At 61.5% G+C, this 115343-nt stretch carries 90 protein-coding genes, 3 tRNA genes, 3 rRNA genes and 1 pseudogene (2 of these 97 only partly in view); 63 read left to right on the forward strand and 34 right to left on the reverse strand.

The window, feature by feature from the left end; all coding sequences use genetic code 11:
• Positions 1–414: the 3' portion of a substrate-binding periplasmic protein gene (locus tag P9875_RS05995; protein WP_278317830.1), read on the forward strand. Its footprint begins 420 nt before the window's first position; only the last 414 of its 834 coding nucleotides appear in the window; the start codon falls outside the window, past its left edge; it ends in the stop codon at positions 412–414.
• A 54-nt stretch (positions 415–468) separates the two neighbouring features.
• Here P9875_RS05995 and P9875_RS06000 read toward each other — a convergent pair whose 3' ends face one another.
• On the reverse strand, positions 469–2622 hold the full coding sequence (locus P9875_RS06000; protein ID WP_099404116.1) for a TonB-dependent receptor family protein: 2154 nt from the start codon (positions 2620–2622) through the stop codon (positions 469–471).
• A gap of 205 nt (positions 2623–2827) precedes the next feature.
• Here P9875_RS06000 and P9875_RS06005 point away from each other — a divergent pair, with 205 nt between their 5' ends.
• From P9875_RS06005 to P9875_RS06035, 7 genes are all read left to right on the forward strand, one after another.
• Positions 2828–3784, forward strand: coding sequence for a beta-propeller fold lactonase family protein (locus tag P9875_RS06005; protein ID WP_099404117.1), 957 nt, complete (start codon positions 2828–2830; stop codon positions 3782–3784).
• Positions 3785–4035: 251 nt separating this feature from the next.
• Positions 4036–5556: an aldehyde dehydrogenase gene (gene adh / locus P9875_RS06010; protein WP_034756819.1), complete on the forward strand. Its 1521-nt coding sequence runs from the start codon at positions 4036–4038 to the stop codon at positions 5554–5556.
• Positions 5557–5610: 54 nt separating this feature from the next.
• Positions 5611–6000 (forward strand): DUF779 domain-containing protein, encoded by a 390-nt coding sequence (locus P9875_RS06015; protein WP_278317831.1) that lies wholly within the window; start codon positions 5611–5613, stop codon positions 5998–6000.
• Between the two features lie 49 nt (positions 6001–6049).
• Positions 6050–7795, forward strand: coding sequence for a PQQ-dependent methanol/ethanol family dehydrogenase (locus P9875_RS06020; protein ID WP_034756838.1), 1746 nt, complete (start codon positions 6050–6052; stop codon positions 7793–7795).
• A gap of 287 nt (positions 7796–8082) precedes the next feature.
• Positions 8083–9243 (forward strand): porin, encoded by a 1161-nt coding sequence (locus tag P9875_RS06025; protein WP_278317832.1) that lies wholly within the window; start codon positions 8083–8085, stop codon positions 9241–9243.
• Positions 9244–9360: 117 nt separating this feature from the next.
• Complete coding sequence (locus P9875_RS06030; RefSeq protein WP_278317833.1) at positions 9361–11403, forward strand: 4Fe-4S binding protein; 2043 nt, start codon at positions 9361–9363, stop codon at positions 11401–11403.
• On the forward strand, positions 11393–12403 hold the full coding sequence (locus P9875_RS06035) for an FAD:protein FMN transferase (RefSeq protein ID WP_278317834.1): 1011 nt from the start codon (positions 11393–11395) through the stop codon (positions 12401–12403). The genes P9875_RS06030 and P9875_RS06035 overlap by 11 nt, the downstream gene beginning before the upstream one ends.
• Before the next feature lies 1 nt (position 12404).
• Here the strand turns inward: P9875_RS06035 and P9875_RS06040 are convergent, their stop codons facing one another.
• Positions 12405–14393, reverse strand: coding sequence for a sigma-54-dependent Fis family transcriptional regulator (locus P9875_RS06040; RefSeq protein ID WP_278317835.1), 1989 nt, complete (start codon positions 14391–14393; stop codon positions 12405–12407).
• A 600-nt stretch (positions 14394–14993) separates the two neighbouring features.
• Here P9875_RS06040 and P9875_RS06045 point away from each other — a divergent pair.
• The 5 genes from P9875_RS06045 (at position 14994) to rrf (ending at position 20153) form a co-directional block, all read left to right on the forward strand.
• Positions 14994–16524 (forward strand): 16S ribosomal RNA (locus P9875_RS06045).
• A gap of 81 nt (positions 16525–16605) precedes the next feature.
• Positions 16606–16682 (forward strand) — tRNA-Ile (locus P9875_RS06050).
• A gap of 26 nt (positions 16683–16708) precedes the next feature.
• Positions 16709–16784 (forward strand) — tRNA-Ala (locus tag P9875_RS06055).
• A 242-nt stretch (positions 16785–17026) separates the two neighbouring features.
• Positions 17027–19902, forward strand: a 23S ribosomal RNA gene (locus P9875_RS06060).
• Between the two features lie 138 nt (positions 19903–20040).
• Positions 20041–20153: ribosomal RNA gene (gene rrf, locus P9875_RS06065) — 5S ribosomal RNA — on the forward strand.
• The 16S, 23S and 5S rRNA genes sit together here with 2 tRNA genes alongside, the layout of an rRNA operon.
• A gap of 182 nt (positions 20154–20335) precedes the next feature.
• Here rrf and uraH read toward each other — a convergent pair.
• Positions 20336–20689: a hydroxyisourate hydrolase gene (uraH, locus tag P9875_RS06070; RefSeq protein ID WP_070303439.1), complete on the reverse strand. Its 354-nt coding sequence runs from the start codon at positions 20687–20689 to the stop codon at positions 20336–20338.
• A 121-nt stretch (positions 20690–20810) separates the two neighbouring features.
• On the opposite strand from uraH, the gene puuE reads away from it, so the two are divergent.
• The 10 genes from puuE (at position 20811) to P9875_RS06120 (ending at position 36684) form a co-directional block, all read left to right on the forward strand.
• Positions 20811–21764, forward strand: coding sequence for an allantoinase PuuE (gene puuE, locus P9875_RS06075; RefSeq protein ID WP_176390535.1), 954 nt, complete (start codon positions 20811–20813; stop codon positions 21762–21764).
• Between the two features lie 99 nt (positions 21765–21863).
• A complete protein-coding gene (xdhA, locus tag P9875_RS06080; protein WP_278317836.1) occupies positions 21864–23330 on the forward strand; it encodes a xanthine dehydrogenase small subunit in 1467 nt (488 codons plus the stop codon).
• A gap of 10 nt (positions 23331–23340) precedes the next feature.
• Positions 23341–25686, forward strand: coding sequence for a xanthine dehydrogenase molybdopterin binding subunit (gene xdhB / locus P9875_RS06085; protein ID WP_278317837.1), 2346 nt, complete (start codon positions 23341–23343; stop codon positions 25684–25686).
• A gap of 9 nt (positions 25687–25695) precedes the next feature.
• Positions 25696–26763: a xanthine dehydrogenase accessory protein XdhC gene (gene xdhC / locus P9875_RS06090; RefSeq protein WP_099400706.1), complete on the forward strand. Its 1068-nt coding sequence runs from the start codon at positions 25696–25698 to the stop codon at positions 26761–26763.
• A 9-nt stretch (positions 26764–26772) separates the two neighbouring features.
• Entirely contained in the window at positions 26773–28089 is a 1317-nt protein-coding gene (gene guaD / locus P9875_RS06095; RefSeq protein ID WP_278317838.1) for a guanine deaminase, read from the forward strand.
• Between the two features lie 43 nt (positions 28090–28132).
• On the forward strand, positions 28133–29620 hold the full coding sequence (locus P9875_RS06100) for an adenosine deaminase family protein (protein WP_278317839.1): 1488 nt from the start codon (positions 28133–28135) through the stop codon (positions 29618–29620).
• 567 nt (positions 29621–30187) lie between these two features.
• Positions 30188–32515 carry a TonB-dependent receptor gene (locus P9875_RS06105; protein ID WP_278317840.1) on the forward strand — a complete coding sequence of 776 codons (2328 nt, stop codon included), beginning with the start codon at positions 30188–30190 and terminating at the stop codon, positions 32513–32515.
• Between the two features lie 158 nt (positions 32516–32673).
• Positions 32674–34359: a bifunctional metallophosphatase/5'-nucleotidase gene (locus P9875_RS06110; RefSeq protein ID WP_278317841.1), complete on the forward strand. Its 1686-nt coding sequence runs from the start codon at positions 32674–32676 to the stop codon at positions 34357–34359.
• Positions 34360–34375: 16 nt separating this feature from the next.
• A complete protein-coding gene (locus tag P9875_RS06115) occupies positions 34376–35605 on the forward strand; it encodes a phospholipase D-like domain-containing protein (protein WP_278317842.1) in 1230 nt (409 codons plus the stop codon).
• Positions 35606–35613: 8 nt separating this feature from the next.
• Entirely contained in the window at positions 35614–36684 is a 1071-nt protein-coding gene (locus P9875_RS06120; protein WP_278317843.1) for a S1/P1 nuclease, read from the forward strand.
• A gap of 36 nt (positions 36685–36720) precedes the next feature.
• Here P9875_RS06120 and P9875_RS06125 read toward each other — a convergent pair whose 3' ends face one another.
• The gene (locus tag P9875_RS06125) at positions 36721–37485 is read right to left on the reverse strand and encodes a DeoR/GlpR family DNA-binding transcription regulator (protein WP_278317844.1); all 765 of its coding nucleotides are present in this window, start codon (positions 37483–37485) and stop codon (positions 36721–36723) included.
• A gap of 85 nt (positions 37486–37570) precedes the next feature.
• Between P9875_RS06125 and P9875_RS06130 the strand changes: the two are divergent.
• A pseudogene (locus tag P9875_RS06130) lies at positions 37571–38155 on the forward strand (NUDIX domain-containing protein); the annotation flags it as partial.
• A gap of 419 nt (positions 38156–38574) precedes the next feature.
• Here the strand turns inward: P9875_RS06130 and P9875_RS06135 are convergent.
• The 7 genes from P9875_RS06135 to P9875_RS06165 all read right to left on the reverse strand — a co-directional run bounded on the left by P9875_RS06135 (position 38575) and on the right by P9875_RS06165 (position 46700).
• A complete protein-coding gene (locus tag P9875_RS06135; protein ID WP_034754516.1) occupies positions 38575–39546 on the reverse strand; it encodes an ABC transporter permease in 972 nt (323 codons plus the stop codon).
• Positions 39547–39550: 4 nt separating this feature from the next.
• Positions 39551–40630, reverse strand: a complete 1080-nt coding sequence (locus tag P9875_RS06140) for an ABC transporter permease (RefSeq protein WP_035824975.1) — start codon at positions 40628–40630, stop codon at positions 39551–39553.
• Positions 40627–42156: an ABC transporter ATP-binding protein gene (locus P9875_RS06145; RefSeq protein WP_035824977.1), complete on the reverse strand. Its 1530-nt coding sequence runs from the start codon at positions 42154–42156 to the stop codon at positions 40627–40629. The genes P9875_RS06140 and P9875_RS06145 overlap by 4 nt, the downstream gene beginning before the upstream one ends.
• An 81-nt stretch (positions 42157–42237) precedes the next feature.
• Positions 42238–43233, reverse strand: coding sequence for a BMP family lipoprotein (locus tag P9875_RS06150; RefSeq protein WP_035824980.1), 996 nt, complete (start codon positions 43231–43233; stop codon positions 42238–42240).
• A gap of 388 nt (positions 43234–43621) precedes the next feature.
• Positions 43622–44524: a LysR family transcriptional regulator gene (locus P9875_RS06155; RefSeq protein ID WP_219311175.1), complete on the reverse strand. Its 903-nt coding sequence runs from the start codon at positions 44522–44524 to the stop codon at positions 43622–43624.
• 85 nt (positions 44525–44609) lie between these two features.
• Positions 44610–45539, reverse strand: a complete 930-nt coding sequence (locus P9875_RS06160) for a pseudouridine-5'-phosphate glycosidase (RefSeq protein ID WP_099665374.1) — start codon at positions 45537–45539, stop codon at positions 44610–44612.
• Positions 45540–45542: 3 nt separating this feature from the next.
• Entirely contained in the window at positions 45543–46700 is a 1158-nt protein-coding gene (locus tag P9875_RS06165; RefSeq protein ID WP_278317845.1) for a carbohydrate kinase, read from the reverse strand.
• A gap of 364 nt (positions 46701–47064) precedes the next feature.
• On the opposite strand from P9875_RS06165, the gene xapA reads away from it, so the two are divergent.
• The 7 genes from xapA to P9875_RS06200 all read left to right on the forward strand — a co-directional run bounded on the left by xapA (position 47065) and on the right by P9875_RS06200 (position 55679).
• Complete coding sequence (gene xapA / locus P9875_RS06170; RefSeq protein WP_128140502.1) at positions 47065–47904, forward strand: xanthosine phosphorylase; 840 nt, start codon at positions 47065–47067, stop codon at positions 47902–47904.
• Positions 47905–48024: 120 nt separating this feature from the next.
• On the forward strand, positions 48025–49218 hold the full coding sequence (locus P9875_RS06175; protein ID WP_278317846.1) for a phosphopentomutase: 1194 nt from the start codon (positions 48025–48027) through the stop codon (positions 49216–49218).
• Entirely contained in the window at positions 49215–50174 is a 960-nt protein-coding gene (deoC, locus tag P9875_RS06180) for a deoxyribose-phosphate aldolase (protein WP_278317847.1), read from the forward strand. Before P9875_RS06175 ends, deoC begins: the two co-directional genes overlap by 4 nt.
• A gap of 12 nt (positions 50175–50186) precedes the next feature.
• Positions 50187–52568 (forward strand): aldehyde dehydrogenase family protein, encoded by a 2382-nt coding sequence (locus tag P9875_RS06185; protein ID WP_423221817.1) that lies wholly within the window; start codon positions 50187–50189, stop codon positions 52566–52568.
• 76 nt (positions 52569–52644) lie between these two features.
• Complete coding sequence (deoA, locus tag P9875_RS06190; RefSeq protein WP_278317848.1) at positions 52645–53967, forward strand: thymidine phosphorylase; 1323 nt, start codon at positions 52645–52647, stop codon at positions 53965–53967.
• A gap of 82 nt (positions 53968–54049) precedes the next feature.
• A complete protein-coding gene (locus tag P9875_RS06195; RefSeq protein WP_099379413.1) occupies positions 54050–54457 on the forward strand; it encodes a cytidine deaminase in 408 nt (135 codons plus the stop codon).
• A gap of 10 nt (positions 54458–54467) precedes the next feature.
• Positions 54468–55679 (forward strand): nucleoside deaminase, encoded by a 1212-nt coding sequence (locus P9875_RS06200; RefSeq protein ID WP_423221818.1) that lies wholly within the window; start codon positions 54468–54470, stop codon positions 55677–55679.
• Here the strand turns inward: P9875_RS06200 and P9875_RS06205 are convergent.
• From P9875_RS06205 to P9875_RS06230, 6 genes are all read right to left on the reverse strand, one after another.
• Positions 55676–56839, reverse strand: a complete 1164-nt coding sequence (locus P9875_RS06205; protein WP_278317849.1) for a dipeptidase — start codon at positions 56837–56839, stop codon at positions 55676–55678. The two genes, P9875_RS06200 and P9875_RS06205, sit on opposite strands and share 4 nt — an antisense overlap.
• An 11-nt stretch (positions 56840–56850) precedes the next feature.
• Entirely contained in the window at positions 56851–57273 is a 423-nt protein-coding gene (locus P9875_RS06210; protein ID WP_099400720.1) for a VOC family protein, read from the reverse strand.
• 160 nt (positions 57274–57433) lie between these two features.
• Positions 57434–57703 (reverse strand): hypothetical protein, encoded by a 270-nt coding sequence (locus P9875_RS06215; RefSeq protein WP_278317851.1) that lies wholly within the window; start codon positions 57701–57703, stop codon positions 57434–57436.
• Positions 57704–57845: 142 nt separating this feature from the next.
• Complete coding sequence (locus P9875_RS06220; RefSeq protein WP_081922693.1) at positions 57846–58361, reverse strand: hypothetical protein; 516 nt, start codon at positions 58359–58361, stop codon at positions 57846–57848.
• Positions 58362–58452: 91 nt separating this feature from the next.
• Positions 58453–59130: a TetR/AcrR family transcriptional regulator gene (locus tag P9875_RS06225; RefSeq protein ID WP_278317852.1), complete on the reverse strand. Its 678-nt coding sequence runs from the start codon at positions 59128–59130 to the stop codon at positions 58453–58455.
• A gap of 10 nt (positions 59131–59140) precedes the next feature.
• Positions 59141–60598 carry a PLP-dependent aminotransferase family protein gene (locus P9875_RS06230; RefSeq protein ID WP_278317853.1) on the reverse strand — a complete coding sequence of 486 codons (1458 nt, stop codon included), beginning with the start codon at positions 60596–60598 and terminating at the stop codon, positions 59141–59143.
• Between the two features lie 201 nt (positions 60599–60799).
• Between P9875_RS06230 and P9875_RS06235 the strand changes: the two genes are divergently transcribed.
• The 7 genes from P9875_RS06235 to P9875_RS06265 all read left to right on the forward strand — a co-directional run bounded on the left by P9875_RS06235 (position 60800) and on the right by P9875_RS06265 (position 70648).
• Positions 60800–62116 carry an aspartate aminotransferase family protein gene (locus tag P9875_RS06235; protein ID WP_278317854.1) on the forward strand — a complete coding sequence of 439 codons (1317 nt, stop codon included), beginning with the start codon at positions 60800–60802 and terminating at the stop codon, positions 62114–62116.
• A 73-nt stretch (positions 62117–62189) separates the two neighbouring features.
• Positions 62190–63692: a CoA-acylating methylmalonate-semialdehyde dehydrogenase gene (locus P9875_RS06240; protein WP_278317855.1), complete on the forward strand. Its 1503-nt coding sequence runs from the start codon at positions 62190–62192 to the stop codon at positions 63690–63692.
• A 46-nt stretch (positions 63693–63738) separates the two neighbouring features.
• On the forward strand, positions 63739–65106 hold the full coding sequence (locus P9875_RS06245; protein ID WP_278317856.1) for an NAD(P)-dependent oxidoreductase: 1368 nt from the start codon (positions 63739–63741) through the stop codon (positions 65104–65106).
• Positions 65106–66386: an NAD-dependent dihydropyrimidine dehydrogenase subunit PreA gene (gene preA, locus P9875_RS06250; RefSeq protein WP_035825022.1), complete on the forward strand. Its 1281-nt coding sequence runs from the start codon at positions 65106–65108 to the stop codon at positions 66384–66386. The genes P9875_RS06245 and preA overlap by 1 nt, the downstream gene beginning before the upstream one ends.
• Positions 66387–66508: 122 nt before the next feature.
• On the forward strand, positions 66509–67993 hold the full coding sequence (locus P9875_RS06255; RefSeq protein WP_072454245.1) for an NCS1 family nucleobase:cation symporter-1: 1485 nt from the start codon (positions 66509–66511) through the stop codon (positions 67991–67993).
• A gap of 17 nt (positions 67994–68010) precedes the next feature.
• Positions 68011–69402 carry a dihydropyrimidinase gene (gene hydA, locus P9875_RS06260; protein ID WP_278317857.1) on the forward strand — a complete coding sequence of 464 codons (1392 nt, stop codon included), beginning with the start codon at positions 68011–68013 and terminating at the stop codon, positions 69400–69402.
• A 10-nt stretch (positions 69403–69412) separates the two neighbouring features.
• Positions 69413–70648, forward strand: coding sequence for a Zn-dependent hydrolase (locus P9875_RS06265; protein WP_278318797.1), 1236 nt, complete (start codon positions 69413–69415; stop codon positions 70646–70648).
• 12 nt (positions 70649–70660) lie between these two features.
• On the opposite strand, the gene P9875_RS06270 is transcribed toward P9875_RS06265, so the two are convergent.
• Positions 70661–72415, reverse strand: a complete 1755-nt coding sequence (locus P9875_RS06270; RefSeq protein WP_278317858.1) for an allantoate amidohydrolase — start codon at positions 72413–72415, stop codon at positions 70661–70663.
• 73 nt (positions 72416–72488) lie between these two features.
• Positions 72489–73427 (reverse strand): LysR family transcriptional regulator, encoded by a 939-nt coding sequence (locus P9875_RS06275; protein WP_034754583.1) that lies wholly within the window; start codon positions 73425–73427, stop codon positions 72489–72491.
• A gap of 131 nt (positions 73428–73558) precedes the next feature.
• Here P9875_RS06275 and P9875_RS06280 point away from each other — a divergent pair, with 131 nt between their 5' ends.
• From P9875_RS06280 to P9875_RS06325, 10 genes are all read left to right on the forward strand, one after another.
• Entirely contained in the window at positions 73559–74791 is a 1233-nt protein-coding gene (locus P9875_RS06280; RefSeq protein WP_278317859.1) for a urate hydroxylase PuuD, read from the forward strand.
• Positions 74788–76020, forward strand: coding sequence for a M20/M25/M40 family metallo-hydrolase (locus P9875_RS06285; RefSeq protein WP_278317860.1), 1233 nt, complete (start codon positions 74788–74790; stop codon positions 76018–76020). Before P9875_RS06280 ends, P9875_RS06285 begins: the two co-directional genes overlap by 4 nt.
• 63 nt (positions 76021–76083) lie before the next feature.
• Entirely contained in the window at positions 76084–77445 is a 1362-nt protein-coding gene (locus P9875_RS06290) for an amidase (protein WP_278317861.1), read from the forward strand.
• Positions 77446–77573: 128 nt separating this feature from the next.
• Complete coding sequence (locus P9875_RS06295; protein WP_423221819.1) at positions 77574–78866, forward strand: paraquat-inducible protein A; 1293 nt, start codon at positions 77574–77576, stop codon at positions 78864–78866.
• A complete protein-coding gene (locus P9875_RS06300) occupies positions 78859–80490 on the forward strand; it encodes an intermembrane transport protein PqiB (RefSeq protein ID WP_278317863.1) in 1632 nt (543 codons plus the stop codon). Before P9875_RS06295 ends, P9875_RS06300 begins: the two co-directional genes overlap by 8 nt.
• Positions 80487–81083 (forward strand): PqiC family protein, encoded by a 597-nt coding sequence (locus P9875_RS06305; protein WP_035825051.1) that lies wholly within the window; start codon positions 80487–80489, stop codon positions 81081–81083. The genes P9875_RS06300 and P9875_RS06305 overlap by 4 nt, the downstream gene beginning before the upstream one ends.
• Before the next feature lie 47 nt (positions 81084–81130).
• Positions 81131–81541 (forward strand): DUF2946 domain-containing protein, encoded by a 411-nt coding sequence (locus tag P9875_RS06310; RefSeq protein ID WP_233516250.1) that lies wholly within the window; start codon positions 81131–81133, stop codon positions 81539–81541.
• Between the two features lie 77 nt (positions 81542–81618).
• Positions 81619–83742 carry a TonB-dependent receptor family protein gene (locus P9875_RS06315; RefSeq protein WP_278317864.1) on the forward strand — a complete coding sequence of 708 codons (2124 nt, stop codon included), beginning with the start codon at positions 81619–81621 and terminating at the stop codon, positions 83740–83742.
• Positions 83743–83750: 8 nt separating this feature from the next.
• Positions 83751–85091, forward strand: coding sequence for a PepSY-associated TM helix domain-containing protein (locus P9875_RS06320; RefSeq protein ID WP_278317865.1), 1341 nt, complete (start codon positions 83751–83753; stop codon positions 85089–85091).
• Positions 85092–85147: 56 nt separating this feature from the next.
• Positions 85148–85531, forward strand: coding sequence for a hypothetical protein (locus tag P9875_RS06325; protein ID WP_278317866.1), 384 nt, complete (start codon positions 85148–85150; stop codon positions 85529–85531).
• Between the two features lie 6 nt (positions 85532–85537).
• Here P9875_RS06325 and P9875_RS06330 read toward each other — a convergent pair whose 3' ends face one another.
• The gene (locus P9875_RS06330; protein ID WP_035828665.1) at positions 85538–86452 is read right to left on the reverse strand and encodes a LysR family transcriptional regulator; all 915 of its coding nucleotides are present in this window, start codon (positions 86450–86452) and stop codon (positions 85538–85540) included.
• Between the two features lie 102 nt (positions 86453–86554).
• Between P9875_RS06330 and P9875_RS06335 the strand changes: the two genes are divergently transcribed.
• The 4 genes from P9875_RS06335 (at position 86555) to P9875_RS06350 (ending at position 90459) form a co-directional block, all read left to right on the forward strand.
• Complete coding sequence (locus P9875_RS06335) at positions 86555–87664, forward strand: muconate/chloromuconate family cycloisomerase (protein ID WP_278317867.1); 1110 nt, start codon at positions 86555–86557, stop codon at positions 87662–87664.
• 153 nt (positions 87665–87817) lie between these two features.
• Entirely contained in the window at positions 87818–88108 is a 291-nt protein-coding gene (gene catC, locus P9875_RS06340) for a muconolactone Delta-isomerase (protein ID WP_278317868.1), read from the forward strand.
• An 11-nt stretch (positions 88109–88119) separates the two neighbouring features.
• Positions 88120–88923: a 3-oxoadipate enol-lactonase gene (gene pcaD, locus P9875_RS06345; RefSeq protein WP_278317869.1), complete on the forward strand. Its 804-nt coding sequence runs from the start codon at positions 88120–88122 to the stop codon at positions 88921–88923.
• 138 nt (positions 88924–89061) lie between these two features.
• On the forward strand, positions 89062–90459 hold the full coding sequence (locus tag P9875_RS06350) for a sodium:solute symporter family protein (protein ID WP_278317870.1): 1398 nt from the start codon (positions 89062–89064) through the stop codon (positions 90457–90459).
• A 2-nt stretch (positions 90460–90461) separates the two neighbouring features.
• On the opposite strand, the gene P9875_RS06355 is transcribed toward P9875_RS06350, so the two are convergent.
• From P9875_RS06355 to P9875_RS06400, 10 genes are all read right to left on the reverse strand, one after another.
• Positions 90462–91385 (reverse strand): Na/Pi cotransporter family protein, encoded by a 924-nt coding sequence (locus tag P9875_RS06355; RefSeq protein ID WP_051959398.1) that lies wholly within the window; start codon positions 91383–91385, stop codon positions 90462–90464.
• A 34-nt stretch (positions 91386–91419) separates the two neighbouring features.
• Complete coding sequence (locus P9875_RS06360; protein ID WP_278317871.1) at positions 91420–92814, reverse strand: GntP family permease; 1395 nt, start codon at positions 92812–92814, stop codon at positions 91420–91422.
• A gap of 208 nt (positions 92815–93022) precedes the next feature.
• Positions 93023–93382 carry a hypothetical protein gene (locus P9875_RS06365; protein WP_278317872.1) on the reverse strand — a complete coding sequence of 120 codons (360 nt, stop codon included), beginning with the start codon at positions 93380–93382 and terminating at the stop codon, positions 93023–93025.
• Between the two features lie 271 nt (positions 93383–93653).
• On the reverse strand, positions 93654–94574 hold the full coding sequence (locus P9875_RS06370; protein WP_278317873.1) for a fatty acid desaturase family protein: 921 nt from the start codon (positions 94572–94574) through the stop codon (positions 93654–93656).
• A 10-nt stretch (positions 94575–94584) separates the two neighbouring features.
• Positions 94585–95703 carry a hypothetical protein gene (locus tag P9875_RS06375; protein WP_099400745.1) on the reverse strand — a complete coding sequence of 373 codons (1119 nt, stop codon included), beginning with the start codon at positions 95701–95703 and terminating at the stop codon, positions 94585–94587.
• The gene (locus P9875_RS06380; RefSeq protein WP_341353818.1) at positions 95700–96359 is read right to left on the reverse strand and encodes a hypothetical protein; all 660 of its coding nucleotides are present in this window, start codon (positions 96357–96359) and stop codon (positions 95700–95702) included. The genes P9875_RS06375 and P9875_RS06380 overlap by 4 nt, the downstream gene beginning before the upstream one ends.
• A 55-nt stretch (positions 96360–96414) precedes the next feature.
• Positions 96415–97407 carry a hypothetical protein gene (locus P9875_RS06385; RefSeq protein WP_176390451.1) on the reverse strand — a complete coding sequence of 331 codons (993 nt, stop codon included), beginning with the start codon at positions 97405–97407 and terminating at the stop codon, positions 96415–96417.
• A 17-nt stretch (positions 97408–97424) separates the two neighbouring features.
• Positions 97425–98447: a glycosyltransferase gene (locus P9875_RS06390; RefSeq protein ID WP_278317874.1), complete on the reverse strand. Its 1023-nt coding sequence runs from the start codon at positions 98445–98447 to the stop codon at positions 97425–97427.
• 831 nt (positions 98448–99278) lie between these two features.
• A tRNA-Pro gene (locus P9875_RS06395) sits at positions 99279–99355 on the reverse strand.
• A gap of 54 nt (positions 99356–99409) precedes the next feature.
• The gene (locus P9875_RS06400) at positions 99410–101503 is read right to left on the reverse strand and encodes an AsmA family protein (protein WP_278317875.1); all 2094 of its coding nucleotides are present in this window, start codon (positions 101501–101503) and stop codon (positions 99410–99412) included.
• Between the two features lie 121 nt (positions 101504–101624).
• Between P9875_RS06400 and P9875_RS06405 the strand changes: the two genes are divergently transcribed.
• Positions 101625–101978, forward strand: a complete 354-nt coding sequence (locus P9875_RS06405) for an ArsR/SmtB family transcription factor (protein ID WP_200880310.1) — start codon at positions 101625–101627, stop codon at positions 101976–101978.
• Positions 101979–101991: 13 nt separating this feature from the next.
• Positions 101992–102414 carry an arsenate reductase (glutaredoxin) gene (arsC, locus tag P9875_RS06410; protein WP_278317876.1) on the forward strand — a complete coding sequence of 141 codons (423 nt, stop codon included), beginning with the start codon at positions 101992–101994 and terminating at the stop codon, positions 102412–102414.
• Between the two features lie 49 nt (positions 102415–102463).
• Here the strand turns inward: arsC and ispB are convergent, their stop codons facing one another.
• Entirely contained in the window at positions 102464–103393 is a 930-nt protein-coding gene (gene ispB / locus P9875_RS06415; protein ID WP_235211858.1) for an octaprenyl diphosphate synthase, read from the reverse strand.
• A 364-nt stretch (positions 103394–103757) separates the two neighbouring features.
• Here ispB and rplU point away from each other — a divergent pair, with 364 nt between their 5' ends.
• The 5 genes from rplU (at position 103758) to proB (ending at position 107187) form a co-directional block, all read left to right on the forward strand.
• Positions 103758–104069: a 50S ribosomal protein L21 gene (rplU, locus tag P9875_RS06420; RefSeq protein WP_034754730.1), complete on the forward strand. Its 312-nt coding sequence runs from the start codon at positions 103758–103760 to the stop codon at positions 104067–104069.
• Positions 104070–104122: 53 nt separating this feature from the next.
• Complete coding sequence (gene rpmA / locus P9875_RS06425; RefSeq protein ID WP_010395157.1) at positions 104123–104395, forward strand: 50S ribosomal protein L27; 273 nt, start codon at positions 104123–104125, stop codon at positions 104393–104395.
• A 113-nt stretch (positions 104396–104508) separates the two neighbouring features.
• A complete protein-coding gene (gene obgE, locus P9875_RS06430; protein ID WP_034754647.1) occupies positions 104509–105618 on the forward strand; it encodes a GTPase ObgE in 1110 nt (369 codons plus the stop codon).
• 12 nt (positions 105619–105630) lie between these two features.
• Positions 105631–106041, forward strand: a complete 411-nt coding sequence (locus P9875_RS06435; RefSeq protein WP_035825091.1) for a hypothetical protein — start codon at positions 105631–105633, stop codon at positions 106039–106041.
• A 27-nt stretch (positions 106042–106068) separates the two neighbouring features.
• Positions 106069–107187: a glutamate 5-kinase gene (gene proB, locus P9875_RS06440; protein ID WP_035825093.1), complete on the forward strand. Its 1119-nt coding sequence runs from the start codon at positions 106069–106071 to the stop codon at positions 107185–107187.
• 125 nt (positions 107188–107312) lie between these two features.
• On the opposite strand, the gene nth is transcribed toward proB, so the two are convergent.
• Both nth and rsxB read right to left on the reverse strand, forming a co-directional pair.
• Positions 107313–107960 carry an endonuclease III gene (nth, locus tag P9875_RS06445; RefSeq protein WP_035825095.1) on the reverse strand — a complete coding sequence of 216 codons (648 nt, stop codon included), beginning with the start codon at positions 107958–107960 and terminating at the stop codon, positions 107313–107315.
• The gene (gene rsxB, locus P9875_RS06450; protein WP_278317877.1) at positions 107957–108685 is read right to left on the reverse strand and encodes an electron transport complex subunit RsxB; all 729 of its coding nucleotides are present in this window, start codon (positions 108683–108685) and stop codon (positions 107957–107959) included. The genes nth and rsxB overlap by 4 nt, the downstream gene beginning before the upstream one ends.
• A 364-nt stretch (positions 108686–109049) precedes the next feature.
• Here rsxB and P9875_RS06455 point away from each other — a divergent pair, with 364 nt between their 5' ends.
• The 4 genes from P9875_RS06455 (at position 109050) to P9875_RS06470 (ending at position 114249) form a co-directional block, all read left to right on the forward strand.
• Positions 109050–109790 carry a substrate-binding periplasmic protein gene (locus P9875_RS06455; protein ID WP_176388892.1) on the forward strand — a complete coding sequence of 247 codons (741 nt, stop codon included), beginning with the start codon at positions 109050–109052 and terminating at the stop codon, positions 109788–109790.
• 126 nt (positions 109791–109916) lie between these two features.
• Entirely contained in the window at positions 109917–112448 is a 2532-nt protein-coding gene (locus P9875_RS06460) for a TonB-dependent receptor plug domain-containing protein (RefSeq protein WP_278317878.1), read from the forward strand.
• A gap of 42 nt (positions 112449–112490) precedes the next feature.
• On the forward strand, positions 112491–113174 hold the full coding sequence (locus P9875_RS06465) for a DOPA 4,5-dioxygenase family protein (protein WP_278317879.1): 684 nt from the start codon (positions 112491–112493) through the stop codon (positions 113172–113174).
• A gap of 106 nt (positions 113175–113280) precedes the next feature.
• Positions 113281–114249 (forward strand): IS1595 family transposase, encoded by a 969-nt coding sequence (locus P9875_RS06470; RefSeq protein WP_278317880.1) that lies wholly within the window; start codon positions 113281–113283, stop codon positions 114247–114249.
• Positions 114250–114308: 59 nt separating this feature from the next.
• Here the strand turns inward: P9875_RS06470 and P9875_RS06475 are convergent, their stop codons facing one another.
• Positions 114309–115343: the 3' portion of a polyhydroxyalkanoate depolymerase gene (locus P9875_RS06475; protein ID WP_035825103.1), read on the reverse strand. The gene runs 186 nt beyond the window's last position; 1035 of the gene's 1221 nt are visible here — the last part of the coding sequence; the start codon falls outside the window, past its right edge — the gene reads right to left on this strand; the stop codon is at positions 114309–114311.

The raw sequence follows: 115343 nt of genomic DNA on the forward strand, positions 1-115343 counted from the left end.
GCCGTGCCGCAATTCGATGGCGTCGCTTCGCTGGCTGGCAAGCGCATCGGCGTGGAAAAGGTATCGATCGCCGCCATGCTGATGCTGGGCGAAGATAATGGCAAGTACCGCGACGATGTGCGCATCTTCGATACGGCGGCCGAAGCCTTGCAGCAATTGCAGGCGGGCAAGCTCGACGCCGTGCTGGCCAATCGTTCGGAAATCGAATCGGTGCTGAAAAGCGATCCCGCTTTCCCCTTGAGCGAAGTGGCGTTCGCCCGCTTGCCGCGCGCGGGCTGGGCCGTGGGCCTGGCCGTCAGCAAGCAACAACTCGACGTGGCCAGGTTGCTGCAAGAAGCCATGAACGAGATGGCGGCCACCGGCGAATTGAAAACCATCTTTGAAAAGTATGGCGTGAAGGAAGCGCGGCCGTAACAGTCCATGCTGTATGTGAAGCCCGCACATCGGAAGATGTACGGGCTTTTTGTTTTAGAAACTATATTGGGCGCTGACACCCAGCAGCCAGTTGCGGCCAGGCGCCGCTTCATAGTAGCGCTTGTTGCTGTCGCCGACGATGACGGAGCCCACGTAGGTCTTGTCGAAAAGATTGTTCAGGCGGGCAAATTCCTTGAAGCGCCAATTCCCCACGTTTTGTTTGGCGTTGAAGCGCGCATTGAACACCGTATAGCCGGGCGCCGGTTTTTCGATGTTGCTGTCTTCCGCGTAGACCTGGTTGCTGGCCACGCTTTCCAGCGCCGCGCCAAAACGGTCGAGCGTGTCTTTCCAGGCCAGTTCCGCGAACAGATTGGCGCTGGGCACGCCCGGCAAGCGGCTGCCTTCGCGCACGCTGCCAAACGCCTGGTCATACACGGCGTGCAGGCTGGTGAGGGCTACTTTTGTCGTGAAGCCATATGGCAAGTTCGAGTCCAGCGACACTTCCATACCCTGACGCAAGGTTTTACCTGCATTGCGATAGCTGGTGCGCCCGCCGCTGGACTTGTCGACCACCAGCTCGTCGTTGGTCTTGATCTGGAACACGGCCGCGTTTACGTGGGTGTTGTTGGCGATTCTGGCCTTGATGCCCGCTTCCAGGTTGGTGCTGGTGGCTGGTTTCAGCTGGTAATTGAAGCCGCCGCCCGTGCCCGAGTAAAACAGTTCATTCAAGGTAGGTGCCTCAAAACCGCGCGCGGCGCTGGCGTAGACGTTGACGTTCGGCGTCAGTTTATACAGCAGACCCAGCACCGGTGTCGTGTGGCTGAACTCCAGGCTGCCGCTGTCGTTGCCATTGCTGAGATAGTGGTCGTCGACCGCCACTTTCATCTTGCTGTAGCGCAAACCTGCGCTGAGCAGCCATGGGCCGCTTTGCCATTCCGCCTGGATATAGGGATCGAGGCTGGAGACGACATTTTGCTCGTCGCGGCGCAGCTTGCCTTTTACGCCAAACGTGTTGCCGATGTAATTTTCATAACCCGTGCGGTCGTCGCTGGAGCGGCCGTAATCGATGCCGATGGTGGTGCTCAGCTTGCCGCCTGCCAGCTGGTTCACGTGCAGCCAGTTGGTGTCGATGCCGTAGAACTCACGCTGGAAGTCGACCACGCCGCCTGAATGTGTGAGTATTCCATTAATAGTTTGATTTTGTAGGAACTTGGAGAAGGCCTGATATTGGATCACCTCGCGGTTGCCGCCATACACCATTACATGCAGGCGGTCGTCGCCGAACGACTGTTCATAGGTGGCGCCGATTTGCTGGTGGTCGATACTCTTGCGCGTGTTGTAGCGCTCGGCCAGGGTGCGCTTCGGGTTCTGCGTGTCGCTCGCATCGGTTTCTCCGGCGCGCGGGTCGCGGGCAAACGTGGCCCAGGTGGCGCCCAGCGGATCTTGTGTGTTGCCCTGATGCAGGCTGTTGGCGACGATGGTCAGCTTGCTGTCCGCCGTCGGCTTGACGGTGATCTTGCCGAACGCCTGTTCGCGCGTGGCGGCGCTGTGGTCGCGGAAACCATCGGTGCGGAAGCGCGAGCCGTCGAGCACGTAGCCGATGCCGCCGGCCTGGCCTTGCGCCGTCAAGTCCACCTTGTTGGTGCCATAGCTGCCGCCCGTCACATTCAATTCGACGGACGGGGGATTTTGTCCATCCTTGGAAAACAGCTGGATCACGCCGCCCGAATGGTTGCCGTAGATGGCAGAAAACGGTCCACGCAGTACTTCGATGCGCTCGGCCGTGTCGAGGTTGAAGGTGGCGGCCTGGCCCTGGCCGTCCGGCATGCTGGCGGGAATGCCATCGCTGATCAGTTTGACGCCCCGCACGCCGAAAGCCGAGCGGGCGCCGAAGCCGCGCGACGAGATCTGCAAGTCTTGCGCATAGTTCTGACGATTTTGCACGACCAGGCCCGGCACGGCGGCCAGCGCTTCCGACGCGTTGACGCGGATTTGGCCATCCTGGATACGGGCGCTGTCGACGACGTCGATCGAGGCCGGCACTTCCTGGCTGGGGTGGGCGATGCGGCTGCCGCTGACGACCACCGTATCCATCAGTTGCCCGTTGGCCAGGTCAGCTGCCTCGGCGGCAAAGACGTGGGGGGCGAGGGTGGCGCTACCAGCGACAAACAGGCTGGCGATGGTGTTCAGGCGGAAACGATGCTGCATGCGGATTCTCCAATGTGAATAAAAGCCTGCTTTGGTCGCGTGCGCGGCGCAGGTCTGCATAGTTGTATCAAGCAATATGCCTGCCATGTCTCCATTGGTGGGCTGAAATTATACGCGTGTCAGTGGCACGGCGTTTGCATGCAGCAATGTTCAGATGCGCCGATGCCGCGCGCTTTTCCTGTGTTTTGCCATTGAAAAGGTGATTATGCCCAACTTCTTCCTGCGCTTGCGCCAAGTTTTCTGGCTGTTGCCGGCGCTCGCCAGCACCGCCGTCCAGGCCGTCCCCTTTGCCTATGTTCCCAATGAAAAATCGGGCACCCTGAGCGTGATCGATACGGCCACCGATCAGGTCGTGCGCCAGATCGCCGCGGGCAAGCGTCCGCGCGGCATTGCCGCCAACCCCAGCGGGCGGCAATTGTTTGTCACGGACGCGGCCAGCAGCGCCTTGCTGCTGATCGATAACGCTGGCGGCGCGCCCGTGCGCACGGTGGCGCTGGGCAAGTCGCCGGAAGGTGTCAGCGCTTCGCAAGATGGTAGCCACGTGGCCGTGGCCGTCGAGGAAAACAATAGCGTGGCCTTGCTCGACGGGCATACAGGCAGCTTGCTTGCCGATATCAAGGTGCACGGACGTAACCCGGAACATGCCGTGTTCAGCCCCGATGGGCGCTGGCTGCTGGTCAGCGCGGAAGAGGCCGAGCAAGTCGACGTCATTGATGTGGCACAACGCCGCCAGGTCGCGTCCATTGCCGTGGGACTGCGTCCGCGCGGCATCGGCTTCAGTCCGGACTCGGGCCGTGCCTACGTGGCGTGCGAACTGGTCAATGCCGTCTACGTCATCGACATGGCCGCGCGCAAGGCTATTGCCACCATTCCCGCTGGCAAGAATGCGAATGGCATCGTGGTCCATCCCGGCGGCAAGCAGGTGTATGTCTCGAACGGTATCGACGGCACGGTGATGGTGATCGACACGGCCAGCAACAAGGTGACGGCCACCATTCCCGTCGGCAAGCGCCCGTGGAATATGGCCATCACGCCCGATGGCGCCAAGCTGTACGTGGCCAATGGCCGCTCGAACAGCGTTTCCGTCATCGACACGGCCAGCGCGCGCAAGGTGGCCGATATTGCCGTGGGCGAATTGCCATGGGGCGTGGTGATTCGCTAGTGGCACAGGCGCAGGTGTTCCAGTCTGGTACACCTGTTCCATTGTGCAGCGGCTCAAGCCCGGGCATGCGCTGAAAAGCGCGCCGGTATTGATGCCGCGCCCTTGCAACAAGAGTAAAACCGGCTAAGTTTGTAGTGGGATGGCGAGCTGGCACGGCATTTGCGGAAGACTCCGTGTACTCACCCCATCTGTACCAGGACGTTTGATTTTAATTAAGTAATTCCATTCTAATTAACCCGATAGAGGACGACATGAATCTCGCAGACATCAGCAAACTGGGCGTAGCCAATCCCTTCAAACAACGCTATGACAATTACATCGGCGGCAAATTCGTTGCCCCAGTAAAAGGTGAATACTTTCCTAACATCACGCCGATCACCGGCTTGCCGTTTTGCGAAATCGCCCGCTCCACGGCCGAGGACGTCGATCTGGCCTTGGACGCCGCGCATGCCGCCAAGGATGCCTGGGGCAAGACCTCGCCTGCCGAGCGCGCCAATATCCTGAACCGCATCGCCGACCGCATCGAGCAGAACTTGAGCCTGATCGCCACGGCGGAAACCATTGACAACGGCAAGCCGATCCGCGAAACGATGAATGCCGACATTCCGCTGGCCATCGACCATTTCCGTTATTTTGCCGGCTGCATCCGCGCGCAGGAAGGTTCCGTCGCGCAAATCGATGCGGAAACCTATGCCTACCACTACCACGAGCCGCTCGGTGTCGTGGGTCAGATCATTCCATGGAATTTCCCGATTCTGATGGCCGTGTGGAAACTGGCGCCAGCCCTGGCCGCCGGCAATTGCGTGGTACTCAAGCCGGCCGAGCAGACCCCAGCGTCCATCATGGTGTTGATCGAGCTGATCGGCGACTTGCTGCCACCGGGCGTGCTGAACATCATCAACGGTTTCGGCCTGGAAGCGGGCAAGCCGCTGGCCTCGAGCAAGCGCATCGCCAAGATCGCCTTTACGGGCGAAACGGGCACGGGCCGCTTGATCATGGGGTACGCGGCGCAAAACCTGATTCCCGTCACCCTGGAGCTGGGCGGCAAGTCGCCGAACATCTTCTTTGAAGACGTGATGGATGCTGACGATGACTATTTCGACAAATGCCTCGAAGGCTTCACCATGTTTGCGCTGAACCAGGGCGAAGTGTGCACCTGCCCGTCGCGCGTGCTGATTCAGGAATCGATCTACGAGAAATTCATCGAACGGGCCCTGAAGCGCGTGGCGGCCATCAAGCAGGGCAACCCGCTTGACTCGTCCACCATGATCGGTGCGCAGGCGTCGCAGGAGCAGCTGGAAAAAATCTTGTCCTACCTCGACATCGGCCGTCAGGAAGGCGCGGAAGTGCTGGCCGGCGGCGAGCGCAACACGCAGGCGGGTGACCTGGAAGGCGGCTATTACGTGCGTCCGACCGTGTTCAAGGGCAACAACAAGATGCGCATCTTCCAGGAAGAAATCTTCGGCCCCGTCGTGTCCGTGACCACCTTCAAGGATGAGGCCGAAGCGCTGGCGATTGCCAACGACACCTTGTATGGCCTCGGTGCCGGCTTGTGGACGCGTGACGGTTCGCGCGCCTTCCGCATGGGACGCGCCATCCAGGCGGGTCGCGTGTGGACCAATTGCTACCACCTGTATCCAGCTCACGCCGCGTTCGGCGGTTACAAGCAATCGGGTATCGGCCGCGAAAACCACAAGATGATGCTCGATCACTACCAGCAAACGAAGAACTTGCTGGTGAGCTATAGCCCGAAAGCGCTGGGCTTCTTCTAAACCGGTACACGCGCCGCGCTTGTAGTCCGGGCGCGGCGCGCAGAAAGGGATGCCATGAGTGCAGCAATTGCCCGGGTGGTCGCCACCGATGCGGCGCTGGAAATGATGGAAAAATTGCGCCAGCGTCACGGCCCGCTGATGTTTTTCCAGTCGGGCGGCTGCTGCGACGGCAGTACGCCCATGTGCTACGCGCTGGGCGAGTTCGATGTCAGCGACACCGACATCTATCTCGGCAATTTGAATGGCACACCGTTTTACATGGGACTCGAGCAATTCGAGTACTGGGAGCATACCCAGTTGATTATTGATGTGGTCGATGGCAATGGCGGCATGTTTTCACTCGACAACGGTACGGGCAAGCGCTTTTTGACGCGCTCGCGCCTGTTCACCGATGAAGAGTGCGCGCTGTTGCATGCCCAGCCGCATGAGCACCGCAAGACTTGATACACACATACTAATAAAACAGAGGGAGATGATTGTGCAGAAAAAAATCATGGGGATCGTCGTCGGTTTGGGATTGGCATCCTTGGCCTCATTGGTCCAGGCGGCCGACGTGGGCAATGTCACGAATGCCATGCTCGACAGCACGGCGAAGAATCCGGCCAGCGTGCTGTCGTTTGGCATGGGCACGCAGGGCCAGCGTTATTCGCCGTTGACGCAAATCAATGACAAGACCGTGGCCAGGCTGGTGCCGGCCTGGTCGTTCTCGTTTGGCGGCGAAAAGCAGCGTGGCCAGGAATCGCAGCCGCTGATTCATAACGGCAAGATGTTCGTCACGGCATCGTATTCGCGCATCTTTGCCGTCGACTTGAAAACGGGCGCCAAGCTGTGGAAATATGAGCATCGCTTGCCGGACGGCATCATGCCCTGCTGCGACGTGGTCAACCGCGGCGCCGCCCTGTATGGCAACCTGGTGATTTTCGGCACGCTCGACGCCTACCTGGTGGCGCTGGACCAGAACACGGGCAAGATCGTCTGGAAGGAGAAAGTCGACGATTATGCGGCAGGCTACTCGATGACGGCCGCGCCGCTGATCGCCGAAGGCTTGCTGCTGACGGGCGTGTCGGGCGGGGAATTTGGCATCGTCGGCAGGGTCGAAGCGCGCAACCCGATGACGGGCGACCTCGTGTGGACTCGTCCAACGGTAGAGGGGCACATGGGCCACCGCTACGACAAGGATGGCAAGGCCATCGATAACGGCATTTCGGGAACGGTGAACAAGACCTGGCCGGGCGACCTGTGGAAAACGGGCGGCGCCTCGACGTGGATGGGCGGCACCTACGATCCGCAAACCAAGCTCGCGTATTTCGGCACGGGCAACCCGGCGCCGTGGAACAGCCACTTGCGTCCCGGCGACAACCTTTACTCTTCCTCCACCGTGGCGCTGGACGTGAAAACGGGCCAGATCAAATGGGCGTATCAAAACACGCCGAACGATGCCTGGGATTTCGATGGCGCCAACGAGTTCGTCACCTTCGACATGGATGGCAAGCGCTACGGCGGCAAGGCCGACCGCAACGGTTTCTTTTATGTGATCGACGCCAGCACGGGCAAGCTGCAGAACGCCTTTCCGTTTGTGAAGAAAATCACCTGGGCCAGCAGCATCGACCTGAAGACGGGCCGGCCAAACTACATCGCCGCCGGCCGTCCTGGCGACCCGACCAAGGGAGAGGAGGGCAAGAAGGGCACGACCGTGTTTGCCGCGCCCGCTTTCCTCGGCGCCAAAAACCAGATGCCGATGGCGTACTCGCCGCAAACCAAGCTGTTCTATGTGCCGGCGAACGAATGGGGCATGGATATCTGGAACGAGCCGATCAGCTACAAGAAGGGCGGCGCTTTCCTCGGTGCCGGTTTCACCATCAAGCCCTTGTTTGACGACTACATCGGCGCCATGCGCGCCGTCGATCCAAAGACGGGCAAGATCGTCTGGGAAATCAAGAACAACGCGCCGCTGTGGGGCGGTGTGATGAGCACGGCCGGCAACCTGGTGTTCTACGGCACGCCGGAAGGTTTCCTGAAAGCCGTCGACGCGAAGACGGGCAAGGAGCTGTGGAAATTCCAGACGGGCTCCGGCGTCGTGGCGCCGCCCGTCACCTGGCAGGATGGCGACACGCAATATGTAGCCGTCGTTTCCGGCTGGGGTGGCGCGGTGCCGCTGTGGGGCGGCGAAGTGGCGAAGAAGGTCAACTTCCTGGAGCAGGGCGGTTCCGTGTGGGTTTTCAAGCTGGCATCGAAGTAACGGGGTGAAGCATCCGGGCCACTCGGATGGGTGTCTCCCTGTCCGCCGGGTGTTTTCTTTTTGCTGACGGTCCAGGCCGTCAGTTTTTTGTTTACCTGTATGCCCGATACGCCTGCTTGCGGTCAAAAAATGAACACTGTCAGTGGCGATTGATCCGCCGCTGCACACCTTAAATACGCTTTTTCTCTTTCTCCCTCTGAGCCGTGCTGGGCACGCTTATTGCCAAAGCTTGAGGTACATCAATCACTGGTGTGCACACTAAAAACAGAGAAGAAAGAGGAGAAGCAATGAACACATGGATCAAGCTGGGGAGCCTGGGTGTCATGACAATCGCAACGGTGGGACAGGCGCAAGCCGTCGATATCAAGGCTGGCGACTGGACCGTGTCGGTGGGCGGCATCGTCAACGCCTATTACACGCAAGTGTCGTGTTCGGGCGATGCGGTGGGCGGGCTGGCGCTGGGCGGCCAGGCGCTCGGTTGCGGCGGAGAGAAGGACCGCACCACCATCGGCAATGGCTTGCTGCCGAACGGCTTGATCACCTCGGCCTCATCGCGGCTGGGCGAGTACGACGTGAAAGCCTTGATCGGCATCTACAACTCGACGGCCACGGACAGCGCCATCAGCCAGAACAGCGTGGTCGACGTGCGCCAGGCCTTCTTTACGTTTGGCAATGAACACATGGGCACCTTCAAGCTGGGCCGCGACTATGGCATCTTCGGCGCAAATGCGATTTTGTCCGACATGACCTTGTTGGGCTCGGGCGCACCGGTGCAGGCGACGCAGCGGGGCCGGGTGACCCTGGGCCATATCGGCGCCGGCTACACGTATCTGGGCAACTATGGCCAGATCATGTACAGCTCGCCGAAGTCGGGCGGCGTTGGCGTCGACGTGGCGCTGGTCAGTCCCGTCTCCGATACGCCCATCGTGGCAGGCTCGACCTATTCCTCGAAGTCGAGTCCGCAAGTGCAGGCGCAGCTGACGTATGCGCAGGAAGGCTTGAAGGCGTGGCTGGGCGTGAAGTCGCAAAAATTCACGTCGAAAACGCCAGGTGTTGATGACCTGACCATGCGCGGCGTGGAAGTGGGCGGCTCGTACCAGATGGGGCCGGCTGGCGTGCTGCTCAACTTCCAGGGCGGCAAAGGATTGGGGATTCTCTCCGATGCGGACCAGGGCGATACCAAGTCGAAGAACTGGCTGCTGCAAGGCACGTATAAAACGACGGACAAGCTGAAGCTGGGCTTGTCCTATGGCATCAGCAAGAACGACGACAACACGGCCGGCACGGGCGGCTTGAAGTCGAACGCCAACCTGACCCTGGGCGCGTACTACTCGCTCAACAGCGCGATCACCCTGGTGGGCGAGCTGGGCCAGACGCGCTCGAAAGGCTTTACGGGCGGCGAGGCAAAGATGAATGGCGTGTCCTTGGGCGGCATTATTTTCTTCTAACCAATAAATGCGGCGCCTTGCGACAGGGCGCCGCACGGAGCACCATGCATGCGGATAATGCGCTTGTTCATAGCCTGCTGGCTATTTCTGTTTATCCTGGGACAGGCTTGGGCCGGTGTGCTGACCAAAGCCGAACTGGCGCGGCGCTTTCCTGCGCCCATCGTCATCGGCGACAAGGAGAGCGATTTTCCCGTCTGGCCCTTGTTCCGGCAAAACGCCACGGCGACAGAGCTGGCCGGCTACGTTTTCGAATCGGTGGACCTGTCGCCGATTCCCGGCTTTTCCGGCGTGCCCGTCAATCTGCTGATCGCCATCGATCCGAAAGGCAGTTTTCTCGCCGTCGCCGTGCTGTCGCAGCACGAACCCGTGTTTCTCGACGGTCTAGGTGAAGCGCCGTTGTTCCAGTTCGTCAAACAGTACCAGGGCTTGTCGCTGAAACAGAATATCGCCATCGATGCGCGCACCAAGCGCGCGCCAGATGCGACCCATGCCGATATCGATGGCGTGTCGAAGGCCACGGCCTCCGTGCGCATCATCAACCAAAGCGTGCTCGCGTCGGCATTGAAAGTGTCGCGGAAAAAACTGGGTTTCGCGCAAGGCCGCGACCCGGACCAGATCGCCCGCATCCGCATGGAGGTATTCGAAAAACGCAGCGTGACGCAGATGCTCGCACAGGGCTTGATCCAGCATGTGCGTTTGAGCAACAAGGAGGTAGAGACTTTGTTTGCCGGCAGTCCCGGAGCGGGACTCGATGTGGAAGCGACGCGCGAACCGGACGGCGTGTTCATCGACCTGTACCTGGCGTATGTATCCGTGCCCAGCGTGGGACGCAATCTGTTGACGGAACGCAGCTGGAACAAATTGCGCAACCGCTTGGAGGAGGGCGACCACGCCATCCTCATCATGTCGCGCGGGCGCTACAGCGTGCTGGGCGACGATTTCGTGCGCGGAACAGTCCCGGACAGGCTGTTACTGAAGCAAGATGGCTTGCCCATCGACATGCGCGACCTGGACCTGGAATTGAGCTTGTCCGATACGGCTACGTTGCCGACGGAAAATGTCGCCGTGTTTCGGATCATCAGCCAGGCGGGGCTCGATGCGGCCAGTCCGCTGGCGTTCACGCTACCGATCACGCGCAGCAAGGGCATCGTGTATCCGGAGCGCATCGCTCGCAACGTCGATTTCAACTACCGTTTGCCGGCCGAATTCTATACTGCGCCGCAAGGCGACGATGCCACGTGGCGCGGCACGTGGAAAAACCGCAAGGCTGAGTTGCTGTTCTTGGCCGCCGGGCTGGCGCTGCTGGCCGGCGCATTGACATGGCAGAAACGCCTGGTGCGCGACGGGCGGCAATTTGCCTGGTTCCGCCGTCTGTTCCTGTTGTTTACCATCGGCTTCATCGGCTATTACGCGCAGGGGCAGTTATCGATTGTCAATATCACGGGTGTCATCCAGGCGCTGCTGGCGGGGCGCAGCCTGAGCTTTTTTCTGTTCGATCCGATGACGGTGATCCTGTGGGCGTTCGTGCTGCTCAGTCTGTTTATCTGGGGGCGCGGCACGTTTTGCGGCTGGCTGTGTCCGTTTGGCGCGCTGCAGGAATTCACGGGCAAGCTGGGCCAGTGGTTGCGCTTGCCTCAGTGGAAGATCAAGCCGCGTCTCGATGGCCGCTTGAAATGGATCAAGTATGGCTTGCTGGCGGCCATACTTGGCAGCAGCCTGTTTTCCAGCCAGATCACGGACAAGCTGGTCGAGCTGGAGCCGTTCAAGACGGCCATTACCCTGAACTTCGTGCGCGCCTGGCCGTTCGTCGCGTATGCCGTGGGCTTGCTGCTGCTCAGCAGTGTTTCCTACAAATTCTTTTGCCGCTACCTGTGCCCGTTTGGCGCGGCGCTGGCGCTGCTGGGGCGGTTTCGCGTGTTCAACTGGATTCCGCGTCGCAAGGAGTGCGGCACACCGTGCCAGACGTGTCGCCACCGCTGCGAACATCACGCCATCGCGCCGAGCGGGAAAGTCGATTACGGCGAATGTTTCCAGTGTATGGATTGCGTGGTGATTTACGCCAGCGATGAAAAATGCGCCCCCTTGATGCTGGAAATCAAGCGTGCCCGCACCATTCCCATTGTCCGGGCCACGGCAGAGGAGAGCAGCAATGCAGCGTAGAACGTTTATTTCCGCAGCGATCGGCAGCGTGGCCGGCATGGCGGGCGTTATTTTGCCTGGCAGCATGGCGCGCGGTACGGCCACGGCGTCTGGCGTGCGGCCTTATCAAGGCGCCGCGCTGGCGTTTGGCACGACGATCGCCGTCACCGTGTTGCACCACGATCAGCGCCAGGCGGAACTGGCCATCGAGGATGCCTTGCATGCGGCCAGGAATATCGACCGCCTGATGAGTATTTACAGCCCGAGCAGCCAAGTCTTCCGGCTGAACCGTGACGGCCGCCTGGCCCGGCCTGACGTCCATTTGCTGGCGGTGCTGGCGCAGGCGCAAGCCTTGTCGCAATGGAGCGATGGGGCATTTGATATCACCGTGCAACCTTTATGGCAGCTGTTTCGCGCGGCGGCAGACCAGGCAAGCTTGCCGACGGACACATTGCGTCGCGCAGCGCAGGCGCGGGTCGGCTGGCGGCAACTGGCGTGGGATAGCCGCGAAGTGCGTTTTTTTCAGCCCGGCATGGCGCTGACCTTGAATGGCCTGGCGCAAGGCTACGCGGCGGACATGGCGCTGGCCGCCGTGCAGGCGCGCGGCATACGGCACGCCTTGCTGGACACGGGCGAATTCGTTGCGCGCGGGCAGCGTTCCGTGCGCCGTCCCTGGACCCTGGGCATCCAGGATCCGCGTGACGCAGAAATACTCGCGGCCACCTTGAAAGTGGAAGGGCGCAGCGTGGCCACGTCGGGCGATTACGAGTGTACGTTCACGCCCGACTTCGTGCATCACCACATCTTCGATCCATCGAAGGGGGATTCGCCGCGCGAATTGGCCAGCGTGACCGTGCTGGCACCCACGGGTTTGCTGGCCGATGGCTTGTCGACGACCTTCATGGTAACGGGTGCGGCGCGCGCGCATGCGATGGCCGCGCAAATGGAAGGCGTTGACCTGATGAGCATCGACAAGCAGGGCCGGCGCGAGATGTCGCCCGGCTTTTCCCTTCTAATGTAGGCTATTTCAGATGCGGCACCTTGCGATAGATCGTGTTGCGGGACACGCCCAGGGCCCGCGCCGTGGCCGAGACGTTGCCACCGTGGGCATCGAGCGATTTGAGAATGACGCTTTGCTCCATTTCTTCCAGGTTGGCGCCGGCCGCGATCATGCGGTCCGTGCTGGCGCTGGCGGCAGTCGCTTGCGTCATCTCAATATCGTCGAGGAAATCATCGGGCATGTGGCGCAGACAGATTTCATGCTCGTCGCCCGCCATGACGATGGCCGTGCGCAACAGATTCGTCAACTGGCGGAAATTGCCCGGCCATTTATGCTGGTGGAACATGCGCAGAATATCCGGCGCCACCGTGTAGCGCGTGTCGGGCGCTTCCGTTGCGAGGATTTTTTTTACGACCGTGTCCAGGTCCGTGCGTTCGCGCAGCGGCGGCAGTTTTACCACCAGGCCATTCAGGCGGTAATACAAATCTTCGCGGAACAGTCCTTTGGCCATGCGTTCGCGCAAGTTGTGATTCGTGGCACAAATGAGTTCCACATTGACGGTGATCGATTTGCTGCTGCCCAGCGGGGTGACCATGCGTTCCTGCAACACGCGCAACAGCCGTGCCTGCAAGCCAAACGGCATGTCGCCGATTTCATCGAGGAACAGGGTGCCGCCATTGGCTTGCAAGATCTTGCCGATGGCGCCTTTCTTGCGCGCACCCGTAAACGCCCCGTCCTCATAGCCGAACAGTTCGGACTCGATCAGGGTTTCCGGAATCGAGGCGCAATTGACGGCAATGAACGGTCCCATGGCCCGTGGCGAATCGTTGTGGATGGCTTGCGCCAGCAATTCCTTGCCGGTGCCCGTTTCTCCCATGACGAGGATGGGGATGTCGCGCCCCAATACTTTGTTGACCTTTTCGATCACCAGTTCCAGCTGCGGATCGCCCGTGCGCAGATAGCGCAGGCCGGACAGGCGGCGCGCCGCGTTGGCCGCATGGCTGGCCGGCGCGGGAACCTGGGCCGATGCGGCATTGATATCGCTCTGGTCGGTGCTGGCAGCAAAGCCGTGCTGGAAGACGCTATTGGACAGGCGCAACTGCGCGCGCCCATACACGCGCACGCCGCTGTGCATGCACAGGTTCAGCAAGCCGGGCGAGGCAGTGCGGTAATGGTCGTACAGGGCGGACACGGGCAAGCCGAACAGGGAACTGAATGTGTGCGATTGCAGCGCGGCAAATGACAGGCCCAGTTGGAACAGGCCATTCTTGTTGGCGGATAAAAACCGTCCACCCGGCGTGAACGAGGCGATGCCTTCCATCAAGGTGCCGATGAATTCGGGGCGCGCGTGGAAGTGCACGGTGATGGCATCTTCGAAGGTGGCGGAAAACAGCTGGTTCTCGATCATCAGCGCCGACATGCGCACGAGGGCCATCGTATGCTTGTGGAAACTACGCTGGTCGCTCGAGACGTCCAGCACGCCGATGACGTTGCCCCGGTGGTCGGTGATCGGTGCGGCGGAGCAGGTCAGGAAATGATTGGCGGCCAGGTAATGCTGGTCCGCATGGACCAGGGTCGGTACTTTTTCCGTGATGGCCGTGCCGATGGCATTCGTGCCGCGGCTTTGTTCCGACCATGCCACGCCCGGTTGCAAAGCGACCCGGTTGGCTTTTTCCAGAAAATCATCGTCACCCAGTGAATGCACGATGACGCCGTTGGCATCCGTCAAGATCACCATATTGTGGGTGTTGACGATTTGCTGGTACAGGGTTTCCATGGCGGGCAGCGCGTGCGTGTGCAGCAAGCGGTTTTGCTCGATCAGCAAGGACAGGTCGGATTTGCCGGCCGGCGTAAAGTCGGGCGTGGCCGTGGGCGACAGGCCAAAGGCGACGGAGCGCTGATGGGAAGTTTCAATGATGACGGGGACGTTGTCCTGTCCTGCCGGCAAAATGTTCGCGTCCGCGATGGACGAAAACGGTGCGCTACGGTAAGTAGCTGACGGTTGATACATGATCTCGTTGCCTCCGTTGGGCCCTGTACCGGGCGCTCTTTTGAATATCGAGAGTGTTCCATAATGTAGCACCTGTCACAGATGGGAGCAAAGCAAAGCGAACCGGGCTATCCCCAGTGTTGCTGCCAGGCCCAGAGTTGCTCCCATCAGTGGACAGTGCATAGGGCTGTATAAGCAAGTGTGGTGCCAGGGCCGTTTCGCAGGACGGAAAAATAGCGCTTGCGGCGCGCGCGGAGCAGGGCTATAATTCGCCCCCTCGCTGAACGACGCATGCAAATGCCGAGTAAGGCAGGAAAAGAAGGAGTTGACGGATTTAGCGAAATGCTTCATACTCTTCCTTCTTCGCAGCTGACAAACACAACGCTTTGTCGATAGCGCGAAAGTAGCACCGAATACAGTTCTTTAACAATTAACAGTCGATAAGTGTGGGCATTTGATGTAAGTGCAGCAGCGATTTTCGGATCGCTGTAAAACTTAAAATATCAAATGTTCACAAGAAATAATGAAATAGGCGCTACGAAAGTAGTGGCCTGTCAGTTTTTTGAGTGAGCGACCCGTCAGCAATGACGGTGCCAATAAAATGGCAAAGTAACAGAGATTAAACTGAAGAGTTTGATCCTGGCTCAGATTGAACGCTGGCGGCATGCCTTACACATGCAAGTCGAACGGCAGCACGGAGCTTGCTCTGGTGGCGAGTGGCGAACGGGTGAGTAATATATCGGAACGTACCCTAGAGTGGGGGATAACGTAGCGAAAGTTACGCTAATACCGCATACGATCTAAGGATGAAAGTGGGGGATCGCAAGACCTCATGCTCGTGGAGCGGCCGATATCTGATTAGCTAGTTGGTAGGGTAAAAGCCTACCAAGGCATCGATCAGTAGCTGGTCTGAGAGGACGACCAGCCACACTGGAACTGAGACACGGTCCAGACTCCTACGGGAGGCAGCAGTGGGGAATTTTGGACAATGGGCGAAAGCCTGATCCAGCAATGCCGCGTGAGTGAAGAAGGCCTTCGGGTTGTAAAGCTCTTTTGTCAGGGAAGAAACGGTGAGAGCTAATATCTCTTGCTAATGACGGTACCTGAAGAATAAGCACCGGCTAACTACGTGCCAGCAGCCGCGGTAATACGTAGGGTGCAAGCGTTAATCGGAATTACTGGGCGTAAAGCGTGCGCAGGCGGTTTTGTAAGTCTGATGTGAAATCCCCGGGCTCAACCTGGGAATTGCATTGGAGACTGCAAGGCTAGAATCTGGCAGAGGGGGGTAGAATTCCACGTGTAGCAGTGAAATGCGTAGATATGTGGAGGAACACCGATGGCGAAGGCAGCCCCCTGGGTCAAGATTGACGCTCATGCACGAAAGCGTGGGGAGCAAACAGGATTAGATACCCTGGTAGTCCACGCCCTAAACGATGTCTACTAGTTGTCGGGTCTTAATTGACTTGGTAACGCAGCTAACGCGTGAAGTAGACCGCCTGGGGAGTACGGTCGCAAGATTAAAACTCAAAGGAATTGACGGGGACCCGCACAAGCGGTGGATGATGTGGATTAATTCGATGCAACGCGAAAAACCTTACCTACCCTTGACATGGCTGGAATCCCCGAGAGATTGGGGAGTGCTCGAAAGAGAACCAGTACACAGGTGCTGCATGGCTGTCGTCAGCTCGTGTCGTGAGATGTTGGGTTAAGTCCCGCAACGAGCGCAACCCTTGTCATTAGTTGCTACGAAAGGGCACTCTAATGAGACTGCCGGTGACAAACCGGAGGAAGGTGGGGATGACGTCAAGTCCTCATGGCCCTTATGGGTAGGGCTTCACACGTCATACAATGGTACATACAGAGCGCCGCCAACCCGCGAGGGGGAGCTAATCGCAGAAAGTGTATCGTAGTCCGGATTGTAGTCTGCAACTCGACTGCATGAAGTTGGAATCGCTAGTAATCGCGGATCAGCATGTCGCGGTGAATACGTTCCCGGGTCTTGTACACACCGCCCGTCACACCATGGGAGCGGGTTTTACCAGAAGTAGGTAGCTTAACCGTAAGGAGGGCGCTTACCACGGTAGGATTCGTGACTGGGGTGAAGTCGTAACAAGGTAGCCGTATCGGAAGGTGCGGCTGGATCACCTCCTTTCTAGAGTTTGCACGAATCAGGTAACTGGTTCACGCATCAAATGTTCACACTTATCGGCTGTTAATATAAAGAACAGCATTTGGGGCTGTAGCTCAGCTGGTTAGAGCACCGTGTTGATAACGCGGGGGTCGTTGGTTCGAGTCCAACCAGCCCTACCAGTTTCTGTAGTCTGGAAATACCCATAGGGGGATTAGCTCAGCTGGGAGAGCACCTGCTTTGCAAGCAGGGGGTCGTCGGTTCGATCCCGTCATCCTCCACCAAAAGTTCAAACGTAAATCAGTGTTGAATTCAACACCGGGATTTAGGTTTGGTCTTTCGAGATCAAGTGCTGTATGTTCTTTAACAATCTGGAAGAAGTAAAGATTATTTATTGATCGGTTTGCCGTAAAAAGTAAATCGATGGGTAATGATTGTATGTATCAACAAACAAGCAACAACGTTGTACTTTCTTATCCCTGTAGCGCTCTTTCATTATGCAAATGATGAGAGGCTAACGTTATAGGGACAAGCGAATAAGTGCACATGGTGGATGCCTTGGCGATTACAGGCGATGAAGGACGTAGTAGCTTGCGATAAGCTGCGGGGAGTGAGCAAACACACTTTGATCCGCAGATTTCCGAATGGGGCAACCCACCCTTTTAGGGTATTGCATACTGAATACATAGGTATGCAAGGCGAACGCGGCGAACTGAAACATCTAAGTAGCTGCAGGAAAAGAAATCAACCGAGATTCCCAAAGTAGCGGCGAGCGAAATGGGAAGAGCCTGTACGTGATAGTCGGACCGATAACAGAATCCTCTGGAAATAGGAGCCATAGTGGGTGATAGCCCCGTATGTGAAATCGGACCGGTGATACTAAGCGTACGACAAGTAGGGCGGGACACGTGACATCCTGTCTGAATATGGGGGGACCATCCTCCAAGGCTAAATACTCGTAATCGACCGATAGTGAACCAGTACCGTGAGGGAAAGGCGAAAAGAACCCCGGAAGGGGAGTGAAATAGATCCTGAAACCGTGTGCATACAAACAGTAGGAGCGGACTTGTTCCGTGACTGCGTACCTTTTGTATAATGGGTCAGCGACTTACATTCAGTGGCAAGGTTAACCGCATAGGGAAGCCGTAGAGAAATCGAGTCCGAATAGGGCGATCAGTCGCTGGGTGTAGACCCGAAACCAAGTGATCTACTCATGGCCAGGATGAAGGTGCGGTAACACGCCCTGGAGGTCCGAACCCACTAATGTTGAAAAATTAGGGGATGAGCTGTGGGTAGGGGTGAAAGGCTAAACAAACTTGGAAATAGCTGGTTCTCTCCGAAAACTATTTAGGTAGTGCCTCAAGTATCACCATCGGGGGTAGAGCACTGTTATGGCTAGGGGGTCATTGCGACTTACCAAACCATTGCAAACTCCGAATACCGATGAGTGCGAGCTTGGGAGACAGACGTCGGGTGCTAACGTCCGGCGTCAAGAGGGAAACAACCCAGACCGCCAGCTAAGGTCCCAAAGATTGGCTAAGTGGAAAACGAAGTGGGAAGGCTAAAACAGTCAGGATGTTGGCTTAGAAGCAGCCATCATTTAAAGAAAGCGTAATAGCTCACTGATCGAGTCGTCCTGCGCGGAAGATGTAACGGGGCTAAGCCAGTCACCGAAGCTGCGGATATCTAGCAATAGATATGGTAGGAGAGCGTTCTGTAAGCCTGCGAAGGTGTCTTGTAAAGGATGCTGGAGGTATCAGAAGTGCGAATGCTGACATGAGTAGCGATAATGGGGGTGAAAAGCCTCCACGCCGTAAGCCCAAGGTTTCCTGTTCAACGTTCATCGGAGCAGGGTGAGTCGGCCCCTAAGGCGAGGCAGAGATGCGTAGCTGATGGGAAGCAGGTTAATATTCCTGCACCGTCGTATGATGCGATGGGGGGACGGATCGCGGAAGGTTGTCCAACTGTTGGAATAGTTGGTTTTTGGCTCATAGAAGGCACTTAGGCAAATCCGGGTGCGCAATTCAAGGGGTTGAGACGAGTGAATTTATTCACGAAGCAATCGGAAGTGGTTCCAAGAAAAGCCTCTAAGCTTCAGTCATACGAGACCGTACCGCAAACCGACACAGGTGGGCGAGATGAGTATTCTAAGGCGCTTGAGAGAACTCGGGAGAAGGAACTCGGCAAATTGGTACCGTAACTTCGGGAAAAGGTACGCCCCGGTAGCTTGATTGGTTTACTCCATGAGGGTGAAAGGGTTGCAATAAACTGGTGGCTGCGACTGTTTAATAAAAACACAGCACTCTGCAAACACGAAAGTGGACGTATAGGGTGTGACGCCTGCCCGGTGCTGGAAGATTAAATGATGGGGTGCAAGCTCTTGATTGAAGTCCCAGTAAACGGCGGCCGTAACTATAACGGTCCTAAGGTAGCGAAATTCCTTGTCGGGTAAGTTCCGACCTGCACGAATGGCGTAACGATGGCCACACTGTCTCCTCCCGAGACTCAGCGAAGTTGAAATGTTTGTGATGATGCAATCTACCCGCGGCTAGACGGAAAGACCCCATGAACCTTTACTGTAGCTTTGCATTGGACTTTGAACCAATCTGTGTAGGATAGGTGGGAGGCTTTGAAGCGGGGACGCTAGTTCTCGTGGAGCCAACCTTGAAATACCACCCTGGTTTGTTTGAGGTTCTAACCTTGGTCCGTTATCCGGATCGGGGACAGTGCATGGTAGGCAGTTTGACTGGGGCGGTCTCCTCCTAAAGTGTAACGGAGGAGTTCGAAGGTACGCTAGATACGGTCGGACATCGTGTTGATAGTGCAATGGCATAAGCGTGCTTAACTGCGAGACTGACAAGTCGAGCAGGTACGAAAGTAGGACATAGTGATCCGGTGGTTCTGTATGGAAGGGCCATCGCTCAACGGATAAAAGGTACTCTGGGGATAACAGGCTGATTCCTCCCAAGAGTTCATATCGACGGGGGAGTTTGGCACCTCGATGTCGGCTCATCACATCCTGGGGCTGTAGCCGGTCCCAAGGGTATGGCTGTTCGCCATTTAAAGTGGTACGTGAGCTGGGTTTAAAACGTCGTGAGACAGTTTGGTCCCTATCTGCCGTGGGCGTTGGAAATTTGAAGGGGGCTGCTCCTAGTACGAGAGGACCGGAGTGGACGAACCTCTGGTGTACCGGTTGTCACGCCAGTGGCATTGCCGGGTAGCTAAGTTCGGAAGAGATAACCGCTGAAAGCATCTAAGCGGGAAACTTGCCTTGAGATGAGATTTCCCAGAGCCTTGAGCTCTTTGAAGGGTCGTTCGAGACCAGGACGTTGATAGGCTGGGTGTGGAAGTGCAGTAATGCATTAAGCTAACCAGTACTAATTGCCCGTACGGCTTGTCCCTATAACCTTAGCAGGTACAGAGGATAAGACGGTACAACGTTGCGTGTGTGTTGATACAACCAGTCATTACCCCAATCTTTGCTTCTTCCAGATTCAGGCTTTGTCGTCCAATTGGAGACAAATGCCAGTACAAGTTATGCCTGATGACCATAGCAAGTTGGTCCCACCCCTTCCCATCCCGAACAGGACCGTGAAACAACTTTGCGCCGATGATAGTGCTGCAACCAGTGTGAAAGTAGGTTATCGTCAGGCTTGTTATTCGAAAAAACCCCTTCCGGTGATCCGGTTGGGGTTTTTTACGTCTGGTGGTTTTGTTTGACGCTGGTGGTGCTTGTCGGCTTACGCGCTGCGCGCTAAGCCGACCTACGGTCATGTAAAGTCCGGTAGGTCGGATTAGCGTGGCGTAATCCGACAACATTGTTGGCCTCGTGGCATCAGCTACCGCGGTAAGTAGAATACGACCAGGGCGACACCACCAGCGGCACGTGATAATTTTCATCCGTATGCGCAATACCGAAGGCCAGCGTCACCAGGTCGATAAAGCGGGGCGAGGGCAATTCCACCCCCTGGGCGGCGAAATAGTCGCCTGCATTGAACACCAGTTCATACTGGCCCGCTTTCATGCTCTCGCCCTCCAGCAATGGCGTGCTGCAACGGCCATCGCTGTTCGTCATATCCATCTTCAATAGCACTTTTCCTTCCGGCGCGACTGAAAACAAGGCAACCTTGACGCCGGCTCCCGGCCTGCCGTGGGCGATATCGAGTACATGCGTGCTGAGTTTTCCCATTTGCTATCCTGTATATAGGGTGAGTGAATGTGCTTATCGTGCAAATCATATACCGGTGACTGCGCCTGGCTATATGATTGGGCATATAGCCAACATTGTCCTCCTATAGGCGCGCCTCCGCATGAACAATTACGAAGATTATCCACGCGACTTGATCGGCTATGGCCGCACGCCACCCCATCCGCAATGGCCGGGCAAGGCCCGCATCGCGCTGCAATTCGTCCTCAATTACGAGGAGGGGGCGGAAAACAGCGTGCTGCATGGCGATCCCGCGTCGGAAACGTTTTTATCGGAAATGATCGGTGCGGCCGCCTTTCCCGCGCGCCATCTGAGCATGGAGTCGATTTATGAATACGGCTCGCGCGCCGGGCTGTGGCGCTTGCTGCGCATGTTCGAGGAGCGGCGCCTGCCATTGACGGTCTTCGGCGTATCGATGGCCTTGAAACGCAATCCGGAGGCGGTGGCCGCCTTCCAGCAATTGGGGCATGAAATCGCCTGCCATGGCTTGCGCTGGATTTCCTACCAAAACATGGACGAGGCGACGGAACGCGAACACATGCGCGAAGCTGTGCAGATCATTCGCGAATTGACGGGTTCCGCCCCGCAAGGCTGGTATACCGGGCGCGATTCGCCGAATACGCGCAAACTGGTGGTCGAGCATGGCGGTTTCCGCTATGACGCTGATTATTACGGAGACGACCTGCCATTCTGGGACAAGGTGGCGTACACGGATGCCGCCGGCATGCCGGCCGTGCAGCCGCAACTGATCGTGCCCTATACCCTGGATACGAACGATATGCGCTTTGCCGCCATGCAAGGCTTTAATTCGGGCACGCAGTTTTTTGACTATCTGAAGGATGCCTTTGATGTGCTGTACGCGGAAGGCGATCCGAACGGCTTGAATCAGCCGAAGATGCTGTCGGTGGGCTTGCATTGCCGCCTGGTGGGACGGCCTGGACGGGCCGCGGCGCTGGCGCGCTTCCTCGACTATGTGCAGGGCCATGAGCAGGTATGGATCACGCGCCGCATCGATATCGCCGAACATTGGCATGCGACGCATCCATTCCAGGACTGAGTTCTATTGAGATAAGATGATAAGTAAAATCAGTCTTTGCATATAGTTGTCTCATATGCCGGTGTTAATCTCCTATACTGGGACTATACCGAGGCCAGCATGTCAGAACCGATCCGCTTTTACTATCGTGGTGCCGTACAGGAAGTACGTGACGCCGCCCTTACGCAGACTGTGTTGCAGCACCTGCGCGAGGACTTGCATTGCACGGGCACCAAGGAAGGCTGCGCCGAGGGCGATTGCGGCGCCTGCACGGTGGTCATTGGCAGCCTGGTCGATGGCCAGGTCGAGATGAAGGCTGTCAACGCCTGCATCCAGCTCACGCCCACCCTCGATGGCAAGGCCCTGTTTTCCGTGGAAGACTTGCAGCAACCCGACGGCGCCTTGCACCCGGTGCAACAGGCGATGGTCGAGTGCCACGGTTCCCAGTGCGGTTTTTGCACCCCCGGCTTTGTCATGTCCTTGTGGGGCATGTATCTGAAAAAAAACGGCGAGACGCCCACGCGTTGCGAAATCGACGACAGCCTGTCGGGCAATCTGTGCCGTTGCACCGGCTACCGGCCCATCATCGATGCAGCCAGGCGCATGGGCGAACTGCCGCATGTTGCGTTCGATCACGATGCGTTGGGAGTGCAATTGCAGGCGCTGCAGCGCGGCAGCCTGAGCACCTATGAACATGGCGGCCAGTACTTCCACGCGCCGCGCACCATTGAGGAACTGGTGGCGCTGCGCGGGGAAAAGCCGCAAGCCTGTCTGCTTGCCGGCTCCACCGATATCGGCTTGTGGGTGACCAAGCAATTGCGCGACTTGGGCGACATCATTTATCTCGGCAACGTCGCCGCGCTGAAAAGCATCGCCGTGGACGATGGCAAGCTGCACATCGGCGCCGGTGCCAGCCTCAACGATGCCTATGCGGCGCTGTGCCAGCATTATCCTGATGAGCTGTCGGAACTGTGGCAACGCTTTGCCTCCTTGCCAATCCGCAACGCGGGTACCCTGGGCGGCAATGTGGCGAATGGCTCGCCCATCGGCGACTCGATGCCATGGCTGATTGCGCTGGGCAGCGAGATCGTGTTGCACGGTCCAAGTGGCCAGCGGATCATGCCGCTGGAAAACTTCTATCTGGCTTACCAACAGAAAGATCTGCAACCCGGAGAATTCGTCGAAGCCGTGCGCGTGCCCTTGCCGCGTGCCGACGTGCATTTCCGCACGTATAAACTGGCGAAACGCTTTGACCAGGATATTTCGGCCGTGTGCGCCGCGTTTGCCTTTGAACTCGATGGCGAGCGCATCGTCGATGCGCGCATCGCCTTTGGCGGCATGGCGGGCACGCCGCAGCGCGCCGCGCAAACGGAAGCGTTTTTGCGCGGACAGGCGTGGACGGAAGACAATCTGCTCATCGCCATGCGCTTGCTGGCCGACGATTACGCGCCCCTGTCCGACATGCGCGCGTCGAATACCTACCGCATGACGACGGCGCAAAACCTGTTGCGCCGCTTCTGGCTGGAAACACGCCCCGGTGCGCCTTTGCAACGCGCCGCCGTCAACGCCTACGCTTGCCGCGCCTGAAAGGACCAGCATGAACCATCCTGCCACGCCCGAATTGCAAGCAGCCGCCTGGGCCGCCGTGGGCAAACCCAGCCCGCATGAGTCGGCGCAATTGCATGTGCTGGGGCAAGCCACGTACACGGACGATATCGCCGAGTTGCAGGGCACCTTGCACGCAGCGCTGGGCCTGTCGCAAAAGCCGCACGCGCGCATCACGGCCATGGATTTGTCGGCCGTGCGCAACGCGCAGGGTGTCGTTGCCGTCTATACGGCACACGACATTCCCGGCACCAATGATTGCGGCCCCATCATCCATGACGACCCGATCCTGGCTGCGGAACTGGTGCAATACGTGGGCCAGCCCATCTTCATCGTGGTGGCCGATACGCATGACCATGCGCGCCGCGCCGCCCGCCTGGCGCAGGTGTCGTACGATGAATTGCCCGCGATCATGACGCCGCAAGCGGCCAAGGCCGCGCAATCGTATGTGCTGCCGCCGATGCAGCTGACGCGCGGCAATTACCAGGCAGCGTTCGAGGGCGCGCCGCACGTGGTCAAGGGGCAGTTGTATGTAGGCGGGCAGGAACAGTTTTATCTGGAAGGACAGATTTCCTACGCGATTCCGAAAGAAGCGCAGGGCATGCTGGTGCTGTGTTCGACCCAGCATCCGAGCGAAATGCAGCACGTGGTGGCGCATGCGCTGGGCGTGCATTCGCACAACATCACCGTCGAATGCCGGCGCATGGGTGGCGGTTTTGGCGGCAAGGAATCGCAGTCGGCCCTGTGGGCGGCGGCCGCGTCGATCGCGGCGGCGAAACTGAAGCGTCCCGTGAAATTGCGCGCCGACCGCGACGACGACATGCTGGTGACGGGCAAGCGCCACTGTTTCTACTATGAATACGAGGTGGGCTACGACGACGATGGCCGTATCCTCGCCGCCAAGGTCGACATGACCACGCGCGCCGGCTACTCGGCCGACTTGTCCGGCCCCGTCGCCACGCGCGCCGTCTGCCACTTCGACAACACCTATTATTTGTCCGACGTGGACATCCGCGCCGCCTGCGGCAAGACGAACACGCAGTCGAACACGGCTTTCCGCGGCTTTGGCGGGCCGCAGGGCGCCATTGCCATCGAGTACGTGATCGATGAAATCGCCCGCCACTTGCAACGCGATGCGCTCGATATCCGCCTGCTCAATTTCTACGGCCGCAACGATGTAGAAGGGCGCAACGTCACGCCGTATGGCCAGAAAATCGTCGACAACGTGATCCATGAACTCGTTGCCGAACTGGAAGAGAGCAGTGATTACCGGGCGCGCCGCCGCGCCATCGATGCGTTCAACGAGGCCAGCCCCATCCTGAAAAAGGGCTTGGCATTCACGCCCTTGAAATTCGGCATCGCCTTCAACGTCACGCATCTGAACCAGGCCGGTGCTCTCGTGCACGTGTATGTGGATGGTTCCGTCTTGGTCAACCATGGCGGCACGGAAATGGGGCAGGGCATCAATACCAAGGTCATGCAAGTCGTGGCGCACGAGCTGGGCCTGGACCTGGAGCGCGTGCGGGCCACGGCCACCGACACCAGCAAGGTGGCGAACACGTCGGCCACGGCGGCGTCCACCGGTGCCGACCTGAACGGCAAGGCGGCGCAGGATGCGGCGCGCCAGATCCGTGAACGCCTGGCCGATTACGCGGTCAAACTGTACGGCGGTGAAGCGGCGTCCGTGCGTTTCTTCGACAACCATCTCCACGTGAATGGTCACGTCGTTGCGTTTGCCGAACTGGTGCAGAAGGCGTATCTGGCTCGTGTGCAACTGTGGTCGGACGGTTTTTATGCCACGCCCGGCTTGTCGTGGGATGCAAAGACGATGACGGGGCATCCGTTTTCGTATTATGCGTATGGCGCGGCTGTGGCCGAAGTGGTGGTCGATACCCTGACCGGTGAATGGAAGTTGCTGCGCGCCGATGCCTTGTACGATGCGGGCCAGTCGCTCAATCCCGCGATTGATCTGGGTCAAGTGGAAGGCGCATTTATCCAGGGCATGGGCTGGCTGACGACGGAGCAGCTGTGGTGGAATGCGGCGGGCAAGCTGATGACGCACGCGCCATCGACGTATAAAATTCCCGGCATTTCCGATTGCCCGGAAGACTTCCGTGTGAACCTGTTCCAGAACCGCAATGTGGAAGACAGCATCCACCGTTCCAAAGCCGTGGGCGAGCCACCGCTGTTGCTGCCGTTTTCCGTGTTCTTTGCCATCCGCGACGCCATTTCCAGCGTGGGCCATCATGCCGTGCAGCCACCGTTGAATGCGCCTGCCACCAGCGAGGAAATCCTCAAGGCGGTCATGGCCGTGCAAGCGGCGCATGCCGGCGCCTAGGAGACGAGGATGAGCGACTGGCTGACAGCAATCGAGAATGACACGCAAGCATCCGTGCTGGTGACGGTCGCCCTGGTGGAAGGTTCCGGACCGCGCGAGGCGGGTGCGAAGATGCGCGTCACGCTTGATGGTCAAATGGACACTATCGGCGGCGGCCACCTGGAATTGCGCGCCGTGGAAATCGCCAAGACCATGCTGGCGACGGCAGATACCCATGCGCGGCTCGAACGTTTCGCGCTTGGCCCCAGTCTGGGGCAATGCTGCGGTGGCGTCGTTCACCTGGCTTTTGAATATGTCGATGCCAGCCTGCATGCATTGCTGGCCGCCTTGCGCGAACGCCGTCAGCAAGACAGCTGGCGTTTGACGGCGCTCGACGGGGAACCCGCCTCGGCCCTGTTCGATGTTGCCGGTCGCTTGATCGCCGGCACTGGCGAACAGGCACCCGACACGTTTTCCCGCGAGCGCGCAACCCATGTCGCGCAGGGCAGCGAAGGGCGGCGCTGGCTGGTCGATCCCTGCCTGGCCCCGCGCGCGCACCTGACCTTGTTCGGCGCCGGCCACGTGGGCGCCGCCATCGTGCGCGCGCTGGCCCACTTGCCCTGCAATATCACCTGGGTCGATGAGCGCGAAGACATGTTTCCTGCGCAATTACCCGATAATGTGCGCATCGCCGCCACCGATACGCCCGAGGAGTTTGTCGCCATGGCGCCGCCGGGCGGCAGTTTTCTTGTCATGACGCATAGCCATGCGCTCGATCAACGCTTGACGCAAGCCATCATGGAGCGCGAGGATGCGGGCTGGTTCGGCTTGATCGGTTCGCACACGAAACGCAAGCAGTTCGAGCACCGCCTGCAGGCGCGCGGCGTGCCGGATGAGCGCATCGCCGCCATGGTGTGCCCGATCGGCATGCCCGGCATCCGCAACAAGGCGCCGGCCGTGATCGCCGCCTCCGTTGCCTGTCAATTACTGATGGTGTGGGAGGAAGCGGCTGCGGCCGCCCTGGCCGCACCGCTGCGGCTGGCCTCTGCCAGCGCGCCACCGCGCCGCCCAATACGCGCCGCCATTCACCCGTTATAGAAAGAAGTCATGCCGATTGTTCCTGCTACATTGCAAGCTTACCGTGCCAGCTTGCTGCACTTCCACGCCGATCCCGCCTTTAGCGAGGAGGCGCACGCCTGGCATGCGGATGGCTTGCTGATCGTGGCCGATGGCAAGGTCGTGGCCGCCGGCGATTATGCGCAGTTGCAACCGACTTTGCCGCTCGGCACGCAGATCGTCGATTACCGGGGCAAGCTGATCGTGCCAGGTTTCATCGATACCCATCTGCACTTCCCGCAGACGGAAATGATCGCCTCGCCCGCGCCCGGTTTGCTGCCGTGGCTGGAAACCTATACCTTCCCTACCGAGCGCGCGTTTGAAGACCCTGCCCATGCGCGCAACGTCGCCGAGTTTTTCCTTGATGAACTGCTGCGCTGTGGCACCACGACGGCCATGGTGTATGGCAGCGTGCATCCGCAATCGGTCGATGCCTTCTTTGGCGCCAGCGAGGCGCGCGGCTTGCGCATGGTGGCGGGCAAGGTCATGATGGACCGCAACTGTCCCGAGTTCCTACGCGATACAGCCGAGTCGGGCGCGCGCGAAAGCGAGGAGCTGATCCAGCGCTGGCACAAGCACGGCCGCTCGCTGTACGCGATCACGCCGCGTTTCGTGCCGACGTCGACGAATGAACAGATGCACTTGGCGGGCGAGCTGGCGCGCGCCTACCCGGATACCTATTTGCAGACGCATGTATCGGAAAACGAGGATGAATGCCGCTGGGTGCGCGAACTGCACCCGCAGGCGCGCAGCTACCTCGATGTATATGACCAGTACGGCATGCTGCGCCCGCGCGCCATGTTCGGCCATTGCATCTGGCTTGACGAGCGCGACCGCGCGCGCATGGCGGAAACGTCTTCGGCGGCCGCCATTTGTCCTACGTCAAACCTGTTTCTCGGTAGCGGCCTGTTCGATTTCGAGCGGGCCGATGCGGCGAAAGTGCTGCTATCGCTGGCGACGGATGTGGGGGGCGGCACCTCGTTCTCGATGTTGCAAACCATGAACGAAGCCTATAAAGTAGCACGCTTGAAAGGCAGCTATCTGCCCGCTTTGCGCATGTTTTACCTGGCGACTCTGGGCGCCGCGCGCGCCATGCAACTGGAAGGCACGCTGGGCAATTTCACGGCTGGCACGGAAGCGGATTTTATTGTGCTCGACAAGCAATCGACGCCGCTGCTCGAGCGCCGCACGGCTGGCTGTCAAAGCCTGGAGGAATTGCTGTTTGCCTTTGCGCTGCTGGGCGACGACCGCGCCGTGGCCGCCACCTATTCAGGCGGGCAATGCGTGCATGTGCGGGGGCAGGGCTGACCTACCCGTTGTTCCATACGATTTATCCTGAGCGAGAACGCGAATGCACAAGAAACTCACTGGCCTGGCGCTTGGCGCCGCGCTGGCATTGACCGGAACGGCGCAGGCCGCCCCGTCTTCCAACGAAGCGGCCACCGCGCGCCATTTTGCCGCCCTGGTCTCGGGCACCCAGCCGAAGACAGCCGAGTTGAGCCTGTTCTTTTCCATGATGCCCAAGGGCGGTGATCTGCATCATCATTACTCGGGCGCCATTTACGCCGAGCAATTCCTTGACTGGGTCGACAAGGAAAACTATTGCGTCAACAAGACGACCTATCGCATCGAAAGCAACAAGGATGTCGTGGCAGCCGAGCGCGCCAAGCCGGCCTTGCAGCGTGGCTGCCTGTCGTCTACGGAAGTGTTTGCCGATGCGGGCCTGTATGCGCAATTGCTGCAGCGCTGGTCAACCAAGGATTTCTATAACCACGGCGCCATCCAGACGCCGCCGGACCGCACTTTTTTTGACACCTTCGGTTACTTCGGCCCCGTCGCGTCGAGCAACACGGCCGATGGCCTGAAAACCCTGAAGCAGCGCGCCATCGCGGAAAACCTCAGCTATATCGAGACGATTTTCGAACTGTCGCCATTCGTGCAAAGCACGCAGTTCGACCAGCAAGTGCTGGCGCTGGGCTTGCAGCCGGCGGCGTTACAAGCCGTGCTGGCCAACTGGACTCAAAACCTGGAGCAAGACGCCAGCTTCCAGAAAAGCATCACCGCCTACAACGACAACGTCAACGCCAGCAGCGCCGGCATTGACGATGCGAACTTCACCATGCGCTACCAGGCGTATGTGCTGCGTTTCCAGTCGCCATCGCAAGTGTTCTCGTCCATGGTGGCCGCGTTCAAGGCAGCGAGCCTGAATCCGCTGCTGGTGGGCGTGAACATCGTGGGCCAGGAAAGCGTGAACGTGTCCATGCGCGACTACAGCCTGCACATGGAAATGTTCAAATTCCTCAAGGCTAAGTATCCGAACGTCAAGATCGCCCTGCACGCGGGTGAGCTGGCGCTGGGCATGGTGCCGCCGGAAGGCATGGCTTTCCATATCGCCGAAGCCGTCGATGTGGCCGGTGCGGACCGTATCGGCCACGGCATGGATATCGCGTACGAGCACAATGCGCTGGCGACCATGCAGAAAATGCGCGAGCGTAACATTCCCGTGGAAGTGAACCTGACCAGCAACGATTACATTCTTGGTATCAAGGGACAGGCACATCCGATCACCCTGTACCGCAAGTATGGCGTGCCCTTCGTCATTTCCACCGATGACGCGGGCGTGTCGCGCAATACCTTGTCGAATGAATACGTGCTGTTTGCCAGCCAGTACAAGACCGATTATGCGGAAATCAAAAAGCTGTCCTACAACAGCCTGCGTTATTCGTTTTTGGCGGAAGCGGACAAGCAACGCTTGCTGAAAGCACTCGATGCCCGTTTCACCCGTTTTGAAGCCTTGATCGCAAATAGTGATCGCAAAGCAATTGTTGTAAAACCGTAAAAGTATTTCACCCCTCCTGCCTGCCACGCGACCGCAACTAGCGGTCGCGTAAGCTCCTGATCTTCATAGTTACAAAACCCTCCTTTTATCGTTTTTGTTGTGTCTTTACGACAAAAAATGATGCGCTGGTAGTGCTTTCTTGCAATTATTTTCTGAAACAATTTCCAAGTGTTGCCGCTCATCTATAATTTCGCCCCGATGAGGTGAGCTTGCTCGGTTGATACAAAAAATGCGGCTTCCAGCGGTGATTTATATTTTTTATATATAAATTATTAAAAAAAAACGTATTTGTCAGCCTACAGACCTTAATGCATAGTTGGACGGCGAAGAGTTGAATAAGTCATTTTTGCTATCGCTTTTGTGACAATTCAGGATGTCTAGCGGCTCCTGTCACATTGCGGTCATATCCGTGTAACGGATTTGAAATATTCGATCTTTATACTGCCGTGTCTAGTTGGATAGTTTCCGTGTTTCACCACAATATAAGCAAGTCAAAATCTTGTAAGTTACAACACACTCTAGGGGGTTCAAATGCAGTTCATTCAACAACCAAAATTGCGACTAAGTATGATCGCAGTGGCATGCCAACTGGCTTGCTTCGGCATCTCCACTGCGCATGCGCAAAGTGCTGACGAAGCCACAAAAGTGGTCATTACCGCGAAAAAAACCGGTATGGGCCTGATGGTGACGGAAGATGCGCCAAAAGCACGCAGCACGATTACGGCAGAAGAACTGGAAAAGCAGCGTCCAACGGGCAATGCGTACGAAGCCCTGGAGATGTTGCCAGCTGTTAATAGCTACAACTACGATGCAACCGGCCTGTTCGGCGGCGGCCTGACACTGCGCGGTTTTAACTCCGACCAGATCGGCGCCACGATCAATGGCGTGCCGGTGAATGACTCCGGTAGTTTTGCCATCTACCCACAAGAATATGTCGACCAGGAAAATACCTGCTCGCAAACCGTGACCCAGGGTTCGACCGATGCCGATTCGCCACAAGTGGGCGCTACCGGCGGCAACTTTGGTATCAATACCTGCAATCCTGAAGATAAGCACCGCCTGCGCATGATGCAGACCTTCGGTCAACTGAACATGAAGAAAACCTTCGTGCGCGTCGACACTGGCCTGTTCTCGGACAAGCGCACCAAGATGTTCGTGTCCGCTTCGCATGCTGAAGCCGACAAATGGAAAGGCAAGGGCGGCGCCAAGCGCGACCATATCGATGCCGGCATCAACTACGACTGGGATCGCTTCAACTATATTCACGCCACCTTGCTGTACAACGAGGCGATGAACAACAACATCAATAACCTGACCTTGGCTGAAATCAACAAGAACGGTTATAACTTCGACTATGCCGATACTTTCCAAGGCCATCTGACCCCGGTGAAAGGTGGTTTGCCGCAAGTTGAAAAAAACCAGTCCCCAGCCTTCTACAAACTGGGCATCAACCCATTCAAGAATGCCATCGCTTCGGCAACGGCCAAGTTCCGCCTGAACGAGAACCTGGACCTGAAAGTATTGCCATACATCTGGTACGGCTACGGTAACGGCGGCGTGCAACAGCGCGCCCAGTCGGAAAAAGCTTTCTATGACGCAGCCACTGGCTTGCGCAATGGCACCGTGGACCTGAACGGCGACGGCGACACGATCGACACCGTCGTGGTCGCCAACGCCAGCGTCACCAAGACCTTCCGTCCAGGTGTGACCGCGTCGCTGAACTGGTCGTCGGGTAACCACGATGTGCTCGGTGGTTTCTGGTACGAGCGCGCTCGCCATCAGCAAACGGGTCCGATGCTGGCATTGAGCAATGATGGTATCTCGCAAGATCCTTGGCTGCAAAATGGCCAGATCCTGCGCCCGGATGGCACGCCAGCGCAAAGCCGCAACTGGATGTCGATTTCGACCGCCTATCAGTTCTTCCTGCAAGACACGATCAGCCTGAATGATGACAAGCTGAAGATCAATATCGGCGTGCGCAGCCCCAACGTGAAGCGTGACTTCACCAACTACGGCGACGAAAACAACAACGTCAAGCCGTACAACCTGATCAAGAAGTACAGCACTCTGCTGCCGCAACTGGGTGCACGTTACCGCATCACCAACGACGATCAAGTGTTCATTTCGGTTGCCAAGAACGTCAAAGCCCCCCCTAACTTCGTGTTTGGCAACATCGGCACCAGCGTGAAAGTGGTCAATGGCGTCGCCAACTTTGTTGGTGATGTGAAACAAGAATCCTCGTGGAACACCGATATCGGCTATCGTCACCAGGATGACAAGTTCATCGCTTCGGTGACGGCATTCTTCATCGATTTCAAGGATCGCCAGGCAACCACCTTCGATCCAATCACGCAAGCGAGCAGCTATACCAACGTGGGCCGCGTCAGCAACAAGGGTCTGGAATTCGAAATCGGCAATACGCCGATCAATGGTTGGGCGATGTACGGTTCGCTGGGTTTCAATAACAGCAAGATCAAGGACGACATGCTGTCCGCGACGAATGTGTACCTGCCAACGGCTGGGAAGGAAATGATCAACACGCCGAAGAAGAAAGCCGGCCTGTCGATCGAATACCAGAATGGTTCGTTCTGGACCCGCGTGAAAGCGCGCGCCACCGGCCAGCAGCAAGCATCGATGGTCAATGATGAAACGGCACCAGGCTACACCACCTTCGGTATCGATGGCGGCTACACCTTTGCCAACTTCGGTTACATCAAGCGTCCGAAGCTGACGTTTAACCTGAGCAACATCACGGACAAGCAGTACCGCAATCCGTCCTCGACCACCGTCAAGAACACCCAGGCTATCCCTGGTGTGACGACGGCCGTTGATACCCAGCGTTACTACCTGGGCGCACCACGCTTCGTATCGGTCACCCTGTCGATCGATATCTAATCGGCGCTGACGCGCAGCCTGCAGGCCAGGCTGCGCGCGATGTGTTGCAACGGGCCTCAGGGCCCGTTTTTCTTTTCTGCCGGCGTTGTGCAGCCGGACCTTGTTTAACCCGTTTGCGCAATGCCGTATCCCGGCCCTTGCGCTATGCTGCGAAGCCTATGAAAACACTGCCCTTATCCCTGATCGCGGTGGCCATCGCCGCCGCCATGTCCGGTTGCGCCACCCATCCCGTGGCGCCCATCGACATCAACCTGGTTGCCCTGAACGATTTTCACGGCAATCTCGACCGCAGCAAATTTAGCTACACGAGCGTTGCCGATGCCGAGCGCAAGACGGTGCAGGCTGGCGGTATCGATACTTTGTCCGGCGCCCTCACCGCATGGCGGCGCGAAGATGCGCAGCTGATTTTTGTCGGCAATGGCGACCTGGTCGGTGCCAGTCCCGCCATGTCGGCGCTGTGGGCGGACGAGCCGAGCATCGTGGCCATGAATATGCTGGGCATGAAGGCCAGTTCTGTCGGCAACCACGAATTCGACCAGGGCAAGGCGGAATTGCTGCGCCAGCAGCGCGGTGGCTGTGAATCGTCGCGCGCCGACAAGGCGTGCAAGTTCACGCCGGACTTCAAGGGCGCCAGCTACACCTATATGGCGGCCAATGTCATCGATACACAAACGGGCAAGCCCCTGCTGCCGGCCTACCGCATCGAAGAGGCGCATGGCGTCAAGGTGGGCCTGATCGGCGCCGTGCTGAAAGATACGCCGTCCGTCGTGACGGCCGCCGGTATTGCCGGCCTGCAGTTCGGCGATGAGGCGGACGCCATCAACGCCACCTTGCCGCAACTGCGCGCGCAGGGCGTGGGCGTGTTTGTCGTGCTGCTGCACCAAGGCGGCGAGACGAAGGAAGCCGTCGACCAGCCCGATTGCAGCCAGTTGAAAGGCGAAGTGGTCGACGTGGTGAAACGCCTCGACCCGGCCATCCAGCTGGTCATCAGCGGCCATTCGCACCAGGGTTATCTGTGCCGTGTCGATGGCCGCCTCGTGACGCAAGCACAGATGGGTGGACATATGTTGACGCGCATCAAGCTCAAGGTTGATCCCGTCAAGAATGCCGTCGTCGATGCCAGCGCGCAAAACGTCGTCATGCTGCCAGGCATGTATGAGCCGGACCCGGCCGTCGCAGCCTACCTGGAATCGGTCAAGCAGCGCAGTGCGGCGGAATTGTCGCGTCCCGTGGCCGCCATCGCCGTGCCGAACGTGGGCCGCAGCACCAAGGGCGGCGGCGCTTCCCCGCTGGGCGACCTGGTGGCCGACAGCACCCTGTTCGGCGCGCGCGCTGCCGGTGCGCAAATCGGTTTGATGAACAATGGCGGCATCCGCAAGGACCTGGAAGCGGGCGCCGACCTGATGACGAACGTGGGCCAGAACCAGGCAGTTGTCCCGTTCGGCAATACGCTGATCGTCGTGAGTCTTTCCGGCGCGCAAATCCGTACCTTGCTCGAGCAGCAATGGCCAGGAGCAGAGGCGGGCGAGGGCAATCTGCTGCAAGTATCCGAAGGGTTTACTTATCGCTGGGACAGCACCAAGCCGCAGGGGCAGCGTGTGCTGCCGGGCAGCATCATGCTGAATAGCATTCCTCTTGAAGACAATCAACAATACAGAGTTGCCGCCAACAGTTTTCTGGCCGGCGGCGGCGACCGCTTCACCGTGTTGGCGGCCGGCACGCGCCGGCTCGACACGGGCGTGCGCGACATCGACGCCTTCAGCAATTACCTGATCGACCGCGCCCGTGCCGGCAAGCCAGCGGGCAGCGCCACGGCGGCCGGCCGCATCGTGCGCGTCAAATAATTTACAAGGAAAAACCATGCGTCGTTTATTTGTTTCCCTGCTCGTCACTACCCTGTTCGCGGGCACGGCCCACGCGGACTTCACCATTCCCGGCTTTGAACTCGTGCACACCTCGCCCGTGGAAACCAGCCTGACGAATCCCGACCTGCGCGAGCCTGTTGCCGTGTGGAGCGAGCTGTTTGATTCGGCCAAGAAAGAGATCGTCATCGCGCAGTTCTATGCCGTCAGCAAACCGGGCACGGCTTTTGAAAAGGTGCTGGCCAGCCTGACGGCGGCCGGCCAGCGCGGCGTGAAGATCCGCTTCCTGCTGGACCAGAAGGGCGTGGGCTTGTCGGAAGAGGCCACCATCGCGCAGATCAAGGCGATTCCCAATCTGGACTTGCGCCTCATCGATTTCAATAAAGTCACGGGCAACGGCATCGTGCACGCCAAATACCTGGCCGTCGATGGGCAGCTGGCGTACATCGGCAGCCAGAATTTCGACTGGCGCTCGTTCGAGCACATCCATGAGACGGGCTTGAGAATCACGGAGCCCGCCATGGTGAGCCAGGTGCAAGCCATCTTCGAGCAGGATTGGCAAGCCCAGGCATTGACGTCGCAAGGCAGCCGCGCCACCGTACTTAACAGCAAGGTGGTGCCTGCCAATTACGCGCAAAACGCTTTCCTGCTGGCCAGTCCGAATGCCTACAACCCGGCTGGCGTGGGCGACTCGGAAACGGGCTTGCCCGCCTTGCTGGCGGAAGCAAAAAGCGAAGTGCGCATCCAGCTGCTCGACTACGCGCCGCTGTCCTACGGCCCGAACCGCACGCGGCCGTACTACGCCGTGATCGACAATGCCGTGCGCGCCGCCGCCCAGCGTGGCGTGAAAATCAAGCTGATGGTGTCAAGCTGGAACACGGAAGCGCCGGCCATCGCCTACCTGAAAAGCCTGGCCTTGGTGCCGAACGTGGAAATCCGTATCGTGACGATTCCCACGGCGTCGACCGGTTTCATCCCGTTCGCGCGCGTGATCCACAGCAAGACCATGAGCATCGACGGCAAGCTGGCCTGGGTCGGCACGAGCAACTGGGCCGGTGGTTATTTCGACCTCTCGCGCAACCTGGAAGTGGTGCTGCGCAACGAACAGATGGCGCAGCGCATTGCCGCGCTGCATGAGCAGACGTGGAGCTCGGCGTATGCGCAGCCGATCGACATCAACAGGCAGTATCCGAAGCCGGCCAAGGCCGCGCCGCAAGGCAAGGAGTAATAGTGAACATGAAAAAACTGCTGTGCGTGCTGGCGCTGGGCGCCGCTTTTGCTTCCGGCAACGTCCTGGCCTGGGGCAACGACGGCCACCGCGCCGTGGGCGCCATCGCCGATCAATTGCTCAAGGGCAGCGCTGCCCAGGCGCAAGTGGCCAAATTGCTGCTGCCGGGCGAAAGCCTGGAAAAGATCGCCAACTGGCCCGATTGCGTGAAAGGCACGTATTGCGGCCCGCAAACACCGGAAATGCTGACGTATGTGGCGGCGAACCCGAAACACGGCGAATACCATTACACGAACGTGCCGTTCCAGAACGCGCACTATCACGACCATGGCGTGGGCACGGCCGATGACGATATCGTGCAAACGCTCAAGCAGGCGATCCTGGTATTGCAGGGCAAGGCTGACGCGGCCAGCAATCCGCATGGTTTCAGCCAGCGCGAAGCCCTGATCCTGATCACGCACCTGGTGGGCGACATCCACCAGCCGCTGCATGTGGGCAATGCGTTTCTCGGCAAGGATGGCCAGTTTTTCGTGCCCGCCACGCAGGCGCAGATTGATGACGTCGCCATTTTCAACGCGCGCGGCGGCAATGACTTGCTGCTCGACGATGCGAAGATGACGGCGCTGTCGGACGCTGTGATTCCCGCGCCGCTGCCGGCCGAGGATGGCGCTGCCAAGCCGGCAAGCAGCTATCCGAAGTCGCCCACCAAGCCCCTGCATTCGTATTGGGACACGACCGTGGTCGACTACGCCATGCGCCGCCTGAGCACGCGCACGCCGCAGCAGTTCGCCCGCACCGTGATCGCCAGCGCGCCGGTAGTGAGCGCAAACACAGGCGACCCCGCCACCTGGCCGTATCAGTGGGCCGATGCCTCGCTGGCGGCATCGAAGCTTGCTTTCACGGATGTGGTGGCTGGCTCTGCCACGCAGCAGACGAGCCGCAAGGGCGAGGTCTACAACGTCTGGAGCTTGACGGTGCCCGACAACTATCCCGTGCCCAGCTCGGCACTGGCGAAGCAGCAGCTGATCGAGGGCGGCTATCATCTGGCCGCCGTGCTGCAGGCGATTTGGCCGCAATAAGCCAAGGAGTGGAAAGCGGCCTGCGGGCCGCTTTTTTCATGCCAGTGTGATGGCGATTCCCATCTCGCGGTAGGGTGCGACCAGGGCGTCGTCCACGTCGCGGTGCACGATGATATCGTTGACCTGGCTCAAGGGCGCGATTTGGAACGGCGAAGCCGTATTGAACTTTTCCGGCGACGCCAGCACGATGGTGCGGCTTGACGCCTCACTCAGCGCGCGTTTTACGCACGCTTCCTCATAATCCCCGGTGGTGATGCCCGCTTGCGGATGCAGGCTGGACACGCCCATGAAATACAAGTCGGCGCGGATGCGGCCGATGGCTTCCACGGTGGCCGCGCCGACGCCCACGATCGAGTGCTTGTACAGGCGCCCGCCCAGCATCAGCACCTCGATCGATGGGTGATTCAGCAGTTCGACGGCAATCGACGGACTGTGCGTGACGATGGTGGCGCGCAAGTCGCGCGGCAGCTGGCGCGCCAGTTGCACGGCGGTCGTGCCGCCATCGAGGAACACCACTTGTCCCGTTTGTATCATGGCGCCCGCGGCGCGGCCGATGGCGGGCTTGGCTTCGGGCGAAATCTGTTCGCGCCCTGCAAACGGCGCCAGCGCGGGCGAGCGCGGCAGCAAGGGCAGGGCGCCTCCATGCACGCGCTCCAACAACCCATCTTTTGCCAGTTCGCGCAGGTCGCGCCGTATCGTGTCTTCCGACAAGCCCAGGCTGTCGCTGACGGCCTTGGCGACGATTTGCCCTTCGCGCTGGAGCAAGTCCAGCAGGTATTGTTTGCGTTGATGTGTCAGCATGATTTTTCTTGTATTTTCTTGATATTGCATGAGTTTGCATGATAAAGTCGGCGAAGGCAAGTACATGCAAGCACAAGGAGACACTATGCGCGAAGAAAACAGCAAGCAGGAACGGGTCCGCATCCAGGGCGTGCAGATCCTGTCGCACGACTGGTATCTGCTGCAAAAGATCACATTCGACTATCTGCGTCATGATGGCGAATGGCAGACGCAGACGCGGGAAACCTATGACCGCGGCGATGGCGCCACCATCCTGCTCTACAATAAAATCAAGCGCACGGTGATCCTGATCCGCCAGTTCCGCTTTCCCACCTACCGCGAAGGCCACGATGGTTTCCTCATCGAAGCGGCGGCCGGCTTGCTGGAAGAGGCCAGCGCGGAACAGCGCATCCGCGCCGAAGTGGAAGAGGAAACCGGTTACCGGGTGGGACAGGTGCACAAGGTCTTCGACGCCTTCATGAGCCCCGGTTCCGTGACGGAGCGTTTGCATTTCTTTGTCGCCGAGTACGACCCGGCCAGCCGCATCGGCGACGGCGGCGGTCTGGCGCACGAGGGCGAAGACATCGAAGTACTGGAGCTGCCCCTGGCGCAGGCCATGCGGATGGTGGCCGATGGCCGCATCTGCGACGGCAAGACCATCATGCTGCTGCAGCATGCGCAATTGCAACTGATGCCGGTGAAGCGGGGCATGCAGATCCTCGTTGCCGGCCCGTATCGCTCCGGCACGGGCGATGATCCGGCCCTGATGGCGGCGAATGTGGCGGCCATGCAAGCCGTCTGCCTGCCGCTGTATGCCAAGGGCCACATGCCCGTGCTCGGTGAATGGCTGGCCTTGCCCATGCTGGCGCTGGCAGGCTCAAGCCAGGTGGGCGACGCCGTGTACGACGAACTATTTCACGCGCATGCGACGCGTTTATTGAGCCATTGTGATGCCGTGCTGCGCCTCGGCGGTGCGTCCCAGGGCGCCGACCAGATGGTGGAAGTGGCGCGCAGCCTGGGGCTGCCAGTGTTTTTCTCGCTGGACACAATTCTTCAGGCGTAAAAAAGCGAAGCCCGTGAGCTTCGCTTTTTGTCAGCGCTCGCAGAAACTTAGCGGGACTTGACGAATGGAATGCCGATCGCTTTCGGCGCGATGGATTTCGCCATCAAGCCCGCCAGCACGATCACGGTGACCACGTACGGCACCATCTGGATCAAGGAGCCGGGGATGCGGCCCACGACGGGCAAGTCCACGCCTTCAATTTGAATCTGGATGGCGGCGAAGAAGCCGAACATCAGACAGCCGAGGAAGGTGTAGACGGGGCGCCAGTTGCCAAACACCATGGCCGTCAGGGCCAGGTAGCCGGCGCCGGCCGACATGTCGCGCAGGAAGAAGCCGCTTTGCACGATGGCAAGATATGCGCCCGAGAACGAGCACAGGATGCCGGCCACCAGCATGGCCAGGTAGCGCGTCGCTTCCACGCTCACGCCGGCCGAGTCGGCCGCATGTGGGTTTTCGCCGCAGGCGCGCAGGCGCAGGCCGAAGCGCGTGTGGTACAGCAGCCAGTGCACGAGCGGAATCAACAGGAACGCCACGTAGACGAGGATGGAATGGCCGCCGATCAAGTGGGCATACACCCAGCCGATGAAGGGGATGTGCTCCACGTACTGCGTGCCCGGCAAGACCACGTCGAACAGCCGCGCCGAACCGAGGTCGGGCGTGCGGCCGCCTTGCTGGAAGAAGAATTGCGCCAGTACAAAGGTCAGTCCGCTCATGGCGATGTTGATCGCCATGCCGGCCACGAGCTGGTTGCCCTTTTGCGTGATGCTGACGTAGGCCTGCAGCAAGGCCAGGGCCACGCACACGAGCATGCCGGCAGCCATGCCGTAATACGGGTTTTGCGTTGTGTAGGCCACGGCGGCGGAAGCGAAGGCGCTGGCCAGGATCTTGCCTTCCAGGCCGATGTCGATCATGCCGCTGCGTTCGGCAAACAGGCCGGCCATGGCGGCAAAGATCAGGACGGGCGCATTGCGCACGGTCGATACCAGGATGCTGGCGAATTGAAAGTCGTCGAGTGTCATGGTGTTAGCCTTTGGTGCGCTTGAGCAGGGCGGAAATGGCCGGTGCGTAGAAGTTTTCCATGGCGCCGCAGAACAGGATGATCAAGCCCTGGATGAAAATGAAAGTTTCCGTCGGGATATTCGGTTTTTCCAGCGACAAGTCGAAGCCACCCTGGATCAGCGCGCCGAACAGCACGGCCGACAGGAAGATGCCGACCGGATGCTGGCGGCCCATCAGGGCGATGGCGATGCCGATGAAGCCGGCGCCACCGACGAAATTGAGCGACAGATAATGCGTAGAACCCATGATGGAATTGACGGAACCGAGGCCCGCCAGCGCGCCCGAGATCAGCATGACGATGATGATCATCTTGCTGATTGACACGCCCGCATAGTGCGCCGCGTGCTTGTTCAGGCCCGTGGCGCGCAGCTTGAAGCCCCACGACGAGCGCCACACCATCACGCCGTAGATCACCAGCGCGGCGATCGCCAGGATAAAACTGATGTTCAACGGCGTGTCGCCCAAGGATGGGAACCAGGTACTTAAGCGCGGCATTTCGCCGCTTTCCGCAAACACGCGGCTGGCCGTGTTCTGCTCGCCCGGTGGGATCAGGTATTTCACGATCACGAAGTTCATCAGGCTGGCGGCGATGAAGTTGAACATGATGGTGGTGACGACGATGTGGCTGCCGCGCTTCGCTTGCAGGTAGCCAGGCAAAAAGCCCCACAGCGCGCCGAACAGGGCCGCGCCTATCATGGCCGCTGGAATCAATAGCCAGGCGGGCAGGGTCTGGTCGAAGGCCAGCATGGCCACCGTCAAGCCCAGGCCGCCGATATACATCTGGCCTTCGGAACCGATATTGAACAGCCCGGCCTGCATCGCCACGGAGACCGACAGGCCCGTGAAAATGAAGGTGCTGGCGTAGAACAGGGTGTAGCTCAAGCCTTCCGGATTGAGGATGGCGCTGTGGACGAGGATGGACAGCGATTCGGCCGGGTCTTCGCCCAGCATATAAATCACCAGGGCCGCGACCAGCAAGGCCGACAGCAGGTTTAACATGGGCATGACAAAGGCTGTCGCCCAGCGTGGCAAGTCGTTATTCATGATTTATGCATTCCCCCCATCAACAGACCGATGCGGGTGGTATCGAATTCTTCAATTTTCAGTTCGCCGGTGATGCGTCCGCCGCACATGACGAGAATGCGGTCGGCCAGCGCCCGCACTTCTTCCAGTTCGACGGACACCAGCAGGATCGCCACGCCCGCGTCGCGCAGGGCCAGCAATTGCGTATGGATGCTTTCGATGGTGCCGATGTCGACGCCGCGCGTGGGCTGGCCTACCAGCATCAGTTTCGGCTTGGCCAGCACTTCGCGCGCGATCACCACTTTTTGCTGGTTACCGCCCGACAGCAAGCCGATGCGCAAGTCAGGATTGGCCGGGCGCACGTCGAAAGTCTTCAGCAGTTCCGCGCAGCGGGCGCCGATGGCCTTGAAGTTGAACAGGCCCCAGCGGTTTTTCAGGTGATCCTGGTAACCGAGGATGGTGTTTTGCATGACGGAGAAATTTTTCACCACGCCATCGCGCAAGCGGTCTTCAGGAATGTGGGCGATGCCCAGCTCGCGGAAGGCCAGCGGCAAGCCGTCGGCATCGTGGCGTTTGGCAAACGGCAAGTCCTTGTCGAGAAAACGCAGCTTGCCCGAGGTGGGCAAGCGCATGCCCGAGAGGATTTCCAGCAGTTCGCTCTGGCCATTGCCGGAGACGCCCGCGATGGCGACGATTTCGCCGGCGCGCAAGTTGAAACCGATGTCGGCCAGCAGTTTCACCTGTTGCTCATCCGCCAGTTGCAGACCGTCCACTTCCAGCACCGTGGCGCCCGGATTGTACGGTGCACGGGGCAAGTGGCTCTGGATGGGGCGGCCGACCATCATGTTGGCCAGTTCCTCTTTCGAGGTGCCGGCCGTCGCCACGGCGCCCACCACCGTGCCGCCGCGCATGACGGTGACGTTGTCGGTGATTTCCAGGATCTCTTGCAGCTTGTGCGTGATCAGGATGATGGTCTTGCCTTGTTCCTTGAACAGGCGCAGGATTTCAAACAGCGACGCCGTTTCCTGCGCCGTCAGCACGGCCGTCGGCTCGTCGAGGATCAGGATATTGGCGCTGCGGTAAATCTGCTTGAGGATTTCCACGCGCTGCTGCGCCCCGACGGAAAGGTCTTCGATCTTCGCCAGCGGGTCGACGTCGAGGCGGTAGCGCGCGCAAATTTCGCGCAATTTCGCTTCCGCTTCCGTGCGGTGGCTGGCCAGGCGAAAACCGCCTTCCGTGCCCAGCATGATATTGTCGAGAACGGTGAAGTTCTCGACCAGCATGAAGTGCTGGTGCACCATGCCGATGCCGAGGTTGATCGCTTCCTGGCTGTTGCGGATAGGCTGTACTTTTCCGTCGAGCAGGATTTCTCCGCCGTCGGCACGGTAATACCCGTACAGGATGCTCATCAAGGTCGATTTGCCGGCGCCGTTTTCCCCCACCAGGCCATGGATACTGCCCTTGGCGATGGAGAAACTGACGTCGGCGTTCGCCTTCACATGTCCAAACTGCTTGGAAATGCTGCGAAATTCTACTGCTGGCTGCATAGGTTCATAACTGGATAGTTTCATGGAAACGCGCCGCGCGGAGACTGGCCCCGGCGGCGCGCTAAAAGATACGGAGAAAAATTAAACCGGGCAGCTGCTGCCGACGCGGTAATCGATCACTTTGATCTTGCCATCGATAATGTCCTTACGCGCACCCAACACGCGCTTTTCGATTTCCGGCGTGATCAGCTTGCGGTTGTTCGCGTCGAGCGCCCAATCCACGCCGCCTTCTTTCAAGCCTTTATAGCTGACGCCGCCCTTCCAGGTGCCGTTCTTGACTTGCATGAAGCTGTCGTAGACCGTGTTGTCGACGCGCTTGACCATCGAGGTCAGGATGCTGCCTGGATACAGATGATTCTGGTTCGAATCGACGCCGATGGCCAGCTTGCCTTTTTCCTTGGCCATTTGCAAGGTGCCCATGCCGCTGCCGCCAGCGACGGCGAAGACGACATCGACGCCGCGCTCGAATTGCGAGCGGGCCAGTTCGCCACCCTTGGCCGGGTCATTCCAGGCGCCGGACGTGGTGCCGACCATGTTTTGCGTGATTTCCGTCTTCGGATTGACGGCTTTCGCGCCTTGCGCGTAGCCGCAGGCGAAGTTGCGGATCAGGGGAATATCGATGCCGCCGATGAAGCCGACCTTCTTGCTCTTGCTGGCCATGGCTGCTGCCACGCCCACCAGGTAGGAGCCTTCTTCTTCCTTGAAGACGACGGAATTGACGTTGCTGCCGGCGGCCTGGCCGTCGATCAGCACGAATTTCACGTTCGGGAATTCCTTGGCGACCTTTTGCACGGCTTGCGTTTGCGCAAAACCGATGGCCGCGATCATGTCGAGTTTCTTGCGGGCCAGGCCACGCATGACTTGCTCGGCTTGCGTATCGCTCGAGGCTTGTACTTCGATGAAGGAAATGCCCGTGTCTTTTTTGAAGCGCGAGGCGCCTTCGAAAGCGGATTGGTTGAACGACTTGTCGAACTTGCCGCCCGCGTCATACACGACACCCAGTTTTGGGGTAGCCGCGGACGCTTGAGCAGTCAAAAATACGGCTGCGATCGTCAAACTAAATTGTGTAAGTTTCATGAATTGGCTCCTGGAAGATCGATATTGTATATTTTTTATAGGTGAAACATATAATTTGGGGTCGATTTAGCCTGTTTTTGATGCACGAGGTGATAATTCCTTATCAACATTGCACTGTATTGCACAAGATCATTGCTGACCTCGTCTGCTTTCATGCCGTCAGTGTGATACTCATGCAACAGTCGCGCCCCGTCTCTTTTATAGGTACAACATCGAATGGGGCTGCCGGAGCGGGCTGGGATGCGCCGTCAGATGACGGGCAGGGCAAGCACGGGACCGGCGCCGCGATGGGCGTCCGAATCACTATGCATCATGCCAGATATGTATGACAAATACGTTTTTGTTTATGTATTTATACGCAGTGCATATAAATAGGTGGTGCCGCCGATTAGACGGCCGGGGGATTGAGGATATTCAGGAAAGCCCGCACCACTGGCGCGTCGTCCAGCGTGGTGTAGCTGATGTACAGATTCGCCGACGGCGGATTGGTCTTGATCGGCAGAAACACGACGCCGGGCCAGCCGATGCGGCTCGTCGTTTCCGGCACCAGGGTCACGCCCAGGCCCGCGCCCACCATGGCCAGCAGGGTTTGCGGTTCGCTCGCTTCCTGGAAAATCACGGGTTCGAAACCGGCGTTGATGCAGCATTGCACCAGGTAGCGGGGGAACGCGGATTTGTCGAGGTTCAGGGTCAGCATCGGCTCGTGGGCGATGTCGATCAGCTCGATGGACGTGTTTTTCGCCAGCGGATGATGTTCATTGACGGCCACGCAGACGTTTTCGCGGAAGCACAGTTCCTGGCGCAGATTATCGTGGCGCAAGTCGTCGTCGTTGAGCTTGGGTTCGCGCCAGAAGCCCACGTCGATCTGCTTGGCGCGCAGCGCTTCATATTGCACCGTGGGACCGAATTCATGGATGGTCCAGGTGACGCGGGGAAATTTGGTCTGGAATTCTTCCAGCAGGCTGGGGATGGGACCCCACATGGCCGAGCCGACGATGCCCACGCGCAAGCGGCCCACTTCGCCGCGGTCGATCTGACGGATGGTGTCGATGGTCATGCGCATCTTGGCCAACAGGTCGGCCGCCTCGTTCATCAGCGCCTTGCCCGCCACGGTCAGCTCGAAAGTGCGCGTGGTGCGCGCAAACAGGCGCACGCCCAGTTCGCTTTCCAGTTTCATGATCTGCTGGCTCAGGGGCGGCTGCGAGATATGCAGGCGCTCCGCGGCGCGGCTGAAGCTTTTCTCCTCGGCAACGGCAAGAAAATACTTTAACTGTTTCAGATCGATGGACATGCTTTCCTTGGCGTTGCGTGTTGCTAGGCGATGGAACGGCGCGCAGACCCGTGAAGGCGCGCGCGCTTTCTTTACAGCAGTCCTATTATCGTGCCACGACTGCCTGCATGGCAATGGCCAGCGCGGTGCCGACTTGGGCATTGTGCTTGACCAGCGCGATATTCGTCGCCAGGCTGCGGCCGTCCGTCAGTTGCTTGATGCGCGACAACAGGAATGGCGTGACTTGTTTGCCTTTCACGCCGCCCGCGTCCGCTTCCTGCAGCGCCTGCGTGGTGATGGCATCGATCTCTTCCTTCGGCATCGCTTGCGCGGCCGGCACGGGGTTGCTGACGATCACGCCGCCTTTCAAGCCCAGCTGCCACTTGGTGCCGATGAAGGCGGCCTGTTCGGCGGCCGTGTCGAGGCGGAAATCGGCCTTGAAGCCGCTTTCGCGCGTAAAGAAGGCGGGGAAACCTTCCTGGCCCACGCTGATGACGGGCACGCCGTGGGTTTCCAGGTATTCCAGGGTCAGGCCGATGTCGAGGATGGATTTGACGCCCGCGCAGACGACGGCGACCGACGTTTGCGCCAGTTCCTGCAAGTCGGCGGAAATATCGAAGCTCGTTTCCGCGCCGCGGTGCACGCCGCCGATGCCGCCCGTGACGAACACGGAAATGCCCGCCAGTTCCGCGCAGATCATGGTGGCGGCCACGGTGGTGGCGCCCAGTTTACCCTGCGACAGGACGAACGGCAGGTCGCGGCGGCTGACTTTCATGGCGTCGGGCGAGGTGCCCAGCAATTCCAGTTGCTCGGGCGACAGGCCCACGCAGATCTTGCCGCCGATGATGGCGATGGTGGCTGGCACGGCGCCGCCGTCACGGATGATCTGTTCCACTTCGCGCGCCATTTCCACGTTTTGCGGATACGGCATGCCGTGCGAAATGATGGTCGATTCCAGCGCCACGATGGCCTTGCCGGCGGCGCGCGCGTCGAGCACTTCTTGCGAGAACAAGAGGAAATTCTGTAATTGGGTCATGGTTCAGTCCTGTTGAAAGAGGGTAGGGGGAGGCGGCGCCAGGTCGGCGTCGTCAATGTTGTCGAGCGCGCCGGCGGAAATCTGGGGCGAGACGGTGGCAGCCGATTCCAGTGTCATGGCGGCCAGCTTCAGACCGCGCCGGCACGCCAGTTTCAAATCGCTGCTGTCGTGGTAGAGCGACCAGCAGACGGCGGCGGAAAACGCGTCGCCGGCGCCCGTCACGTCGACGGCGTCCACTTCGCGCGCGGCCAGATGCACGATGGGCGCATCCAGATTGTCGCCATCCGTGAAGTACACGCCTTCGCCGCCGCAGGTGACGATCACCTGGCGCGCACCCTGGCGTTGCACTTCGCGGCAGGCGGCGCGCAGGTCCGCCGCCGTGGGCAGGGCCCGCGCCACGCGCGTTTCCAGTTCGCCCCGGTTGAGGATCAGCAAATGCAAGCCCGTCAGGTCTTGCGGCAGGTGCGTCATCTTTGGCTGCGAGACGGCGACGATGACGAGCGGCGTCGCGTGCGTCGCATCCTGGCGCGCATCGGCCAGCAGGGCCTGCACGCTGTCGTGGCCCAGGTTCAGGTCGCAGACGGTGAGGGCGGCGGCGGCGCGCTGTGGCTGGCGGCTGTGCAGAAAAGCCGGTGTCAGCTGTTCATAGAGTTGCATGTTGGCCATCGCCAGCAGCATTTCGCCATGTTCGTCGAGCACGGCCGTGTACGTGCCGCTGCTGGTGTTACTCAGATGCAAGCTGCCGCGCATGTCGATGCCCGCGTCCTCCGCGTGCGTCTGCAGGGCGTGGCCGGCCGCGTCGTCGCCCAGCGCCGTCAGCAGGGCCACGGGGATAGCCAGGCGGGCCAGGTTTTCCGCGATGTTGCGGCCCACGCCGCCAAACACTTCTTCCGAACGCACGGGATTCGAGGTGCCCATCTGCAGGGTCGCCAGGGTGCGCATCTTGCGGTCGAGGTTGGCGGCGCCTATGCACAGCACGGGGCGGCTGTCGGGCAGCACGTAGGCGCGCCCCAGCAGGCGCCGCTCGCGGATCAATCCGGCGATGTGGCCGGCGACGGCCGAGCGCGACAAGCCCAGCTCGCTCGCCAGGTCTTGCTGCGAGATGAAGGGGTTGTTGCGGATCAGCGTGTACAGCTGGTCTTTTTTATTGGTATCGGTCACAGGGTTTTCGCTGAGGTTTAAACATTTGTCTGGAACTGTAAACATTTGTCTTATCGGTGTCAAGCGCGTCTCAAGTGTGCATAAAAAACCTTCGTATGGAGCTTGTATGCACGGATTTCCCGGGCATGGCGGTCTCGGGCATGCCTCGACTATAATATCGGCGATTTATATTTGAATTGTATAAATGGGCAAGAAAAATGGTATTTGCCATACATATTCCGTTTGATGCATAGTGGCGGCAAATAGAGGCAATACGCATTTCGATATACCTGTAACACCATACATACCCGATACCTGGGCGATACTTTTGGTACACCGTCGCGCAGGCTGCAACCCATCATCATTAGTCAATCAGAGGATAACCATGTCAAACAACACCCCTTTCCACGCCGCCGAAATCATCCGTGCCCGCGCTCCTGAAAATTTCAAGCCGCGCGTGGCGATGATCCTCGGCTCCGGCCTGGGTGTGTTGGCCGAGCAGATGACGGACGCCGTCAGCATCAGCTTTGACGAATTGCCAGGCTTCCCGATCAGCACCGTGCACGGCCATGCCGGCGAACTGGTGATCGGCACCCTGTCGGGCGTCGCCGTCGTCTGCATGAAGGGCCGTGGCCACTTCTATGAAGGCTATGGCATGGGCGTGATGACGAGCGCCATCCGTACCCTGAAACTGCTGGGCTGCGAAATGCTGTTCGTCACCAACGCCGCTGGTTCCCTGCGCCCTGAAGTGGACGCCGGCAGCCTGGTGGCCATCAGCGACCACATCAACCTGCTGCCAGGCACGCCGATGGTCGGCCCGAACGACGACCGCTTCGGCCCGCGCTTCTTCAGCATGGCCAACGCCTACGATGCGGACTTGCGCAATCTGGTCAAGGACACGGCCGCTTCGAACGGCATCACCCTGCATGAAGGCGTGTTCGTCGCCTACCCTGGTCCGAACTTCGAGACGGCCGCCGAAATCCGCATGATGGCCCGCCTGGGCGCCGACACGGTCGGCATGTCCGTGGTGCCGGAAGTGGTCTCGGCCCGCCATTGCGACCTGAAAGTGGTGGGCGTGTCGGTGATTACCAACCTGGCCGAAGGCATGTCGCCATTCGCCCTGTCGCACGAACAAACCCTGAAATACGCGGCCATCGGCGCGAAAGACCTGGTCAAGCTGATCCTGGCCTTCCTGGCCACCGTGGCCACCAAACCGCAAGCCTAAGCACTTTTCTTGACGCAGTAGCGGCGCGCCATCTACTGGCGCTGCCGCGCGGCAGGCCGGGAAAATCCGGCCTACACTGTTCGCATCATCCCGCATTACATCCATAAAGCGAGCCTTATCATGTCACGCGCATTTATCCTCCTGCTTGATTCCTTCGGCCTTGGCGCGACGCCAGACGCCGCCAAGTATGGCGACGCAGGTGCCAATACCTTTGGCCACATTGCCAGCACTGTCGCCAAAAGCGGCAAGACCTTGAAACTCCCGAACATGGAACGCCTGGGCCTGGGCGCCGCCGCGCACCTGGCCAGCGGCGAATGGGCCACGGGTTTCGACCAGCGCGACGGCTTCACCGGCGCCTACGGTGCGGCGCGCGAGCGCTCCACCGGCAAGGACACGCAGAGCGGCCACTGGGAAATCGCCGGCGTGCCCGTCGAATTCGACTGGGGATATTTCCCCCGCACCACGCCATCGTTCCCGGCCGACCTGACCGACAAGCTCAAAGCCATGTCCGGCGTACCGGGCTTCCTCGGCGACTGCCATGCCTCGGGCACGGACATCATCAACAAGCATGGCGACGAGCACGTCGCCACCGGCAAGCTGATTATCTATACCTCGGGCGACTCGGTGATGCAGATCGCCGCGCATGAAGAATCGTTTGGCCTCGAGCGCCTGTACGCAGTGTGCGAAATGGCCTTCAAGCTGGTCGAGCCGTACAACATCGGCCGCGTCATCGCCCGCCCGTTCACGGGCAGCAATGGCAACTACACGCGCACGTCCAACCGCCATGACTACGCCGTCGCGCCACCCGCGCCGACCCTGCTCGACCACGTCAAGAATGCGGGCGGCGAAGTCGTCGGCCTGGGCAAGATCAGCGACATTTTCGCTACCCAGGGAATCTCGCGCGTCGTCAAGGGCGTCGACAACATGGCGCTGTTCGAAGCGCTGTTGAAGACGGCCGATGAAGTGCAGGACAAGTCGCTCACCTTCGTGAACTTCGTCGATTTCGACCAGGCTTTCGGCCACCGCCGCAACGTCGAAGGCTATGCCGACGCGCTGCGCGAAATGGATGGTCGCCTGCCGGAATTCATGGACAAGCTCAAGGAAGGCGACCTGGTCGTGATCACCGCCGACCATGGCTGCGACCCGACCTGGCACGGCTCCGACCATACCCGCGAACACATACCGATGATCTTCTTCGGCCCCGGTGTCGCCCCGCGCGCACTGGGTATTTCCGAGACCTTCTCCGATATTGGCCAAACCCTCGCCAAACACCTTGGCGTACCACCACTTGCTAATGGAACCAGCTTGTTATGACACTCATGCACCCCGAATTCAAGCGTAATGAGGCCGTTGGCCTCGACCTGGGCTGGATCAACCAGATCCGCGTCAACCGCGCCGCGACGGACCGCCGCGCGGCCAGCCTGGCGAACCGCCGTACGGTGAAAAAGGAATACCAGGCCGCCTGGCTGGTCAAAGCCATCCAGATGATCGACCTGACCACCCTGGGCGGCGACGATACGCCGGGCAAAGTGGAACGCCTGTGCATGAAGGCCATGCGCCCGCTGCGCGCCGACCTGATGGACGCCTTGGGCCTGACGCAATTGAGCACCGGCGCCGTGTGCGTGTACCACGAGATGATCCAGCCTGCCGTGAAAGTCATCCAGGGCCGCTTGCCCATCGCCGCCGTGTCGACGGGTTTCCCGGCCGGCCTGACGAGCATGGAAACGAAGCTGCGCGAGATCGAACTGTCGGTCGCCGCCGGCGCTTCCGAGATCGATATCGTCATCACGCGCCAGCACGTCCTGAACGGCAACTGGCAAGTGCTGTACGACGAAATGCTCGCTTACCGCAAGGCGTGCGGCGAAGCCCACGTGAAGGCGATTCTCGCCACGGGCGACTTGCTGACCATGGAAAACGTGGCCAAGGCGTCGTGGGTCTGCATGATGGCCGGCGCTGATTTCATCAAGACTTCCACCGGTAAAGAGGGCATGAACGCCACCATTCCCGTGGCCCTGACGATGGTGCGCACGATCCGCGAATACCACGAGCAGACGGGCTTCCAGGTGGGCTTCAAGCCAGCCGGCGGCGTCAGCTCGGCCAAGAGCGCGCTGCAATACCTGACCCTGATGAAGGAAGAACTGGGCAACGAATGGCTGCAGCCGCACCTGTTCCGCATCGGCGCTTCCAGCCTGCTGACCGACATCGAGCGCCAGCTCGAGCACTACGTCACCGGCAGCTACTCGGCCAATCATCGTCACGCACAACCTTAAAGAACAATCGTCATGCCAACAATTAACGAGATTCTCAATACTATGGACTACGGCCCTGCTCCCGAAAGTCAAAAAGAAGCGCAAGCGTGGCTCGATGGCCACCAGCGCACATTCGGTTTGTTCATCGACAATGCCTGGAGCGCGCCGGCGGAACTGTTCGCCTCGACCAATCCTGCCGACGGCACGCAACTGGCGGAACTGACGCAAGCGACCGACGCCGATGTGGAACGGGCCGTCGAAGCGGCGCGCCGCGCGCTGCCCGTCTGGCAAGGCATGGGTGGCCACGGCCGCGCGAAAGTCATGTACGCGCTGGCCCGTCTGCTGCAAAAGCATTCGCGCCTGTTCGCCGTGCTCGAAACCCTGGACAACGGCAAGACCATCCGCGAAACGCGCGATATCGACCTGCCGCTGGCCGCGCGCCATTTTTATCACCACGCTGGCTGGGCGCAGCTGCAGTCGGAAGAATTCGCCGACTACCGCGCCGTGGGCGTGGTGGGCCAGATCGTGCCATGGAATTTCCCCCTGCTGATGCTGTCGTGGAAAATCGCTCCGGCCCTGGCGGCCGGTAACACGGTGGTCTTCAAGCCGGCCGAATTCACGTCGCTGACGGCCATGCTGTTCGCCGAATTGTGCGTGCAGGCGGGCGTGCCGGCTGGCGTCGTCAACATCGTCACCGGCGACGGCAGAGTGGGCTCGGCCATCGTCAACCATCCTGGCGTCGACAAGATCGCGTTTACGGGCTCCACGGAAGTGGGCCGCCTGATTCGCGAAGCGACGGCCGGCAGCGGCAAGAAGCTGTCCCTCGAATTGGGTGGCAAGTCGCCGTTCATCGTCTTTGAAGACGCGGACCTGGATGGCGCCGTGGAAGGCCTGGTCGATTCGATCTGGTTCAACCAGGGCCAGGTGTGCTGCGCCGGTTCGCGCCTGCTGGTGCAGGAATCCATCCAGGAGCGCTTCCTGAACAAGGTGCGCGCCCGCATGGAAAACCTGCGCCTCGGCTCGCCGCTGGACAAATCGATGGACGTGGGCGCGCTGGTCGATCCGGTGCAGCGCCAGCGCATCGCCGCGCTCGTCGATTCTGCCCGCGCCGAAGGCTGCGACGTGTGGCAGCCGGCGTGCGAATTGCCGGCTGACGGCTCGTGGTTCCCGCCGACCCTGATCACGGGCGCGTCGACCTCGGCCGCCGTGGCACAGGCTGAAATCTTCGGTCCCGTGCTGGTGGCCATGAGCTTCCGCACGCCGCCTGAAGCGGTGCAGCTGGCGAACAACACGGTGTACGGCCTGGCCGCCAGCGTGTGGACCGAGTCGATCAGCCTGGCGCTCGATATCGCTCCCGCCATCAAGGCTGGCGTGGTGTGGATCAACAGCGCCAACCAGTTCGACGCGGCGTGCGGTTTCGGCGGCTACCGCGAATCGGGCTTCGGCCGCGAAGGCGGCCGCGAAGGCATGCTGGAATACATGACGGCCCTGGCCGAAGATGCGCGCCCGGCCTTGCCCGTGGTGGAAGCGAAAGCCAAGGGCAACGTGAAGCCGGCGCCAGCCGATCCGTTCACCATTGACCGCACGGCCAAGATGTACATCGGCGGCAAGCAGGCGCGCCCTGACAGCGCCTACAGCACCCCGGTGTTTGGCGCGAACGGCGCCTTGCTGGCCGAAGTGGGCGTGGGCAGCCGCAAGGATATCCGCAACGCCGTCGAGGCAGCCCATAAAGCGTCCGGCTGGACCGGCGCCACGGCGCACAACCGCGCGCAAGTGCTGTACTACATCGCCGAAAACCTGGCCGCGCGCGCCGACGAATTCGCCGCCCGCATCGCCGCCATGACGGGCAATAAAAACCCCGAGAAGGAAGTGCAGGCATCGATCGAACGCCTGTTCTACTACGCCGCCTGGGCCGACAAGTACGACGGCCTTGCGCACCAGCCGCCCACCAAGGGCATCACCGTGGCGCTGAATGAAGCGGTCGGCGTGATCGGCATCGTCTGCCCGAACGAAGCGCCTTTGCTGGGCTTCATTTCGCTCGTCGCCCCGGCCATCGCGCTGGGCAACCGCGTGGTGGTGGTGCCATCGGAAGCGCATCCGCTTTCCGCGCTGGACCTGTACCAGGTCTTCGACACGTCCGACTTGCCGGGTGGCGTCGTCAACATCATCAGCGGCAACGCGGATGAACTGGCGCGCACCCTGGCCACGCACGCCGACATCGACGCCGTCTGGCGCCATGACGGTTCCGCTGAAGGTTGCGCGGAAGTCGAGCGCCTGTCGGCCGGTACCCTGAAGCGCACCTGGGTCGGTGGCGCCAAGGGCCGCGACTGGTACAGCGCCGCCCAAAGCGGTGGCCGCGCCGTGCTGGCGCATGCGTCGCAAGTGAAAAACGTGTGGATTCCTTACGGCGTCTGATAAGCAACTAGCGTTGCAAAGCTGGGGTCAGAACCGTAGGGACTGACCCCAAATTTATTATGATCGGAGTTAAACCATGTTTTTAACCCAGGAAATCATCCGCAAGAAGCGCGACAAGGGCGTATTGAGCGCCGAGGAAATCCAGTTTTTCGTGCGTGGCATCACTGACGGCAGCGTCAGCGAAGGCCAGATCGCGGCGCTGGGCATGGCCGTCTATTTCAACGACATGAACATGGACGAGCGCGTGGCGTTCACCCTGGCCATGCGCGATTCCGGCCAGGTGCTGGACTGGCGTTCGCTGAACCTGCCTGGCCCCATCGTCGACAAGCATTCGACGGGCGGCGTGGGCGACGTCGTCTCCCTGCTGCTGGGTCCCATGGTCGCCGCGTGCGGCGGTTACGTGCCGATGATCTCGGGCCGTGGCCTGGGCCACACGGGCGGCACGCTGGACAAGTTCGACGCCATCCCCGGCTACTGCACGGTGCCGGACAATGCACTGTTCCGCAAGGTGGTGCAGGAGATCGGCGTGGCCATCATCGGCCAGACGGCGCAGCTGGCGCCGGCCGACAAACGTTTCTACAGCATCCGCGACGTCACCGCCACGGTGGAATCGGTGGCCATGATCACCGGCTCCATCCTGTCGAAGAAACTGTCGGCCGGCCTGGACGCGCTGGTGATGGACGTGAAAGTGGGTTCGGGCGCCTTCATGCCGACCTATGACAAGTCGGTGGAACTGGCCGAGAGCATCGTCGCCGTCGGCAATGGCGCGGGCATGCAGACGTCGGCGATTCTGACGGACATGAACGAATCGCTGGCGCCGTACGCCGGCAATGCGCTGGAAGTGCGCGGCGCCATGGATTACCTGACGGGCCGTTCGCGTCCCGCGCGCCTGCACGAAGTCACCCTGGCGCTGTGCGCCGAGATGCTGGTGCTGGGCGGCCTGGCCGCCACCGAGGAAGAAGCGCGCGCCAAGCTGGTGGCGGCCCTCGATTCCGGCGCAGCGGCCGAACGCTTCTCGCGCATGGTGTCGGCCCTGGGTGGCCCGGCGGATATCGTCGAACATCCGGACAAGCACCTGGAAACAGCGCCATTCATCGTGCCGGCGCCAGCGCTGTCAGCCGGCTTTGCCAACGTGCGCGATTGCCGCGCCATCGGCCTGGCCGTGGTGGCCCTGGGCGGTGGCCGCCGCCGTCCGACCGACAGCATCGATTTCGCCGTCGGCCTGACGGACCTCGTGAGCCTGGGCGAGCAAGTCGCTGTTGGCCAGCCGCTGGCCATGGTGCACGCGCGCACGGAAGCGGCGGCGCAGCAAGCCGTCAGGGAAATCCAGCAAGCGTATGCCATCAGCGCGGTGGCGTTGACGGGCAATCCGGTGATTTACCGTACGATACGACCTTAAACTAAACCCAGAAGCAAAGTCTGGGGTCGTACCCTCAGGGTACGACCCCGGCATCTGCTGCTGGGGTTGAAAAGAAAATCAAATGAACAACCAAGAACTGATCGCCGAAGCCAATGCCGGCCGCGAACTGGCGTACGCGCCATATTCGCGCTTTAAAGTGGGCGCGGCGCTGCTGTGCAAGGATGGCCGCGTCTTCCGTGGCTGTAACGTGGAAAACGCCGCCTATGGCCTGTGCAACTGCGCCGAGCGCACGGCGTTTTTCAGCGCCATCGCACATGGCTGTAAACCAGGCGACTTCGCCAAATTGGCCGTCACGGGCGACACGGCCGAACCGATTTCGCCATGCGGCGCCTGCCGCCAGGTGATCTTCGAGATGGGCGGTGCCGACCTGCCGGTCATCCTGACGAACCTGAAAAACGACATCATGGAAGTGACGGCGGGCTGGCTGCTGCCGCACGGCTTCGGCAATTCCGACCTGGACATGAAGTAACAGGATTCGCTTGAACAAGACGATCGACATCCAGGCCGCCGTGGCGATTGCCGCGGCCGAAGCCATGGCGGCCAAGACGCAGGGCACCTTTGGCGTGGGCGGCGTGCTGCTCGACGGCGCCGGCAACGTGCTGCAATCGATGCACAACAACGTCGTGCGCCAGGGCCTGGTGTTCGACCCCACGGCGCATGGCGAACGCCAGCTGGTGGACTGGTATTTTGCCGAACGGGCCAAGGGCACGTCCTTGCCGCCGCCGGGCGAACTGACCATCGTCACCTCGCTCGACCCCTGCTGCATGTGCACGGGGGCGATTCTGGCGGCCGGTTTCAACGTGGTGGTCGCCGCGCCCGACGTCAAGGCGGGCATCAATTACGATGGCAGCGCCACGTTCACGGCCTTGCCGGCGCCGCTGCAGGCGCAGGCTGGCCGCAGTTTTTGTTATCCGGCCGTGCGCGGCGCCACCGAGTATGCGCGCCTGCCGTCCGGCGCCGCGCCCAAATCTTTTTTCATCGGCAAGAGCATCCACGAGGCGACGCAGGCACTGTGTTCGCTTGTGTTCGAAGCTACATCGGCGCAGGTGATGCAGCTGCTGAACGCGGGTGACGACGTGCATTTGCGCGATCCCGCCACCTTGCCATCCGAGCATGCCGTGGTGCGCGCCCTGCGCCGCCGCTATCCGGACGCCCTGACTTACCGTTGCGCGCCGCACGCGCCCGATGCCGGCCTGGCACCGTTCCTGCAGGCGGCCATGGAGCAGGATGTGCGCGATGGCGGACAGGGCGACGCTGCCGCCTTGCTCGATTCCTTCGGCAACCTGCTGCTGTGCATGCCCGGAAAATTGGCGCAGTCGGTCATCCGCACGCCGTTCATGGAATGCACGCGCCAGTACGCGCAGCTGCGCTTTGAACTGATGACGAATGCGGCGCCGGCGCTGCAGGAAGAAATCAAAAGCTATCTGGGCCATCCCAAGCACGGCACCTTCGTGCTGGCCATCGGCCCGGACGACGGCGCCGCCAGTTTCATGACCCTGGGCGCCTACGGCTCCACCATGGAAGGCGCGCTGCCGGAGAATAATCCCGCGCAATTCCAGTACGTGCGCCCGGCCATGGAGGAAGACGCGCTGCTGGCGCTGTGCGAGTCGATGCCGCCGCTGTACCGCAAGCTGATACGCATCCGGCCGCGCCAGGTGGCGAGTCTGGACTTGATCAGCGCCCTGGGCTAAGCATCATCGTCCGGCAGATTTTTGAGTAAAAAGTCGCGCACGTTTTCACCGGCCACGCGGCGTATCTGTGCCTCCGACAGGCCAGCGTCGAGCAGCGCCTGCGTCAAGCGCGGCAAGCCCGTCGCATCGATGGCCGTGGTGACGGCGCCGTCGAAGTCCGAGCCATAGGCCACGTGGTCGGCGCCGATCAGTTTGACCGTGTACTGGATGGCGCGCGCGATGGACGCCACGTCCTTGCCGCAGACGGCCGTATTCCAGAAACCGATACCCACCAGGCCACCTTGGGCGGCGATGCGTTTCAGTTGTGCGTCGCTCAGGTTGCGGCCGTTGGCGCAGGTGCCGCGCACGCCCGTGTGCGACACCATCACGGGGCGTTTCGCCATCGTCAATACGTCGTCGATGGTGGCCGGCGAGGCATGCGCCAGGTCGACGATCATCTTGCGCTGCTCCATGGCGCGCAGCCATTGCTTGCCCAGCGGCGTCAGGCCGCCTTTTTTCAGGCCGTGCTGGGAACCGGACAGTTCCGTGTCGAAGAAATGCGTGGGCGCGGCCATGCGGTAGCCGCCCCGGTACAAGGTATCGAGATTGTCCAGCTTGCCTTCGAGCGCATGCGCGCCTTCCAGTGTCAGCCAGCCGGCCAGCAGGTTCGGATTTTTTTCGCGCGCGGCGATGTAGCTGCGCAGCTGGGCGCGGCTGCCGATGACGCGCACCTTGCCATCGCTCCTGGCTGCTTGCTGGCGCAGCTCGCCGGCCTGGTAGGTGGCGCGCGCCAGCAGGCTGTTCCAGGTGGCGGGCGGCAAGCCTTGCGCCACCACCAGGGCCGTGATGTTGTCCGTATCGCTGCCATTGCGCTCGATATTCATCTTGCGCGGCGTCTTGGTGACGACGGAAAAGGCTTGCAGCGCCACGTTGGCCCGCTGCAGGCGGGGGAAGTCGACATGCCCGCGCTGGCTGTCGCGGTTCAGATTGCGTTGCCACAGCAGGCTGTCGGCGTGCAGGTCGGCGATCCACAGGCTCTGGTGCAGGGCCGTAGTGGCTGCCGATGGCGCCTTGCCGGACGGCGGATGGACACGGTTGAGGTGCTCGTCGACGAGGACGGGAGCGGACAGGAAACCGCCGATCAGCGCAAGGCTGGCGGCGGCGAGGGTACTGATAATCATTGTTCTCCGTTTTACCATGGATCGTAGGTGCCCAGGCTCCAGATGTGGCCTTCCGGGTCGCGGCAGGTAAAGCCCCGTCCGCCGTAATCTTCATCCTTGATGTCGAGCACGATCTCGGCGCCGGCTTCACGCGCGCTGCGGTAGACGGCATCGGCATCGCTGACGACCAGGTAGCAGTTTTGCGTGTTGGCGCCGCCGATGTCGGCGGGCAGTTTCATCAGGCGGCCATAGTCGCTGTCGATGGCTGGCGCCACCATGACCATGCCATTGCCAAAGCTCAGTTGCGCATGGGCAACGCCACCGTTACCGTCCGGCACGATCAATTGTTTTTCAAAGCCGAGCGCCTTGCACAGCCATTCGATGGCGGCGGGCGCGTCGCGGTAGCGCAGGCAGGGGATGGTCGTCGCTGCTGTCGCTTTTGCTGTCGTGGTCATCAGAAAACTCCTATGGCTGTGGGGGAGTAGCTTCGATCATGGATACTGTCTGGCGTTCCATATCCATACCAACCATCGGGATAGGGTTGATGCCCGTCAGTGCTACGTCCCGCCATAGTGCCATAGAACAATCCTTGCACTCTTGCCACAACGCAAATTTTTATTGCGGTGACTGCGACGAGTTCGCTGCCTTCGTGTCCGTGTCCGTGTCGTCGCCGTTGCTTGCCCATCTGAGCAGCATCACAAGCGCAAACAACATGATGGCCAGCGGCAAGATGGTGATCAGGAACGCCATGCCCAGGCAGCATGCCAGCAGCATGGGCCAGGACATGGCGCGCAAGGCGGCCAAGCCCTGGCGCGTGTAGGCGCACAGCTCGTTCCAGAAAGCGCTGAAGGAAGTGCTGCCCGGTGCCGCATTGAGGTCTTTCATGCCGTTCTCCTGTCGTGTGGATGCCGCTGCCGTATGCATGCTGGCAATGAAGCCACTATAGGCAAAACCTTGCTGCCGGGCATCGCGTATGCGACGAATGGCAGGAATGGTGGACCGAACTGCGACAAACCGGGACAAGCGGTTATTCAAACACCTTGAGTTTCAGCTGGAAACTGAGGGCGCCATACAGGCGGTCCTTGTAGGACGGCACGATGGCGATATTCACGCCCACGCGCTGGTATTCATAGCTGATGGTGGGCACCAGGGCCGGGAACCAGCCGCCATCGCGCATCTTCGGATAGCCGCTGAAGCCGCCAACGACGGCGCCGACGCGCAGCGGGCCTACCTTGATCGGCTGGTAGTACACGCCCAGGTAGTTCGAGTAGGCGCGGTCGCTATTGTAGAAGCGGCCAGCCGTGACCGAGGCGACCGTGGAAAAGCGGTATTCGGCGCCCAGGCCCGGATTGCTGTCGTTCAGGTTCTTGTCGCGCTGAAAGTGATACGAATAAAAGCCCGCGTTGAGCCAGGTTTCGCTCAGCGGCTGATTTTCTATCATGCCGACTGTCTGCGCCTGTGCCGCGCCCGCCACTGCCAGCAGCGCCGCGCAGGCAGCTTTGCCCAGCAATGACGCGGTGCGCGCCGATGACCATTGTTTCATGCCTGTTCCTTGTCCTGTCGATATGGCGCCGCCAATGCAAGCGCTCCAGCGCGCCATGCTATCACTGCCAGATTGTTCATTGGAAATTTCATCACGTGCCCGGCGCAGCGCCAGGCAGGGCGATGGCCGCCTGCACCATGTGCGTGAGCAGGATTTCCGCGTCCTCGTAGTCCTTGCGCGTGAGCTGCTTGCGCTCCAGCACCAGGGTCATCTGCGCTGAAAAATCCGCATACGATTGCGTCATGGCCCAGATGGCGAACATCAGGTGAGTGGCGTTGACGGGCGCGATCCTGCCGGCGGCGATCCACGCTTCGAAGACGGCGATATCCTTGCGCAGCAGGGGCACGACTCTTTCTCGTATCTGCGCGCCGTACAGGGGCGCGCCATTGATCACCTCCAGCGCATACACGCGCGAAGCCCACGGCTGTTCGCGCGAAAAACGCAGCTTGGCGCCGATGTACGCGCGCAGCACGTCGCGCGGCTCGTCGTGTTCATTGGCCAGCATATCCATGCGTGCCAGCCAGTCGTCGAGCACATCGTCGAGCACGCGCTGGTACAGCAGCTGCTTGGACGGGAAGTAATACATCAGGTTTTGCTTCGACAGGCCGGCCCGCTCGGCGATGGTGGCGATCGACGCGCCTTCATAGCCGCTTTCCGCAAATACGCGCACGGCTTGTGCCAGGATGTCCGCTTCCAGGCGGTCGCGGTTTTGCAGGCGCCGGCCGCCGGCATTTTTCACGGGAAGGGCAGGGGATTTGTCGCTGGCCATGGCGGGTTCTTTAGCGTGGGCGGATCGATTGCAGGAATGCCTGCAGCACGGGGGTATCGGTGTAGGCCACGTTGAAGCGGAACCACACCGTCTCGGGCGCGCGCAGCATGAAAAATTCGTTCGGCGACAGCAGGATGCCCGCCTTCAAGGCCATGTCGGCGATGATCTTGCCATTCCATTCCGGCGTCTGGATAGTGGGCCAGCCGGCGCTGACGAACATGCCGCCGCGGGGACGCGCCACGGGCGCCATGCCCGCCTGCGTCAGGCAGTCGATACTGCGCTCGCGGGCTGCATCGAGCTGCGCCACCAGCCGTTCCACCATGCGCTTGTAGGGCCGCGCGGACACGGCGTGGTAGACGGCGCGCTCGTTGATTTCCGACGTCGTCAGTCCCGCCAGCATTTTCACGCGCACCAGTTCAGCCACCAGCGACGGCGAGGCGCAAATCGAGCCCACGCGCAGCACGGGCGACAGGGTCTTGGAAAAACTGCCCACGCGGATCACGCGGCGCAAGCCGTCCATGGCCGCCAGCGATGCTTCGCCGCGCGCCGCCAGTTCGCGGTAGATATCGTCTTCCACCAGCCAGAAATCGAATTGCTCGGCCAGTGCCAGCAGGCGGTGCGTTTGCGCCTGGCTCAGCGATGTTCCCAGCGGATTTTGCAGCACCGTGTTGACGAACATCAGCTTCGGCTGCGTGCGCGCCGCTTCAACGGCCAGCGCATCGAGATCGAGGCCCGCCTCGCCGCGCGCAATGCCCACGGGGATGCAGCCGTGATGGCGGATCAGCGACTGCAGATTGCTGTAGCCGGGGTCTTCCACCAGCACCGTGTCGCCGGGCTTGGTCAGGCTGCGCAAGATCAAGTCAAAAGCATGCGTGGCGCCGTGCGTCAGCAAGACCTGGTCCGGCTCCACCTGGAACAGCTCTTCCGACAGGCTGGTGGCCAGGTGCTGGCGCAGCGAGGGAAAGCCGAGAGGATGGCCATAGCCGCGCAATCGGCTGGCGGGAATGCGCATGGCCTGACGCACGGCATCGAGCACGGTCGCTTCGCCATACATCTCGGGCGGCAGCCACCCGGCGCCCACGGGCAGGGCGTCGGACACGCCCGAGTACAGGTCCGGCGTGAGGGCGTCGATGGCGGTCGGACTCGCGTGTACGGCGGCCTGCGGCGAGGCGGCGATATCGTGGCGCGCGACGAAGTAGCCGGAACCACGGCGCGACGACAGCAGGCCGAGGTTGACCAGGCGGTCGTACGATTCGACGACGGTAAACGTCGACACGCCATTGCAGCGGGCGAACTGGCGCACGGACGGCATGCGCGTGCCGATGCGCAGAGCGCGGCTGCCCACCATGACGCTGATGGCGATGACGATCTGCTCGACGAGGCCGCCCTTCTTCTGGCGGTCGATGTCCAGCACGGGCCAGCCGCTTGCTTGCTCGGGGGCATCGTCTGTGCTGTCGCTGTGCTTCACGGTGGCTCCTTATGCTGCCTTGCACAAAACTGTAGTGGTTTTTTGACCTGTACGGTTGGGGTACTTTGCCGTTTGTGTATCTGTGCCATTGGGGATGGCCTGTCTATTATTACATCAGCTTTTTGCCAACTGGTAAATTATTTTACGCTTCGTCAAAAACGATCCTGGCCCCGCGCCAGCCCCCATCCCAAGGAGAAGGTCATGAACGAAACAAGGCCGGAATCGATGTCGGCATTCTGGATGCCGTTTACGAACAACCGTGATTTCAAGGCCAACCCGCGCCTGCTGGTGTCGGCCGAAGGCATGTACTACAAGGACGTCGATGGCAACGCCATCCTCGATGGCACGGCGGGACTGTGGTGCGTGCCGTGCGGCCATGCGCAGCCGAAAATCGTCGGCGCCATCCGCGAGATGGTGGGCCAGCTGGACTTCGCGCCCACCTTCCAGATGGGCCATCCGGCCGCCTTCGAGCTGGCGGAAAAACTGATGGATTACACGGGGCATAAATTCGGCCACGTCTTCTACACCAATTCCGGTTCCGAGGCCGTCGACACGGCCTTGAAGATCGCGCTGGCCTACCACCGGGCGCGCGGCGAGGGCGCACGCACGCGCCTGATCGGCCGCGAACGCGGCTACCACGGCGTGGGCTTTGGCGGCATTTCCGTGGGCGGCATCGGCGGCAACCGCAAAACCTTCGGCCCCTTGCTGCCGGGCGTGGACCACCTGCCGCACACGCACAACCTGGACAAGAATGCCTACACGGTGGGCGAGCCGGAATACGGCACCCACCTGGCCGATGAACTGGAACGCATCGTCGCCCTGCACGACGCCTCGACGATTGCCGCCGTCATCGTCGAACCGGTGGCCGGCTCCACGGGCGTGCTGATCCCGCCGAAAGGCTATCTGAAACGCTTGCGCGAACTGTGCACCAAGCACGGCATCCTCTTGATCTTCGATGAAGTCATCACGGGTTTCGGCCGCATGACGACGCCATTTGCAGCCGACTATTTCGACGTCGAGCCGGATCTGATGACGACGGCCAAGGGCCTGACCAACGGCATGGTGCCGATGGGCGCCGTGTTCAGCAAAAAGTATATCCACGACGCTTTCATGGATGCGCCACCCGGCATTGAACTGTTCCACGGCTACACGTATTCCGGCCACCCGCTCGCGTGCGCCGCCTCGCTGGCGACCCTGCAAGTGTTCGAGGAACAGGACATCCTCGGTCACGCCAAAGCGATGCAGGCGTATTGGAGCGACGCCGTGCATTCGCTGAAAGGCCTGCCGCACGTGATCGACTTGCGCAGCATCGGGCTGATCGCCGGCATCGAACTCGACCCCATCGCCGGCAAGCCCGGTACGCGCGCCTTCAACGCCTTCAAGCAAGCCTTCGCCGACGGCGTGCTGATACGCACGACGGGCGACATCATCGCCCTGTCGCCGCCGCTGGTGCTGGAAAAACAGCATGTCGACGAGCTGTTTGGCAAGCTGGCCAAGGTACTCAAAAATCTCGATTGAGACGGCGTCAACCCGGGGTCAGACCCGTTGGGTCTGACCCCAGCATTTTTTGGGTTTATAAAGAGGAATACCAATGACTGATCTCGACACGATTACCCACTTCATCAACGGCGCTAAAGTCGACACCCACAGTGGCCGCTACGGCGATGTCTACAACCCCGCCCTGGGCGAGCCCGTCGCCCGGGTGGCGCTGGGCACCGTGGAAGACGTCGACGCGGCCGTGCAGGCGGCGGCCGCCGCCTTTCCTTCCTGGTCGGCCACGCCGCCCCTGACGCGCGCCCGTGTCCTGTTCCGTTACCTGCAGCTGTGCCAGCAGCACACGGACGAATTTGCCGCCATGCTCACGCGCGAGCATGGCAAGACCTTTGCCGACGCGCAGGGCGAAGTGGCGCGCGGCATCGAGATGGTGGAGTTTGCCGTCGGCATTCCGCAGTTGCTGAAGGGCGAATTCACGGACCAGATTTCTCGCGGCATCGACGCCTGGTCCATGCGCCAGGCGCTCGGTGTGGTGGCCGGCATCACGCCTTTCAACTTCCCCGTGATGGTGCCGATGTGGATGTTCCCCGTCGCTATCGCCTGCGGCAATACCTTTGTATTAAAGCCGTCCGAGCGCGATCCGTCGGCGTCCCTGCTGCACGCCAAACTTCTCAAAGATGCGGGCTTGCCCGACGGCGTCTTCAACGTGGTGCAGGGAGATAAAGTGACGGTCGACGCCTTGCTCGACCACCCCGTCGTGCAGGCGATCAGCTTTGTCGGCTCCACGCCGATCGCCGAATATATCTATGCGCGCGGCAGCGCCAGCGGCAAGCGCGTACAAGCCTTGGGCGGCGCGAAAAACCACATGGTGGTGATGCCCGATGCGGACATGGACATGACGGTCGACGCCCTGATCGGCGCTGCCTACGGATCGGCGGGCGAGCGCTGCATGGCCATCTCCGTGGTGGTGGCCGTGGGCGACGCGGGCGACAAGTTGATTGATGCACTGGCAACGCGCACGGCCGCACTGAAAGTGCGCGACGGCATGGAAGATGGTGCGGAAATGGGACCGGTCGTGTCCTTGGCGGCCAAGCAGCGCATCGAAAAACTCATCGCCTCCGGCGTGGAGCAGGGCGCGACGTTGGTGGTCGATGGCCGCAATCACGTGGTGCCGGGCCGCGAGAACGGCTTCTTTGTCGGCGGCACCTTGTTCGACCACGTCACGCGCGACATGAGCATCTACAAGGAAGAGATTTTCGGCCCCGTGCTGTGCGTGCTCCGGTGTCCTGACGTGGTGCATGCGGTGGAACTGATCAACGCCAACGAGTATGGCAACGGCGTGGCCATCTACACGCGCGACGGCGGTGTGGCGCGCGAATTCGTGCGCCAGATTCAGGTCGGCATGGTGGGCGTCAACATCCCCTTGCCCGTGCCGATGGCCTTCAACAGTTTCGGTGGCTGGAAGCGCAGCATGTTCGGCGATCACCACGCCTATGGCCCCGAAGGCGTGCGTTTCTACACGCGCCACAAGGCCGTGATGCAGCGCTGGCCGAACACGGCAAGCGCTGGTGTGGAATTTGCTTTTCCCCAGATGAAGTAAAGGTTTCAAATCACAAGCCGGCCGCACATAACAAGAGGAATACGCGATGATCGAGTCTTTGAACTATTTGCCGCATCCCACCCTGCCCAACGAGGAACTGGCGGGCCACTTCACGGATCTGGCGCCACCGCTCACGGCGCGCCAGGCCGCTATCGAAAGCGCCCGCTGCCTATATTGCTACGACGCGCCGTGCAGCCGCATCTGTCCGTCGGAAATCGACGTGGCCAGCTTCATCCGCAACATCCACGACAAGAACATCAACGGCGCCGCCGCTGGCATCCTGAAACAGAATATCCTGGGCGGCAGTTGCGCCAGGGTCTGCCCGACGGAAATCCTCTGCGAAGACGTCTGCGTGCGCAACCACGACGCGGAAGGCCAGCCCGTCAAGATCGGCCTCTTGCAGCGCTACGCCGTCGACCACATGCATTTTGCACAGCACCCGTTCAAGCGGGCGGCAAGCACGGGCAAGACGATTGCCATCGTTGGCGCAGGGCCGGCCGGCCTGTCGTGCGCGCACCGCCTGGCCATGCTGGGCCACGACGTGGTGATCTTCGAGAAGGAAGGCAAGGCGGGCGGCTTGAATGAATACGGCATCGCCAAATACAAGCTGACGGACGACTTCGCGCAAAAGGAAATCGACTTCCTGCTCGATATCGGCGGCATCGAGATCCGATGTCGCCAGGCGCTGGGCGAGAACCTGCAGCTGCGCGACTTGCACGCGCACTACGACGCCGTGTTCCTGGGGCTGGGCCTGGGCGTCAGCCGCAAGCTGGGCTTGACGGGCGAGGAGGCGCCGGGACTCCTGGCCGCCGTCGATTACATCAGCGCGCTGCGCCAGGCGGACGACCTTGCCGCGCTGCCCGTGCCGAAACGGGTGATTGTGATTGGCGCCGGCAATACGGCCATCGACATGGCCGTGCAAATCCAAAGGCTCGGTGCCGAGGAAGTCACCCTCGTCTACCGGCGCGGTTTCGACGCCATGACGGCCACCCACCATGAACAGGAGATCGCCAAGGCGAACCAGGTGCGCATGCTGACGTGGGCCCAGCCGCAGCAGGTGCTGCTCGACGCGGCTGGCAAGGTGGCGGGCATGCGTTTCGAAAAAACGGCCATGCAGGGCACGCGTCTGGCGGGAACGGGGGAAACGTTCGACGTGGCGGCCGGCGCCATCTTCAAGGCCATCGGCCAGAGCCTCGACACCGAGGTGCTGCATGATCCGATGGCCTCGCTGCTGAAACGCGAAGGCGACAAGATCGCCGTCGATGGGGGCTTTCGCACGGTGCTGCCGGGGATCTATGCGGGCGGCGATTGCGTGGCGCCGGGGCAGGACTTGACGGTGCAAGCCGTCCAGCATGGCAAGCTGGCCGCACTGGCCATCCATTCCGATTTGATCAATAAAGTGGAGGCTGCATAATGGCTGATCTCAGTATCGAATTTTGCGGCATCAAGGCGCCGAATCCCTTCTGGCTGGCGTCCGCACCGCCGACCGACAAGGCCTACAACGTGGTGCGCGCGTTCGAGGCGGGGTGGGGCGGCGTCGTGTGGAAAACCCTGGGGGAAGACCCGGCCGCCGTCAACGTCTCGTCGCGCTATTCCGCCCTGTATGGCAAGAACCGCGAAGTGGTGGGCTTCAACAACATTGAACTGATCACCGACCGCTCACTGGAGATCAATCTGCGCGAAATCACGCAGGTGAAAAAGGACTGGCCCGACCGCGCCATGATCGTCTCCCTGATGCTGCCGTGCGAAGAGCACTACTGGGCCGACATCCTGCCCAAGGTCGAGGCGACGGGAGCGGATGGCATCGAACTCAATTTCGGCTGCCCGCACGGCATGCCGGAGCGGGGCATGGGAGCGGCCGTGGGCCAGGTGCCCGAGTACGTGCAGATGGTCACCGCCTGGTGCAAGAAGCATAGCCGCTTGCCCGTCATCGTCAAGCTCACGCCCAACATCACGGACGTGCGCATGCCGGCGCGCGCGGCCAAGGCGGGCGGCGCGGACGCCGTCTCGCTGATCAACACCATCAACTCGATCACCTCGCTGGACCTGGACCGCATGGTGGCCTTGCCCATCGTCGGCGGCGCCAGCACGCACGGCGGCTATTGCGGGTCTGCCGTCAAACCGATCGCCCTGAACATGGTGGCCGAAATCGCCCGCGATCCGCAGACGCGCGGTTTGCCCATTTCCGGCATCGGCGGCATCGGCAACTGGCGCGACGCGGCCGAATTTCTCGCCCTGGGCGCCGGCTGCGTGCAGGTGTGCACGGCCGCCATGCTGCATGGCTTTCGCATCGTCGACGAGATGAAGGATGGCCTGTCGCGCTGGATGGACGAGAAGGGCTATGCACGCATCAGCGATTTTTCCGGCAAGGCCGTGGCCAACACGACGGACTGGAAATACCTGGACATGAATTACCAGGTCATCGCGCAGATCAACCAGGACGACTGCATCAAATGCGGCAAGTGCTATGTGGCCTGCGAAGACACCTCGCACCAGTCGATTGCGCAGCTGATCGACGCCGCCGGCACGCGCACCTATGAAGTGATCAAGGACGAATGCGTGGGCTGCAATCTGTGCGAAATCACCTGTCCGGTGCAGGGTTGCATCACGATGGTGCCGCAGACGACAGGCAAGCCGTACATGAACTGGACGCAGGATCCGCGCAACCCTCGGGCATTGGCGGAGTCGGCATAGGGCACGGTTATTGCGTGCGTTTTATTTGTAAACAGCGGCCGGCCTTTGCGGTAAGCTAGATTGACTTAAAGGTCGCGCCGTTTCTATAAAACCGATCCCCTCCCAACCGATGGAGCATACCTGTGAACCACGACTATTCAGGCAACACGCAACTCTGGAATGAAGACCTGGCGCCCACCACGGCGGCGCAGCGCACCTGGCGCTGGTATCACTTTGCCGCGCTGTGGGTCGGCATGGTGATGTGCATTCCCGCCTACACCCTGTCGGCCAGCCTGATCGACAGCGGCATGTCCGGTTACCAGGCCGTGCTCACGGTATTTCTCGCCAACGCCATCGTGCTCCTGCCCATGCTGCTGATCGGCCATGCGGGCACCAAGTACGGCATCCCGTATGCCGTGCTGGCGCGCGCCTCGTTCGGCACCATGGGCGCGCGCTTGCCCGCCCTGATGCGCGCCATCGTCGCCTGCGGCTGGTACGGCATCCAGACCTGGTTCGGCGGGCAGATGATCTATACCCTGATGGGCGTGCTGGTGGGCCATGAACTGGGCGGCGAGAAGATCGCGGGCCTGGGCATCAATGGCAGCCAGTTGCTGTGCTTTCTGGCTTTCTGGGCCATCCAGTTTTATTACATCCTGCATGGCATGGAGTCGATCCGCAAGCTCGAAACCTACACGGCGCCGCTGAAAATCCTCATCTGCTTCGTGCTGCTGTACTGGGTGCACAGCAAGGCGGGCGGCGTGGCCAGCCTGCTGGACCAGCCATCGCAATTCATCCCCGGCGGTAAAAAGGCGGGCCAGTTCTGGAGCGTCTTCTGGCCATCGCTGACCGCCATGGTGGGTTTCTGGGCCACGCTGGCATTGAATATCCCCGACTTCACGCGCTTTGCCAAGACGCAGCGCGACCAGGTGATCGGCCAGTCGATCGGCTTGCCCGTGCCGATGGGCCTCCTGGCCATGCTGGCCGTGATCGTCACGGCAGGCTCCGTCGTCATGTACGGCAAGGCCATCTGGGATCCCGTCGATCTGGCCAGCCGCATGACGGGCGCCGCCGTGCTGATCGCCCTGATCATCCTGCTGATCGACACGGTCAGCGTCAACCTGGCCGCCAACCTGGTGGGCCCCGCGTACGACTTTTCCTCGCTGGCGCCAAAGCAGATTTCATACAAGATGGGCGGCTACATCACGGCCTTCATCGCCATCGTCATGATGCCGTGGAAGGTGCTCGAATCGACGCAGGGCTATATCTTCACGTGGCTGATCGGCTACTCGGCCCTGCTGGGGCCCATCGCCGGCATCCTCATCGTCGACTATTATTTTGTGCGCAAGACGCAGCTGGACGTCAAACAGCTGTACCGCGACGACGGCGTCTACTCGTATGGCAATGGCTGGAACATGGCGGCGCTGATCGCCTTTGTCATCGCCGTGCTGCCGAATATCCCGGGCTTTCTGAACGCTGCCTTTCCCACGGCGTTTCCCGACGTGGCCGAAGGCTTTAAAACCATTTACACCTACGCCTGGTTCGTGGGCGTGGCCATCGCCGCCGTCGTGTACGGCGTCATGATGAAGGGCAAGGCCGTGGCGCACGTGCAGCAGGCGCCGCAGTCGTAATCACTGAAGGAGACAAGATGACTACACTGATACGTGGCGGTACCGTCGTCAACGCCGACCGCGCGTTTCGCGCCGATGTGCTGATCGAAGGCGACACCATCGCCGCCGTCGGCGAGAACCTGCCGGTTCCGGCCGGCGCCACGGTGATCGACGCGGGCGGCCTGTACGTGATGCCGGGCGGGATAGACACGCACACGCACATGAATCTGCCCTTCATGGGCACCGTGACGTCCGACGATTTTTTCACGGGCACGGCGGCGGGTCTGGCGGGCGGCACCACCACCATCATGGACTTCGTCATTCCCGCGCCCAAGCAGTCGCTGATCGAGGCCTACCACCAGTGGCGCGCGTGGTCGGCCAAGGCGGCCGGCGACTATACCTTCCACGTGGCGATCACCTGGTGGAGCGAGCAGGTACATGAAGAAATGGGAGTGCTGGTGCGCGAGCATGGCGTGAACAGCTTCAAGCACTTCATGGCCTACAAAAACGCCATCATGGCCGACGATGAGACCTTGGTGAAAAGCTTTACCCGTTCCCTGGAGCTGGGCGCGCTGCCCACCGTGCATGCGGAAAATGGCGAGCTGGTTTTTCAATTGCAGCAAGCCTTGCTCAAGAAGGGGATCACCGGGCCGCAGGCGCATCCGCTGTCGCGCCCACCGGCCGTGGAAGCGGAGGCGGCCAACCGCGCCATCGCCATTGCCAACGTCCTCAATACTCCCGTGTACATCGTGCACGTCTCGTGCGCCGAATCGCTCGACGCCATCACGCGGGCGCGCGCCAACGGCCAGCGCGTGTATGGCGAAGCGCTGGCGGGCCATCTGGTGATCGACGACAGCGTCTACCAGAGCGACGATTTTGATTTCGTCGCCGGCCACGTCATGAGCCCGCCGTTTCGCGGCAAGCACCATCAATCGGCCCTGTGGCACGGCCTGCAAAGCGGCAACCTGCACACGACGGCCACCGACCACTGCACCTTCTGTGCCGAGCAAAAAGCGGCGGGCAAGGACGACTTTACGCGCATCCCGAACGGCTGCGGCGGCGTCGAGGAACGCATGGCCGTGGTGTGGGACGCTGGCGTCAATTCCGGCATGCTGACACCGTCCGAATTCGTCAAGGTCAGTTCCACCAACGCGGCGCAGATCTTCAATATGTATCCGCGCAAGGGTGTCATCGCCGCGGGCAGCGATGCCGACATCGTGCTGTGGGACCCACAGGGCACGCGCACCATTTCCGCCGCCACGCAGTTCGCCAAGGGAGGCTTCAACGTCTTCGAAGGGCGCACCGTGCGCGGCATCCCCAGCACCACGATTGCCGCCGGCAAGGTGGTGTTCCACAAGGGCGAACTGATGGCCGTCGAAGGAGCGGGGCGCTATATCGAACGGCCCGCCTTTTCCGCCACGACAGCTTAAGGAGTTGATGATGGATGCATTGCGTATCAATGGCGAACGACTGTGGGCGGCCCTGATGGAGCTGGCGCAGATCGGCGCGACAGCGAAGGGCGGCGTGAAACGCCTGGCCCTGACGGATCTCGATAAACAGGGCCGCGACCTGGTGGTGGGCTGGGGCCGCGAAGCGGGCATGAGCATCACGATCGACCAGATCGGCAACGTCTTCATGCGCCGCGACGGCACGGACAATACGCTGCCGCCCGTGATGACGGGCAGCCATATCGACACGCAGCCCACGGGCGGCAAGTTCGATGGCAATTACGGCGTGCTGGCGGGACTGGAAGTGGTGCGCACCCTGAACGATTTGCACATCAAGACGCGGGCGCCCATCGAGGTGGCTTTCTGGACCAACGAGGAAGGCTCGCGCTTCGTGCCCGTGATGATGGGGTCCGGCGTGTTCTGCGGCGCCTTCTCGCTGGAGACGGCGTATGCGGCCAAGGACACGGAAGGCAAGACCGTGGGCGAGGAGCTGGCGCGCATCGGATACAAGGGCGAGCAGGTACCGGGCGACCACCCGATCGGCGCCTACTTTGAAACGCATATCGAGCAGGGCCCCGTGCTGGAAGACGCCGATAAAGTCATCGGCGTCGTGCCTGCCGTGATGGGGTTGTCGTGGTACGACTGCGTGGTGACGGGCATGGAAGCGCATGCGGGACCCACGCCCATGGGCTTGCGCAAGGATGCGCTGCAAGTGGCCACGACCATCATGCAGGAAGTCGTCGCCATTGCCAACCGCTACCCGCCGTATGGGCGCGGCACGGTGGGCATGGTGCAAGTCTTCCCGAACAGCCGCAACGTGATTCCCGGCGAAGTCACATTCAGCATCGACCTGCGCAATGTGAACGATGAACTGCTCAACACCATGCATGGGGAGATCACGGCCTTCATCGACGCCACGCGCGACAGGACGGGCCTGGGCATTTCACTGGAACGGGTGTCCTACTACCCGCCATGCCCGTTCCACCCCGACTGTGTGGGTGCCGTGCGCAACGCCACGGAAAAACTGGGCTATTCCGTGATGGACGTGGTCTCCGGCGCCGGCCACGACGCCATCTACGCGGCCCGGCTGGCGCCGGCCGGCATGATCTTCGTGCCGTGCAAGGACGGCATCAGCCACAATGAAATCGAAGACGCCAAGCCCGAGCACCTGGAAGCGGGCTGCAACGTGCTGCTGCACGCGATGCTGGAGCGGGCCGTGGCGGTATAAGCTTTGGGCAGCTTACGGCTTCGGCTGGAAGCTGCGCAAGAACGCCAGCAGCGCGCGCGCCGCGATGTCGGCGTCGTCCGCCGTCATGGTTTCCAGCGGGTTGTGGCTGATGCCGCCGTTGCCGCAGCGGGTAAACAGCATGGCCACATCGGTGATGGCGGCCATGGCCATGGCGTCGTGGCCGGCTCCCGACAGCAGCGCATACGGTGCGATGCCGACGGATTCCACGGCCTGCGCCAGCTGCGCCATCAGCCACGGCGCGCAAGGCGCCGCGCTGATCGACAGCAGCAGTTCAAGCTGATAATCGATCTGGCGCCGCGCGCAGATGGCGGCGATGCCATCGAGAATATCGTCGACGGCCGCCTGGCGTACCGCGTCGCTGGCCGCGCGGATATCCAGCGACAGGGTGCAGGCGCCGGCGATCACGTTGACGGAGCCATTCGGTACCTGCAGCTGCCCCACGGTGCCCACCAGCGCCTCGCCCTGGTTGCAGCGCTGTTCCACCAGCAGGATGATTTCGGCGGCCGCGCTGGCGGCGTCCTTGCGCATGGTCATGGGCGTGGTGCCCGCGTGGCTGGCCACGCCGCCAAGATTGACCAGGTAGCGCGAGCTGCCGGCAATCGCCGTGACGATCCCCAGCGGCAGGTCGCGCTCGAGCAGCACGGGACCCTGCTCGATGTGCACTTCCACATAGCCGAGCAAATCCGCCGGATCGCGCGCGATGGCGCCGATGGCGCTCGCCTCGTGGCCGGCGGCGGCCAGCGCGTCGCGCATGCTCACGCCATCCGCGTCTAACTGCTCCAGCAGCGACACGTCGAACTTGCCCGTGATGGCCGTGCTGCCCAGGAACGTGCTCTTGAAGCGCACGCCTTCTTCCTCGGCGAAGCCGACGACCTCGAAGTGGAAAGGCAGCTTTTCGCCCCGTTCGTGCAGGTGGCGCACGACGGCGATCGGCAGCACGATGCCCAGCCGGCCGTCGTACTTGCCGCCGTTGCGCACCGTGTCGTAATGGGATCCCGTCATCAGGGTCTTCGCGCCGGGGATATCGGACAGATAGCGGCCGACCACATTGCCGACGGCGTCGATGTGCACCTGCATGCCGGCGTCCCGCATCCAGTCGGCCAGCTGCGCGGTCGTTCTCTGGTGCGCCGGCGTCAGGTAGGCGCAGGTCAGGTTGTAATCGCTGTCGCTCCAGCCGGCCAAGGTTTCCGCGTGCTGCATGATGGCCGGACCGAAGTCCAGGCGCACGTCGAACAGGTCGTTCAGGCGCAGCTCGGCGATGCGCTTGATCTGCCGCAGCGATTCGGCCAGTTCATCGGCGCGCCGGTTCTTCAGGCGCCGGGCAAATGTGGCGATGATGTCCTGGCGCGTCAAGCCTTCGCCCGTCGGGCCCTTGACGGCCAGGATGAAGGGAAAGCCGAATTTGGCGTTGTATTCACTGTTGAGGCGCTGCAGGGTGGCAAATTCGTCGGCGCTGCACAGGTTCAGGCCGGACTTGGCCTGTTCGCGCGTCGATTCCGCCGTCAGCTGGCCCGCGATGGCTGCCTTGCCGGCCAGTTCCGGGTGGGCGCGTATCAGCCCCAGTTGCTCTTCGGGCGAGGCGTGCGCCAGCACGCGCTGCAGCTCCGTCTTGAGCGCCGTCAGGCTGGCAAACGGCCGGGCGGCGGCCGCGCGCTGGGCGATCCAGGGCGAATGTTCATAGATGCCATGCAGCCGTGCGATAAAGTCTGCCGGGCTGCCGGCGTTCAGGTCTGAAAGGGTGGTCATGGTTTTCCGATCATGCAAGCGGTGATGATAGCGCCCCGTTCCTGCGTCCATTATATGCGCGTGCTGATAGCGGCTATCGCTGCACCAGCGCCTTGGCGGCCGCGCTGACCTGGTCGCGCAGCCATTTGTGCTCGGGCGCCTGGTGCACGCGCTGGTGCCACAGCTGGTAAAAGCGCATGGGCGGAAATTTCAAGGGCACGGTATACGTTTTCAGCGGCAGGGTCTTTTCATAGAAACGCATGAATTGCCGGCCCGTGGTCAGCACCAGGTCCGTCTGCGTCAGCATGTAGGGGATCAGGCCGAAATACGCGGATTCCACCACCACGTTGCGCTGCAGGTTTTGCCGTTCGAGGAAGGAATCGATCACGCCGTGGTAGCCGGGCATCATCTGCGACGGCGCCACGTGGGGCAGGCTCAGATAATCGTCGAGGGTCATGGCGTCGCTGGCCGTGCGCCGCGCATAGGCGTTTTCCGCATGCATGGCGCAGATGATGGGGTCTTCGAACAGCTTCGAGATGTGCAGGTGCGCGGGCGGCTCGTCCCAGTTGGCGATGACCAGGTCCAGGCCACCATCGGAGAGCTGGCGGATATGGTCGATGCCCGGTCCCAGGCTGTGCAGCACGACGCGGCTTTTCGGCGAGCCGCGGCGCAGCAGCGCCACCACGTTGGGCAGGAACTGGCTGTCCAGGTAGTCGGGCGCGGCGATATGAAAGGTGCGCGCCTCTTCCTGCGCCACGAACGGCGTCTTCTTGACGAACAGGCTCTCCGTCTGATCGAGGATGCGCTTGGCCGGATTGAGCAGGCTTTCGCCATGCTGGGTCGGCACCATGCCGCGCGCGCCGCGCACCAGCAGCGGGTCGCCCGTCAATTCTCTAAGCTTGCGCAAGGAGGCGGAAATCGAGGGCTGCGGCTGATTGAGCTTCAATGCCACGCGCGAGACGTTCTTTTCCACCAGCAGCAGGTAAAGGATGCGGATCAGGTGCAGGTCAAGGTGTTGCGGCAGGCTGGACATGTGGCGGCGCCTCTGTTGTATATCGATTTGAATATGTCAAATATACGATATATTTCATGTGATGGGCGGTAAATCCGTTTATCTTGTGTAGATTGGCACGAATATTGGTTCGGTCTGACTAGAGGAAATTTATGGAAGTATTCGCCTACCTGATCCCGTACGGCCTTGAGTGGCTGAACCTGATCGTCCGCTGGCTGCACGTCATCACGGGCATCGCCTGGATCGGTGCTTCCTTTTATTTCGTCTGGCTCGATAACTCGATCCGCCCGCCCGCACCGGGCTCCGAGCTGGCGAAGAAGGGCGTGTCGGGAGAACTGTGGGCCGTGCATGGCGGCGGTTTCTACAACCCGCAAAAATACCTGGTGGCGCCGGCCGAATTGCCGAAGGAACTGCACTGGTTCAAGTGGGAAGCGTATTCCACGTGGCTGTCCGGTTTCGCGCTGCTGACCATCGCGTATTACTTCAATGCCCAGGCCATGATGATCGACAAGGCCGTGGCGGACATCTCCAGCGGCCAGGCCGTCGGCATCGGCATCGCCACCCTCGTCATCGGCTGGACCGTGTACGACCTGCTGTGCCGCTCGAAGCTGGCGCAATATGAACTGTGGTTCGGCGTGACGGTGTTCGCGCTGATCGTCGGCGCCGCCTACGTGCTCACGCATTTGCTCAGCGGGCGCGCCGCCTACATTCACGTGGGCGCCATGATCGGCACCATCATGGTGGCCAATGTGCTGATGCTGATCATCCCCGGCCAGCGCAAGATGGTCGAAGCCATGGCCGCCGGCAAGCTGCCCGACCCCAAGCACGGCTTGAAGGCCAAGCAGCGCAGCGTGCATAACAATTATTTTACGTTACCGGTGCTGTTCATCATGATCAGCAACCACTATGCGATGACTTACCGTAACGATCACGCGTGGTTGGTGCTGGCCCTGATCATGGCGGCCGGCGTCTTCATTCGCCACTTCTTCAACCTGCGCCACAAGGGACGTGTCGAGTGGCGCTATCCGGCCATCGGCGTGGCTTTGCTGCTGGCCGTGGCTATCGCCATCGCGCCGAAAGCACCGGTGGCCGTGGCGGCCGCGCCGGCGGTGGATCCGGCCGCGCAGTTCAAGAGCGTGCATGCCATCATCGCCCAGCGCTGCGCCACCTGCCATTCGGCCCAGCCCACGCAAGCCGGTTTCGCCACGGCGCCGGCTGGCATGATGCTGGATAATGAAACGCAAATTCGCCAGCACGCGGCGCAAATTTACAAGCAGGCCATCGAGCTGAAAGCCATGCCGATCGGGAACCTGACGAATATGACGGAGGCCGAGCGCAGCGAATTGGGCGCCTGGCTGCAACAGACCATGCAAGGAGCAAAATGACGACGCACGCAGAAAAAATCACGGCCTGGATCGACGACCACTTCGACGAGGAAGTCGCCTTTTTACAGCAGGTGGTGCAGCAGCCGACGGATACGCCGCCCGGCAACAACGCGCCCCATGCGGAGCTGGTGGCCCAATTGCTGCAGGCATATGGCTGGCACGCCGAAAAACACGCGGTCCCTGCCGACCAGGTGGAAGCGTACGGCATGCAGAGCATCACCAATTTGATCGTGCGCCGCCCCTACGGCGCAGGCGGGCCGACCGTGGCACTGAATGCGCATGGCGACGTGGTGCCGCCCGGCGACAACTGGACGTATCCGCCATATGGCGGCCAGATCGACGGCGGCTATATGTATGGCCGCGCGACGGCCGTCTCAAAAGGCGATTTCGCCACCTATCTGTTTGCCGCGCGCGCGCTCGAAGCCCTGGGCATTCCGCTCAAAGGCCAGCTGGAACTGCATTTTACGTACGACGAGGAATTCGGCGGCTTGCTGGGGCCGGGCTGGCTGCTGGAACAGCAACTGACGAAGCCCGATTTCGTCATCGCCGCCGGTTTCAGCTACGGCATCGTCACGGCGCACAACGCCTGCCTGCAGCTGGAAATCACCGTGCACGGCAAGTCGGGCCACGGCTCCATGCCGGAGACGGGGCACGATGCGCTGCAGGCGGCCAACAAGATCCTCAACGCCATCTATGGCCAGTTGCCGGAGCTGAAAAAGATCAAGTCCAAAGTGGCCGGCATCGACTCGCCCACCATGCTCGTGGGCCGTATTGACGGCGGCACGAATACCAATGTGGTGCCGGGCAAGGTCGTCATGAAGATGGACCGCCGCATGATCCCGGAAGAAGACCCGGTGGCGGTGGAGGCGCAGGTGCGCGCGCTGATCGAGAATGCCGTGCGCGGCGAACCTGGCATCCGCATCGAGATCCGCCGCCTGCTGCTGTCGCATGCGCTGCGCCCCTTGCCTGGTTCCGAGCAGCTGGTTGGCAGCTTGCAGAAAAACGCGCAAGCGATTCTGGGCGAGACGATTCCCGCCGTCGGCACGCCGCTGTATGCCGATGCGCGCCTGTATGGCGAGCGGGGCATCCCCGCCGTGCTGTATGGCGCCGGCCCGCGCACGGTGCCCGAATCGAATGCGAAGAAGGCCGACGAGCGCCTGGCGCTCGACGATTTGCGCAAGGCCAGCAAGATCGTTGCCCTGACCCTGCTCGACTTCCTGGGCGCTTGACAGGGCGGCGACTATGCCGCATGCATCCGGTAAGATGCATGCCTGGACAATCGCGGAGGCAGCATGGATGTGACTGGCAAGAGGACGATAAGGGAACTGGCGGCCGACCTGGCCGCTGGCCGCATCACCAGCGTGGCATTGACACAGCAGATGCTGATGCGCGCCGAGGCGCACCGGGCGCAGGGCGGCCATGCGTATGTCAGCCTCGATGGCGAACAGGCGCTGATGGAAGCGCGGGCCAGCGATGCGGCGCGCGCCGCCGGCATCGTTGCCTCGCCCTTGGCCGGCGTGCCCATTTCCATCAAGGACCTGTTCGACGTCAAAGGGCAAACCAGCAGCGCCGCCTCGCTGGCGCTGGCCGACGTGCCGCCCGCCGTGGCCGATGCGCTTGCCGTGGCGCGCCTGCGCGCGGCCGGCGCCGTCCTGCTGGGCCGCACCAACATGAGCGAATTCGCGTTTTCCGGCCTGGGCCTCAATCCCCATTACGGCACGCCGCGCAATCCGCTGGACCATGAACGTGTGGCGGGCGGCTCCACCTCGGGCGGCGCCGTGACAGTGGCGCTGGACATGGCGGCCGGCGCGCTGGGCACGGACACGGGCGGCTCGATCCGCATTCCGTCCGCCTTTTGCGGCTTGACGGGCTTCAAGCCGACGGCCGCTTCCGTGCCGCTGGCTGGCACAGTGCCCCTGTCGCGCTCCCTCGATTCGGCCGGCCCCATCGCCCACAGCGTCGACTGCTGCGCGGTGCTGTACGCGGCGCTGTCGGGCCGCAAGCTTGCCGATGGTACGCCAGCGTTGAAAGGACTGCGTTTCGGCTTTACCCTGGACTACGTGGGTACCCATGTCGAGCCGCAGGTACAGCAGGCATTCGACCGTGCGCTGGACAAGCTGCGCGCGGCCGGTGCCCTGGTCGAGCAGTTCGACTTCCCGGAATTGCTGGAGCTACCGACGATCAATGGCGGTGGCGGCCTGGTGGCGGCGGAAGCCTGGCACTGGCACAGGGCGCTGCTGGAAGAGACGGGTGCGCAATACGACCAGCGCGTGGCGGCGCGCATCCGCCGCGGCCAGCAGCAGGGTGCAGCGGACTACATCGATTTGCTCGATGCGCGTGCGCGCCTGATCGCCATCGCGAAGCAGCGCCTGGCGCCATTCGACGCCTGGCTGATGCCCAGCGTAGCCGTACTCGCGCCGCAGGTCGCGCCGCTGGAAGCGGATGATGCCACCTTCTTTGCCACGAACGGTCTGGTGCTGCGCAACGCCAGCGTGATCAACTTCCTCGATGGCTGCGCGCTGTCCTTGCCATGCCATGCAGAGGGTGAGCTGCCCGTGGGGCTGGGCATTTGCGGCCTGGCCGGCGCCGACGATCAGGTGCTGCAAATCGGCCGCGCCGTGGAGGCGCTGTTGCGGGGGAGTGGAAAAGAGTAATACCGTAGTGCAGGAAAATGCCAACTCTGTCATGATGGCTGGCATTAACATGGGAAAGTCGCGCTTCAGGCGCCGGCAAACTTCACACTGTGCACCGATACGACCTGATTAGCTGTCATGACTGCGGCGTGTTGTACCGCAAACGTCCGCTGCGTCCACGCGAAAAGGCGCGCTGCATCCGTTGCCGCTCGGTGTTGTATCGCGGCGCCCACGCGCGCGGCGCATCGGCCGAATTGAGCAAGGTGGTGGCGCTCACCCTGGGCGCCGCCTTCGTCTTCCTGATCGCCCAGTTTTTCCCCATCGTCGAACTCGACGTCAATGGCCTGACCTCCAGCGCCACCCTGCTCGGTTCCATCCGCGTGCTGTGGTCCGAGCAAATGCACATCGTGGCGACGATGGTCTTCCTGTTTACCATACTCTTTCCCGCCATCGAACTCGGTTCGCTGCTGTATGTGGCGCTGGGCTTGCGCGGCGGCGTCAAGGTGCCGGGCTTTAACCGCGTGCTGCGCGCCGTGCAGACGGCGCGCGAATGGGGCATGACGGAGGTGCTGATGATCGGCATCCTGATCACCGTCGTCAAGATGACCAGCCTGGCCACGGTGCTGCCGCAACCGGGGCTGTTCGCGTTTGGCGCGCTGACCCTGATGCTGGCCATCGTCGTCTCGTTCGACCCCAAGGCCCTGTGGAACCTGGGCGACGACCTGACCCGCCAGGCGCTGCCCGGCATCCGCTACAAGGCCTTCGCACCGGGCGAGAAGGTCTTGCCCTGCCATGCCTGCGGCCTGGTGGCGCCGCCGCTGGGCAAGGGCAAACACCTGGCGTGCGTGCGCTGCGGCACGGCCCTGCACGTGCGCAAGCCGGACAGCATCAACCGCACCTGGGCCTTGCTGATCGCCGCCATGATCCTCTACATTCCCGCCAACCTGCTGCCCGTGATGGTGACGCAATCGCTGTTCGGCGCGCAGGACGACACCATCATGAGCGGCGTCGTGCTGTTCTGGACCAGCGGCTCGAAGGGCCTGGCCATCATCATTTTCATCGCCAGCGTGGTCGTGCCGATGCTGAAGCTGGGCGTGCTGGCGCTGCTGGCGTTCACGGCGCAGCGGCGTTCGCGCTGGCGGCCGCGCCAGCGCACCATTTTGTACCGCATGGTCGAATTCATCGGCCGCTGGTCCATGCTCGACATCTTTGTCGTCACCCTGACGGTGGCGCTGGTGCGCTTCAAGTCGCTGGCCGTGATCACGGCCGGACCCGGCGCGCTGGCCTTTGGCGCCGTGGTGGTGCTGACCATGCTGGCGGCGATGCAGTTCGACCCGCGCCTGATCTGGGACCCCGTCGACGACAAGGCGGCCGAGGATGAAAAACGCAGCAGCGCAGAAAATACCGGAGACAATACAGTGATTGGAGAACAGCATGGCTGACAACGAAACGGGCGACCTTGCCGAAACCGGCGCGCGGCCTCTGCCCGAACCCGACGTGGATCCGGCCAGCCGCTGGCTGCCGTCGCTGGTGTGGCTCATTCCGCTGCTGGCCGCGCTGATCGGCGCCGGCCTGGCCGCCAAGTCCATCCTCGACCAGGGACCCACGGTGACGGTCAGCTTCAAGAGTGCCGAAGGCCTGGAGCCGGGCAAGACCAAGGTCAAGTACAAGGATGTCGATATCGGCCAGGTGCGCGCCATCACCCTGGGCGAGGACTTGAGCAAGGTGCTGGTGACGATCGACATGAGCAAGGAAGCGCGCCGCTTCGCCACCGCCGATTCGCGCTTCTGGGTAGTGCGCCCGCAGATCGGCGCCAGCGGCGTGACGGGACTGGGCACCTTGCTGTCGGGCGCCTACATCGGAGTCGATACGGGCAAGTCGGAAGCCAAAAAGGAAAACTTCATCGGCATGGAGAGCCCGCCCGCCGTGGCCGGTGACCAGAAGGGCAAGCTGTACACCCTGCATGCGGACAGCCTCGGTTCCGTCGACGTGGGTTCGCCCCTGTTCTTCCATCGCCTGCGCGTGGGTAAGGTGGTCAGCTTCGCGCTGGACAAGGATGGCAACGGCATCACCATGTCCGTTTTCGTGAATGCGCCGTACGACCAGTTCGTCGGCAAGAACGCGCGCTGGTGGCATGCCAGCGGCGTCGACGTGCGCTTGGATTCCAACGGCTTCAAACTGAATACGCAATCGCTGGCCGCCATGCTGGTGGGCGGCATCGCCTTCGAGGCGGAAAATGGCCGCAAGCCCGAAGAGCCGGCGCCGGCCAATACCAATTTCCGCCTGGCGGCCGACGAGGCCAGCGCCATGCGCGAACCCGATGGCGAGGCGATCACCACCGTATTCTATTTCGACCAGTCGCTGCGCGGCTTGCAGCCTGGCGCCACGGTGGACTTCCGCGGCATCGTGCTGGGCGAGGTGCGTTCGGTCGGCATCGAGTTCGATCCCGTGAAGAAGAACTTCCGCATGCCCGTCACCGTCAACCTGTACCCGGCCCGTCTGGGCATGCGCTTCAAGGCCGCCGTCGACGATGAGGAAGGCTCGGCCGGGCACCAGCTGCTCGAACGCATGGTCAGCCGCGGCTTGCGCGCGCAGCTACGCACGGGCAACTTGCTCACCAGCCAGCTGTACATCGCGCTCGACTTCTTCCCGAAAGCGCCGAAGGTGGCGCTCGATCCGAACAGGTATCCGCTGGAAGTGCCTACCGTGCCCAATACCCTCGATGAACTGCAGACGCAGATCGCCAGCATCGCCCGCAAGCTCGATCAGGTGCCGTATGCGGAGATCGGCAACAACCTGAATGCCACCATCAAGCAGGCCAATACCCTGTTCAAGCAGCTCGATGGCCAGGTGGTGCCGGAAATGCGCGATACCCTGACGGCGGCGAAACAGACCTTCGGTTCGGCCGAACAGGTGCTGCAGAAGGATTCGCCGCTGCAGTCGGACGTGCGCCAGGCCTTGCAGCAGCTGACGCAAACCCTGCAATCGCTCAATGCCTTGTCGGATTACCTGGAACGTCATCCCGAGTCCCTGATCCGCGGTAAAAAAGGAGATGAAAAAAAATGATGAAACCAATTTTTTCCGCGCTGCTGGCGGCCAGCCTGCTGGGCGCCTGCTCCACGCCCCAGCCCGAGCATTTCTATACGCTCAGCGGCGGCGCCGATGCGCAGCCGGCCAAGCCCGTCAAATACTATGTCGAGGTGCTGGCCGTCAGCGTGCCGCAGCAGGTGAGCCGCAACCAGTTTGTTGTGACGGCGCCGTCGGGCCGCATCGAATTGCTGGAGCAGCAGCGCTGGGCCGGGCCGCTGGCCGGCGAAATCGGCCAGGCCCTGTCGACGGCCGTGACGAACGACCTGGGCGCCATCGATGTGTTCCGCACGCCGCATCCGGACAACTTGCCCGTGTACCGCATCAGCACCAATGTGCAGCGTTTCGAGTCGGTGATGGGCCAGTATGCGCTGATCGACGCCGTGTGGAGCGTGCGCCAGCTGGCCACCAGCAAGGTGGTGACGTGCCGCACGATCGCCAATGAAAAGGTGGGCGCCGGCTACGATGAACTGGTGCTTGGCCATCGCCGCGCCGTGAACCGCATCGCCGCCGATGCGGCAAGTGTCGTGCGCGCTTTTGACAACGGCAACGCCGCCTGCCCGGCCGCCTGAGCGGCATTGCGCTACCCAGTCCCGGCGGCCGCTGGTAAAATGCGGCCATGGGAATGACCTTGTTCACGCGCCGCTTCGCCGCCTGGATCGCCTGTTTCGCGATCCTGCTGGCGGCGCTCGCGCCATCGATTTCCCAGGCCGTCGCCAACGCCAAGCAGGAGTCCGGCTCCGGCTGGGCCGAAATCTGCTCGGTGGCCGGCATCCGCTTCGTCCAGCTTGTGCAGGCCGATGATGACGGCGCTGCCGACGAAAAATCCGGCGGCAAGGCCATGCAGATGGAGCATTGCGCCTTCTGTTCCACGCATGCGGGTTCCGTCGGCCTGCCGCCGACGAACCCCGTGCTGCCGCTGCCTGTGGCCAGCGGCACGGCCATTTTCCCGGCCCTGTACTACCAGTCCCCATCCCCGCTGTTCATCTGGTCCACCGCGCAATCGCGCGCGCCGCCCGCCCTCGTTTAAGTTTTTGCCTTTCCAATGCTGGCGCTGTCCACCTTGCGGTGTGACGCGCCGCATCCGCACACTTATACGAGAATCACATGAACAAGACATTATTGGTGTTGGCCGTCGTCATCACCGTGGCTTACCCTTGCGCGCAGGCGCAGCAACCTGAGCAAACCGACCACGCCATCGACACCGTCGTCGTTTCCGGCTCGCGCGCGCAATCATGGCTGTCCGAGACGCCGCAGGCCATCGGTGTCGTCAACGCCAAAACCCTGGAGCGTGACAAGCCCAAGACCATGGGCGATATCCTCAACCGCATCGCCGGCGTGTACTGGAATGACCTGGGCAACGAGCAGCACAGCATGAGCATCCGCCAGCCCATCGGCACGAATGCCGTCTACCAGTACCTGGAAGACGGCATCCCCATCCGTCCGCTGGGCGTCTTTAACCATAACTCGCTCAATGAAATGAACATGGCGGGGGCCAGCGGTGTGGAAGTGGTGAAGGGCGCCGCTTCTTCGCTGTATGGCAGCAATGCGGTGGGCGGCGCCGTCAATTTCCTGACGGCCGGCGCCAGCGCCACGCCGACGGCCAAGGTGGGCGTGCGGCGCGACGGCGTGGCTGGCTTTACCCGCTACGATACGTCCGCCAGCGATACCTGGGGCCCGCTGGGACTGCGCTTTTCTCATTATAGTTCGCGCCGTTCGCGCGACAACTGGCAAGAGTACAGCTATGGCGACAAGGATTCGTTCTCGCTGCGCGCCGACTATGCGCTCAGTCCCACGTCGCAGCTGCGCGCCACCATCGTCCACACGGATCTCGATGCGGCCATGACGGGCAGCCTGTTCGAAAACGATTACCGCAATAATCGCGGCAAGAGCCTGAACACGTTCACCTACCGCAAGGACAAGACGACGCGCATGAATCTGGCGTGGGAGGGCGCGACGACGGCCAATGGCACGAGCACCGTCACCGTGTTTACGCGCAAGAACGACCATGGGCAGATTCCCGCGTATTCCATAGGCAGTTGCGCGGGCATGCTGTGCAAGGGCGTCATCAACAACAACCACGTCGATTCGCTGGGGCTGGACGTGAAGCACCAGCAGGAATTCGCGTGGCTGCGTTCGCGCCTGATCGCCGGTGTTTATGTGGACAAGAGCGACAATCCCTTCGTCAGCGACAACCTGTCCATCGTGCGCGATGCGGCCACAGGCCGCTACCTGCGCTATTCGCTGGCCAATGCCAGCAATCCGCAGGGCGTGCGCGACTACCAGACGGACATCCTCAACACGGCCGTCTTCGCGCAATGGGAGTTCTCTCCGCTGCCTGGCACGCGCGTGGTGCTGGGCGGCCGCTCGGACGCCATCCGCTACGACTACCATAATCATCTGGCGCCGGGCGGCAGCGTCAATTACGGCGCGCCCGACGAGTCGCGCAGCTTTTCGCATGTGAGCCCGAAGCTGGGCGCCACCTACGCCATCGGTCCTGCGGGTAGCGCGTATGCAAACGTCAGCCAGGGCTTTACGCCGCCCGAAGTGAGCCAGCTGTATGGCAAGACGGGCATCGCCGACCTGCAGCCGTCCGTCTACAACAACTATGAGCTGGGCTTGCGCTGGGCTTTCCTGCAGGGTCGTTTGAAACTCGACACGGCCCTGTACCGGCTTGACGGGCGCGACACCATCGTCAGCTATACGGTCTCGCCAGGCAACAGCGAAAACCGCAATGCGGGCCGCACGCGCAGCGAAGGGCTGGAGCTGGGCCTGAACTACGACAGCGGCCCGTTCGACGCGCGCTTCGCCACGGCCATTGCGCGCCACCGCTACCTGCGCTACCAGGTATCTGCCACTCTCGATTACAGCGGCCGCGCCATGCCGCAGGCGCCGCGCGACATCACGTCGATCGAGATCGGCTACAAGCCCGTGGCCGGCGCGCGTATCGCACTTGAAGCCGTGCACCAGGGCCGCTACTGGATGAACAACGCCAACACGGTGGAATACAAGGGCCATGCACTGCTGAATGTGCGCGCCAGCTACCAGCTCGCGCGCGGGCTGGAAGCGTGGGCGCAGGTGCGCAACCTGGCAGATAAACGCTATGCCGATTCGGCCAGCAGCAGTTACGCGGGCACGGGCAGCTACGCGGCCAATACGCAGAACCAGTACACGCCCGGCGCGCCGCGCAGCGTGATGCTGGGCCTGGGCTATACCTTCAACGCACTGTGAGGATGGCCATGGACGATTTCACCTTTCTCATCGCGCGGCGTAAAAGCCTGTACTGGCGCATCCACTTCTGGGCCGCGCTGATCGCCTCGCCGTTTGCCCTGGTGGCCACCCTGACGGGCATGTTGTATGTGTTCACGCCGCAGATCGAGGCCAGGCTGTACCAGCACCTCGATCATGTGGCGCCGCAGGACTCGATGCTGCCGCTGGACGCCGCCGTGACGGCGGCCGAACGGGCCGCGTCGCGCGGCTGGACGGTGCAGCACGTGGTGCCGCCGTTTCAACCGGATGACGCGGTGCAGGTGGCTTTTGCGCCGCCCGGCGGCGCGCAGGATGAACATGCGGGCCATGGCGGACATGCCGCGCCGGCCAAGCCGAAGTTTGGCCTGCCCGCGCAAGCCATCATCGTGTATGTGAATCCGTATGACGCGCGCGTGCTGGGCAGCCTGGCCAGCAGCGAGCGCTTTGGCAACTGGGCGAAAAAGCTGCATTCGCGCCTGCTGCAGAATGATGGCTGGCGCTGGATGATCGAGCTGGCGGCCAGCTGGCTGATGGTGATGCTGGTGACGGGTGTGGCCCTGTGGTGGCCGCGCGGCGCGCAATCGGGCTTGCCGAAGCGGGGCGCGCGGGGCCGCAATGGCTGGCGCCAGTGGCATGCTTTTCTTGGCGTGGCGCTCGGCATCGTCAGCGCCGTGATCCTGACGACAGGGCTGACGTGGAGCCAGCAGGCGGGCGGGCGCATCCGCGCGCTGCGCGATGTCAGCGGCCAGGCGCCGCCGCCCGTGCCGCGCAGCCTGCATTCGACCGAGGCGGGTGCTCCGCTCGACTGGCAGGATGCGTGGCAGGTGGCGCGCAGCCATGCGCCCGCCATCGCCGTGCAATTGACGGCGCCGGCCAGCCAGGACGATGTGTGGCGCGTCACCATGGCCGACCGCAGCCAGCCCACCTTGCGCTTTGATCTGCAATTCGATGCCTACAGCGGCAAGCCTTTGTACTATGCGGGCTGGGAAGCGCAGACGGCGTTCGGCAAGGCCACGGCCATCGGCATTCCATTTCACCGCGGCGAATTCGGCTGGTGGAACCAGGCCTTGCTGCTGCTGTTCGGCGCCAGCGTGCTGTTCTCGCTGGTGTCGGGCTGGGTGATGTTTTTCAAGCGGCGCTTGCCAGGCTCGCTGGGTTTGCCCAGGCTGCTGCCGGGCGCCTGGAGCTCGCCTTCCGCGCTGGCCTGGCTGGCGGCGGCCGTCATGTGTGCGCTGATGCCGCTGCTGCTCGTTTCCGGCGCCATGCTGTTGTTGCTGGAGCTGCTCCTGGCGAAATGCGGTGCGCGTATCGGCAGGATGCGACTGCGCTAGAATAAGGGGTGCGGCCAGGCTCGTTGCCATGGGCCGCCCCCTTGTAACGGCTGAACATGGTATTCATCGACTTTCCCGCCTTGTCCGCACTGGCCGCCGCGTCGGCGCTGGTGACCAAAAAATGCAGCTGCTGCGCCGTCCCGCTGGATGCATGGCAGCGCCTTCCCACTTCGCTGGAGCTGGACCGCTTTGAAGAAATCGGCACCTTGCGCGAAGACCCGTACGAAGAACCGACGTTTGCCGAATACCACCCGCATGGCACGCGCTATGACAGCGTGGACGCGCCCATCGCTCCGCGCTACTATCCCGCGAACCTGAGTCAGGTGGCCCGCTGCCTGAACTGCGGCCGCCACTACCTGCGCTACAACGAAGCGGGCGGCTATTTCACGGAACTGCGCATTCGTGCGCTGCGCCCGGCATTGCTGGCCGACGCCGCGTAGTGACGGCTACAGGCTTTCCTTGACGTGCGCGATGCCGTGTTCATCGTAGATCGAGTACACGGCAGCGAGGAGGTTTTCCAGTTCGGGCGAGCGGTCCATATGCCGCATGCTGAATAAAATGGGCGAGAACGCGTGCTTGTCGTCCAGCTTGCGGTACACGACGTTCCGGTGATGCATGGCCTGCACGCTTTCCGGCACGATGGAGATGCCCTGGCCGGCCGCCACCAGTCCCATGGAAATCTGCAGCTCACGCACTTCCGTGACGGGGCCGGGCGTGACATTGCCTTCGCTGAACATGGCCAGCACCTGGTCGGCAAAGCTGGGGCGGGGCGCTTTCGGATACACGAGCAGGGTTTCGTGGACCAGGTCAGTCAGGCGCAATCCGCCTTCCCCCTTGGCCAGCCGGTGGCCCGGCGGCAGGGCCACCACCAAGCGCTCTTCGCGCAGCAGGATGCGGCGGATGCTGGGGTCCTCGCTTTTCAATCGTCCGAATCCCACGTCGATGCGGCCTTCCTTCAGGGCCTTCAACTGCTGCACCGTCGTCATTTCATGCAGGCTCACGTCGACCTCGGGATGACGTTCGCAAAAGCGGTGCACGATGTCGGGCAATTCCCCATACAGGGTCGAGGCGACAAAGCCGATCGACAGCGTGCGTTCCAGCTTGCCGACACGCTGCGTCATCGCCTGCAGGTCGCGCACCTGGTCGAGCAGTGGCCGCGCATGGGCGAGGAAAAACTCGCCCGCTTCCGTCAGCCGCAAGGGCCGTGACCCTTTTTCGATCAGTGCCACGCCCAGGATTTCTTCCAGCTGCTGCATCTGCCGGCTCAGCGGCGGCTGCGCGATGTGTAGGCGCGCGGCGGCCCGCGTGAAGTTCCTTTCCTCTGCGACCGCAACGAAGTAGCGCAAGTGCCGTAATTCCATCTTCATACCTTTCAGGTATAGGTTTGATACCAACTCGGTGTTGGACGTGGGGAGATTCGGGGCATATCGTGTCACCACTCCACAGAATTATACGGAATAAATATGATTCAAAATATCGAGACCTACCTGGTCGATGTGCCAACCATTCGCCCGCACCGCATGTCCGTCGCCACCATGAATACGCAAACCCTGGTGCTGGTGCGCCTGCGCTGCGCCGACGGCATCACGGGCTGGGGCGAGGCGACCACCATCGGCGGCTTGGGCTACGGCGGCGAAAGCCCGGAAAGCATCAAGACGAATATCGACACCTATATCGCGCCGCTGCTGGTCGGCATGGAAGCGAGCGAGGTGGCCAAGGCCATGGCCAGGGTGCGCAAGGTCATCCAGGGCAACCGCTTCGCCAAGTGCGCGATCGAAACGGCCCTGCTGGACGCGCAGGCGCGCCGCCTGAACGTGCCGCTGTCGGAATTGCTGGGCGGGCGCGTGCGCGATGCGCTGCCCGTGGCCTGGGTGCTGGCCAGCGGCGACACGGCGCGCGATATCGCCGAAGGCGAAAAAATGCTGGAACTGCGCCGTCACCGCATCTTCAAGCTGAAGATCGGCCTGCGCGACGTGATGGATGACGTGGCCCATGTGCTGGAGATCAAGCGTGCGCTGGGCGAACGGGCCAGCGTGCGCGTCGACGTCAACCAGGCCTGGAGCGAGACGGACGCCGTGCGCGGCATCGCCGCGCTGGAAGCGGGCGGCATCGACCTGATCGAACAACCAGTCAAGGCGGGCAACCGCGCCGCGCTGGCGCGCCTGAAGCAGCGCTTCGACGTGGCCATCATGGCCGATGAAGCCTTGCATGGCCCCGCCGATGCGCTGGCGCTGGCGCAGGCCGATGCGGCCGACGTGTTTGCCGTGAAAATCACCCAGTCGGGCGGCTTGCTGCCGGCGCTGGAAGTAGCCACCGTGGCGCGCCTGGCGGGCGTGGGCCTGTACGGCGGCACCATGCTCGAAGGCGGCGTCGGCACGGCCGCCACGGCCCACGTGTGCTCCACGTTCGCGGAACTGGCCTGGGGCACGGAGCTGTTCGGGCCACTGCTGCTGACGCAGGAAGTCTTGCGCGAGCCGCTCGTGTACCGCGACTTCATGCTGCAGGTGCCGACAGGGCCGGGCCTGGGCGTCGAGATCGATATGGACAAGCTACGCGCCATGCAGCGCGTCTGAGGACGCCTATCAAAACCTACTGCGCGTCGTGATTTACGGTCTGCGATGCTCACTGTACCTTCGTACAGTTGCGCTTCTCGACCGCAACTCTCTTCCGCTCGCTACGGTTTTGTTAGGCGTTGTAAGTGCCTATAAAAATCTTAAGGAGAAACCATGTTATTCCATGTACGCATGAACGTGAACCTGCCATTGAGCATGCCCGCCGAGCAGGCGGCGCAGCTCAAGCAAACGGAAAAGGCACTGGCGCAGCGCCTGCAGCACGAGGGCAAGTGGCGCCACCTGTGGCGCATCGCCGGTCAGTACGCCAACGTCAGCGTCTTCGACATGGACAGCGTGGACGAGCTGCACAACTTGCTCACTTCCCTGCCTTTGTTCCCCTACATGCAGATCGACGTGATGCCGCTGTGCCGCCATCCCTCGTCCGTGCGCGACGACGATTCCTGAGGAGACATCTAATGACGCAGATAGGCAACGACACTGTCGGGAAAACGTGCGCGGTGGACGGTATTCGCTTGCATTACCGCACGGATGGCGAGCGCCGCAAGCCTTGCCTGGTCCTGTCGAATTCCCTCGGCACGGACCTGTCCATGTGGGAGGCGCAGGCGGCCGCGCTGAGCGACGACTTTTTTGTCGTGCGCTACGATACACGCGGCCATGGCCAGTCGGCCAGCGGCGGCGCGCCGTTCGGCATCGAGCGGCTGGGGCAGGATGTGGTGGCGCTGCTCGACCATCTCGATATCGAACGCGCCGCCTTCTGCGGCATTTCCATGGGCGGCTTGACGGGCCAGTGGCTGGGCATACACCAGCCGCGGCGCTTGACGCACCTTGTGCTGGCGAATACGGCGGCGCGCATCGGCGGCGCCGCGCCGTGGCAGTTGCGGGCGGAGCAGGTGCGCCGCGACGGCATGGCTGCGGTGGCCGAGAGCGCGGCCGCGCGCTGGTTCACGCCACAGTTCATCGAACGCGAAGCGTACACGGTGGCGCGCCTGGCCGGCATTTTGCTGAGTCAGGATGCCGGCGGCTATGCAGCCTGCTGCGACGTGCTGGCCCAGACGGACTTGCACGACGCCGTCGGCACGATCGCCGTGCCGACCCTGATCATCGCGGGCGAGTACGATCCCGTGACCACCATCGACGACGGGCGCTGGCTGCAGCAGCAGATCGCAGGTTCCCGCCTGGCCAGCCTGCCCGCTTCGCATATCTCGAATATCGAAGCGGCGGACTTGTTTACAGAACAGTTGCGGACTTTTTTAGTGTGAGGCTTGCTGTACCGTATCGGTACGGCGGGAATGTGGTTTTCCTCTGAGCAGCGTCGCCGGCAAGACTGGCATGCGGCATGCGGCAGGGGAAGCTTTCTTGAAAAATAATAATAAGAAAAGCAGACTTGGAGTAGACGGATGGAAAACAGATTGATCATCATCGCCGCGGTCACGGTGGGCTATTTCGCCCTCATGTCGTACATTACCTATAGCGTGCGCAAGCATGCCAACAGTGCCGAGGGCATGACGGCGGGCGGGCGCAATTATCCCGCCTTCCTGATCGGCGCCTTGCTGCTGTCGGAATTCATCGGCAGTTCCGTCAGCATCGGCACGGCCCAGAAGGGCTATGAACTGGGCATTTCCGCCGCCTGGAATCTGGTGGCGCTGTCGCTGGGCTTTTTCCTGCTGGCCATCGTGCTGGTGAAAAAATACAAGGAAAGCGGGCAGTCGACGATTTCCGGTATCCTCGCGCAAACGTATGGCGAGCCCGTGCGCTATGCGGCGTCCATCCTTACCATCGTCGCGCTGAGCATCGTTGCCGTGGCCCTGTATGCGAGCGGCGGCGCCGTGCTGGCGGCCGTGCTGCACATCAACAAGACGGTCGCCATTTTGCTGGTCGGCGCCATCACCGTGATCTATGTCAGCCTGGGCGGCATGCGCTCGGTCGTGTACACCAATTTCGCCCACTCCATCGTCAAATACCTGGGCGTGATCCTGGCGCTGGCGTATGCGCTGGAAGCAACGGGCGGCATCGGCGCGTTGCAGGCGCAGCTGCCGGCCAAGATGTTCAACTGGGTCGAGATCGGCTGGGGCCAGATCATCGCCTGGATGATCGGCGGCATCGGTTCCATCTTCGCCACGCAATACGTGATCCAGGCGCTGGTCAGCACGGACAATCCGGCCGTGGCCAAGCGCGCCTGCTATTACGTGTCGTCGCTGATGATCCCGTTCGGCCTGATGGCGGCCCTGATCGGCATGTGCAGCGCCGTGCTGTATCCGGGCATGAAGTCGATCGACGCGTTTCCCACGATGATCGCCCACATGCCGGCATTTTCCGCCAGCATCATGATCGTCGGCCTGGCCGGCGCCCTGTTCGGCGGTATTTCCGCCACCACCCTGGCATCGGCCACCCTGGCCATGAAGGATTTTTATGATCCCTGGTATAACAAGGCGAAGAACGACGCGAAATCGCTGATGTTCCTGCGCATCGCCATCGTCGTGGCCGGCCTGCTGCCGCTGGTGCTGGCGCTGTATGCGGAAAAACTGCTGATGATCGCCTTCCTGGGCAAGGCCCTGCGCGCCACCCTGGCCGTGCTGGTGCTGATGGCCTTCTATGCGCCGAAATTCGGCACGCCGCGCGGCGCCTTTGTCGGCGTGATCGTCTCGGTGATCGCCACGATTGGCTGGTTCCTGGCTGGCAATCCGTACGGCGTGGACAGTTCCTACCTGGCGCTGGCCGGTCCGCTGCTGACCATGGGCATCAGCCACCTGTTCAAGCCGGCGCAGACGACAGGCGCCGCGCCGGCCGTGAAATAAGCTCAGGCCGGTGCCGCCTTCAGCCAGCGCATCAGGCGCGGCTGGAGGTAAGGCAGGAACACGAGGAAACACAGGCCCACGCACAGGTTGAAAATCAGGTGGGCGGCCGCCACGGCCGTGCCGGCCAGCGGCAGCAAGGCGTCCGACAGGGCGGGGATGAAGGGGAAGAAGGCCAGCGCGCCGGCCAGGTTGAAGAGGAAATTGGCCTTGGCCGTGGCTTGCGCGTTGGCGCTCATCTGCAGGCTCGACAGCAGCGCCGTCGAGGTGGAACCGACGTTGGCGCCCACGACGATGGCGATTGCCGCCTCGGCCGGGATCAGCTGGTGCTGCGTCAGCACGATGGCCAGGCCGGTGGAGACGCTGCTCGATTGCACCAGCGCCGTAAATAGCGCGCCCATCAGCAAGGCGATCCACGGTTCGCGCGCCTGCGCCAGGGTATCGACGAACCACGGCTGCGCCTGCAGCGGCTTGAGTTCGCTCGAAATCAGGTCCAGCGCGAAAAAGATCAAGCCAAAGTAAAACGCCGCCTTGCCCAGCGCCTGTATCTTGCTGGGCAGGCTGGAGACGAGGGCGCCGGCGATGATGAACAGGGGGCCGATGCCCGTCAGCTTCATCGACACCAGCCAGGCCGTGGCCGTCGTGCCGACATTCGCCCCCAAGAGGATTGCCAGGCTGCCCGCAAAGCTGATCACTTGCGCATCGACGAGGGCGACGGCCAGCGCCGTCGTGGCGCTGCTCGACTGCACCAGCGCCGTGGCGATGGCGCCGACGAGAAAGCCATACCAGCGGTTGGTGGTGACCCTGGCCAGCCAGGCTTGCATGCCCGCGCCGCCCATCGCTTGCAGTTCACGGCTGAAAGCTTGCAAGCTGTACAAAAACAGCACCACGGCCGAGACCGCAGCGATCAATACCTGGAAATGATTCATGGAGCGGTGCGAGTGAGCGTCGGGGAAGACGCGATCATACCAGCCCTGTCAGGTAGTAAATACCGATTACTAAAAACACGGCTACCGTCTTGATGACGGTGATGCCGAAAATGTCGCGGTAGGACTGGCGGTGCGTGAGGCCCGTGACGGCCAGCAGGGTGATCACGGCGCCATTGTGCGGCAAGGTATCCATGCCGCCGCTGGCCATGGCCACCACGCGGTGCATGACTTCGAGCGGAATATGCGCCTGCTGCGCGGCCTGGATAAAACTGTCCGACATGGCGGCCAGCGCGATGCTCATGCCGCCCGAGGCCGAGCCCGTGATGCCGGCCAGGGTCGTGACGGACACGGCCGCGTTGACGAGCGGATCGGGCACGCTGCGCAAGGTGTTGCTGACGGCAAGAAAGCCGGGCAGGGCCGCGATGACGCCGCCGAAGCCATATTCGGACGCCGTATTCATGGCAGCCAGCAAGGCGCCGCCCACGGCCGCCTTGGTGCCCTCGGCAAAGGCGGCGCGGATGCGCCCGAAGGCGGTAATGCAGACGAGCAAAATTCCCAGCAACAAGGCGCCTTCCACGGCCCAGATACCGGTCACGGAGGCTATCGACGTCGACACGGGCGCATGCAAGCCGGGCAGGGCTTCGGCGGTGAGCACGTAGCTGTCGCCATACCATTGGGGAATCAGTTTGGTCAGCGCAAAGTTGGCCACACCGACCAGCACCAGAGGCGCCACCGACAGCAGCGGATGGGGCAAGTCGCCCACGTCGGCCGTGGCCTTGTCGGTCTCGGCCCCATAACCTTCGCCCGTCGCCATGACGGAGCGCCTGCGCCATTCGAGGAAGGCCAGTCCCATGATCACCGTCAGCACGGCGCCAATAGTGCCCAGCCACGGCGCGGCCCAGCCGGTGGTGTTGAAAAAGGTGGTGGGGATGATGTTCTGGATCTGTGGCGTGCCTGGTAAAGTGTCCATGGTGAACGAGAACGCGCCCAGGGCGATGGCGCCCGGCATCAGCCGCTTGGGAATATTGCTCTGGCGGTACAGCTCGGCTGCGAACGGGTAAACGGCAAACACCACCACGAACAGCGACACGCCGCCGTAAGTCAGCGCCGCGCACACGGCCACGATGACGGCATTCGCGCGCGCACTGCCGATATAGCGAATGGCGGCCACGACGATGGACTGTGAAAAGCCGGACAGTTCAATTAGTTTACCGAACACGGCGCCGAGCAAAAAGACGGGGAAATACAGCTTGATAAATCCCACCATCTTTTCCATGAAGATGCCGCTGAAGACGGCCGGCACGGCGGACGGATCGGTGAGCAGCACGGCACCGAGCGCGGCGACGGGCGCAAACAGGATCACGCTATAGCCGCGGTAGGCGGCCAGCATCAGGAAGGCCAGTGCGGCCAGAACTATCAGGAAAGACATCGGTCAGGCCTTTGCGCGAGAAGTGTTTAATTAATCAACTATTTAATTAATATCACACTTCGCGGGCGCACGCTAACGCGCGGGTAAAGGTGCCTGAAGATTGCGCAGACAAGGAGACAAGAAGACAATGTGGCTTTGGATAAAAGTATTCGAATTCCCTTCTGCCTGTCTTAAGCCTGCTTTGGCTGGTGGACTTCCTTCGAATTAATTACCAAGCCATGCCTCTCAATGCTTCCCCTAGCTGATGCATAAAAATCAAGAACCGCACCACGACAATGAGTGTTGCAATAAAAAGCAATCCATACTGTTCGCCTATAGTTATTCTTCCTGATTTCCCCAGCTTGACCCATGCCAAAATAAACAGGCCCAGAGCGAGGCATGCAAGTGGGATTTTCAGCGGCCGGTCATTGAAATCAGGCACGCTGATACCGGTGAATATCCCAATCAACTCAGTCGGGTGATCGATCAGGAGCAGGAAAAAGGCGAGGATCGGGAGAAATCCGATGAGCAGTCCAAGGAGATAGGCTTTCTTCTTGCTTGCCGCTTGCTCCGGCGGATGGTTCATCATGGCTTGGACGTCTTCTCAGAAATTTATATCAACCAGCGACGCAGACTTGTCACGCGAATTCAGATAAGGAAGGATGCCGATGGCATTTCAGGATGCTGGTCGGGGTGGGAGGATTCGAACTTGCTTATACGTTGAAAAGCAAAGAAAATCCGATACGCCGACATGGTCGGGCCGCGGCAATTCCACTTGGCGCGACTCCACCGTCAGGGTATTCAAAATTAAATCAACGCTTAGCTCAGACATTGATCGTGTTCGAATGCAAAGCATGCGGTCAGTGTTCAGCAATTTGCTTGAGTTGGCTGACGTCTCTCAGCACCTGTCCATACGATCGATACAAGTTGGCCGCCGGCAGGCGGCCTTGTTGCGCCATTAGCGCATGCACCTGCTGCAGGCGATAGAAGGGTACGTGTGGATATTCATGATGCTCGATATGGTAATGGATACGATGCGGTCCGACGAAAAAAGTTTGCCAGCTGCGCCGTACGACGGTACGCGCACTGAATCGCTGATCTTCCGACGCCCGGTAGCCCGCGTGCTCGGTGATCGCGCGTATGCGCCCGAACAGCGGTAGCAAGGTCAGCGCTGGTAAGATCCAAAGCCCGAAATACAGCGCTGCATGTCCCGCTGCCGCGAGCAGGCCGATCATCACGCCCTGTACCGCAACGATGCTGGCGATTGCGTAGAACCTCTTGCTGTGGCCGGCAGCCTTATGCGGATTGCGGCCACGCAGCCTGGCGCGCACCAGATTGCGCGCGCTGAGGAAGTATCCAATGCCGGTGGCATCTTTGAACAAACGCCACACCAATTCCCTACGCGTCACGGGGTAGTCGTCGATGCCGAATATGGTGGCGACCGGATCGTCGGCTACCATCGGTGCACGGTGATGCTGCAAGTGGCCGCTGCGATAAAAATCCATCACCAGCAGAAGTGGCGCTGCCGCGAACAGTTGGCCTGCGATGTCGTTCAGGCGCCGATGCGACAGCAGGGTACCGTGAGCGCTTTCATGCATCAGAACGGCTAGCGCGAGCTGGGTGCGGGCGACCAGGACCGCGCTTAGCACGAACACCAGCGGATAGGGAAAGCGGATAGCCGCGGCGAAGCAGGCAGCAATCAGCGCCCAGTCAAGCGCGACGGCGAGTAGTGCGCGCGGATTGCTGATCGTTGTGAGATGCGCCGGTAATGGGGGCCTCATGATGGACGCCTCATCGGTGGACAGACCGCGCGGCCAGCTCGTACAGCACCGCTACCCAGCTCTGCAGGCGTGCGCCGGCTACCGCGCGGCCGTCCGGCGCAGGCAAGGTGGGGGCGCTTTGTAGCAGATCGGCGCACGCGCTGCACAGGTCTTGGGCGAACGTTGGCGCGTCGCCGCGCCAGACGACGATGCGATGCGCCAGCCCCAGCGCCGCCGCGCGCGCTGCGTTGATTTTCTGCTCCGGCTGCTCGGTTAGCACCAGAACGATGGGCCGACCGTAGACCAGCGCCACCGACAACGCCGCCATGCCGGGCGCCGAGACGATCAGGTTGCTGGCGGCAGCTTGCCGCACCCAGTCGGCGTCCTGCGCCTTCCATCGCGCGCGTCCGGCATAGCCCTCGCCGACCAGCGTTGCGTGCATGCCGGCGAGGAGCAAGCCGGTTTCGATCCCATCGGCCAGGCAGGGGTCTCGGAAATGGGGATTGAGGTAGACGGCTGCGCATGCCTGCACGCGCGGCACTGCGGCGTCAAACAGCGCGGCCACAACGACCGGAGTCGGCAGGCGGAATGTGGCGCCGTCGCAAGTCGCCTCGTAGCTGAAGTCGTGCTCAATGCGCGCTAAGCTGGCGTTGATCTGCCATCCGACGATGCGATGGAACAGGCGTGAGAGGATAGCTGGTAGTCGCCCGGAAAAATTGTTTTGAACCGCCTGCCGCAAGCTGGTGCCGTAGATGTGTACCACCTTGCCCCGCCATGCCGGCATGCAGCCCATGAACAGCAATGCCGGGTGAAATGAGTCGTTGATGATTAAGTCTGCGCTGCGCAGAGCGATGCGTAGTTGCATCATGTCGCGGCACATCCGCGACGGTCGAAACAGATAGTTGGCGATATTTGCGTCGGTTTCTGCGGACAGCATGTTTTGCCGGGTGTCAAACTGGACTGCGTAGTGGCGCGACAGCACTTGCGCAGTGATGCCGAATCCGGCCAGGAAAGCGACGCCTTCGTCCGATGTGGTCAGTACATCGACATCGGCGCCGTATTCGCGTAACGCATGCGTGAGTAGTTGCGCGCGCATCAGGTGACCGCGGGCGTCGGCCGTTGCCAGATAGGTCACCTTGATGGTGTTCATGGACGTGCGGGCCACAGCCGCAACGCGGCGCCGGCCAGATACATGATGAGCGCGCTGGAGACGCCCCAGGCACGATCGATGGCGCGAATCTCATCGAGCAGCGATGCCAGGCTCCCGTGTTCGGACGGCAGCACCAGACGTGCCAGCGTATGCTGGCACAAGCGAACGTGGCGGTCTTCATCGCTCAGCACACCAACCAACAGGGGATATAGCGGATGAACTGTGCCAATCAGCGCGCAATGGCGCCGCAGAACGCGGGTGAACGTCTGTTCGGCGCACAAGCCGATAGCGAACGCCGGGATGAGGTGGCCTGCGGAAAAGCTGCTACTGTAGCGATGCGCGAGTGTGCGCCATTGCGCGATCTTGCGTAGGGTGAGCGCATCGGGGCGCGCGGACAAAGGCACCGGCGCTATCCCGCCCCGCGCCGTTAGCGCAGCCGCAAACAGCGAAGCATGACGCCGTTCGTCCGCCAGGTGCTTTTCCATTTGTCGCGCCAGCCAAGCCGGCGGCTGGCCCAGCAGGTCAGACTGCAGCGCGATTTCGCTGGCCTCCTCGCCTATCAGGTAGATACGCAACAGCAGCCGTTCACCGGCCACGCTGGCATGCAGTTGGCGCAGGGCGGCACGCTTGATGTGGTCGACCCAGCGCGCCTGCATGGCCGGCAAGCCGCATAGTGGCGGCGCTGCCAAGCGGGCCGGCAGCGGCCATCCATCAGCGTGCAAGCGCATCGCCCGCCGCCAGCTGATTGCCCAGCACGAGCCCGATAAAGCTTTGCTGCAGGAAAGCCGCCGCCGCATTGCCGGCCCCGGCAAAGGCCTGTTGCTGGTCGCCGTAACGCAGGTAGCCCTGGCCGTGCACGGCGCCGATGGTCAGCTTGTCGCGCGCGGCGAAGCCACGCTTCATCAGCGGCTTGAGCAGCGGGTGGTCGCTCAGGCCGTACAGGAACAGTTCGCGCTGGACCACTTGGTTGGGGATTTTGCCGGTCAGCGCTTCGAGCTCGAATGACCAAGTGCCGTGCGCCAGCAGGGCGCCGGCGTTGCCGGCGCTTGGCGGATCGCTGTGCAGCCGTGCGCGCATCACAGGCTTGGCTACCTTACCTGCACCGAGCGTGATGGTGATGTCGGGATCGCCCGGCTTCGCGCCGCGGTTGTCACGTACCTGTACCAGGTGGCTGGACAGGCGCGCGGCCAGGGCGGGATCGGACACCAGCTTTGTGGCTTGCTCGAACGATACCAGCACACGTCGGCCACTTGCTGCCGGCACGTCCACCAGATAGGGGTCGATACGTACCGCGCTGAATGCCCCCTTGACCGGTGTATGCGCATGGCTGCTGACTGACCAACTGTCTCCGGATTTGCTCAGTATCAGGTGGACGCTGACCGGTACGCGGCGGCCCGCTTCGTCCAGTGCCGAGCCTTGCAACAGCACGTCGCCGACGATGGTCTTTTTGCCATAACTGCGGGCGTTGTTGAAGTGAATCTGGTACGAGCTGGTGTCGACAGCTGCCGTGGTGGCCTGGTCGTCGAGGCCGATGCGGTTACACATCTCGGCATGCGTGTTCACCTCGGGAAGCGGGCAGCCGCTGGCTGATGCAAAATAATGAACGCCACGCCCCTCCAAGTCGGTGGCGCGGGCGCTACCGGTCAGCGCCAGCAAACTCAGGGCTGCCCATTGCAAAGTGGTGTAGGAACGGTGCAAGGTCATGGTAGGGTTTCCCGTGGTTAGCGTTCATGGTAGGACAGCGATTGTGCGTCGGCGCCCTCGGCGGCAGCGCTGCGGATGCCGAGGCCCCGGCACAGTGCGCCAAGCATGTCCAGCCCGGAAAAAAACCCGATCAGAACGACGGCCGACACCCAGCGCAGGCCGCGCACCGGCGTTGCATCCTGATGGTTGAGTGCGTGCAGGCTGTACCACAGCCGCGCCGTCAGCACACAGAGCGGTCCGACAGGGCCGCTATTTGCCAGCCATTGCATGGACCGTGGCAGATAGGTGCGCACCAGGTGGGGCGTCAAGCCGAGCGTGTCCTGTCCGCGCATCCAGCGTAATTTGAACAGCTCGAAGCGGGTATCGGGCAGCTTGTGCACGGTGTGCGCCCGCACGGCGTAGTGCAGAGCCACGCCTGCGGCTTGGAGACGCAGGGCCAGCACCTGACAGTGCGCGCGATACACGCCGTCGAGTGGCTGATAGCGGTGCTGCGCGAACAGCTCGCGCAAGAACACCACGTTGTTGGCGTAGAAGTTGCGCGTCGCGCGAGCTAGCAGCTGGCTGGGGAAGTACATGAAGTCAATCGTGGTTAGGGCGGTGCCTGCCACAGTGGCAGCGTAGCTGGTGCGGCCGGCCACCACTGCCGGTGGCGCTGCGTCCGTCAGCGGCGCGATCAGCTGTTCAAGCCAGTCTTGTTCGGGCTTGCAGTCGGCGTCGGCGAAGCAGACGTAGTCGCAGCGGTCGGCATGGACGGCGTCGAAACCGTCGTTCTTGGCCTGGTAGTAGCCGGTGCTGGCATGGATCCGCACGAAGTCGATGTCGCGGCCCGCCAGGCGCTCCGCGCTTGTGCGAATGCGCTCGCACAAGCCGTCGTGCGTGACGATCACTTGCGCGAGTGCGCTTAGTGCGACGCTCTGTTGCGCCAGCAGGCCGATCACATGCAGCAGGCTGGCGCCGGCCGCATCCAGGCCGGCGCCGCCGCGCAGGTTATTCGTCTCCAATACCAGGGCGGTACGCGCGGCAACATGTTCATGCGGCATATTGTTTTCCATTGCCCAAACAAGACGAGGGCCGTTAATTGGTCAAATCGGCGCACCGTTACGCGGCCAGCCTCTCAACTCTGCCCGGATGAGGCTGCTAACCAAGCCAAGCTGCAGACGTACGGATTGTCTATTCCGAGATACCATTTTGCTTTGATAGTTCCGAACCCATCTTGTTTTTGGACAATATCATCATTAGTTTCTTCGGGGTATTTAGGGGATCAGCTTACTTCCGTCATGCTGGCGAACGGCGGGCGAGGTGAATCATGGAACACCTGTCCTCACGGCTGTATTCTGGTTCGAGCAGGCTGATGCAGTGCTGTTGACCTGGCAATGTTTGCCTCTACGACTATCAGTCGAAGCCGGCCGATTGGCGCTGGGTGCGATTCCGGCCAGACCGAGCCTGGGGATTCCAGTTGAGATTGTTTATGCGTTGTGTCGCGCTGCTGACGAACCTGTTGGGCTCGTTCGAGTGGACGGTCAGAGCTCTGTGTCAAACTACTATGAAACAACTTCATCATGCCAATTCAGGAAATTGTACGTAAGTGCGCTACTTACTCCCATTTTTCATTGCTGATCATTTGGCATCCAGAATCGGCCTCCATCAATTCAAGGAGTCAGAACCATGCAAGAGGGCGAAACGAGCCTCGTGCTCGACGCGACGAACATGCCGCCTCGGGCCAGCCAATCTGCCGTTTGTCGGCGGCCACGGCGAACCGATACTAGAAGTGGAACACCGAACAGCTACGCTAATTTGCCACTAACGGACTAAAAATGACAAAGCCCAGTAGCTGTGGCTTTTCTAAGTTCTTGATTTGCAAAAAAGAAATTTGGTCGGGGTGAGAGGATTCGAACCTCCGGCCTCTGCGTCCCGAACGCAGCGCTCTACCAGGCTGAGCCACACCCCGCTTTTCTTTATTACAGCAGATGGCGGGGCGGGTTTCAAGCGGCTGCATCAACCTCTATTTCTTTTCCTGCTGCGCCTTCTTGATCTCCGCTTCGCTGACTTTTTTTGCTGGCGCATTCGTCGCCGGCGAAGTCGGGGCCTTGCGGGTGGCGTTGGCTTGCGCCATGACGGCGGCGCAGTCCGTGTCGGGGGCTTTGTCGACGTTGACCAGCGGCAGCAGGGCGGCCAGTGGCGTGACGACGGTGGCCAGGGCTACGGCGGCGCCCGCTTTCAGGGCCAGCGGACCTTTTTGCGGGCCGACGGCCGGGTTCTTGAACGTGCCTTTCGCGTACAGCGGCGTGCGCAGGGTGATGATGCGGGCGCCCTTGGTGCGGGGGCGCACGTCGAGGTCCAGGGTTTCGGTGGCCAGGTTGACGTTTCCCGTGACATTCACGACGGCCGTGTCCGTATCGAGCACGAAGCGGCGCACGTCGGCCTGGCCATTCGTGACGGCGAAATCGCTGGCCAGGCAGTTCAGGTGGACTTGTTTGTCGCCAAAGATTTTCACGAAGACGGCGTTGGCCAGGTTCAGGCCGGCCAGTTCCAGCATGAACTGGCTGACGGAGCCTTCGCTGACGGTGGCCGCCAGTTCGCCATTCGCGCTGGCCAGCATGGCCGAGACGGAATTGCCGTGGCCCGTCAGCGCCGCGTCGCCATATACTTCGCCGAAGCTCGCTTGCATCGATTGCAGCTTGGGAAACAGTTCGCGAATTTTGAGGTGGCGCGCCGCCACCTTGGCTTGCGCGGCGATGGTCTTTTGACGGCCATCGAGCGTGATGTTCGAGGTGATGTTGCCGCCGGCCATGCCGAAGTTGAGCGGCGTCAAACTCAGCACCTTGTCTTTCATGTGGATGTTGGCAACGACATTGTTGAGCGGGATATCGTGCGTGCGCACCAGTTTCTTGCCCGTGAATTTCACGTCGGCGTCGAGCGCATTCCATTTGGCCGTGTTGAACTGTTCCACGGGCAAGGCTTTGTTATCGGGTTGCACGGGCGCCTTGCCGCGCGCCTGTTTCCGCGCATTGCTGTCGGCGCCGATGGTGGGGCCCAAGTCTTCCAGGCGCAGTTGCTGCGACGTCACTTCGCCGCGCAGCAGGGGGCGCGGCTGGCGCGGCAAATATTGCAGGGTGCCAGCCAGGTCGCTCTGGCCCACCGTGCCCTTGAAGTTTTGATAGGTCCAGTTCCAGCTGGCGCCGTCCTTCTTGCCCAGCAGGCGGCCCTTGGTCGCGTAGTCCGGCGTTTCCGGCAGCAGTACGCCCGTCAGCGGATACAGGTCGGCCATGCTGGCGCCGGCCAGGCTCAGCTGCAAATCGATGCCCGACAATGAGCGTGGATCCGTCAAGGTGCCGTCGATGCTGGCCTTGTTCTTGCCCAGCACGGCATGCGCCTGCACGGGATACACGGTGTTGTTGTCGGTCAAGGACAGCACCGCGCCGGCCTTGCCGCCGCCCGTCACGGGTGCCTTGCGGTAGCTGCCGCCCAAGGTGAAGGCGATGCCGTATTTCTGCACGGGAGCGTTGCCTGGCGCATCGCCGGGCGTGGCGTCGGGCGCCGTCGAGCTGACCTTGGCGTGCACGTCGAGGGCGATGCCTTCGTCGAGGTAGCGGATGACGCCGTCGCCGAAGGCCATGCGCTGGATTTCCACGTCCCATGCCGAAGGGCCGTTGTCTTTCAAGGTCCAGCTGTTGCTGCCATCGGCGCGCCGCTGCAGGGCAATGTTGGGAGAGGCTAGCGCCAGGTCCGTCAGCACCACGCGATGCTGCAACAGGGGCAAGGGATGGATGGCCACGTCGATGCGTTTCGCGCTGGCCAGTTGCGGGCCGGCCGTCGCCCAGTCCGGGTTGCTCATGCGCACGTCCTGCGCGCTGATGACGGGGCGCGGCACGTAGCGGCGCCAGCCCGGTTCCGTTTTCAGGCCTTGCTGCCATTTCACCTGCAGATCGCCGCCGATGACGAAGGTACGGCCCGTGCTTTCCGACACCTTCTCGTTGATGTAGGGGCGGGCGCGGTTCCAGTCGAAGGTCAGCACGAAGATGGCCACGATGGCGATCAGGGCCAGCAGGGCGGCCAAGCTCCAGCCGAGGATTTTGAGCGGGGTTGAGCGTGTCATGGGGATGCCAATCGCAGTGATTTTTTCTTCAAGATAGACCGATAGACCATGACAGTCGGTGCGCTGGGTTACGTAAGAGGTGTCGCTTGAAACGATTCAATAATTCGACTATTATTGAAATATGGAAAATGAAAAGACAATCGCAACGCAAACTGCGCCATTGACGAGTGCGGCCGCCATCGCAGCCCTGGCTGCGCTGGCACAAGAATCGCGGCTGGCCGTGTTCCGCCTGCTGGTGCAAGCGGGGCCGGAAGGCATGGCGGCGACGAAAATCGCCGAAGCGCTGGCAATCGCGCCCTCGTCGCTGTCGTTTCACCTGAAAGAACTGGCGCACGCCAATCTGGTGACGGCAAGCAAGGCAGGGCGCTCCATCATCTATGCCGCCAATTATGCGGGCATGAACGGCTTGCTGGCTTTCTTGACCGAGAACTGCTGCGCTGGCGCGCCTTGTTGCGTCAGCGAACCCACTAACTGAAGGACATCACGACATGACGATCACGATTTACCACAACACGGCCTGCGGCACCTCGCGCAATACCCTGGCCCTGATCCGCAACACGGGCGTCGAGCCCGTCATCATCGATTACGTCAAGCACCCGCCTTCGCGTGAAGAGTTGGTCGACCTGATCGCACGCGCGGGTTTGTCCGTGCGCGCGGCGATGCGTGACAAGGGTGCCCTGTACGACGAACTGGGCCTGGCCAATCCTGAGCTCAGCGATGTGGTCCTGCTGGACGCCATGCAAGCCCATCCTATCTTGATCAACCGCCCCATCGTCGTCACGCAACTGGGCGTGCGCCTGTGCCGGCCGTCGGAAAAAGTGCTGGAGATATTGCCGCTGCCGCAGCAAGGCGCGTTTGCCAAGGAAGACGGCCAGGCCGTGGTCGGCGCCGATGGCAAGCCTGTGAAATAAAAAAACGGCGCCAGTGGCGCCGTTTTGTATTGTTGACAGTGAAGCGCGATCAGTGATTGCGGTCCACGGCAAACGAGCACAGTTGCAGCATCGATTGCTTGTAGACGCTGTCCGGCCAGCCGGCGATGGCGTCGGCGGCGCGCTGGCCGGCGATTTCCGCCTGCTTGCGCGTGTAGTCGAGGGCGCCACTATTGGTGATGGCGGCCAGGACGGTATCGAAATGCTGTTCGTCGCCTTGCTCGATGCAGCTGCGCACCAGTTCGCGCTGTTCCGGCGTACCGTTTTCCATCAGCCAGATCAGCGGCATGGTCGGTTTGCCTTCGCGCAAATCGTCGCCCACATTCTTGCCGATCTCGGCGGCGTCGCCTGCATAGTCGAGCACGTCGTCGATCAGCTGGAAGGCCGTGCCCAGCGAGCGGCCGTATTCGGCAGCCGCTTCGATGTCGTCTTCGCTGGCGCCGGCGATCAGGGCGCCCAGTTGCGCCGATGCTTCGAACAGCTTGGCCGTCTTCGAGCGGATGACGTTCAAATAGCTTTCTTGCGTCACGTCCGGATCGTGCATGTTCAGCAACTGCAGCACTTCGCCTTCGGCGATCACGTTGGTGGCGTCGGAGAGGATTTGCATGACGCGCATATTGTTCAGCGACACCATCAACTGGAACGAGCGCGAGTGCAGGAAGTCGCCCACCAGCACCGAAGCGGCATTGCCGAACAGGGCATTGGCCGTCTGGCGTCCGCGGCGCATCGACGATTCGTCGACGACGTCGTCGTGCAGCAGGGTGGCGGTGTGGATGAATTCGACCACGGCGGCCAGTTCATGGTGCGCCGTGCCGCGATAGGCGTGGGCATTGGCCACCAGCAAAATCAGCACGGGACGGATGCGTTTGCCGCCTGCGCTGATGATGTATTCAGCGATCTGGTTGATCAGAATCACATCGGAGTGCAACTTTTGGCGGATCACCGTATTGACTGCGTCCATATCGGCGGCAATCGTTTGCACGATGGTGTTTTGGTTAACGTGTTTGTTAGCGTCAGACAAGGCGAACCTGCATTAGATTGTGGGTGCCGCGATTATACGACAAGGCTTGCGCGTGCGTGACGTTTGCCTATGACTGTAGAGCAATTGATTGACCTTGTTGGCACTGGCGCGCGTTTTGCTGTCCGCCTGGCGCAAGCCTGACATGATGGTCAGGTTGTCGACATACCACGATCGTCAAGCTTTGTGAATAGTTTTTGACGCAATTTCTCAGTCCGTGTATAATCGCTGGTTCCCCCTGTTGTGCACGGCTTGCTTTTCATGGCAGTGGGACAAATTCTTTCAACATTTGATGAGGTTTCAAATCATGTACGCGGTCATAAAAACCGGTGGCAAACAATACAAAGTTGTCGCTGGCGAAAAACTTAAAGTAGAACAGATACCGGCAGACATTGGTTCCGAAATCACCATCGATCAAGTTCTCGCAGTAGGCGCGGGCGACAGCATCAAGTTTGGTGCTCCATTGGTCGAAGGTGCAACGGTACTGGTTACGGTTGTGGCGCATGGTCGCCATGATAAGGTCAAAATTTTCAAGATGCGTCGTCGTAAGCACTACCAAAAGCATCAAGGCCATCGCCAGAATTTTACCGAAATCCAAATCGTTTCGATCAACGGCTAATCGCCGCTGTTTGACGCAGTTTGTCTACATAATCAGCTATCAAGGAGTCTTAAATGGCACATAAAAAAGGCGGCGGCACAACGCGAAACGGCCGTGATTCAGAATCAAAACGTCTGGGCGTTAAAGTCTACGGCGGCCAAGCTATCAATGCTGGCGGCATCATCATTCGTCAACGCGGCACGCCAGTGCGCGCCGGCGAAGGCGTAGGCATGGGCAAAGACCACACGTTGTTCGCGTTGATCGCGGGCAAAGTGAAGTTCGTTGTCAAAGGTGCTGGCTCGAAGCAATTCGTGACCGTTGTACCTAACGCAGCAGTACCAGCGTAATTCATCGCGGAGCGCCAGTTCGCTCCGCAATGATCGCATGATGTAAGGCGCAAGCCTTCAATCGAAAGGCTCTGCCCAAGGTAGAGCCTTTTTAGTTTTATGGCGGCAAAATTATGAAGTTTATCGACGAAGCAAAAATCGAAGTCATCGCGGGCGATGGCGGCAACGGCTGCGCCTCTTTCTGCCGTGAAAAATTCCGGCCTTTCGGCGGTCCCGATGGCGGCGATGGCGGCAAGGGCGGCACCATTTGGGCAGTCGCCGACCGCAATATCAACACGCTCGTCGATTTCCGCTTCTCCAAAATGCACAAGGCTCGCAATGGCGAGCCTGGCCGTGGCGCAGATTGCTATGGCAAGGGCGCCGATGACATCCACCTGCGCATGCCGGTCGGCACCTTGATCATCGACAACGCGAGCGGCGAAATCCTGGCTGACCTGACCGAACACGGCCAGACCGAAATGCTGGCCAAGGGCGGTGAAGGCGGCTGGGGCAATATCCACTTCAAGTCCTCGACCAACCGCGCACCACGCCAAAAAGGCGAGGGCAAGGAAGGCGAACGCCGCGAACTGCGTCTGGAACTGAAAGTGCTGGCCGATGTTGGCCTGCTGGGCATGCCGAACGCTGGCAAGTCGACCTTCATTTCGGCCGTCTCGAACGCGCGTCCGAAAATTGCCGATTACCCATTTACCACCCTGCACCCGAACCTGGGCGTGGTGCGCGTGTCGCACGAGAAGAGCTTTGTGATCGCCGATATTCCCGGCTTGATCGAAGGCGCTTCCGAAGGCGCGGGCCTGGGCCATCAATTCCTGCGCCACTTGCAGCGCACGGGTCTGCTGTTGCACATCGTCGACCTGGCACCGTTTGAAACCAACGTCGATCCTGTCAAGGAAGCCAAGGCGCTGGTCAAGGAATTGAAGAAGTACGACGAGTCGCTGGTCGACAAGCCGCGCTGGCTGGTGTTGAACAAGCTCGACATGGTGCCGGAAGAAGAGCGCAAGAAGATCGTCAAGGACTTCCTCAAGCGTTTCGCCTGGAAAGGTCCCGTCTTCGAGATCTCCGCGCTGAACCATCAGGGTTGCCCGGAACTGGTGAATGCGATTTACCAGCATCTGGAAGAGAAGAAACACAGCGAAAGCCGTGCCGAAGAAACGCAGATGACCGAAGAAGCACGCGGTATCTCGTCGATCGACCCGGATGATCCGCGTTTCAAGATCCTCGACTAAGGCTTTACCCTGATGTCGGTACAGACGGCCGCTGCCGCGCCAGCGCGCAAGCAAGCGTGGCAGCGCCGTGTATTGCATCTGATCGCGTATGCTTACGGGCTGAGCGCGGTCGCCTGCCTGCTGTTCGCCGATGAAATGGCGGCCGGCATGGGCATCTTCCTCAATGGCGTCAACGGCTACAGCCAGTTCTACGCTACTCATGTCGGTGTCTGGGGCGCTACCGCGCTCCTGGCGCTGTTCGCGGCACGGCAGGGCGAACCGCCTGTCCTCGGCGATATCACTGCAATGTTGGTCCTGGCGCAGCCCGCCGGCCGTCTGTTCGCGGCCATCAGCTTCGGCTTGCCCCAGGGTTTTGTGTTGTTCATGTGCGCAATGGAGCTGACGGCGGGGCTGGCCTTGCTGCTGCTGCGTCCTGCGCGCTGACGTCTATTAAGTGAAGAGCGCCGCCCCATGGATTCCGTGATTCAAAAAGCTACCCGCATCATCATCAAAGTCGGCTCTTCGCTGGTTACCAACGATGGCCGCGGACTCGACCATGCCGCCATCGCGCGCTGGGCCGCGCAGATTTCCGGCTTGCGCGCCCTGGGCAAGGAAGTCGTGCTGGTGAGCTCCGGCGCCATCGCCGAAGGCATGCTGCGCCTCGGTTTCGAGCAACGCCCCACCGATATCCACGAATTGCAGGCTTGCGCCGCCGTCGGCCAGATGGGCCTGGCGCAAATCTATGAAAGCAGCTTCCGCGCCCACAGCCTCGGCACGGCGCAAGTGCTGCTCACGCACGCCGACCTGGCCGACCGCGAACGCTACCTCAATGCCCGCTCCACCCTGACGACCCTGCTGCGTCTGGGTGTGGTGCCGATCATCAACGAAAACGACACGGTCGTCACCGATGAAATCAAGTTCGGCGACAACGACACCCTGGGCGCCCTGGTCGCCAACCTGATCGAAGCCGATGCGCTCGTCATCTTGACGGACCAGCACGGCCTGTTCTCGGCCGACCCGCGCAAGGATCCGAACGCTTATCTGATCACGCAAGGCATCGCTGGCGACCCTGCCCTGGAAGCGATGGCCGGCGGCGCCGGCAGCAGCCTGGGGCGTGGCGGCATGCTGACGAAAATCCTCGCCGCCAAGCGCGCTGCCAAGTCCGGCGCCCATACCATCATCGCCTGGGGCCGCGACAGCGACGTGCTCAGCCGCCTCGCCCAGGGCGAAGCGATCGGCACGGAGTTGCGGGCGCAAACGGGGCAGTTGACGGCGCGCAAGCAGTGGATGGCCGATCATCTGCATACGGCCGGTGCCGTCGTACTGGACGCGGGCGCCGCGCAAAAGCTGCGCCAGGAAGGCAAATCGCTGTTGCCGATCGGCGTGACGGGCGTGAATGGCGAATTTGGCCGCGGCGCCGTGATCACCTGCGTCGACGCGGATGGCGTGCCCGTGGCGCGCGGCTTGTCCAACTACACGAGCGGAGAAGCGCGCCGCATCATGCGCAAGCCGTCCACCGAGATCGAGTCCATCCTCGGCTACATGGAAGGCCATGAGCTGATCCATCGCGACAATATGGTCTTGCTGTAGGTCGGATTAGCGGAGCGTAATCCGACAATATTGTTGGCACGGACCGTGGTGTTGTCGGGTTACGCCCTGTGGGCTAACCCGACCTACGACGCAACGACATCGGCCCATTCGGGCCGTTTTTTTGACTACACCACGGCCGGCATCGGCGACTTGTCCTTGTAGTCGCACAGGTCGGCAATCATGCAGTTCCAGCATTGCGGCTTGCGCGCCGTACACGTGTAGCGGCCGTGCAGGATGAGCCAGTGGTGGGCGTCGTGCAGGAATTCTTTCGGTACGAATTTCAGCAGTTTTTGCTCGACGATATCGACATTCTTGCCTGGCGCGATGCCGGTGCGGTTCGAAACGCGGAAGATATGCGTGTCGACGGCCATCGTCGGTTCGCCAAACGCCGTGTTCATGACCACATTCGCCGTCTTGCGGCCCACGCCGGGCAAGGCTTCCAGCGAGGCGCGGTCGCGCGGCACTTCGCCGCCGTGCTGCTCCAGCAGGATCTGGCAGGTGGCGATGACGTTCTTCGCCTTGGTGCGGAACAGGCCGATGGTGCGGATGTAGCTGGCCAGCTCGTCGACGCCCAGCGCCAGTATCTTGGCCGGCGTATTGGCGACCGGATACAGCAAGCGGGTCGCCTTGTTGACGGACACGTCCGTCGCCTGCGCCGACAGCAGCACGGCGATCAGCAGCTCGAACGGTGTCGTGTATTCGAGTTCCGTCTTCGGGGAGGGGTTGGCTGCGCGAAAGCGCGTAAAGATTTCCAGGCGTTTGGCGGCGTTCATGCGTCTTTTTTCGGGGTGGTGGGGGCTGGCTGGGGGGTATCCGTGCTGGCGGCGGCCTTGGCGCGCGCGCGCTCCATGGCGGCGGCGATGATGGCGCGCTTGCGCTCCTTCTCTGCCTGTTCGTCGGGCGTAACGGGTACTTCCTGCGTTACTTCGCGCATCTTGGCGACGGCCTTGGCGGCCAGGCGCGCTTCGTTTTCCTCTGTTTCGCGGCGCAGGCGCTGCGTGCGGAAATCGTGGCGCGCGCGCGCGTCGTCCGCCTCGGCCTGGCTCCAGGCATCCCAGCCCGTGGCGTCGCCGCTGACCGGGTACATGACGATGCAGTCGACGGGGCAGGGCGCCACGCACAGGTCGCAGCCCGTGCACAGATCGGTGACCACCGTATGCATCTGCTTGGCGGCGCCGACGATGGCGTCGACGGGACAGGCCTGGATGCACAGGGTACAGCCGATACACAGCGATTCATCGATATAGGCGACAGATCGCGGACGTTCGAGGCCGTTGACGGGATTGAGCGGAATGACTTTTTTGCCCAGCAAGCCGGCCAGGCGCGCGATGCCTTGCACGCCGCCCGGTGGGCACTGGTTGATGTCGGCGCTGCCGGCGGCTATCGCTTCCGCATATGGGCGGCAGCCGTTGTAGCCGCATTTGGTGCATTGCGTTTGCGGCAGCAAGTCTTCGATCTGGTCGGCAAGTGAGGGAGGGGCAGGGTGCGGCACGGTCATCTTCCACGGTAAAACGCCATTATCGGCCATCCGGCGCGCGCACAAGTAAAAACCTGTTTTGCAAGAGGGGATAGCACGCGCCATGGCGGGTCTGTTGCAGGCGCGCCGCAATCGGATTTTATTTCCGATGGGAATGTCAAAGTGCAAATAAACAACTTTGCAATTCCTTTTTTTTGTGGGAGCATGATTTTTATCAAGCTCGTTATTAAAAAAAACCGACCGCCAGTCCTGTTGCCACGCCTGTATTGCCAGGTGCGCCAGGCCATAGGAGCCAAACATGCGTTTCCTCCGGACAGTTGGTTTGCCCTTCTGTTTGTTCATGCACTCTACACTTGCCCTTGCATACGGGCAGGCTGCTGCTCCCATGGCGGCGCCGGGCGCTGCCAGCTCGCGCATCGTCCGCTTCGCGGCGGAAGACTGGCCGCCCTTCATTTCCCGCAGCCTGCCGGCCGATGGCATGTCGGGCGCCATGGTCAGCGCCGTCTTCGAGCGTCTCGGCTATGCGGTCAGATATGAATATTTCCCATGGAAGCGCGCCATGCAGTTTGGCCTGGCCAGTTCCCGCTATGCCGGGCTGCTGGCCGTCTGGCGCACGCCCGAACGGGAAAAACTCTGCCACTTTTCTGTGCCGGTTGGTAACACGCAGGGTGTGCTGGCCTACCTGAAAGAGGATGGCGTGCCCGGCGCCAGCCTGATGGAACTGGGCAAGCTGCGCATCGGCACCGTGGCCGGCTACTCGAATGGGGAACAGTTCGATGGCATGGTGGCGCGCGGCGAGTTGAATACGGAAGAGGGCTTGAACGACGCGACGAACCTGAAGAAACTGCTGATCAAGCGTTACCGCGTGATCGTCATCGAGCGCCATGTCCTGCAGCACCTGCTGATGGGACGCAACTTCAGCAAGGCCGAGCGGGAGCGCATCGCCATCATCGATACCGTCTTCAAGGAGCGCCCCGTCTACGTGTGCTTCCAGCGCGATGCGGAAGGGGCGGCGCGGCAAAAACGCTTCAACGAGGCGGCGCGCGACATCGATACGGCCCGGCTGGAACGCGATTACTGGAAGCGGCTCGATCAGAGCCTGGCGACCGCCCCCGCCACTCCCTGACACGGCGCGCCGCTGTTGTTAGTTGCCAAAACGAAATATCTAAACACGAAAGCATTCGTTCTTGTTTGTTTGTCCATCCTTTAGTCTGCAGCCACTGTGTTGACGACTTTGAAAGGATGTTTTCGTATGCTGGAACTGATTCACAAGCAAGACCCCGCTCCCCGTTTGCGGCAACTGGCGCACGCCGTCTCGGCGGCCGTGCTCGTGCTGGGGGCGCCTGGCGTGGCGTATTCACAAGCTTCTCTCGACACCGTCATCGTCACGGGCGCGCGCGGCACGGGCCGCACGGTGGCCAACAGCGCCGCCCCGATCGACGTGATCAGCGCGCAGCAATTGCAGGCGACGGGCAAGTTGAACTTGCTCGATGCGCTCGATACGGCCTTGCCATCCTTCAACTTGCCGGCCCGCGTGCAGCCCGACCTGGGCAGCATCGTGCGCGCGGGGCAGCTGCGCAACCTCGACCCCTCGCATACCCTGGTGCTGGTCAATGGCAAGCGCCGGCATACGACGGCCATCGTCAATGAGGATGGCTTTCCCGGTTCCGTCGCCACGGACCTGGCCCTGATTCCCACGGGCGCCATTGCCCGCGTGGAAATCCTGCGCGACGGCGCTTCGGCCATCTACGGTTCCGACGCCATTGCCGGCGTCATCAACATCATCCTGAAGGCGGATGACAAGGGCAGCTTCAGCACGCAACTCGGTTCCACCTACGCGGGTGACGGCACGAACGGTTCCGCGCGCATCGATGGCGGCACGCGCCTGGGCGAACACGGCTTTGTCCACTTCGGCGCCGAAGTCCAGCGCCAGGGCATCGCCGTGCGCAATTTCGGGCTGAATCCCGGATATCTGTCGTACCCGGCCGTGCGCAACAGCGATGGCCAGCTGGTCAAATTGGGACCGAACAACAGTTTGCCGGCCGGCGCTACGCCGAACCCGGCCGAAGCGACCCGCAACAGCAATCCATGGCGCAATACGGGCGTGCCGCAAAGCACGACCGCCTCGCTCAGCGCCAATCTCGGCTATGACTTGTCGAACGAGGTGCAACTGTACGGTTTCGGCACGTATGCGCACCGCAATGCCCGCTCGGCGCAGAATTTCCGCCTGCCCAATACCATTTTCAATAACAATAAAGGCTTGCTGGCCGTGTATCCGGACGGCTTCACGCCGTATGAAACGACGAGCGAAAACGACTTTTCGCTGACAGGCGGCATCAAGGGCGAGACGGCCGGCTGGACCTGGGACCTGAGCACGACGTATGGCCGCGACGATATCGACGTGGGCGTGGAGCACTCGGCCAATTACTCGCTGACCTATCCGGGCGGCAAGACGGATTTTGACATCGGCAATCAACGCTACAGCCGCTCGACCACCAATGCCGACGTGCGCCGTCCCGTGCAGCTGGGCTTGAGCGAGCCGGCCGACCTGAGCCTGGGCCTCGAGTATTCGCATGAAACGCAGCAGCGCAGCCCGGGCGAGCCCGCTTCCTGGCAGGGCAGCGGCTCGTCGGCACTGGCCGGCTACCTGCCCGTCGATGCATCCGACACGGCGCGCCACAGCTATGCGGCGTACATTGGCCTGGGCGCGAAACTGACGCCGCAGTTGCTGCTCGACACGGCACTGCGCGCCGAGAAATATTCCGATTTCGGCAGCAAGACGACGGGCCGTTTGTCCGCTCGCTATGACGTCACGCCCACGGTCGCCGTGCGCGGCACCGTCAGCAATGGTTTTCATGCACCGAGCCTGGTGACGCAATCATATTCGAACACGTCCGACCATGCGGGCGTGCAGTATACCCTGGCGCAGCCGAACTCGGCCGCTGCGCGGGCACTGGGCGCGCAAGCCTTAAAGCCGGAAAAATCGACGAATCTGTCGGCCGGGCTGACCTTCAATCCTACGCCCACTCTGCGTCTGGCCGTTGACGCGTATCAAATCAAGGTCAGCGACCGCCTGGGCGTGTCGTCGAACATCGGTATCGACCGCAGCTCGGGCGTGGCGCTCGACGGTAGTGGCCGGCCGCTGACGGGGGCGCAAGCCACCGTCATTGAAAACCTGCTGCGCTCGGCGGGGCTGACGGTAGGCAATGGCCTCGTTGCGCATTACTTTGCCAACGTGGGCGACACGCGCACGCGCGGCATCGATTTCACCGCCGAGGATGTCTTGCGCGTGGCCGATAGCAAGCTGCGCTGGACGGCGGCCGCCAATTTCAACCACACGAGCCTGGTCGGCAAGACGGCCTTGCCGGCCGTGCTGCAAGGCTTGCCGAACATCGGCACCCTGAGCAAGTCGGCCGAGTACGACTTGCTGTACCGGGCCCCGCGCGACAAGGAAATCCTTACCCTGGCGTATGAAAAAGCCGGCTGGACGTTCAACCTGCGCGAGACGCGCTACGGCAAGCTCAAGCGCCTGAACGCCATCACGGGCGGCGACTACCAGCTGAAAGCCGCCTTCGTGACGGATGTCAGCATCGGCTACGACGTCAGCAAGCGCATCAACGTGACGGTGGGCGCCAACAATGTCTTCGACCAGAAACCGGGCCAGCTGCCGCGCGCAGCGCGCAGCGCCGCGAATCTGGCGCAGTACACGGGCGCCTACGATAACTCGGGACCGCTTGGCGTGCTCGGCGCTTATTACTACGCGCGCGCCACGGTGCATTTTTGATCCGCCTTCTCTTCATACTTATCATCAAGAACAGGAAATACCATGTCTGACAACAATCAACACGCGGCCATCGATCTGGAATGGGCCAATCTCCTCTCGCCGCAGCGCCGCACGGTCTTGCGCGGCGGCGGCCTGGTGGCGGCATTGGCCGCTTCCGGCCTGGCGGGGACGGCCCTGGCGCAGGATGGCGCAGTCAAGCGCGCGAAACCAGCACTTGGCAAGAGTCCGTGGGGCGAGCATACGGACAAGGCGCCCACGCCGCGCCCCGTCAGCGTGCGGCCCGGCGAGGAAACCTTGCCGTCAACACCGCGCGCCTACACAGATATCGAGAGCTATCACGCGCATATCTATTTTGACGAAGACAGTTACCAGAAGGCGGCGCTGATACGTCGCTGGGCGGCCGAGCGCTTCCAGATCGAACTGGGCGACTGGAACCTGGAGCCGCGCGGCCCGCACGTGACGCCGTCGTTCTATTTCGGCTTTACCAATGATTTATTGCCCGTGATCGTGCCGTGGCTGCAGCTCAATAGCCTGGGCCTGACGATACTGATCCACCCGAACACGGAAGACCCGCGCGCCGACCATTTGTATTACGCGCTGTGGGTGAACCGGTCGCAGCCCGTGAATGGCTATGCGATGAAGAAGCCGGGACCGGGCGAGCCGCGGGTCGAGCAGATTTTTGTCAATACGCGTCCGACGGTGAAAATCGAAACGTTGCGCGCATGAACTGGGCATAAAAAAAGGCTCTGTCATCGGCAACTAGGGGAAATTCTGGAATCTTCCCTGGACTGTGCTGTCTGACTCTGCATATCAATCACGTAGGGAGCAGATCATGCGGCCAGCCGAATGGATCACCTTGATTGCGCAGTTTGCTCAGTTGAGCCAGCGTCAGCGGCAAGCAAGCATTGCCCTGCTGTGTGGCAGCGCGCCACACGACGCGACCGTCGCGCTGCTGGAAAGTGTGGTCCAGCCGCGATTGGCCTGTCACGCTTGCCATTCAGAGCACCTGCATCGGCACGGTCATGCGCACGGCTTGCAGCGCTACCGCTGCGTGCCTTGCGGACGCACCTTCAATGCGCTCACCGGCACGCCGTTGGCCCGCTTGCGCCATAAATCGCTGTGGCTCGATTACGCCGATTGTCTGCTGGCATCGGATTCCGTACGCAAGGCGGCTAGCCAACTGGGCGTGCACCGCAACACCACGTTTCGCTGGCGCCACAGGTTTTTATCGCTGGCAAAGACGGACCGGCCGCATGGCCTGCATGGCATCGCCGAGGCCGACGAGTTATATCTACTGGAGTCGGAAAAGGGATCGCGGCATCTGACGCGTCCGGCCCGCCGCCGGGGCGGCCATGCCCACAAACGCGGCATATCGAGTGAGCAGGTCTGCATCCTGATAGCGCGCGACCGCACGGGCCAGACCCTGGACTTCGTCACAGGCAAAGGGGCATTGACGAAAGCGCAGCTGCATCATTGCCTGTTACCCGTTATCGACAAGGACGTCTTGTTGGTCACCGATGGCCATGCCGCCTATCGGGCTTTTTCCAGGGAAGCGGGCATCAGTCATCAGGCCGTCAACTTGCGCGCCGGCATTCGCGTGCAGGGTGCCGCCCATGTGCAGAACGTCAATGCCTATCACAGCCGATTGCGGCAATGGCTGGGGCCGTTTCACGGCGTGGCGACGCGCTATCTGCCGAACTACCTGGGATGGCGGTGGATACTCGACGCCAGGCGTATCCGTTCACCGGAAGCGTTATTGAAAGCAACGCTGGGTGCATTCCCACATTTGACGGTGACATAGCCTAAAAAAACGCCACGCCAGTGTGAGCTGGCGTGGCGTTTTGACGGAAATGCCGTGTATTAGCCGTGTTTCTGGATGAATTCGCCGATTTTCGGGCAAATGATCTCGCGCCAGCGGCGGCCCGAGAAGATGCCGTAGTGGCCGCATTTCGGCGCCACGAAGTCTTGTTGCATCTCGGCAGGAATGCCGGAACACAAGTCATGCGCCGCCTGCGTCTGGCCGGCGCCGGAAATGTCGTCCAGCTCGCCTTCGACCGTGAACAGCGCCACGTTCGTGATGTCTTGCGGACGCACCAGCTGGCCGCCCACTTTCCACGTGCCCATCGGCAGGCTGAATTCCTGGAAAACCGTTTTGATGGTTTCCAGGTAGTACTCGGCCGGCATGTCCAGCACGGCGTTGTACTCGTTGTAGAACTGGCGATGGCCTTCCGCCGGCTCGTCGTCGCCCGTCACCAGGTGCATATAGAACTCGCGGTGGCTTTGCGCGTGGCGGCCCGGATTCATGGCGATGAAGCCGGCGTGCTGCAGGAAGCCCGGATACACCTTGCGGCCAAAGCCCGGATAGTTCGGCGGCACCGCGTAGATCACGGTGTTTTCAAACCACGAGAATTTCTTTTCCGTCGCCAGGTTGTTCACTTGCGTGGGCGAACGGCGCGGGTCGATCGGGCCGCCCATCATCGTCATGGTTTTCGGCATGTGCGGATCTTTGGCCGTCGCCATCAGCGAGATGGCGGCCAGTACGGGCACGGTTGGTTGACAGACGGAAATGACGTGCAAATCAGGCGCCAGCAGGCGGATGAATTCCTGCACATAATAAATGTAGTCGTCCAGGTGGAACGGGCCTTCCGTCAGCGGTACCATGCGCGCGTCCGTCCAGTCGGTGATGTAGACATCGTGCTCGGCCAGCAAGCCGCGCACGGTATCGCGCAGCAGGGTCGAGTGGTGACCGGACAGGGGGGCAACCAGCAGAACTTTGGGCTGTTGCAAGCCAGTGGCTTCTTTTTTGAAGTGAATCAGGCGGCAAAACGGTTTGGTGACGACAACGTGTTCGCGGATGTCGACGCTCTCGCCTTGGACGAGAACGGATTTGATGTC

Source organism: Janthinobacterium rivuli, assembly GCF_029690045.1.
Lineage (GTDB): Bacteria > Pseudomonadota > Gammaproteobacteria > Burkholderiales > Burkholderiaceae_D > Janthinobacterium > Janthinobacterium rivuli.

Excerpts from the sequence above, each read along its gene's own strand:
- xapA (WP_128140502.1), top strand. The coding sequence starts at position 47,065 with ATGTCAAACAACACCCCTTTCCACGCCGCCGAAATCATCCGTGCCCGC.
- ispB (WP_235211858.1), bottom strand. The coding sequence starts at position 103,393 with ATGGACGCAGTCAATACGGTGATCCGCCAAAAGTTGCACTCCGATGTG.
- P9875_RS06405 (WP_200880310.1), top strand. The coding sequence starts at position 101,625 with ATGGAAAATGAAAAGACAATCGCAACGCAAACTGCGCCATTGACGAGT.
- P9875_RS06455 (WP_176388892.1), top strand. The coding sequence starts at position 109,050 with ATGGCGGCGCCGGGCGCTGCCAGCTCGCGCATCGTCCGCTTCGCGGCG.
- P9875_RS06355 (WP_051959398.1), bottom strand. The coding sequence starts at position 91,385 with ATGAATCATTTCCAGGTATTGATCGCTGCGGTCTCGGCCGTGGTGCTG.
- P9875_RS06305 (WP_035825051.1), top strand. The coding sequence starts at position 80,487 with ATGATGAAACCAATTTTTTCCGCGCTGCTGGCGGCCAGCCTGCTGGGC.
- preA (WP_035825022.1), top strand. The coding sequence starts at position 65,106 with ATGGCTGATCTCAGTATCGAATTTTGCGGCATCAAGGCGCCGAATCCC.
- puuE (WP_176390535.1), top strand. The coding sequence starts at position 20,811 with ATGAACAATTACGAAGATTATCCACGCGACTTGATCGGCTATGGCCGC.
- proB (WP_035825093.1), top strand. The coding sequence starts at position 106,069 with ATGGATTCCGTGATTCAAAAAGCTACCCGCATCATCATCAAAGTCGGC.
- P9875_RS06325 (WP_278317866.1), top strand. The coding sequence starts at position 85,148 with ATGGTATTCATCGACTTTCCCGCCTTGTCCGCACTGGCCGCCGCGTCG.
- guaD (WP_278317838.1), top strand. The coding sequence starts at position 26,773 with ATGCCGATTGTTCCTGCTACATTGCAAGCTTACCGTGCCAGCTTGCTG.
- P9875_RS06020 (WP_034756838.1), top strand. The coding sequence starts at position 6,050 with ATGGGGATCGTCGTCGGTTTGGGATTGGCATCCTTGGCCTCATTGGTC.
- P9875_RS06105 (WP_278317840.1), top strand. The coding sequence starts at position 30,188 with ATGATCGCAGTGGCATGCCAACTGGCTTGCTTCGGCATCTCCACTGCG.
- deoC (WP_278317847.1), top strand. The coding sequence starts at position 49,215 with ATGACACTCATGCACCCCGAATTCAAGCGTAATGAGGCCGTTGGCCTC.
- P9875_RS06435 (WP_035825091.1), top strand. The coding sequence starts at position 105,631 with ATGTCGGTACAGACGGCCGCTGCCGCGCCAGCGCGCAAGCAAGCGTGG.
- P9875_RS06320 (WP_278317865.1), top strand. The coding sequence starts at position 83,751 with ATGGACGATTTCACCTTTCTCATCGCGCGGCGTAAAAGCCTGTACTGG.
- xdhA (WP_278317836.1), top strand. The coding sequence starts at position 21,864 with ATGTCAGAACCGATCCGCTTTTACTATCGTGGTGCCGTACAGGAAGTA.
- rpmA (WP_010395157.1), top strand. The coding sequence starts at position 104,123 with ATGGCACATAAAAAAGGCGGCGGCACAACGCGAAACGGCCGTGATTCA.
- P9875_RS06220 (WP_081922693.1), bottom strand. The coding sequence starts at position 58,361 with ATGAAACAATGGTCATCGGCGCGCACCGCGTCATTGCTGGGCAAAGCT.
- obgE (WP_034754647.1), top strand. The coding sequence starts at position 104,509 with ATGAAGTTTATCGACGAAGCAAAAATCGAAGTCATCGCGGGCGATGGC.
- P9875_RS06310 (WP_233516250.1), top strand. The coding sequence starts at position 81,131 with ATGGGAATGACCTTGTTCACGCGCCGCTTCGCCGCCTGGATCGCCTGT.
- P9875_RS06145 (WP_035824977.1), bottom strand. The coding sequence starts at position 42,156 with ATGCAGCCAGCAGTAGAATTTCGCAGCATTTCCAAGCAGTTTGGACAT.
- adh (WP_034756819.1), top strand. The coding sequence starts at position 4,036 with ATGAATCTCGCAGACATCAGCAAACTGGGCGTAGCCAATCCCTTCAAA.
- P9875_RS06225 (WP_278317852.1), bottom strand. The coding sequence starts at position 59,130 with ATGGCCAGCGACAAATCCCCTGCCCTTCCCGTGAAAAATGCCGGCGGC.
- rplU (WP_034754730.1), top strand. The coding sequence starts at position 103,758 with ATGTACGCGGTCATAAAAACCGGTGGCAAACAATACAAAGTTGTCGCT.
- P9875_RS06380 (WP_341353818.1), bottom strand. The coding sequence starts at position 96,359 with ATGCAGGCGCGCTGGGTCGACCACATCAAGCGTGCCGCCCTGCGCCAA.
- xdhB (WP_278317837.1), top strand. The coding sequence starts at position 23,341 with ATGAACCATCCTGCCACGCCCGAATTGCAAGCAGCCGCCTGGGCCGCC.
- P9875_RS06350 (WP_278317870.1), top strand. The coding sequence starts at position 89,062 with ATGGAAAACAGATTGATCATCATCGCCGCGGTCACGGTGGGCTATTTC.
- P9875_RS06460 (WP_278317878.1), top strand. The coding sequence starts at position 109,917 with ATGCTGGAACTGATTCACAAGCAAGACCCCGCTCCCCGTTTGCGGCAA.
- P9875_RS06035 (WP_278317834.1), top strand. The coding sequence starts at position 11,393 with ATGCAGCGTAGAACGTTTATTTCCGCAGCGATCGGCAGCGTGGCCGGC.
- P9875_RS06300 (WP_278317863.1), top strand. The coding sequence starts at position 78,859 with ATGGCTGACAACGAAACGGGCGACCTTGCCGAAACCGGCGCGCGGCCT.
- xdhC (WP_099400706.1), top strand. The coding sequence starts at position 25,696 with ATGAGCGACTGGCTGACAGCAATCGAGAATGACACGCAAGCATCCGTG.
- P9875_RS06120 (WP_278317843.1), top strand. The coding sequence starts at position 35,614 with ATGAAAAAACTGCTGTGCGTGCTGGCGCTGGGCGCCGCTTTTGCTTCC.
- hydA (WP_278317857.1), top strand. The coding sequence starts at position 68,011 with ATGACTACACTGATACGTGGCGGTACCGTCGTCAACGCCGACCGCGCG.
- P9875_RS06285 (WP_278317860.1), top strand. The coding sequence starts at position 74,788 with ATGACGACGCACGCAGAAAAAATCACGGCCTGGATCGACGACCACTTC.
- P9875_RS06125 (WP_278317844.1), bottom strand. The coding sequence starts at position 37,485 with ATGCTGACACATCAACGCAAACAATACCTGCTGGACTTGCTCCAGCGC.
- P9875_RS06195 (WP_099379413.1), top strand. The coding sequence starts at position 54,050 with ATGAACAACCAAGAACTGATCGCCGAAGCCAATGCCGGCCGCGAACTG.
- P9875_RS06000 (WP_099404116.1), bottom strand. The coding sequence starts at position 2,622 with ATGCAGCATCGTTTCCGCCTGAACACCATCGCCAGCCTGTTTGTCGCT.
- P9875_RS06240 (WP_278317855.1), top strand. The coding sequence starts at position 62,190 with ATGACTGATCTCGACACGATTACCCACTTCATCAACGGCGCTAAAGTC.
- P9875_RS06270 (WP_278317858.1), bottom strand. The coding sequence starts at position 72,415 with ATGACCACCCTTTCAGACCTGAACGCCGGCAGCCCGGCAGACTTTATC.
- P9875_RS06135 (WP_034754516.1), bottom strand. The coding sequence starts at position 39,546 with ATGACACTCGACGACTTTCAATTCGCCAGCATCCTGGTATCGACCGTG.
- pcaD (WP_278317869.1), top strand. The coding sequence starts at position 88,120 with ATGACGCAGATAGGCAACGACACTGTCGGGAAAACGTGCGCGGTGGAC.
- P9875_RS06005 (WP_099404117.1), top strand. The coding sequence starts at position 2,828 with ATGCCCAACTTCTTCCTGCGCTTGCGCCAAGTTTTCTGGCTGTTGCCG.
- P9875_RS06370 (WP_278317873.1), bottom strand. The coding sequence starts at position 94,574 with ATGAGGCCCCCATTACCGGCGCATCTCACAACGATCAGCAATCCGCGC.
- P9875_RS06375 (WP_099400745.1), bottom strand. The coding sequence starts at position 95,703 with ATGAACACCATCAAGGTGACCTATCTGGCAACGGCCGACGCCCGCGGT.
- P9875_RS06470 (WP_278317880.1), top strand. The coding sequence starts at position 113,281 with ATGCGGCCAGCCGAATGGATCACCTTGATTGCGCAGTTTGCTCAGTTG.
- P9875_RS06185 (WP_423221817.1), top strand. The coding sequence starts at position 50,187 with ATGCCAACAATTAACGAGATTCTCAATACTATGGACTACGGCCCTGCT.
- P9875_RS06390 (WP_278317874.1), bottom strand. The coding sequence starts at position 98,447 with ATGCCGCATGAACATGTTGCCGCGCGTACCGCCCTGGTATTGGAGACG.
- P9875_RS06155 (WP_219311175.1), bottom strand. The coding sequence starts at position 44,524 with ATGTCCATCGATCTGAAACAGTTAAAGTATTTTCTTGCCGTTGCCGAG.
- P9875_RS06335 (WP_278317867.1), top strand. The coding sequence starts at position 86,555 with ATGATTCAAAATATCGAGACCTACCTGGTCGATGTGCCAACCATTCGC.
- P9875_RS06175 (WP_278317846.1), top strand. The coding sequence starts at position 48,025 with ATGTCACGCGCATTTATCCTCCTGCTTGATTCCTTCGGCCTTGGCGCG.
- P9875_RS06290 (WP_278317861.1), top strand. The coding sequence starts at position 76,084 with ATGGATGTGACTGGCAAGAGGACGATAAGGGAACTGGCGGCCGACCTG.
- P9875_RS06100 (WP_278317839.1), top strand. The coding sequence starts at position 28,133 with ATGCACAAGAAACTCACTGGCCTGGCGCTTGGCGCCGCGCTGGCATTG.
- P9875_RS06110 (WP_278317841.1), top strand. The coding sequence starts at position 32,674 with ATGAAAACACTGCCCTTATCCCTGATCGCGGTGGCCATCGCCGCCGCC.
- P9875_RS06140 (WP_035824975.1), bottom strand. The coding sequence starts at position 40,630 with ATGAATAACGACTTGCCACGCTGGGCGACAGCCTTTGTCATGCCCATG.
- P9875_RS06115 (WP_278317842.1), top strand. The coding sequence starts at position 34,376 with ATGCGTCGTTTATTTGTTTCCCTGCTCGTCACTACCCTGTTCGCGGGC.
- P9875_RS06265 (WP_278318797.1), top strand. The coding sequence starts at position 69,413 with ATGGATGCATTGCGTATCAATGGCGAACGACTGTGGGCGGCCCTGATG.
- P9875_RS06315 (WP_278317864.1), top strand. The coding sequence starts at position 81,619 with ATGAACAAGACATTATTGGTGTTGGCCGTCGTCATCACCGTGGCTTAC.
- uraH (WP_070303439.1), bottom strand. The coding sequence starts at position 20,689 with ATGGGAAAACTCAGCACGCATGTACTCGATATCGCCCACGGCAGGCCG.
- P9875_RS06245 (WP_278317856.1), top strand. The coding sequence starts at position 63,739 with ATGATCGAGTCTTTGAACTATTTGCCGCATCCCACCCTGCCCAACGAG.
- P9875_RS06275 (WP_034754583.1), bottom strand. The coding sequence starts at position 73,427 with ATGTCCAGCCTGCCGCAACACCTTGACCTGCACCTGATCCGCATCCTT.
- P9875_RS06400 (WP_278317875.1), bottom strand. The coding sequence starts at position 101,503 with ATGACACGCTCAACCCCGCTCAAAATCCTCGGCTGGAGCTTGGCCGCC.
- P9875_RS06385 (WP_176390451.1), bottom strand. The coding sequence starts at position 97,407 with ATGACCTTGCACCGTTCCTACACCACTTTGCAATGGGCAGCCCTGAGT.
- arsC (WP_278317876.1), top strand. The coding sequence starts at position 101,992 with ATGACGATCACGATTTACCACAACACGGCCTGCGGCACCTCGCGCAAT.
- P9875_RS06215 (WP_278317851.1), bottom strand. The coding sequence starts at position 57,703 with ATGAAAGACCTCAATGCGGCACCGGGCAGCACTTCCTTCAGCGCTTTC.
- P9875_RS06015 (WP_278317831.1), top strand. The coding sequence starts at position 5,611 with ATGAGTGCAGCAATTGCCCGGGTGGTCGCCACCGATGCGGCGCTGGAA.
- nth (WP_035825095.1), bottom strand. The coding sequence starts at position 107,960 with ATGAACGCCGCCAAACGCCTGGAAATCTTTACGCGCTTTCGCGCAGCC.
- P9875_RS06330 (WP_035828665.1), bottom strand. The coding sequence starts at position 86,452 with ATGGAATTACGGCACTTGCGCTACTTCGTTGCGGTCGCAGAGGAAAGG.
- P9875_RS06365 (WP_278317872.1), bottom strand. The coding sequence starts at position 93,382 with ATGATGAACCATCCGCCGGAGCAAGCGGCAAGCAAGAAGAAAGCCTAT.
- P9875_RS06205 (WP_278317849.1), bottom strand. The coding sequence starts at position 56,839 with ATGATTATCAGTACCCTCGCCGCCGCCAGCCTTGCGCTGATCGGCGGT.
- deoA (WP_278317848.1), top strand. The coding sequence starts at position 52,645 with ATGTTTTTAACCCAGGAAATCATCCGCAAGAAGCGCGACAAGGGCGTA.
- P9875_RS06160 (WP_099665374.1), bottom strand. The coding sequence starts at position 45,539 with ATGACCCAATTACAGAATTTCCTCTTGTTCTCGCAAGAAGTGCTCGAC.
- P9875_RS06025 (WP_278317832.1), top strand. The coding sequence starts at position 8,083 with ATGAACACATGGATCAAGCTGGGGAGCCTGGGTGTCATGACAATCGCA.
- P9875_RS06360 (WP_278317871.1), bottom strand. The coding sequence starts at position 92,814 with ATGTCTTTCCTGATAGTTCTGGCCGCACTGGCCTTCCTGATGCTGGCC.
- P9875_RS06210 (WP_099400720.1), bottom strand. The coding sequence starts at position 57,273 with ATGACCACGACAGCAAAAGCGACAGCAGCGACGACCATCCCCTGCCTG.
- P9875_RS06040 (WP_278317835.1), bottom strand. The coding sequence starts at position 14,393 with ATGTATCAACCGTCAGCTACTTACCGTAGCGCACCGTTTTCGTCCATC.
- P9875_RS06235 (WP_278317854.1), top strand. The coding sequence starts at position 60,800 with ATGAACGAAACAAGGCCGGAATCGATGTCGGCATTCTGGATGCCGTTT.
- P9875_RS06150 (WP_035824980.1), bottom strand. The coding sequence starts at position 43,233 with ATGAAACTTACACAATTTAGTTTGACGATCGCAGCCGTATTTTTGACT.
- P9875_RS06280 (WP_278317859.1), top strand. The coding sequence starts at position 73,559 with ATGGAAGTATTCGCCTACCTGATCCCGTACGGCCTTGAGTGGCTGAAC.
- rsxB (WP_278317877.1), bottom strand. The coding sequence starts at position 108,685 with ATGACCGTGCCGCACCCTGCCCCTCCCTCACTTGCCGACCAGATCGAA.
- P9875_RS06465 (WP_278317879.1), top strand. The coding sequence starts at position 112,491 with ATGTCTGACAACAATCAACACGCGGCCATCGATCTGGAATGGGCCAAT.
- catC (WP_278317868.1), top strand. The coding sequence starts at position 87,818 with ATGTTATTCCATGTACGCATGAACGTGAACCTGCCATTGAGCATGCCC.